General features: G+C 61.2%; 93 protein-coding genes and 2 riboswitches (1 of these 95 running past the window's edge). Of the genes, 53 read left to right on the forward strand and 40 right to left on the reverse strand.

Features of this window, described 5'->3' with window-relative positions; translation table 11 throughout:
• Positions 1 to 664: the 3' portion of a nitric oxide synthase oxygenase gene (locus BCM02_RS12590; protein ID WP_148929446.1), read on the forward strand. Its footprint begins 443 nt before the window's first position; only the last 664 of its 1,107 coding nucleotides appear in the window; its start codon lies beyond the left edge, outside the window; it ends in the stop codon at positions 662 to 664.
• 64 nt (positions 665 to 728) lie between these two features.
• Here BCM02_RS12590 and BCM02_RS12595 read toward each other — a convergent pair whose 3' ends face one another.
• Both BCM02_RS12595 and BCM02_RS12600 read right to left on the reverse strand, forming a co-directional pair.
• Positions 729 to 1,517: a hypothetical protein gene (locus tag BCM02_RS12595; RefSeq protein ID WP_148929447.1), complete on the reverse strand. Its 789-nt coding sequence runs from the start codon at positions 1,515 to 1,517 to the stop codon at positions 729 to 731.
• A 139-nt stretch (positions 1,518 to 1,656) separates the two neighbouring features.
• On the reverse strand, positions 1,657 to 2,811 hold the full coding sequence (locus tag BCM02_RS12600) for a tyrosine-protein phosphatase (protein ID WP_187434182.1): 1,155 nt from the start codon (positions 2,809 to 2,811) through the stop codon (positions 1,657 to 1,659).
• 189 nt (positions 2,812 to 3,000) lie between these two features.
• On the opposite strand from BCM02_RS12600, the gene BCM02_RS12605 reads away from it, so the two are divergent.
• The 3 genes from BCM02_RS12605 to BCM02_RS12615 all read left to right on the forward strand — a co-directional run bounded on the left by BCM02_RS12605 (position 3,001) and on the right by BCM02_RS12615 (position 6,711).
• The gene (locus tag BCM02_RS12605; RefSeq protein ID WP_148929449.1) at positions 3,001 to 3,645 is read left to right on the forward strand and encodes a GntR family transcriptional regulator; all 645 of its coding nucleotides are present in this window, start codon (positions 3,001 to 3,003) and stop codon (positions 3,643 to 3,645) included.
• A gap of 21 nt (positions 3,646 to 3,666) precedes the next feature.
• Positions 3,667 to 4,752 (forward strand): Gfo/Idh/MocA family protein, encoded by a 1,086-nt coding sequence (locus BCM02_RS12610; RefSeq protein WP_148929450.1) that lies wholly within the window; start codon positions 3,667 to 3,669, stop codon positions 4,750 to 4,752.
• 93 nt (positions 4,753 to 4,845) lie between these two features.
• The gene (locus BCM02_RS12615) at positions 4,846 to 6,711 is read left to right on the forward strand and encodes a DEAD/DEAH box helicase (protein WP_148929451.1); all 1,866 of its coding nucleotides are present in this window, start codon (positions 4,846 to 4,848) and stop codon (positions 6,709 to 6,711) included.
• A gap of 495 nt (positions 6,712 to 7,206) precedes the next feature.
• Here BCM02_RS12615 and BCM02_RS12620 read toward each other — a convergent pair whose 3' ends face one another.
• From BCM02_RS12620 to BCM02_RS12630, 3 genes are read right to left on the reverse strand one after another with little or no spacing between them, the layout of a single operon-like run.
• The gene (locus tag BCM02_RS12620; RefSeq protein ID WP_148929452.1) at positions 7,207 to 7,806 is read right to left on the reverse strand and encodes a ferric reductase; all 600 of its coding nucleotides are present in this window, start codon (positions 7,804 to 7,806) and stop codon (positions 7,207 to 7,209) included.
• On the reverse strand, positions 7,803 to 8,912 hold the full coding sequence (locus BCM02_RS12625) for an FAD:protein FMN transferase (protein ID WP_187434183.1): 1,110 nt from the start codon (positions 8,910 to 8,912) through the stop codon (positions 7,803 to 7,805). The genes BCM02_RS12620 and BCM02_RS12625 overlap by 4 nt, the downstream gene beginning before the upstream one ends.
• A 2-nt stretch (positions 8,913 to 8,914) precedes the next feature.
• Positions 8,915 to 9,274 (reverse strand): hypothetical protein, encoded by a 360-nt coding sequence (locus BCM02_RS12630; RefSeq protein ID WP_148929454.1) that lies wholly within the window; start codon positions 9,272 to 9,274, stop codon positions 8,915 to 8,917.
• A 355-nt stretch (positions 9,275 to 9,629) separates the two neighbouring features.
• On the opposite strand from BCM02_RS12630, the gene pyrH reads away from it, so the two are divergent.
• The 5 genes from pyrH (at position 9,630) to BCM02_RS12655 (ending at position 15,044) form a co-directional block, all read left to right on the forward strand.
• Entirely contained in the window at positions 9,630 to 10,382 is a 753-nt protein-coding gene (pyrH, locus tag BCM02_RS12635) for a UMP kinase (RefSeq protein WP_187434204.1), read from the forward strand.
• A gap of 382 nt (positions 10,383 to 10,764) precedes the next feature.
• On the forward strand, positions 10,765 to 11,211 hold the full coding sequence (locus BCM02_RS12640; protein ID WP_148929455.1) for a LytTR family DNA-binding domain-containing protein: 447 nt from the start codon (positions 10,765 to 10,767) through the stop codon (positions 11,209 to 11,211).
• Positions 11,208 to 11,618, forward strand: coding sequence for a hypothetical protein (locus tag BCM02_RS12645; protein WP_148929456.1), 411 nt, complete (start codon positions 11,208 to 11,210; stop codon positions 11,616 to 11,618). The genes BCM02_RS12640 and BCM02_RS12645 overlap by 4 nt, the downstream gene beginning before the upstream one ends.
• A 231-nt stretch (positions 11,619 to 11,849) precedes the next feature.
• On the forward strand, positions 11,850 to 12,875 hold the full coding sequence (locus BCM02_RS12650) for an NADH:flavin oxidoreductase/NADH oxidase (RefSeq protein WP_148929457.1): 1,026 nt from the start codon (positions 11,850 to 11,852) through the stop codon (positions 12,873 to 12,875).
• A 303-nt stretch (positions 12,876 to 13,178) separates the two neighbouring features.
• Positions 13,179 to 15,044 (forward strand): LTA synthase family protein, encoded by a 1,866-nt coding sequence (locus BCM02_RS12655; RefSeq protein WP_148929458.1) that lies wholly within the window; start codon positions 13,179 to 13,181, stop codon positions 15,042 to 15,044.
• Between the two features lie 493 nt (positions 15,045 to 15,537).
• Here BCM02_RS12655 and BCM02_RS12660 read toward each other — a convergent pair whose 3' ends face one another.
• Positions 15,538 to 17,364 carry an APC family permease gene (locus BCM02_RS12660; RefSeq protein ID WP_148929459.1) on the reverse strand — a complete coding sequence of 609 codons (1,827 nt, stop codon included), beginning with the start codon at positions 17,362 to 17,364 and terminating at the stop codon, positions 15,538 to 15,540.
• A 165-nt stretch (positions 17,365 to 17,529) separates the two neighbouring features.
• Positions 17,530 to 17,703, reverse strand: a riboswitch (cyclic di-AMP (ydaO/yuaA leader).
• A 339-nt stretch (positions 17,704 to 18,042) separates the two neighbouring features.
• Between BCM02_RS12660 and BCM02_RS12665 the strand changes: the two genes are divergently transcribed.
• The gene (locus BCM02_RS12665) at positions 18,043 to 18,846 is read left to right on the forward strand and encodes an SDR family oxidoreductase (protein WP_148929460.1); all 804 of its coding nucleotides are present in this window, start codon (positions 18,043 to 18,045) and stop codon (positions 18,844 to 18,846) included.
• A 162-nt stretch (positions 18,847 to 19,008) separates the two neighbouring features.
• Here BCM02_RS12665 and BCM02_RS36485 read toward each other — a convergent pair whose 3' ends face one another.
• From BCM02_RS36485 to BCM02_RS12685, 4 genes are all read right to left on the reverse strand, one after another.
• On the reverse strand, positions 19,009 to 21,339 hold the full coding sequence (locus BCM02_RS36485; RefSeq protein ID WP_148929461.1) for a response regulator: 2,331 nt from the start codon (positions 21,337 to 21,339) through the stop codon (positions 19,009 to 19,011).
• A 24-nt stretch (positions 21,340 to 21,363) separates the two neighbouring features.
• The gene (locus tag BCM02_RS12675) at positions 21,364 to 22,194 is read right to left on the reverse strand and encodes a CheR family methyltransferase (protein WP_148929462.1); all 831 of its coding nucleotides are present in this window, start codon (positions 22,192 to 22,194) and stop codon (positions 21,364 to 21,366) included.
• Positions 22,195 to 22,201: 7 nt separating this feature from the next.
• Positions 22,202 to 25,903 carry a response regulator gene (locus BCM02_RS12680; RefSeq protein ID WP_148929463.1) on the reverse strand — a complete coding sequence of 1,234 codons (3,702 nt, stop codon included), beginning with the start codon at positions 25,901 to 25,903 and terminating at the stop codon, positions 22,202 to 22,204.
• Positions 25,904 to 26,009: 106 nt separating this feature from the next.
• Positions 26,010 to 26,342: a YflT domain-containing protein gene (locus BCM02_RS12685; RefSeq protein WP_148929464.1), complete on the reverse strand. Its 333-nt coding sequence runs from the start codon at positions 26,340 to 26,342 to the stop codon at positions 26,010 to 26,012.
• Positions 26,343 to 26,650: 308 nt separating this feature from the next.
• Between BCM02_RS12685 and BCM02_RS12690 the strand changes: the two genes are divergently transcribed.
• On the forward strand, positions 26,651 to 28,396 hold the full coding sequence (locus BCM02_RS12690) for an alpha-glycosidase (protein ID WP_148929465.1): 1,746 nt from the start codon (positions 26,651 to 26,653) through the stop codon (positions 28,394 to 28,396).
• 580 nt (positions 28,397 to 28,976) lie between these two features.
• On the forward strand, positions 28,977 to 30,215 hold the full coding sequence (locus tag BCM02_RS12695; protein ID WP_148929466.1) for a sugar phosphate nucleotidyltransferase: 1,239 nt from the start codon (positions 28,977 to 28,979) through the stop codon (positions 30,213 to 30,215).
• Positions 30,216 to 30,495: 280 nt separating this feature from the next.
• On the opposite strand, the gene BCM02_RS12700 is transcribed toward BCM02_RS12695, so the two are convergent.
• From BCM02_RS12700 to BCM02_RS12735, 8 genes are all read right to left on the reverse strand, one after another.
• Positions 30,496 to 30,870, reverse strand: coding sequence for a YuzC family spore coat inner layer protein (locus BCM02_RS12700; RefSeq protein WP_148929467.1), 375 nt, complete (start codon positions 30,868 to 30,870; stop codon positions 30,496 to 30,498).
• A 204-nt stretch (positions 30,871 to 31,074) separates the two neighbouring features.
• Complete coding sequence (locus BCM02_RS12705; RefSeq protein WP_148929468.1) at positions 31,075 to 32,208, reverse strand: putative 2-aminoethylphosphonate ABC transporter substrate-binding protein; 1,134 nt, start codon at positions 32,206 to 32,208, stop codon at positions 31,075 to 31,077.
• A gap of 115 nt (positions 32,209 to 32,323) precedes the next feature.
• Entirely contained in the window at positions 32,324 to 33,124 is an 801-nt protein-coding gene (locus BCM02_RS12710; protein WP_148929469.1) for a DeoR/GlpR family DNA-binding transcription regulator, read from the reverse strand.
• A 36-nt stretch (positions 33,125 to 33,160) separates the two neighbouring features.
• A complete protein-coding gene (locus BCM02_RS12715; protein WP_148929470.1) occupies positions 33,161 to 34,330 on the reverse strand; it encodes a saccharopine dehydrogenase family protein in 1,170 nt (389 codons plus the stop codon).
• A gap of 73 nt (positions 34,331 to 34,403) precedes the next feature.
• Positions 34,404 to 35,576, reverse strand: coding sequence for a 2-aminoethylphosphonate--pyruvate transaminase (gene phnW / locus BCM02_RS12720; RefSeq protein ID WP_148929471.1), 1,173 nt, complete (start codon positions 35,574 to 35,576; stop codon positions 34,404 to 34,406).
• Positions 35,573 to 36,373, reverse strand: a complete 801-nt coding sequence (gene phnX, locus BCM02_RS12725; protein ID WP_148929472.1) for a phosphonoacetaldehyde hydrolase — start codon at positions 36,371 to 36,373, stop codon at positions 35,573 to 35,575. Before phnX ends, phnW begins: the two co-directional genes overlap by 4 nt.
• A gap of 97 nt (positions 36,374 to 36,470) precedes the next feature.
• Positions 36,471 to 38,120 carry a putative 2-aminoethylphosphonate ABC transporter permease subunit gene (locus tag BCM02_RS12730; protein ID WP_246183368.1) on the reverse strand — a complete coding sequence of 550 codons (1,650 nt, stop codon included), beginning with the start codon at positions 38,118 to 38,120 and terminating at the stop codon, positions 36,471 to 36,473.
• 101 nt (positions 38,121 to 38,221) lie between these two features.
• The gene (locus BCM02_RS12735) at positions 38,222 to 39,265 is read right to left on the reverse strand and encodes an ABC transporter ATP-binding protein (protein WP_148929474.1); all 1,044 of its coding nucleotides are present in this window, start codon (positions 39,263 to 39,265) and stop codon (positions 38,222 to 38,224) included.
• Between the two features lie 362 nt (positions 39,266 to 39,627).
• Between BCM02_RS12735 and BCM02_RS12740 the strand changes: the two genes are divergently transcribed.
• Positions 39,628 to 40,155 (forward strand): hypothetical protein, encoded by a 528-nt coding sequence (locus BCM02_RS12740; RefSeq protein WP_148929475.1) that lies wholly within the window; start codon positions 39,628 to 39,630, stop codon positions 40,153 to 40,155.
• Positions 40,156 to 40,175: 20 nt separating this feature from the next.
• Positions 40,176 to 40,694: a Crp/Fnr family transcriptional regulator gene (locus BCM02_RS12745; RefSeq protein ID WP_148929476.1), complete on the forward strand. Its 519-nt coding sequence runs from the start codon at positions 40,176 to 40,178 to the stop codon at positions 40,692 to 40,694.
• A 478-nt stretch (positions 40,695 to 41,172) separates the two neighbouring features.
• Here BCM02_RS12745 and hmpA read toward each other — a convergent pair whose 3' ends face one another.
• The 4 genes from hmpA to BCM02_RS12765 form a co-directional block, all read right to left on the reverse strand.
• A complete protein-coding gene (gene hmpA, locus BCM02_RS12750) occupies positions 41,173 to 42,396 on the reverse strand; it encodes an NO-inducible flavohemoprotein (RefSeq protein WP_148929477.1) in 1,224 nt (407 codons plus the stop codon).
• 218 nt (positions 42,397 to 42,614) lie between these two features.
• Positions 42,615 to 43,124, reverse strand: coding sequence for a ferritin (locus tag BCM02_RS12755; protein WP_148929478.1), 510 nt, complete (start codon positions 43,122 to 43,124; stop codon positions 42,615 to 42,617).
• A 147-nt stretch (positions 43,125 to 43,271) separates the two neighbouring features.
• Complete coding sequence (locus BCM02_RS12760) at positions 43,272 to 43,496, reverse strand: DUF1450 domain-containing protein (protein ID WP_148929479.1); 225 nt, start codon at positions 43,494 to 43,496, stop codon at positions 43,272 to 43,274.
• A gap of 329 nt (positions 43,497 to 43,825) precedes the next feature.
• Positions 43,826 to 45,094, reverse strand: coding sequence for a WD40/YVTN/BNR-like repeat-containing protein (locus tag BCM02_RS12765; RefSeq protein WP_148929480.1), 1,269 nt, complete (start codon positions 45,092 to 45,094; stop codon positions 43,826 to 43,828).
• Positions 45,095 to 45,247: 153 nt separating this feature from the next.
• Between BCM02_RS12765 and BCM02_RS12770 the strand changes: the two genes are divergently transcribed.
• The 3 genes from BCM02_RS12770 to pdaA all read left to right on the forward strand — a co-directional run bounded on the left by BCM02_RS12770 (position 45,248) and on the right by pdaA (position 47,521).
• Positions 45,248 to 45,466: a YwbE family protein gene (locus BCM02_RS12770; protein ID WP_187434205.1), complete on the forward strand. Its 219-nt coding sequence runs from the start codon at positions 45,248 to 45,250 to the stop codon at positions 45,464 to 45,466.
• 123 nt (positions 45,467 to 45,589) lie between these two features.
• Positions 45,590 to 46,624, forward strand: a complete 1,035-nt coding sequence (locus BCM02_RS12775) for a copper amine oxidase N-terminal domain-containing protein (RefSeq protein WP_148929482.1) — start codon at positions 45,590 to 45,592, stop codon at positions 46,622 to 46,624.
• Positions 46,625 to 46,774: 150 nt separating this feature from the next.
• On the forward strand, positions 46,775 to 47,521 hold the full coding sequence (gene pdaA, locus BCM02_RS12780; RefSeq protein WP_148929706.1) for a delta-lactam-biosynthetic de-N-acetylase: 747 nt from the start codon (positions 46,775 to 46,777) through the stop codon (positions 47,519 to 47,521).
• Between the two features lie 150 nt (positions 47,522 to 47,671).
• Here pdaA and BCM02_RS12785 read toward each other — a convergent pair whose 3' ends face one another.
• The 3 genes from BCM02_RS12785 to BCM02_RS12795 all read right to left on the reverse strand — a co-directional run bounded on the left by BCM02_RS12785 (position 47,672) and on the right by BCM02_RS12795 (position 51,064).
• On the reverse strand, positions 47,672 to 48,229 hold the full coding sequence (locus BCM02_RS12785; protein WP_148929483.1) for an NADPH-dependent FMN reductase: 558 nt from the start codon (positions 48,227 to 48,229) through the stop codon (positions 47,672 to 47,674).
• A 235-nt stretch (positions 48,230 to 48,464) separates the two neighbouring features.
• Positions 48,465 to 49,127, reverse strand: coding sequence for a response regulator (locus tag BCM02_RS12790; RefSeq protein WP_148929484.1), 663 nt, complete (start codon positions 49,125 to 49,127; stop codon positions 48,465 to 48,467).
• Between the two features lie 32 nt (positions 49,128 to 49,159).
• Positions 49,160 to 51,064 (reverse strand): sensor histidine kinase, encoded by a 1,905-nt coding sequence (locus BCM02_RS12795; RefSeq protein WP_148929485.1) that lies wholly within the window; start codon positions 51,062 to 51,064, stop codon positions 49,160 to 49,162.
• 786 nt (positions 51,065 to 51,850) lie between these two features.
• Here BCM02_RS12795 and BCM02_RS12800 point away from each other — a divergent pair.
• Both BCM02_RS12800 and BCM02_RS12805 read left to right on the forward strand, forming a co-directional pair.
• Entirely contained in the window at positions 51,851 to 53,215 is a 1,365-nt protein-coding gene (locus tag BCM02_RS12800) for a DUF2252 domain-containing protein (RefSeq protein ID WP_148929486.1), read from the forward strand.
• A 106-nt stretch (positions 53,216 to 53,321) separates the two neighbouring features.
• Positions 53,322 to 53,819, forward strand: coding sequence for a CcdC family protein (locus BCM02_RS12805; protein WP_148929487.1), 498 nt, complete (start codon positions 53,322 to 53,324; stop codon positions 53,817 to 53,819).
• Between the two features lie 298 nt (positions 53,820 to 54,117).
• Here the strand turns inward: BCM02_RS12805 and bioB are convergent, their stop codons facing one another.
• Positions 54,118 to 55,116, reverse strand: a complete 999-nt coding sequence (gene bioB / locus BCM02_RS12810; RefSeq protein ID WP_148929488.1) for a biotin synthase BioB — start codon at positions 55,114 to 55,116, stop codon at positions 54,118 to 54,120.
• Positions 55,117 to 55,454: 338 nt separating this feature from the next.
• Between bioB and BCM02_RS12815 the strand changes: the two genes are divergently transcribed.
• The 4 genes from BCM02_RS12815 to BCM02_RS12830 all read left to right on the forward strand — a co-directional run bounded on the left by BCM02_RS12815 (position 55,455) and on the right by BCM02_RS12830 (position 59,266).
• On the forward strand, positions 55,455 to 55,916 hold the full coding sequence (locus BCM02_RS12815) for a MarR family winged helix-turn-helix transcriptional regulator (protein WP_148929489.1): 462 nt from the start codon (positions 55,455 to 55,457) through the stop codon (positions 55,914 to 55,916).
• Between the two features lie 171 nt (positions 55,917 to 56,087).
• On the forward strand, positions 56,088 to 56,633 hold the full coding sequence (locus BCM02_RS12820) for a glutathione peroxidase (RefSeq protein ID WP_148929490.1): 546 nt from the start codon (positions 56,088 to 56,090) through the stop codon (positions 56,631 to 56,633).
• Positions 56,634 to 56,851: 218 nt separating this feature from the next.
• Positions 56,852 to 57,901 carry an adenosine deaminase gene (gene add / locus BCM02_RS12825; protein WP_148929491.1) on the forward strand — a complete coding sequence of 350 codons (1,050 nt, stop codon included), beginning with the start codon at positions 56,852 to 56,854 and terminating at the stop codon, positions 57,899 to 57,901.
• A gap of 45 nt (positions 57,902 to 57,946) precedes the next feature.
• Positions 57,947 to 59,266: a deoxyguanosinetriphosphate triphosphohydrolase family protein gene (locus tag BCM02_RS12830; RefSeq protein WP_148929492.1), complete on the forward strand. Its 1,320-nt coding sequence runs from the start codon at positions 57,947 to 57,949 to the stop codon at positions 59,264 to 59,266.
• A 110-nt stretch (positions 59,267 to 59,376) separates the two neighbouring features.
• Here the strand turns inward: BCM02_RS12830 and BCM02_RS12835 are convergent, their stop codons facing one another.
• Positions 59,377 to 59,910, reverse strand: a complete 534-nt coding sequence (locus BCM02_RS12835) for a cysteine hydrolase family protein (protein ID WP_187434184.1) — start codon at positions 59,908 to 59,910, stop codon at positions 59,377 to 59,379.
• A gap of 370 nt (positions 59,911 to 60,280) precedes the next feature.
• Between BCM02_RS12835 and BCM02_RS12840 the strand changes: the two genes are divergently transcribed.
• Both BCM02_RS12840 and BCM02_RS12845 read left to right on the forward strand, forming a co-directional pair.
• Positions 60,281 to 61,471, forward strand: a complete 1,191-nt coding sequence (locus tag BCM02_RS12840) for a GNAT family N-acetyltransferase (protein WP_148929494.1) — start codon at positions 60,281 to 60,283, stop codon at positions 61,469 to 61,471.
• 98 nt (positions 61,472 to 61,569) lie between these two features.
• Positions 61,570 to 62,940 carry a sodium-dependent transporter gene (locus BCM02_RS12845; RefSeq protein WP_148929495.1) on the forward strand — a complete coding sequence of 457 codons (1,371 nt, stop codon included), beginning with the start codon at positions 61,570 to 61,572 and terminating at the stop codon, positions 62,938 to 62,940.
• A 698-nt stretch (positions 62,941 to 63,638) separates the two neighbouring features.
• Here the strand turns inward: BCM02_RS12845 and BCM02_RS12850 are convergent.
• From BCM02_RS12850 to BCM02_RS12860, 3 genes are read right to left on the reverse strand one after another with little or no spacing between them, the layout of a single operon-like run.
• Complete coding sequence (locus tag BCM02_RS12850; protein WP_148929496.1) at positions 63,639 to 65,582, reverse strand: ABC transporter ATP-binding protein; 1,944 nt, start codon at positions 65,580 to 65,582, stop codon at positions 63,639 to 63,641.
• Entirely contained in the window at positions 65,579 to 67,306 is a 1,728-nt protein-coding gene (locus tag BCM02_RS12855; RefSeq protein ID WP_148929497.1) for an ABC transporter ATP-binding protein, read from the reverse strand. Before BCM02_RS12855 ends, BCM02_RS12850 begins: the two co-directional genes overlap by 4 nt.
• Positions 67,307 to 67,322: 16 nt before the next feature.
• The gene (locus BCM02_RS12860) at positions 67,323 to 67,832 is read right to left on the reverse strand and encodes a MarR family winged helix-turn-helix transcriptional regulator (protein ID WP_187434185.1); all 510 of its coding nucleotides are present in this window, start codon (positions 67,830 to 67,832) and stop codon (positions 67,323 to 67,325) included.
• A 281-nt stretch (positions 67,833 to 68,113) separates the two neighbouring features.
• Here BCM02_RS12860 and BCM02_RS12865 point away from each other — a divergent pair, with 281 nt between their 5' ends.
• Positions 68,114 to 69,772, forward strand: coding sequence for a glutamine--tRNA ligase/YqeY domain fusion protein (locus tag BCM02_RS12865; protein ID WP_148929499.1), 1,659 nt, complete (start codon positions 68,114 to 68,116; stop codon positions 69,770 to 69,772).
• A 93-nt stretch (positions 69,773 to 69,865) separates the two neighbouring features.
• On the opposite strand, the gene rocD is transcribed toward BCM02_RS12865, so the two are convergent.
• Positions 69,866 to 71,134: an ornithine--oxo-acid transaminase gene (gene rocD / locus BCM02_RS12870; protein ID WP_148929500.1), complete on the reverse strand. Its 1,269-nt coding sequence runs from the start codon at positions 71,132 to 71,134 to the stop codon at positions 69,866 to 69,868.
• Positions 71,135 to 71,211: 77 nt separating this feature from the next.
• On the opposite strand from rocD, the gene mobA reads away from it, so the two are divergent.
• Complete coding sequence (gene mobA / locus BCM02_RS12875) at positions 71,212 to 71,853, forward strand: molybdenum cofactor guanylyltransferase (protein WP_187434186.1); 642 nt, start codon at positions 71,212 to 71,214, stop codon at positions 71,851 to 71,853.
• Between the two features lie 122 nt (positions 71,854 to 71,975).
• Positions 71,976 to 72,066: riboswitch (cyclic di-GMP riboswitch) on the forward strand.
• 80 nt (positions 72,067 to 72,146) lie between these two features.
• Positions 72,147 to 74,540: a putative bifunctional diguanylate cyclase/phosphodiesterase gene (locus BCM02_RS12880; RefSeq protein WP_148929502.1), complete on the forward strand. Its 2,394-nt coding sequence runs from the start codon at positions 72,147 to 72,149 to the stop codon at positions 74,538 to 74,540.
• A 79-nt stretch (positions 74,541 to 74,619) separates the two neighbouring features.
• On the opposite strand, the gene BCM02_RS35255 is transcribed toward BCM02_RS12880, so the two are convergent.
• Together BCM02_RS35255 and BCM02_RS12885 are read right to left on the reverse strand one after the other, a co-directional pair.
• The gene (locus BCM02_RS35255) at positions 74,620 to 74,766 is read right to left on the reverse strand and encodes a hypothetical protein (RefSeq protein ID WP_187434187.1); all 147 of its coding nucleotides are present in this window, start codon (positions 74,764 to 74,766) and stop codon (positions 74,620 to 74,622) included.
• A 16-nt stretch (positions 74,767 to 74,782) separates the two neighbouring features.
• The gene (locus BCM02_RS12885) at positions 74,783 to 76,018 is read right to left on the reverse strand and encodes a nitrate/nitrite transporter (protein ID WP_148929503.1); all 1,236 of its coding nucleotides are present in this window, start codon (positions 76,016 to 76,018) and stop codon (positions 74,783 to 74,785) included.
• Positions 76,019 to 76,847: 829 nt separating this feature from the next.
• Here BCM02_RS12885 and BCM02_RS12890 point away from each other — a divergent pair.
• The 12 genes from BCM02_RS12890 (at position 76,848) to BCM02_RS12945 (ending at position 92,303) form a co-directional block, all read left to right on the forward strand.
• On the forward strand, positions 76,848 to 77,675 hold the full coding sequence (locus BCM02_RS12890; protein ID WP_148929504.1) for a uroporphyrinogen-III synthase: 828 nt from the start codon (positions 76,848 to 76,850) through the stop codon (positions 77,673 to 77,675).
• A 21-nt stretch (positions 77,676 to 77,696) separates the two neighbouring features.
• Positions 77,697 to 78,455, forward strand: a complete 759-nt coding sequence (gene cobA, locus BCM02_RS12895) for a uroporphyrinogen-III C-methyltransferase (RefSeq protein ID WP_148929505.1) — start codon at positions 77,697 to 77,699, stop codon at positions 78,453 to 78,455.
• A gap of 564 nt (positions 78,456 to 79,019) precedes the next feature.
• Entirely contained in the window at positions 79,020 to 80,705 is a 1,686-nt protein-coding gene (locus BCM02_RS12900) for a peptide ABC transporter substrate-binding protein (RefSeq protein WP_148929506.1), read from the forward strand.
• Between the two features lie 119 nt (positions 80,706 to 80,824).
• Positions 80,825 to 81,754 carry an ABC transporter permease gene (locus BCM02_RS12905; protein ID WP_148929507.1) on the forward strand — a complete coding sequence of 310 codons (930 nt, stop codon included), beginning with the start codon at positions 80,825 to 80,827 and terminating at the stop codon, positions 81,752 to 81,754.
• A 4-nt stretch (positions 81,755 to 81,758) separates the two neighbouring features.
• On the forward strand, positions 81,759 to 82,703 hold the full coding sequence (locus BCM02_RS12910; protein WP_148929508.1) for an ABC transporter permease: 945 nt from the start codon (positions 81,759 to 81,761) through the stop codon (positions 82,701 to 82,703).
• Between the two features lie 14 nt (positions 82,704 to 82,717).
• On the forward strand, positions 82,718 to 83,701 hold the full coding sequence (locus BCM02_RS12915; protein ID WP_148929509.1) for an ABC transporter ATP-binding protein: 984 nt from the start codon (positions 82,718 to 82,720) through the stop codon (positions 83,699 to 83,701).
• Positions 83,702 to 83,718: 17 nt separating this feature from the next.
• Positions 83,719 to 84,684 (forward strand): ABC transporter ATP-binding protein, encoded by a 966-nt coding sequence (locus tag BCM02_RS12920; protein WP_148929510.1) that lies wholly within the window; start codon positions 83,719 to 83,721, stop codon positions 84,682 to 84,684.
• Between the two features lie 423 nt (positions 84,685 to 85,107).
• Positions 85,108 to 85,800 (forward strand): DNA alkylation repair protein, encoded by a 693-nt coding sequence (locus BCM02_RS12925; protein ID WP_148929511.1) that lies wholly within the window; start codon positions 85,108 to 85,110, stop codon positions 85,798 to 85,800.
• Between the two features lie 77 nt (positions 85,801 to 85,877).
• Positions 85,878 to 86,702, forward strand: coding sequence for an alpha/beta hydrolase family protein (locus tag BCM02_RS12930; protein WP_148929512.1), 825 nt, complete (start codon positions 85,878 to 85,880; stop codon positions 86,700 to 86,702).
• A gap of 138 nt (positions 86,703 to 86,840) precedes the next feature.
• Positions 86,841 to 87,335: a GNAT family N-acetyltransferase gene (locus BCM02_RS12935; protein ID WP_148929513.1), complete on the forward strand. Its 495-nt coding sequence runs from the start codon at positions 86,841 to 86,843 to the stop codon at positions 87,333 to 87,335.
• Positions 87,336 to 87,496: 161 nt separating this feature from the next.
• A complete protein-coding gene (gene nagZ, locus BCM02_RS12940) occupies positions 87,497 to 88,933 on the forward strand; it encodes a beta-N-acetylhexosaminidase (protein WP_246183353.1) in 1,437 nt (478 codons plus the stop codon).
• 256 nt (positions 88,934 to 89,189) lie between these two features.
• A complete protein-coding gene (locus BCM02_RS12945) occupies positions 89,190 to 92,303 on the forward strand; it encodes a PAS domain-containing protein (RefSeq protein WP_148929514.1) in 3,114 nt (1,037 codons plus the stop codon).
• 80 nt (positions 92,304 to 92,383) lie between these two features.
• On the opposite strand, the gene ilvN is transcribed toward BCM02_RS12945, so the two are convergent.
• Both ilvN and ilvB read right to left on the reverse strand, forming a co-directional pair.
• Positions 92,384 to 92,914 (reverse strand): acetolactate synthase small subunit, encoded by a 531-nt coding sequence (gene ilvN, locus BCM02_RS12950; protein WP_148929515.1) that lies wholly within the window; start codon positions 92,912 to 92,914, stop codon positions 92,384 to 92,386.
• Positions 92,911 to 94,698, reverse strand: coding sequence for a biosynthetic-type acetolactate synthase large subunit (ilvB, locus tag BCM02_RS12955; RefSeq protein ID WP_148929516.1), 1,788 nt, complete (start codon positions 94,696 to 94,698; stop codon positions 92,911 to 92,913). Before ilvB ends, ilvN begins: the two co-directional genes overlap by 4 nt.
• Positions 94,699 to 94,859: 161 nt before the next feature.
• Here ilvB and BCM02_RS12960 point away from each other — a divergent pair, with 161 nt between their 5' ends.
• A complete protein-coding gene (locus BCM02_RS12960; RefSeq protein WP_148929517.1) occupies positions 94,860 to 96,968 on the forward strand; it encodes a helix-turn-helix transcriptional regulator in 2,109 nt (702 codons plus the stop codon).
• A 562-nt stretch (positions 96,969 to 97,530) separates the two neighbouring features.
• Here BCM02_RS12960 and BCM02_RS12965 read toward each other — a convergent pair.
• Entirely contained in the window at positions 97,531 to 99,480 is a 1,950-nt protein-coding gene (locus tag BCM02_RS12965; protein WP_246183354.1) for a glycoside hydrolase family 15 protein, read from the reverse strand.
• Positions 99,481 to 99,486: 6 nt separating this feature from the next.
• Complete coding sequence (locus BCM02_RS12970) at positions 99,487 to 100,515, reverse strand: LacI family DNA-binding transcriptional regulator (protein WP_148929518.1); 1,029 nt, start codon at positions 100,513 to 100,515, stop codon at positions 99,487 to 99,489.
• Positions 100,516 to 101,145: 630 nt separating this feature from the next.
• Between BCM02_RS12970 and BCM02_RS12975 the strand changes: the two genes are divergently transcribed.
• From BCM02_RS12975 to BCM02_RS12995, 5 genes are all read left to right on the forward strand, one after another.
• On the forward strand, positions 101,146 to 102,474 hold the full coding sequence (locus BCM02_RS12975) for a sugar ABC transporter substrate-binding protein (RefSeq protein WP_148929519.1): 1,329 nt from the start codon (positions 101,146 to 101,148) through the stop codon (positions 102,472 to 102,474).
• 116 nt (positions 102,475 to 102,590) lie between these two features.
• The gene (locus BCM02_RS12980; protein WP_148929520.1) at positions 102,591 to 103,901 is read left to right on the forward strand and encodes a carbohydrate ABC transporter permease; all 1,311 of its coding nucleotides are present in this window, start codon (positions 102,591 to 102,593) and stop codon (positions 103,899 to 103,901) included.
• Positions 103,898 to 104,737: a sugar ABC transporter permease gene (locus BCM02_RS12985; RefSeq protein ID WP_148929521.1), complete on the forward strand. Its 840-nt coding sequence runs from the start codon at positions 103,898 to 103,900 to the stop codon at positions 104,735 to 104,737. The genes BCM02_RS12980 and BCM02_RS12985 overlap by 4 nt, the downstream gene beginning before the upstream one ends.
• Positions 104,738 to 104,744: 7 nt before the next feature.
• Positions 104,745 to 106,412 (forward strand): alpha-amylase family glycosyl hydrolase, encoded by a 1,668-nt coding sequence (locus BCM02_RS12990; RefSeq protein WP_148929522.1) that lies wholly within the window; start codon positions 104,745 to 104,747, stop codon positions 106,410 to 106,412.
• 219 nt (positions 106,413 to 106,631) lie between these two features.
• On the forward strand, positions 106,632 to 106,895 hold the full coding sequence (locus BCM02_RS12995; protein ID WP_246183355.1) for a hypothetical protein: 264 nt from the start codon (positions 106,632 to 106,634) through the stop codon (positions 106,893 to 106,895).
• Between the two features lie 98 nt (positions 106,896 to 106,993).
• Here BCM02_RS12995 and BCM02_RS13000 read toward each other — a convergent pair whose 3' ends face one another.
• Both BCM02_RS13000 and BCM02_RS13005 read right to left on the reverse strand, forming a co-directional pair.
• Positions 106,994 to 107,710 carry a hypothetical protein gene (locus tag BCM02_RS13000; RefSeq protein ID WP_148929523.1) on the reverse strand — a complete coding sequence of 239 codons (717 nt, stop codon included), beginning with the start codon at positions 107,708 to 107,710 and terminating at the stop codon, positions 106,994 to 106,996.
• Between the two features lie 158 nt (positions 107,711 to 107,868).
• The gene (locus BCM02_RS13005; protein ID WP_148929524.1) at positions 107,869 to 109,623 is read right to left on the reverse strand and encodes an alpha-glycosidase; all 1,755 of its coding nucleotides are present in this window, start codon (positions 109,621 to 109,623) and stop codon (positions 107,869 to 107,871) included.
• Between the two features lie 380 nt (positions 109,624 to 110,003).
• Here BCM02_RS13005 and BCM02_RS13010 point away from each other — a divergent pair, with 380 nt between their 5' ends.
• The 4 genes from BCM02_RS13010 to BCM02_RS13025 all read left to right on the forward strand — a co-directional run bounded on the left by BCM02_RS13010 (position 110,004) and on the right by BCM02_RS13025 (position 112,436).
• On the forward strand, positions 110,004 to 110,582 hold the full coding sequence (locus BCM02_RS13010) for a TetR/AcrR family transcriptional regulator (RefSeq protein ID WP_148929525.1): 579 nt from the start codon (positions 110,004 to 110,006) through the stop codon (positions 110,580 to 110,582).
• Between the two features lie 96 nt (positions 110,583 to 110,678).
• Complete coding sequence (locus tag BCM02_RS13015; protein WP_342791305.1) at positions 110,679 to 111,083, forward strand: DMT family transporter; 405 nt, start codon at positions 110,679 to 110,681, stop codon at positions 111,081 to 111,083.
• Positions 111,084 to 111,199: 116 nt separating this feature from the next.
• The gene (locus BCM02_RS13020; protein WP_148929526.1) at positions 111,200 to 111,523 is read left to right on the forward strand and encodes a DMT family transporter; all 324 of its coding nucleotides are present in this window, start codon (positions 111,200 to 111,202) and stop codon (positions 111,521 to 111,523) included.
• Positions 111,524 to 111,602: 79 nt separating this feature from the next.
• A complete protein-coding gene (locus BCM02_RS13025; protein WP_342791306.1) occupies positions 111,603 to 112,436 on the forward strand; it encodes a serine/threonine-protein kinase in 834 nt (277 codons plus the stop codon).
• A gap of 121 nt (positions 112,437 to 112,557) precedes the next feature.
• Here BCM02_RS13025 and BCM02_RS13030 read toward each other — a convergent pair whose 3' ends face one another.
• Positions 112,558 to 113,172 carry a DsbA family oxidoreductase gene (locus tag BCM02_RS13030; RefSeq protein ID WP_148929527.1) on the reverse strand — a complete coding sequence of 205 codons (615 nt, stop codon included), beginning with the start codon at positions 113,170 to 113,172 and terminating at the stop codon, positions 112,558 to 112,560.
• Positions 113,173 to 113,360: 188 nt separating this feature from the next.
• On the opposite strand from BCM02_RS13030, the gene BCM02_RS13035 reads away from it, so the two are divergent.
• From BCM02_RS13035 to trxA, 3 genes are all read left to right on the forward strand, one after another.
• The gene (locus BCM02_RS13035; RefSeq protein ID WP_148929528.1) at positions 113,361 to 114,251 is read left to right on the forward strand and encodes a DUF72 domain-containing protein; all 891 of its coding nucleotides are present in this window, start codon (positions 113,361 to 113,363) and stop codon (positions 114,249 to 114,251) included.
• A gap of 190 nt (positions 114,252 to 114,441) precedes the next feature.
• Entirely contained in the window at positions 114,442 to 114,861 is a 420-nt protein-coding gene (locus BCM02_RS13040) for an RrF2 family transcriptional regulator (RefSeq protein ID WP_148929529.1), read from the forward strand.
• A gap of 106 nt (positions 114,862 to 114,967) precedes the next feature.
• Positions 114,968 to 115,279, forward strand: coding sequence for a thioredoxin (trxA, locus tag BCM02_RS13045; RefSeq protein ID WP_148929530.1), 312 nt, complete (start codon positions 114,968 to 114,970; stop codon positions 115,277 to 115,279).
• Positions 115,280 to 115,343: the final 64 nt, after the last annotated feature.

Here is a 115,343-nt window from a genome sequence, read left to right on the forward strand (position 1 = left end):
GGTGCTCGGCGATCCCGTATCGGCCGCGCTCACGAAGCGGTGCGAGGCGATGGGCTGGCGCGGGGCGGGTACCGCGTTCGACGTGCTGCCGCTCATCCTGCAAGCGGGCGGCGGCGCGCCGAAGCTGTACGAGATGCCGAGGGAGCTCGTGCTGGAAGTGCCGCTGCGCCACCCGGACTTCCCGGCGTTCGGGGAGCTGGGGCTCAAGTGGTACGCCGTCCCGTTCGTCTCGAACATGCGGCTTGAGATCGGCGGATTATCGTATACGGCGGCGCCGTTCAACGGCTGGTACATGGGGACGGAGATCGGGGCGCGCAACCTGGCCGACGGCTTCCGCTACAACCTGCTGCCGCGCATGGCGGAGCTGATGGGTCTCGACACGCGGAGCGAGGCGACGCTGTGGCGGGACAAGGCGCTCGTAGAGCTGAACGCGGCCGTGCTGCATTCGTACAAGGAGCGGGGCGTCTCGATCGTCGACCACCATACGGCGGCCAAGCAGTTCGCCCGGTTCGAGGAGCAGGAGGCGCAGAAGGGCCGCGACGTCACCGGACGGTGGTCGTGGCTCATCCCGCCGCTGTCCCCGGCGACGACGCACGTGTTCCACGGCCGCTACGATGCAACCGAGCGGACGCCGAACTATTTTGCGCAGGACGAATGGGTTTAACGATCGCGAACAACGAACAAGGCAGTGCCAGCGGAGAGCGGGCACTGCCTTGTGACGTCTTGATTTAATGATCCAGCAGGGTTAATGACAGTCCGTATCGAATGGGCGGCTTCGAGTCTAGCTGCTCATTATCCGCCGTGATGGCGACGACCTGCCCGCGTTCTAACGTCGATAGCAGTCCGGCATCCAGTCGGTACCATGCCGCCGCCGGATCGTAATTGGCTTGACGGAGCACGTCTTCCTCGGATGCCGTTGCCCAATCCAACTCGCCCGGATCCCGCAGGAGCAGCAGAGAAGCATCTGTTCCGTGGTCGATCCAAGCGACATAACCGTAATGCGTTCCCTCGACATCCGCGGGCAGGCTAGCGCCAAAACCCGATTCGTGTCCCTTGCCCTCCGCGCGTTCGACTAATCGCCGGAGTTCGTCCTGCTTGCTCTTCGGGTGGAGCGTGTAGAATACGTTCGACGCCATGTCTTTAAAAAACAGTCCCTGTCCGCCGAACTCCAGCGAAAGCTCGGTGCCATCCTTCTTCGTCAGCACCGCGATCCGGTAGAAGTCGGCCGTGGCGTCCGAGTTAAGAGGGGGAGATGAGTCGATAAGCGTCACGAATTGCGCGATGTCCGCCGGCGAATCGAGGATGCCGACCGTATCCTGCGTGATGCCTTCGGCAACCGGATCGTCCACAATGGCGACCTCGACGATATCTCCGGCAGTCACGCGAAAAGGCTCGCTTACGACTGCGAGAGGCGGCTCGATCCCATTTGGCGCGGGTGCATTCTTGCATGAAGTAAGGACGAGAAGGAGCATCGCGGCCGCGATGCCCAAGCTAGCCAGCGATTTAGGCTTCTTCATGATCCTGGCTCCTTTACAAACGATATAGTAACGTTATGACGCGGCCAGGTCTTCGAAAGGTTGCACCCGCGAGCGAAAATGAAAAAGAGGTGCCCGTGGACACCTCTTCCGATAACTATGATATGCCGGGCAGGAAAATCTACTCTAAGTACATCTTCTTCAGTTGCGCGCGCTTCTCCGCCGTCAGGCCGAGCGCCTTCTCCAAGAAGCCGTCCACGGAGCCGTACGTCTTGTCGATCTCGTCGAACGCCGCCTCGATATATGCCGGACGCACGTCCATCAGCGCTTTGAACACCTCGATCGTCTTCTCGTCCGTCAGCTTCAGCTGCTTCACGATGCCGTCGACCGCCGCTTTGTTATACGCCTCGCGGTAAGTGTTGCTGAGCAGGAAATCCTCCACGACCGTCTCCTTCGGCACGCCGAGCGCGAGCAGGATGAGCGCCGAGCCGAAGCCCGTGCGGTCTTTGCCGGCGGTGCAGTGCTGCACCAGCGCTTGGTTCGCCGGATCGAGGAGCAGCTCGAACAGCGTCTTGTATGCTTCCGGATTTTGCACCATTTGGCGGTTGGCTTGAATGAGCATGTCGCCCGGCTCGCCCAGCTGGTCGAGATGGCCGGAGGCGATGAGCGAGACGATGTCCGTACCGCTGCTCTCGTCGCCGCTGCCTTCGGCTTCTTGGAACGCGGGATTGCTCACGTACGTCACGCCGGCGATGACCGGATCCGGCTTCGCCTTCACTTCGCTGCTCGTCCGGTAATCGACGTTGGTCTTCAGCCCGAGCTTCTGCAGAAAGGCGATGTCGGCTTCCGTCAGCGCGGCCATCTCGTCCGCCCGGAACAGCTTGCCCCACTTGACGGCGCGTCCGTCCGTCGTCCGGTAGCCGCCGAGATCGCGGAAGTTCGTGACGCCCTTCAGCGACAGTTTGCGTTCCGAGGTGACGATGGTCGCGCCGCTCCCGCCTTTGATTTTGAAATAAACCGGGCTGCCCGGGCTCGGATCGGCCGCCACGAAGCCGTTGTACCGGACGTACGTCTTGGCGAGCTCCTTCCATCCGCCCTCCGGGCTCGTGCTCCAGTATACCTTCGCGGCGCCGAGGTCGGCGCTCGCGTTCCAGCGGATCACGAGCGAGCCATCGGCCTTGCGAACGACGCTGGCGTCGGTGAAGGCGCCTTGCTTGGCGGTTGCAGCCCCGACGGACTGCACGGCTGGCGCGGCGGTTGTCCCGGCCGCGAAGGCTGCCGCGGGAGTGATGGAGATGGCGATCGCTGCGCTGAGCAGCACGGCTTTTTTCATCATGGTGAACAATTCCTCCATTATATAGGCAAGTATGGGTATGTAACTGGTATACAAGTTGCATTATGGAGATGGAGTGTTACGGGATCGTCAAGAACATGTGTAGGTTTCGTTAAAGCCGGGCCTTGCTTGCAAGCAGGCGGGACAAAACGTACAATTTTGTTAACAGATCGTGGAAAAGAGGATTGGAGAATGACGACTTCATTGGCGGATTACATCTACGCCGGGCTTCGCGCCAAATTGGTGCGGGCGGAGCTCATGCCGGGGATGCTGCTGTCCGAGAACGAGCTGGCCGCCGAATTCGGCATGAGCCGGACGCCGGTGCGCACGGCGCTGTCGCGGCTGGAGACGGAAGGGTTCGTCGTGTCGCTGAAGAACCGGGGCATTCTGGTCAAGGAGCTCTCCGGCAAGGAAGTGCTCGATATGTTCGAGACGATCGCCGGCATGCAGGCGTTCACGGCGGAGACCGTCGCGCAGCGGGGAGGCGGCTTCAATATCCCGGCGCTGGAGCAGATGCTGGAGCAGCAGCGGGTGGCGACGGGGCGCGGCGATTACGCGGCGCATATGGAGCATTCGCTTGCGTTCACGACCATTTACTTGGCGGCATCGAACAACAATTTCATGTTGAAAATCATGGAGGAGTGCCGAGACAAGCTGATGATGGCCGCGATCGTGAATTTCAAGCGCACGCCGCATCAGGAGCACTTCTCGTCCGACGCCGTGAACGAGCGGATGATGGAGCTGATCAAGGCGGGCGACTACGGCGCGCTGCGGCAAGCGGCGCTGGACAGCTATGCGGCCGTCCGGGAGCGGGCGTTCCGGGCCGGACATTTTTAAGGGGAATCGGGGTTGAGGAGCATGACGGAGAAAATCAAATTCGGCATCGTGGGCGGCGGGTGGCGCGCGGAGTTTTATTTGCGCATCGCCGCGGCGATGCCGGAGCGGTTCGAAATTACGCGGATGCTGGTCCGCAGCGAGGAGAAGGGCGCGGCGCTGACGGCGAGGTGGGGCGTGCCGACGGTGCGGAATATGGAAGCGTTCGTGCGCGGCCGCGACTACGCGTTCGCGGTCGTATCGGTATCGAGGAGCGTCTGCCCGGATTACATCGCGGCGCTGACGGAGGCGGGCGTGCCGGTGTTATCCGAGACGCCGCCGGCCGAAGGGCTGGACGAGCTGCTCGCGCTGCATGCGCGCCTTGGACCGGATGCGCGGGTTCAGGTCGCCGAGCAGTATGTGTTCCAGCCGATGCATGCGGCGCGGCTGGCGGTGGTCCGTTCGGGCAAGCTGGGCGAGGTGTCGCACGCGCAGGTATCGTCGGCGCACGCGTATCACGGCATAAGCTTGATCCGCCAATTGCTCGGGATCGGCTTCGAGGACGCGGTCATCCGGGGCGAGCGGTTCAGCGCGCCGCTGATTGGCGGACCGGGCCGCGGCGGCGCGCCGGAGTCGGAGACGGTGGCCGATTCGGTACAGGACTTGGCGATTTTCCGCTTCGACGGCGGGCGCGCGGCGGTGTTCGATTTTGCCAAGGAGCAGTATTTCTCCTGGATTCGGAGCAACCGCCTGCTCGTTCGCGGGGAGCGCGGCGAGATCAAGGACGACGAGGTCCGCTATCTGGCCGATTACCGGACGCCGCTTCGGATGGCGCTGACGCGGGTAGATACAGGGCACGGCGGCAATTTGGAGGGCTACTGCCATACGGGCGTTACGCTCGGAGCGGAGTGGGTGTACCGCAATCCGTTCGCGCCCGGGCGGTTGTCGGACGACGAGATCGCGATCGCGACGGTGCTCGCGCGCATGGGCGAATACGCCGAAGGCGGGCCTTCCTTTTATAGTTTCGCGGAGGCGGCTCAGGATCATTACTTGTCGCTGATGATGCACCGGGCGCTCGAGACGGGCGAGACGGTCCGCACGGAGGCTATGCCGTGGGCAATTCGGGAATAAAGGGTCATATAGATGCTTTTGTGGTACGATAAAGGGAGCTGTGGGCTTGTTATCGGAGCGTATGAGCAAGAATAGATAAATGAGGTGGCCATTTTGGCGGATTTTGTACAACTAGGGATATCACAGGAGCAGGCGGCGGCGCTGCGCAGCGGAGGCATCGTGGATCCGACGCCGATTCAGGAGGGCGCGATTCCGGTCATTCTGCGCGGGGAAGACGTCGTATGCCAAGCGCAGACCGGAACGGGCAAGACGCTCGCGTTCCTGCTGCCGATGCTGGCGAAGCTCGATCCGAAGAAGCCGAAGCTGCAGGGTCTAATCCTGACGCCGACGCGGGAGCTTGCGCTGCAGATTACGACGGAGCTGAAGCGTTGGCTGGATAAGGAAGCGGGCTTCCGCGTGCTCGCCGTCTACGGCGGTCAAGACGTCGAAGCGCAGATGCGCAAGCTGGAGAACGGCGTGCATATCGCGGTGGCGACGCCGGGCCGTCTGCTCGATCACCTGCGCCGGGAGACGATCACGCTCGGAGGCGTGTCGATGCTGGTGCTGGACGAGGCCGATCAGATGCTGCACATGGGCTTCCTGAACGAAGTGGAGCAGATTATCTCGGGTATTCCGACGCGCCGGCAGACGATGCTGTTCTCGGCGACGATGCCGCAGGGCGTCCGCTCGCTCGCGGCGCGCTTCATGCGCGACCCGAAGGACATCACGGTGAAAGCGCCGAAGGTGACGGTCAAAGGCATTCGCCAACTCGTCGTCGAGACGACCGACCGCGGCAAGCAGGACGCGCTCATCCGGATGATGCACGAGAACACGCCATACTTGGCGATGATCTTCTGCCGGACGAAGCGCCGCGCGGTCGCGCTGAACGAAGCGCTGCAGGAAGCCGGCTACATGTCGGACGAGCTGCATGGCGACTTGTCGCAGGCGAAGCGCGAGCAGGTGATGAAGCGGTTCCGCGAGGCGAAGCTGCAGTTCCTCGTCGCGACCGACATCGCGGCGCGCGGTCTCGATGTAGAAGGCGTGACGCATGTCTATAATTACGACGTGCCGCATGACGTCGATAGCTACATCCACCGGATCGGCCGGACGGGCCGCGCCGGCGCGGAAGGGCTGGCGGTGACGTTCGCCACGCCTCGAGACGGGCATGCGATCGATGCGATCGAGCGCGGCATCGGGCAGACGCTGGAGCACCGCCGTGTCGACGGCACGAAGGTCGCGGTTGCGGCTCGGACCGAGAGCAGCTCGGCGAAGGCGGGCGGCAAGCGCCGCGGCGACGACGGCAAGGGCGACCGGAAACCTCGCCGCGGCGCGGATGCGCCGGGCCGCTCGGGCGGACGCGGCGATCGCGACCGTACGGCCGGCGGGCGCGCAGGCGCCAAGGGCGGACGCGGTGCGGCTGGCGCCGGACGCAGCGCCGCGCAGCTGGAAGAGACGATCAGCGGCTGGGCGGGCCGTCAAGACGCGGCGGCGCGCGCCGAGCGCGGCGAGGCGCCGGTTCGCGGACGCGCGGCCGGCGGCCGTGGCGAGCGTGGAGGCGCGGCCGCCCGCGGCGGCGGTCGTGCCGGTCGTCCGGAGGCGGGTTCGGCTCGCGGACGCGGCGAGCGCGAGGAATCGGCCGGCCGCTCGGGCGGCTGGGCATTCCGCCAAGAGGCGGGCTCTGCACGCGATCGCGCGGCGGGCGGCCGTGGCGAGCGCGAGGAATCGGCAAGCCGCGCAGGCGGCTGGGCGCGCCAGGATGCCGGCGGCGCTCGCGGCGGCGAGATCGGCGCGTCCGGCAAGGCGCGCACCGGGATTTGGGGCGGCGGCCGTGATGGCGGCGGCGCTCGCGGCGGTTCGGCTCGCCAAGGCGGCGGTTCCGCGGGCGGCCAGAAGAGCGGCCGCGGCTCGGCTCCGGCCGGCGGCAGACGCGGCGGCGGCTCGGCCGGCAAGAGCGGTCGTCCGCAGCGCCGCGGGCGGTAAGCGGCAGGGAATAGAGAAACGCGTGGGACGTCGAAATGACGGTCTACGCGTTTTTTTGTGCGGGTTGCGGCGACGGCGCGGCCCGGGGCGCGCAATAGCAGCGCTCAGCCCGCTATTGGCGAAGGAAACGGTTGCGCCGCGTGCAATAGCGGTATCCAGCCCGCTATTGGTGGCGGAAACGATCGCATCGCGAGCAATAGCGGCACCCAGCCCACTATTGACGGTGAACGCGATCGCACCGCGAGCAATAGCGGCACCCAGCCCACTATTGGCGGCGGAAACGGTCACGCCGCGAGCAATAGCGGCACCCAGCCCACTATTGGCGGCGGAAACGGTCACGCCGCGAGCAATAGCGGCACCCAGCCCACTATTGATGGCGGAAACGATCGTGCCGCGAGCAATAGCGGTACCCAGCCCGCTATTGACGGCGGAAACGGTCACGCCGCGAGCAATAGCGGCACCCAGCCCACTATTCCCGCCGCGGCATGCCCCCGCTCACGACACCGACCCCTTGCGCCTAAGCGCGGCCGGCCTGCCCCGGCCGCCTTTGCCCGTGTTCGCGAACGAGCGGTACGCGGCGCGCACGAGCGTGGCGAGCACCACCGAGCAGGCCGACAAGGCGTAGAACCACTGCGCGGCGAGACTGCCGCTGTCCGTTCCCATGAAGAAGCCGTGCACGAGCGCCATGACGAAGGCCGGATACGCGCTTAAGTGGAGCGCGAACCAGAGCGGCCGCTTCAATTTGCCTCGCAGGTCGGTAGACAGAATAATGAGGACCAGCGCATAGAAGCTGAGCGTTCCAAGCCCGGAGAGGACCGGCCGATAGGACGCGGTGAACGGGATGAGCAGCTCGCTCCAGCTATAAGGGACGTACGTGTCGATGACGGTCAGCATGCCATGACCAAGGCCCAGCGCGGCGCCGTCGATCGCCAGCGCGGCGTGCGTCTTGTACAACCGCTTCTTGACGGGAGCGCTCCAGAAGGGAAGGCTGTACAGAATGCCAAGGCAAATGCCGGCCGTAATGGCGGCGAACGAGAGCAAGCCGAGTGCCCGCATCGCCTCCCACCAAGGCAAGGCCAAGAACCAAGTCATCATGGTGAATTCCTCCTGATGTTGGAATGTTCGAATCGCGTCAACGGAATCTCCGCGGCCGCTGCTTCTTGCCAGCGCTCTTCGCGTGCCGGTCCGGCCGCCCTCGACAGGCGCGTGCGTCCATCGCGGGTGAACGCGAGCGCTTCGCAATCCGAGCCGGCCAGGCGCAGACGGAACGTGCCCTCCGCCCAGCCAACAATGCAAATGACTTTCGCCCATACCTCGCACTCGGTCGCCGCCATGCCGGTCACCGTGCACTGCGCGACGTCGCTTCGGCTGGCGCGCATCGTCGCGGGATCGATGAGATGATGCCGCGTCTCGCCGGTCGGCGAGCTCCAGCTGCGGCCCAGCACGCTCGAAGTGGCGGCTGCGCGATAATCGCCGTCCAGCCGCAGCGTTCCCCAGTTGCCGTCCGGCTCCCAAGGATGCTCGATGCCGATGGACCAATGCTCCTGCTCGCCGGGCGAGCCCCAAGTCGTCAGATCGCCGCCGGCTTTGATGAGTCCGGCCGCGATGTCCAGCCGGCGCCGGAGGTAGTCGGCAAACCGCTCAACCGCCCAGCTCTTGACGATGCCGCCCAGGTCGAGCGCGCCGCCTGGCGGGAGCGTCGCCGCCTTCATGCCAAGGTCGAGCCGAAGCGCCGAGATCGGCGAGCAGGACGGCGCGGCATCAGCCGTTCGCGGAGCAGCCGCGGCGTTCCGGCTGTCTTCATGAGCGCCGGCTTCACCCGACCGTTCGCGCAGCTGCTCGTAGCTGACGTCGTACCCCGAACGGGCGAGCGCATCGAGCACGAACGGCGAGAACGTCCCGCCCGTGACGCGGCCGTAATGGGCCGCGAGCTCGAGCACCTCGAGCATCGTATCCGAGACCATCATCGGCCGGCCTTCGGCGCGATTAAGCCGGCAGAGCTCGCTATCCGGGCGAAAGCGGCTGAATCGCTGCTCGACGAACCGAAACCAGTCGGCCGCGGCAGCTTTGGCTTTGGCGGCTTGACCGTCGCTTGCGCGCAGACGAAGATAGACGGTCGTATTCATGGCGCGAAAGCGAAAATCGTGAAGACGTCCTCCGGCAGGCGCGGTCTCTTCCGTCCGATATTCCGTTCTCGGCATCGTTAAGACCTCCCTGTCCGGGCCGCGTCCCCGCTCGCGTCCCACGTCCGGGAATCGGCTGCATCGCCGTCGCTTCCCTGCCATCCTTGTCCGCCGGTATCGAATCCGGGTTCGCCGCGACCGCGTCTTTGCGCGCTTTCTCCGCCGATTTCGGCTTCCGGCTGCGCCGTCTCGACGCCGGACAGCCACTCCTGCCAGACGGGGTCCTGGCTCTCCTCGGCCGTCTCCGCAGCCGGGACTGCCGCGTTTTGCGAGACGGCGGCTTCATAATCCGGGCTTGTTTTAATCACGTGAAATAAGAAAGCCATGCCGGCCGTTCCGGCCATGGCGATTTTCCATTTGAACCATTTGTCTCGTGTCATGCGAATGCGCCTCCTCTAGGTTGTCGCTAGCTGGCTCTATTATCGCGCGCGTTCCTGAGTAGCATCTGAGGCGAAACTGAAAGAAAGCTAAATGCCGTCTTCTGGCGTGAGCACGTCCCTCCCGCTAGGACCTATCGCCCAATTCGGCGGCGGGTCGTTGCCTTTTGCCGTCCGATGCGGTATTCTCTTCTGCAAAGAACATTTGGGAGGGGTGGAAAGATGAGGGAACTACTGCCGCGCAAACGCAAAACCGCTCTCTTTCTTCCCTTTTCCAATGGAACACCAAGGCCTGCCGAGGCTTTGGTGTTTTTTTATGCCGTAATTCGCTCAAAGTCCAGGAGGTGCAGAGGTAATGATGGTGAAATACAAGCGGGTGCTCATTAAATTAAGCGGCGGCGCGGTTGCAGGCGAGGGCGGTTCGGGCTTCGATCCGGCGCGGATGAACCGCATCGCGGACGAAATCATGTCGGTGCTGGAGCTGGGCGTCGAGGTGTCGGTGGTCATCGGCGGCGGGAACATCTTCCGCGGCAATCTGGCCGACAATTGGGGCATCGAACGCGCGGAGGCGGACAACATCGGGACGCTGGCGACCGTCGTGAACAGCCTCATGATGCGCGGGGTGCTGAAGGCCAAGACGAACCGCGAGGTCCGGGTCATGTCGGCGATCCCGATCTCCTCCGTGGCCGAGCCTTACATCCGGCTGCGCGCGATCCATCATCTCGAGAAAGGGTATGTCGTCATCTTCGCCGGCGGCAACGGCCAGCCGTTCGTGACGACCGATTATCCATCCGTGCAGCGGGCGATCGAGGTGAACAGCGAGGCGCTCATCGTCGCCAAGCAAGGCGTGGACGGGGTGCTGACGGGGGATCCGAAGAAGGAGCAGCATCTGCGCAAATTCCGGACGCTGCATTATGACGACGTGCTGCGCCATGATCTGAAAGTGATGGACCAGTCGGCGTTCATTCTGGCGCGCGATTACCGGCTGCCGATCCACGTCGTCGGCTTCGATACGGCGGGCTCGCTGCGCGCGGTGTGCGAGGGTCGCGAGGCGGGCACGCTGATCAGCAGCGAGAGCGAGCTGGCCTACGACGACGAATTGCCGGCATAAGCGGGTTTTATTCTTACATGGCATACGGCTAGAGGGTTGTCGCGCGAAGCGATGTTCAGCTCGGCATTCGACTTGGCTTCGTCCAGCGGATGCCATCCGATCTAGGCTTTGCCGCCTTTAATCGTGACGCGTTAACGAGATCCAGCCGGAATCCAGCCAGCGTACAGCCGGCGTTCAGCCTCGCCTAGCGAAGCCCAGTTCCCCTTCGGGAGCTGGGCTTCTTTGAAGCTTGCAGCGCCGCCGATGGACGGCGACGCCCGTTTCGCCTTGCGCGGATCGGCGAGAAAATGCAACAAACCTGCAGCATTGTGCAACAAAGCGAAAAAAGATAGTTTTGACCAACGGCAGCTTATATGATGGGTTTGAGAGGAGGAGCTACCCAGTGAAAGTCATATTCGGAACCGATGCGAGCCTCGAGAAGAACCTCGCCAGAATCACGACCAACCCCGCGGAACAAGCGGACTGGAGCAAAATCGAAAACGCGATCCGCGGCATGGAGCAGAAAATCGTCGTCATCAACGCGAAGAACGGCCGCAGCGTCGAGGTCGCGCGAAGCGCCATCGCGGTCATTCAATCGGAGGATCGAATGTCCAGCGTGCGTCTCATTACCGGCGAGATGTACCTGTTGAATAAAAGGTTGAAATATGTGGAGGAGGAGATGGACCCCGCCGAGTTTCTCAAAATCAACAACCAAACCATCATTAACACCCGCTACATTCAGGAGTTCTTCTCGACGGAGCACGCGAGGGTGAAGGTCGTCCTGTCGGATCAATCGAGCTATTTCGTCAGCCGTCACTATATCAAATCATTTAGGGGGAAATTACAATGATCAAAGAGTTGAGACAGTCGTTCTTCCAAACGTTTACGTTGACGTCGCTATGGGTTACGCTGCTGCTGTCCTTGTTCTACAAGGATCAATCGATCACCACGTCCTATCTGTGGAGCGCCGCGGGCATTGCCTTGATCGCCGCCTTCTTGTTCGGCATGATGTATAACGCGTTGTGGAATTACTTCACGTTGAAGCCGGCGTGGAACATTCTGATTGCCTCGACCCTGAATATCGCCGGCGGACTCGCGATGGTCTGGCTATTCTCGAAGGAGATGTACGACAGCGTGATCGCGTGGTGGCCCGGCATGGTGGTCTTGTCTCTCGCGCTGCACACGGCGGCGTTCTACTTCTACGCGAAATCGGAAAGCAAGCGGAGAGCCGACGAGCTGAATAAGCGGATCAAATAGATCGTTCGCGAAAGGCCGCCCGCGTGCGGTCTTTTCCGCGCATATAGGAAAGTACAAGTTTCACGGTAATACTTCGGCCGCTTTGTCACGATCGCTGAATGCTGCATTCCCAATCTTCCGAGTATAAACGCAAACCAATCCGCATTGCGCGTGCAGCCCCGCATCGTGTACAATTCTAAATATTAATAGGTAACTTACAAAACTAAATTGAGATTGGAGTGTCGCTGTCCCATGTCGCACTTGGATCAACCGTTCACGCTGGGCAATCTTACGCTCAAAAACCGGATCGTCATGCCGCCGATGTGCCAATACGCCGTCGAGGCGAAAGACGGCATCCCGAACGAGTGGCACTACGTCCATTACGTCTCCCGCGCGATCGGCGGGACGGGGCTGATTATTATAGAAATGACCGACGTCGAGCCGGACGGCCGCATCTCCGATTACGACCTTGGCCTATGGTCGGACGAGCAAGTGCCGGCGTTCGCCCGCATTATTAAGGAAGCGCAGAAGTACGGCGCGAAAGTCGGCATCCAGATCGCCCACGCCGGACGCAAGGCCGAAGACGCCGCGCAGCCGGTCGGTCCGTCGGCGCTGCGGGTCGACGAGAACTTCAAGGTGCCGCGCGCGCTGACGAAGGACGAGGTCGCGGGCATGGTCATCAAATTCGCGGATGCCGCGCGGCGCGCGGTAGAAGCCGGCGTCGACACGATCGAGCTGCATGGCGCTCACGGTTACCTGATCCATCAATTCCATTCGCCGGCCATTAACGACCGGACGGACGAATACGGTCAAGACAAGGCGCGCTTCGGCGTCGAGGTCATTCGCGCGGTGAAGGCCCAAATGCCGGCAGGCATGCCGCTCATCATGCGCGTATCGGCGATCGAATATATCGACGGCGGCTACGACCTGAGCGACTTGCTGCCGGTTCTTGAGCAGTACAGCGCGGCGGGCGTCGACGCGTTCGACGTCAGCTCGGGCGGCGAAGGACCGGCCGGCAAGCGCAAGCCGGGCAATTACCCGGGCTATCAAGTCGCGTTCGCGCGCGAAATCAAGCAAGCGCTCGGCTTGCCGGTCATCGCGGTCGGCAATCTCGACGATCCGAAGCTGGCCGAATCCGTCGTCGCGAGCGGCGACGCGGAGCTGATCGCCGTCGGCCGCGCGATGCTCCGCGACCCGTACTGGGCGTACAACGCGCTGCGCGCCAACGGGGAGACGCGCCGGGGCATTCTGCCGAAGCCTTACCTGCGCGGCGAGTAAGCCGCTCGCGGTGCCTGCCAAATAGAAGCAGCGCCGCGCTGCCGTCTTCGCCATCGAGCGGGTCTCTCCATTGGATGATCGATCGCGCAGATACAGCCTGCAAGTCTATAAGCAAGCGATCCTAGCCTGTCCCAGCGCCATGCTCCTTTCCGGAGCATGGTTTTTTGCTGTCTTTCCCTCCTATGACCGGCGGGCGAAGGAGACATTTCCGTTTTGACATCGGCCCATGTCGGGCGCATAATATACAATGGTTATTCGGTTTACGGCGGAAGGCAGATTGTTACGGGATAGGGAGGTGCGATCATGTCCTTATCGACGACGCATCGTCTGATAAGCGCACGGCCGTTCATTTTTTTTACGATTATTTTGCTCATTAAAGGGTATTTGGCTTGGTTCGTCCTCTTCGACGCGACGCCGACCTGGCAGCCGCTTGTCACGGAGCTGCCGTTCGCGTGGCTGGCATTCTGCCTGTTGGAATGGTTCGCGTCCAAGCGCAAGCTCATCTATTACATGGCGCTCAATTTGTTGTTCACGAGCATATTTTTCGCGGTCATCATGTACTACAAATATTTCGGCGTCATCGTCACGTACCATGCGCTGGAGCAGGTGAATCAGGTAACGGCGGTGAAGGACAGCGTGTTCGAGCTGCTGGACCCGTATTTCCTGTTTATTTTCACCGATATTATCTTGATTCCGCTCTTGATCTACCGGAGCGCCAACTCGCGCCTCTGGCGTAGTCTGAGCGCCCGCAAGCTGAAGCGGAGCACCGCGAGCGTGCTGTTCGTCGTCTCGGCGGCGCTCTGCCTGCTCAACATTTGGCCGAACCGGGCCAGCATGAACGAGATCAAGAAAGCCGAAGAGATGGGCATTCTCAACTACGAGGCGTTCACGGTCGCCGACCGGCGGGACGAGCCGCTCGTCCCGGCAGACATGATTACGCAGGACGCGATTAACGCCATGAAAGGCATTCAGGAGCCGGATTCGCCGAACCTGTCGGGCGCCGCCGAAGGGCGTAACGTCATCATCGTGCAGCTGGAGGCGTTCCAGAACTTCCTGATCGACCTGAAGATCGAAGGCCAGGAAGTGACGCCGAACATGAACAAGCTGGCGCGGGACAACTTCTACTTCCCGCATTTCTTCCAGCAGGTCGGGCAGGGCAACACGTCCGACGCGGAGTTCGTCGTCAATACGTCGTTGTATATTCCGCCGCATGGCGCGGCCGCGATGCAATACGCGGACAAGGCGCTGCCGAGCATGCCGAAGCTGCTGGCGGACCGCGGCTACGAATCGTACAACTTCCACACCAACGACGTGGCGTTCTGGAACCGGAACAACCTCTACGACGCCCTCGGGTTTACGCGTTACTACGACAAGCCGTTCTTCACCGAAGAGGATAAAGTGTTCTTCGGCGCTTCGGATGAGGTGCTCTACCGCAGGACGGCGGAGGAACTGAAGCAGAAGCAGGACGCGGGCACGAAATTCTACGCGCATGTCATCTCGATGACGGCGCATCACCCGTTCTCCATTCCGGCGGAGAAGGATAAAATCAAGCTGCCGGCGCGTTATCAAGGCACGTTCGTCGGCGATTACATCCGCGCGCAGAGCTATGCCGATTATGCGCTCGGCAAGTTCATCGAGGAGTTGAAGGTAAGCGGGTTGTGGGAGAACAGCATCCTGCTCGTCTACGGCGACCATCTGGGTCTGCCGAAATATTCCCTCGACGGCAACGATAAGCGTCTGATGGAGGAGATTTACGGGCGGACGTACACGTACCACGACATGATCAACATTCCGTTTATCATCGCCGGCGATAATGTGACCTATCCGTCGCGGCAGCAGCAGATCGGCGGCCAGTCGGACGTCATGCCGACGGTAATGAATTTGCTTGGCATTTCGATGCAAAACCATGTTCATTTCGGTCAGGATCTGCTGAACCAGAAGACCCGCAATTTGCTGCCGCAACGCTATTATTTGCCGTCGGGTTCGTTCCTGAGCGGGGAATCGCTCTATATCCCGGGCGTCGGGTTCGAGGATGGCGTGGAATATCCGCTGACGGGCGGCGAGGCGAAGCCGGTCGAGACCGTGACGGAGCAGGACTACGACGGCGCGCTGAACCTGCTGCGGTATTCGGACAGCTACGTCGAACAGCTGCCGGATCGCGAGAAGTAGGGCGCATAGGCTTGCCAATACGATAAAAGAAAGCAGGGTGCCATGGCGGCCCCTGCTTTTTTACTGTTTAGTGAATGATGATATTCATAGCATGTTGGATAAAACGTAAAGCGTGTCCGGGGGAGCGGACGTAAGCGATGGTCGGCACCTCAGGCAAATCGTCACGAACGAAGCTCGAACAAGAGCTTGTCTGAAGGACAAGCGGGCTCATTCCGAAAGGACACATCGAAGACGGCCGCGGAGAAGGTACGCTAGTTCCGGGTGTGCAGAGGGCCGGGGCCCTTTGGAGGGAAAACGTCCGATGAAGCCAACTAGGGCCTATAGTTAGGACGGACTTCAAAACCCACTGAAGCTTTGTCCGTCAGGACAAAAGCGTGCCCCGTTTAAGCCAACCCGCCGACCGCGAACAATGGTGGCTGCACGAAGAAGGGAGTCCAGAGGGAGAAGCCCTTTGGTTCCCCTCAGCGGAGGGGGAAGGGGGAGGGAAATCCCCCTATTTCTTCAAGTGATACGGCACCGTCGTCACGATGACGTCGCGCCGGTACAGCAGGTGCGCGCGGATGAGCAAGCTCGACTGATTATGCAGGATGTTATGCCAGCCCTTCCTCGGAATGAATTGCGGGATGACGACGGTTACCTGCACGTTCATCTCGCCCGCTTTGCGCTGCACCGTATCGATGAACTTCGTCAACGGCTGAATAATGCTGCGGTACGGGGAGTGCAGCGTGACAAGCCGTACGTCCGGCTGCCACTGCTTCCATTTCTCCTCGAAGGCCGCTTCCTCCTCCCGCTCGAAGGGAACGTGGACCGCGATGATCTGCTCCGGCTTCAGCGATTTGGCATAGCGAAGCGAGTTCTCCACGACATGGGTCATGCCCGCCACGGGCAAAATAATGACGTTGCCCTCGATCGTGATCGGCGGCTCGCACGTGGACAGGCGAAGCTGATCGCCGACGGCGTCGTAATGCTTGCGGATCCTGCGGAATAGCAGAATAATGAGCGGCAAGAAGACCAATACTGGCCATACCTGCCCGAATTTCGTAAGGAAGAACATGCAGGTGACGACCAGGCAGATGAACGCGCCGATGCCGTTGATCGTCAGCTTCAGCCCCCAGCCCTGCGGCTTCTGGCGAATCCACTTGAGCATCATGCCGGTCTGCGACAGCGTGAACGGAATGAAGACGCCGACCGCGTAGAGCGGAATCAGATGCTCGGTCTGGCCTTTGAATAGAATAATGAGCAGGATCGACGACAAGCCCAGCATGAGGATGCCGTTCGAATACCCGAGGCGGTCGCCGCGCACGGTGAACATCCGCGGGATGAATTTATCCTTGGCGAGGCTGACCGCCAGCAACGGGAACGCGGAATAGCCGGTATTAGCCGCCAAAATCAGAATGAGCGCCGTCGTGCCTTGGACGAAAAAGTACATCGCGTTCCGCCCGAACGTCTGCTCCGCGATTTCCGAAACGACCGTGACCTGCGGATGCGGCGTTATGCCGTAATACCAGGCCAAGAAGACGATACCGGAGAACAGCAGCGCGAGCAGCAGACCCATCGCGGCGAGCGTCTTGGCCGCATTGTTGGGCGCGGGCGACTTGAAGTTCGGGATCGCGTTGGAGATCGCCTCCACGCCCGTAAGGGCGGAGCTGCCCGAGGCGAACGCCTTCAGCAGCAGGAAGAGGCTGATGCCCGCGACGGGCGTGCCGATGGAAGCATGCAGCTCGCGCGACACGTTGCCGCTAGCAATGTCGTAGATGCCGACGCCGATCATGATGAACAGCGCGAGCACGAACAGATAGACGGGATAAGCCAGTACCGAAGCGGATTCGGTCACCCCGCGCAAATTCAGGATCGTGATGAACAGGACGAAGACGATCGCGATCGGCACGGTATACTCGTGCAGCGACGGGAAGGCGGACGTAATCGCGTCCGTGCCGGCCGATACGCTGACCGCCACCGTCAGGATGTAGTCGACGAGCAGCGAGCCGCCGGCCACGAGCCCGGGCAAGATGCCGAGGTTCTCTTTGGAGACGACATAAGCGCCGCCGCCGTGCGGATACGCATGGATAATTTGCCGGTATGACAGAATAAGCGCTAGCAGCAGCACCAGCACGCCGATCGCGATCGGAATCGAGAACCAGAACGCGATGGCGCCGGCGGCCATCAGCACGATCAATATTTGCTCCGGTCCGTAAGCGACCGAGGAGAGCGCGTCGGAGGACAGAATCGCCAGCGCCTTCGTTTTGTTCAGTTTTTGGTCGCCGAGCTCAGCCGATTTCAGAGGGCGCCCGATCAATAAACGTTTTAATGCCGTAAACACGCGCCTTCACCACCCGGAGAATGTCATTGTCTTTTCTTTACCCGTGCCTTCGCGCGTCCAAAAACCTTGTTTTGCAGGTTAGTTTTTCACCCGGTCCGCGTTTTAGGACACGCCAAATAACGCAGAGGAAATACCCCTGCGTTCCCAATTCGAACGCGAAGTGTTTACCCCCCTCTAATGACGCTTACGAGGTTAGCTGACGGATTCGGGCGGTTAGAGTCGCCCTACGGCCGGCGCGCTTCGAGCGCGGCGAGCCGATTCACCCCTGCGAGCGCCGATGGGCGGCGTTCGCGTTTGGTTCCCCCGTTTTCCGGTTCGGAAATTCAGCGATGCTGGATGTTGTACGCAAGCTATCATACTCCCGGGAAGCGCAGGGTGTAAACGGACGAAGAAACGGCTTCATCCGGCTGTATGGCGATATTTGGACGGAAGCAGCGCTTACATAGGTCGTTATCGCAGCCAAGCTGGTTTTATCGAGGCATTCTTCGGATTTGCGACGAAAACGGGCGGTAAGACCTACGAGGCTTGTCCGGCTGAACGTAGGGATGGGCGGCGGCAATGCGCGCCTCGCTTATGGCGAAGTTTCGGCCGCCTGCATAGCCGTTCTTGTTTTTGGGAAATACCAAACGGGTATTAGATGGAAGCACAGTCCAAGTTAGTTAGGAAGGGGTAGGGAACATGGCACAAGCAAACGGGCAGGGGAGAGTTCAAGGGAAAGTCGCGCTCGTCACCGGCGCGGGATCGGGCATTGGGCGCGCGGCGGCGCTGCGTCTGGCGGAGCAGGGCGCGAAGATCGCGCTGCTCGACCGGGAGGAGGACCGGGTCGCGGCCGTGCTGGCGCGCATCGAGAAGGCGGGCGGCGAGGCGATCGCGATCGGCGCGGATATCTCGAGCACGGGCGACATGGAGGCCGCGTACCGGAAGGTTGCGGACAAGTGGGGACGGCTCGATATCGTGTTCGCCAACGCAGGCATCAACGGCGTGCTCGCGCCGATCGAGACGATGAGCCCGGAAGAGTTCGGCACGACGATCGACATTAACCTCAAGGGCACCTTCCTGACGGTGAAGCACGCCATACCGGCGCTGAAGGAGAACGGCGGTAGCATTATCGTCACAAGTTCCATCAACGGCAACCGCGTCTTCTCGAACATCGGTTTCAGCGCCTACAGCACGTCGAAGGCGGGACAAGTCGCCTTCACGAAGATGGCCGCGCTCGAGCTGGCGAAGTTCGGCATTCGCGTCAACGCGATTTGCCCGGGCGCCATTACGACGCATATCGACCAGAACACCGACCGCAAGCCGGAGCTTGACGAGGTGACGATCCCGATGGAGTTCCCGGAAGGCGACCAGCCGCTCGAGGACGGTCCGGGCAAGCCGGCGCAGGTCGCGAATCTGGTGCTGTTCCTGGCCTCCGACGAATCGAACCATATTACGGGGACGGAAGTGTTCGTCGACGGCGCGGAGTCGCTGCTGCGGGGATAAGAAGGGCGCTGGCCATGCATGCATCCGTACATAGATCCCGCCAATCGCAAAGGGCTGTTCCGCACGTCATCTGGGATGGCGCGGAACAGCCCTTCTTGAAATTCAAGCATGCGTAATTTTCACCATCGCCTGATAAAGACAGCGCCAGCCGTTTCGCCTTGTCTACGTCGTGCCAAGCAGCTGGTAACGCTGCAGCAAACGCTTAACGGCTTCGAACTGCAGCGGCTTGCCCAGGAAATCGGCCATGCCGGCCTCCAGACAACGCTGGCGGTCGGCGGGTAGGACGTTGGCCGTCATGGCGACGACGACCGGCGAATGGGGCGCTCCGCTGGCGGCGAGTACTTGCCGGGTCGCCTCCAAGCCATCCATGACCGGCATGCGCATATCCATCAGGATAAGCTCATACTGGTTGGCGGCCGACTTCGCTACCGCCTCGCCGCCGTCCGCGGCGACATCGGCCCGGATGCCGAGCTTCTCCAACATGCCGATCGTCAGCTTCTGGTTGATCTCGTTGTCGTCGGCGACCAGCACCCGCGGCGCCGACGCGCCGATCGCCGGCGGGGTCTCGTCCGGGATGACCTCGATCGTGCAGGAGAGTTCCCGGTTGCCGGATTCGAACAACGAGGCGAAGCTGATCTCCGGAATACGCGAAGACGCGCGTCCTTCGAGGCCGAGCCGCTCGGCTCTGGCGGGCGGCCTGCCCCCGCTGCCAGCCGGATCGGCCTCGCTTCCATCCTGCAAGCTCGCGTCGGCAGAACCGATCAAGGCTAGGGCATCCGCTGGAGTCTCAAGCGCTACTACGGCTGGTTCCGCTTCGGACATCGCCTCATGGAACCAGCCCGGCTGCGCGATCCAGGGACTGAGGTCGGTCCCGCCTTCCTGATTCAGGTAGCCTTCCTCGCCGTAAGGCTTGACGGTGACCGTGAAGCGGAACGTGGCCCCGGCGGCTTCGTTCGTCTCGACATGGATCGTCCCGCGCATCAGCTCGACGAGGTTCTTGCAGATCGCAAGGCCAAGCCCGGTGCCGCCGTATCGCCGGGTGAGCGACGTATCGACCTGCGAGAACGGCTGGAAGAGGAGCGGCAGCTTCTCTTCCGGAATGCCGACGCCCGTATCGTGGACGGCGAATTGCACCTCGATCGCTTCCCCGTCCATGCGGCCAAGCCGCGCCTCGACGCGGACGGAGCCTTCCGGGGTAAACTTGACCGCGTTGCCGACCAGGTTGATCAGCACCTGGCGAAGCTTCAGTCCGTCGCCGATGACGATCTTCGGCAGCTCGGGATCCAGCTCGTAGGCGAGGTGCAGGCCGAGCTGCTTCGTCTTGGCGGTGAACAGCTCGAACGTCTCCGAGACGATGAGGTCCAATTGGAACGGCATCTCCTCGACTTCGAGCTTGCCGGACTCGATCTTCGCGTAGTCGAGAATATCGTTAATGACCGACAGCAGCGCGTCGCCGCTCTTGTGGATGATCTCGGCGTAATCTTGCTGCTCGGAGGACAAGCCGGTCTCCAGCAACAGCTCGGTCATGCCGAGCACGCCGTTCATCGGCGTGCGGATTTCGTGGCTGACCATGGCGAGGAAGTCGGTCTTCGCGCGGGCCGCGATCTCGGCCGCGTCCTTCGCCTTCATGAGGTCGAGCTCGAACTGCTTCCGCTCGGTCATATCGCTGATCGTGCAGGCGTAGATGCGGTCGTCGTCCACCGTGGCGACGCCGACCTGGATTTCCGCCGGGAACCGGCTGCCGTCCTTGCGCATGGGCGCCAGCTCGATCCGCTTGCCGGTGGGCAAGCCGGCTTCGGCATCGCCCTCCGACTCCTTGAAGCCGCCGCCTTCGAAACAAGGGATAAGCTGCTCGATCGGCGTCCCGATCACTTCGCGCTCTTGATAGCCGAACATCGCCGTCAGCGCAGGGTTCACCGCCAGAATGCGCCCTTCGCCGTCGAAGGTGACCATCGTGTCGCTGCTCGTCTCCTGTACGACGCGCGCGAGCGCCTGCGTCTTGTTCAGCTGGTAGGCGGTGCGCATCAGCTCGCGATTCATTTTCTCCAGCTCCCGCGTCTTCTGATGGAGCAGCTCGGTCTGCAGCTGCAGCGTCTTCGTGCCGATGTACATCCGCACGAAACCTTCGATTTTCGTCCGTAGAATTTGGGGAACGAAGGGCTTGAGCATATAGTCGATCGCGCCGACCTCGTAGCCGGTGAAGAAGTGCTCCGATTCCTTGCTGGTGGCCGAGATGAATATGATCGGCGTCTCGCGCGTCTTCTCTCTCATCTTGATCAGCCGCGCCGTCTCGAAGCCGTCCATCTCCGGCATCTGCACGTCCAGCAGAATAACGGCGAACTCTTCTCGCAGCAGGCTGCGCAGCGCTTCCTCGCCCGAGAGGCACTTGACCAAGTTGTAGTTCAAATCGCCGAGAACGGCCTCCAGCGCGAGCAGATTGTCAGGGTGGTCATCCACGAGCAGGATGTTAATGGGTCCGTCGTATGTTACCATCGCCTTCGCGTTCACCTGCCTCTTCTATCTCGTCTTCCGGTACAGCCTGCTGTGGGCGTCCAATTCGTCATACGCGTCCGCGTGTCTCGTGAAGTTGATCGATTCTTTGGTGCCGAGCGCGAGCACCCCGAAGGTGCTAAGACTGTCGTACAGCAAGCCGTGCACGTGATTTTGCAGCTCTTTATTGAAATATATCATGACATTGCGGCAGAAAATGACATTGAACTCGTTGAACGAGCGGTCCGTGACCAGATTATGCTGGGCAAAGACGATATTCTCTTTCAGCTCCGAATGGAACAGAACGGAGTCGTAGCGCGCGGTATAATACCGGCTGAAGGCGTCCTTCCCGCCGGCCTCCATATAATTGCGGGTGAACGTCTGCATCCGGTCGATCGGGAAAACGCCTTCCCGCGCGAGATCCAGCACGCGTTCGTTCATGTCGGTCGCGTAGATGCGCGTTTTGTCGTACAAGCCTTCTTCTTTGAGCAGAATCGCCATCGAGTAGACTTCCTCGCCCGTGGAGCAGCCCGCATGCCAAATCCGGATGAACGGATACGTCCGCAGCATCGGCACGACATGCTGGCGGAAGGCGAGGAATACTTCCGGATCGCGGAACATCTCGGTGACGTGTATCGTCAAGTCGGCCAGCAGCCGGTTCATCGTCTCGCGGTCGTGCAGCATCCGCTCGGTGAGCGCCGACACGTTCGGCAGCCGCTCCGCATGGACGCGGTGCCAGATGCGCCGGCGCACCGAGGAGAACGCGTAATTGCGAAAATCATAGCCGTACAGCTGGTACAGCCCTTCCAGGAGCAGCGCGATCTCGATCCGCTCCCGTTCGCTGGCGCCGTTGTCCATCCATTCGTTATTTATATAACCACACCCTCATTAATGACAGCAGTTGATCGATATTGACCGGCTTGGCGATATAATCGGACGCGCCGGCTTCGATGCATTTGTCGCGGTCTTCCTTCATGGCTTTGGCCGTGATGGCGATGATCGGGAGCTTCTCGTGGGCCGGGTTGGCGCGAATGCGCCGCATCGTCTCGTATCCGTCCATCTCCGGCATCATCATGTCCATCAGGATGAGCTGCGTGCTCGGGTGTTTCTCGAGCGCCTCGAGCGCTTCCCGCCCGTTCTCGGCAAAGCTTATATTCATCTTATACCCTTCCAGGGCGCTCGATAACGCAAACACGTTGCGAATATCGTCGTCGACGATCAGAATGTCCTTGCCCTCGAAGATCGCCTCCACGCTGTGCAGCTGACGCAGCACGTTGCGCTTGTCTTCGGGCAGGTCGGCGACGACCCGGTGCAGGAACAGCGTCGTTTCGTCGAGCAGCCGCTCGGGAGATTTCACATCTTTAATAATGATCGTTTCCGCGTATTTCTTCAACTGGAGCTCTTCCTTCTTCTCCAGCTCGCGGCCGGTGTAGATGATGATCGGCAAATCGCGCAGGCTGTCGTTGCGGCGGATCGCGTCGAGCAGGGCGAAGCCGGAGATGTCCGGCAGCCCCAGATCCAGCACCATGCAGTCGTAATGTTTGGCGGACAGCTCCTCCAGCGCGGCCTTGCCGGTCGAGACGGCCTTGATGACGACGTCGTCGTGCCCGATCAGCTCCATGATGCTCGTGCGCTGGGCGTAATCGTCCTCGACGACGAGCAGATGCTTGAGATCCCGCTCGAGGAACGATTCGATCTGGCCGAACAGATGGTCGAGCTTCTCCTTGGCGGCCGGCTTCTTCAAATACGCGATGGCGCCCATCGACAGCCCCTGCTGGACGTCGTCCATCATGGAGATGACGTGGACCGGAATATGGCGCGTATCCGGATCGTGCTTCAGGTGATGAAGCACGGACCAGCCGTCCATGACCGGCAGCATGATGTCGAGCAGAATGGCATCCGGCTTATACGTCTTGGCGTAGGTCACGCCGTGGTCGCCCTGGAGGGCGACGATGCCTTTGAAGCCGCGGCCGCGCGCGATATCGAGCAGGACGCGGGCGAAGTTGGCGTCATCCTCGACGATGAGCACGACGCGGTCTTCCAGGCCGATCGCTTCCCGGTCGTCTTCGACGAGCTCCGCCGGCGGCGCCTCGGTCGTCGGAAGAGGCATCTCCGCGGAAGGAGCGGCCAGCAGCGCCGCCGTCCCCCGAGGCAAGGAGGCGGCCGGCTTGGCGAGGGCCGCCGGCGCGTCGTCGCGCCCGGTCGCCCCGAGCGGGTCGGCGACGTGGAACTCCGGCAGCAGCAGCGTGAACGTGCTGCCCTTGCCTTCGGCGCTCGCGAGCGTGATGCCGCCGCCGAGCAGGCCGGACATATCGCGGCTGATCGCAAGGCCGAGGCCGGTACCGCCGTAGACGCGGCTAGTCGTGCCGTCGACCTGCTGGAACGCTTCGAAGATAATATCTTGTTTATCCGGCGAGATGCCGATGCCGGTATCTCGCACGTCGAAGGCGATCATTCGCCCGGCGTCGTGCGCTTTGCCAAGCCCGGCGGCTTCCTCCGCCGTCGCCAGACGCGCCGTGAGCGCGACGCCGCCGCGATGCGTGAATTTGAAGGCGTTGGACAGCAAGTTCTTGAGCACTTGCTTCACCCGATGGCTGTCGGTGTACATCTCCTTCGGCACGTCCGGCGCGATCTCGACGTCGAAGCCGAGGTCCTTCTGCTGGCCGACCGGCGTGAAGCTCCGGCGCATGGCCGACAGGATGTCGGCGATCGGGACGTGCTCGGTGACGAGGTTCATTTTGCCCGCGCCGATCTTGGACAGATCCAGAATCTCGTCGATCAGCTTCAGCAGGTCGCCGCCGGCGGAATGAATCGTCGTGGCGAACTCGATCTGCTTGCCGGTCAGGTTGCGTTCCTTGTTGTCCATCAGCATCTGCGACAGAATGAGCATCGAGTTGAGCGGGGTGCGCAGCTCGTGCGACATGTTGGCCAGGAATTCGGACTTGTATTTGGACGCGAGCGCAAGCTGTACGGTCTGCTTCTCGAGCGCGTTCTTCGTCTTCTCGATCTGTTCGTTCTTCTGCTCGGTCTGGCGCATCTGCAGCTCGAGCAGATGGGTCTTCTGCAGCAGCTCGTCGTTCGTCTGTTCCAACTCTTCCTGCTGGGACTGCAGCTGCTCCTCGGATTTCTTGAGCGCGCGGGTCTGTTCCTCCAGCCGGTCGTTGGAGCGGCGCAGCTCTTCCTGCTGGCTCATCAGTTCTTCGGATTGCACCTGCATCTCCTCGCTCAGCGCCTGCGACTCGCGCAGCAGCTCCTCGATTCGGATGCGGCCGAACAGGTTATTCAGAATAATGCCGAGCGCCGTGGAGAGCTCGTGCAGCAGCTCGCGCTGACGCGGGTCGAACGCTTCGAAGGAGGCGAGCTCCGCGACGCCGAGCAGGCGGCCTTGATACATGACCGGGACGAGCAGCAGATGAAGCGGACTCGTCTCGCCCAGGCCGGTCTTGACCCTCACATGGGAGGCCGGCAGATCATCCAGCTGAATCGTCTCCTGCGAGACGGCGCATTGGCCGACGAGCCCTTGCCCGAACGCGAACGATTGCTCGAACACTTCCAGATCATGCGGGGCATAGGAGCCTTGGAGCTTGAGCCTATTCTCGTCGCCGAGTCCTTCGCGGATGTAGAGGCCGCCGTAGGTCGCGCACGTGATCGGAATCAGCTGGTCGATGAACGTTTTGCAGAGCTGCTCCAGATTCTGTTCGTTCTGCAGCAGGACGGAGACGTTCGACAGGTTGGTCTTGATCCAGGCTTCGTCTTCGACCTTGCGGTTGTAGACCTGCTCGGCCGCCGTCTTGTCCTCGAGAACGTCGGCGAGCGCGTTGAAGGCCTTGGCCACCGTGCCGAATTCGTCGGCGGTCTCCGTCCGCTTGCGGACGTTCCGGTCGAGCGTGCCCTGCGCATAGGAGTGAATCAGCATCGTCAGGTTGTTCAGTCCCTTGGTGACGCCGGTCAAATTCCAGAGCATCGTCAAGATCCCCAAGAACAGACCGATGATGGAGGCGGTGATCAGGACGGCGCGCGCTTCGTTGTTGGCCTGGCGCGCGCTCTCGACGGCCTCGTCCATCGAACTGCGCTGATAATTGGCGAGCGCGTCGATAGCGGCGAGCGCTTCATTCTGGAACCGCAGCCCTTCTTGCTCGCGCAGCGCGACCGCCTCTTGGCTCTTGCCCTGACGAACAAGCTCGATGACCTGTTCTTCATAGCCGAAAAAGTTTTCCACGGTGCGGTTGACGTCCAAGAACAGCGTCTGACGGATTTCGTTCGAGACGATGTCGTCGAGCTGCCCGATTCGTTCGCGCGCCTCCGCCGGTTCGCCGACGAGCAACGCTTCGTTCTTGATCAGATTGGCGTTCGTCGGCATCGTCAGGATATTGACCAACCCTTTGGCCGTATTCTGGACGTAGCCCTTCAATTCATAAGCGAGAACGAGCTTTTGATAGCGATTATCATAGACCTCGTCCAGCTTTTCCCCCATGCGCGTCACGTTGTTCAGCCCGGTTATGCCCAAGAAGCCGAGCAGCAGAATGACCGCGATGAAACTGATGATTAACCTCGTTTTTGTCTTCACGTCGTTCGCTCACCTGCGTCCTTTTTGTCTGAAATATAAATGCGCACATGCGAACAGGCCGCCGACCCGGGTGGGTTTGCGACCGTTCGCACTATGGTAGATCCGTTTATTGTACGTTCGTGATAACCAGCAGTCGGCCTTGGTCGAGCTCTTCTTCATAACGCTCGGCCTCCGACTCGGGTATGCCGATCGCTTGAAGCTTGGCGCGGATCTCGTCGCCTCTGGAGCGGAATACGTTCGCCATGGACGTGAACGCGCCTTCCTCGGCCATGCCGATCTCGTTCGCGTCGGTGGCGTCGGCCAGCGTCTTGGTCTCGTCCCGATCGTGGGCCATCACGTAAATGTTGTCCTGACGGAAGCCACGGCGGTTCAGATCCCGGACCGCGTGCAAGGCATCCATCGCCGTCGTAACGATTTGAACGCTCGGTGTGTGCTGCATCGTCCATCCCTCCGCTTACTCGTATGGTTTGTTGGTGCGGGATAACCATCTGCTTCGATGCTATCGCCGCCGCTTGTGGACCTATTGTCATATACCCGGCTGCCTGCGATTTGAAACAAGCCCGTGCCCTGAATCCGGCGTTGTCCCGCATGTTGTCGCGCACCCGATTCACGCCGCCGGGCGAGGGTGTAAGAGTGTACTAAAATGGACCGCTTGTCCATTGCCCGGCTAACCGGCGCGGCTGGCTTGCCGCGCGGCGCTTGCGCAAGGGGCGAAGCGGTCGTTCATCACGCAGAGGAGAGATGCGCATGCAATGGGAGTGCTTTCATCATTCGCCGCGGAGCAACTGGGCGTATGCTTACGACAAGGATACGATTCATCTGCGCGTCCAGACGAAGCGCGACGACGTCGAAGAAGTCACGGCCGTCACCGGCGACAAGTACGATTGGGAAGGCTGTCACGAGGACGTGCCGATGGAGAAAATCGCTTACGACCATTTTTTCGACTATTGGGAAGCGGCGGTCAAGCCCAAGTACAAACGGTTCTCCTACGGGTTCCGCATGCGGGCCGGCGACGAGACGGTATTCATGACCGAATCCGGCATCGGACCGGATCAACCGGAGCCGCCGGGCGGGTATTACGAATTTCCGTACATACACGAGATCGATATTTTCACGGCGCCGGAGTGGGCGAAGGAGGCGGTGTTCTACCAGATCATGCCGGACCGGTTCGAGATCGGCGACCCGTCGATTAGCCCGGATGGCGTATGCGATTGGGGCGGAGAGCCGACGCGGGAGAGCTTCTTCGGCGGGGATCTGCAGGGCATTCTGGAGCGTCTCGACCATCTGACCGACCTTGGCGTGACCGCGGTCTACCTGACGCCGATCTTCGAGGCGCCGTCCAACCACAAGTACGATACGGTGAACTACATGAAGGTTGATCCGCATTTCGGCGATACGGCGATGTTGAAGAAGCTGGTGCGCGAGTGCCACGATCGGGGCATCCGGGTCGTGCTGGACGCGGTGTTCAACCATACGAGCGAGCAGTTCCCGCCTTTCCAGGACGTGCTGCGGAAGGGCGAGCAATCGAAGTATGCGAACTGGTTCCACATTCGCGAATTCCCGCCCGAGGTGCGCGACGGCGTGCCGACCTACGATACGTTCGGCTTCTACGGCAACATGCCGAAGCTGAATACCGCGAACCCCGAGGTCAAGGCGTACCTGCTGGACGTCGCGGCGACATGGATTCGGGAGGCCGATATCGACGGCTGGCGGCTGGACGTGGCCAACGAGATCGACCACCATTTCTGGCGGGATTTCCGCAAGACCGTGAAGGAGCTCAAGCCGGACGCCTACATCATCGGCGAGGTGTGGAGCGAATCCCGGCCGTGGCTGCTCGGCGATCAATTCGACTCGGTCATGAACTATCCGTTCGCGGACAAAGTGCTCGGCTTCTTCGCCGAAGACGCGTTCGACGGGCGCGCGTTCGCCGAACAGATGAATAACCTGCTCATGCGGTATCCCCAGCAGACGAACGAGGTCATCTTCAACCTGCTCTCGAGCCACGATACGCCGCGGGTGCTGACGCGCGTCGGCGAGGATAAACGCCGATTAAAGCTGGCCGTCGTATACTTGCTGACGTACATCGGCACGCCGTGCATCTTCTATGGCGACGAGGTCGGACTGAAGGGCGGCGGCGACCCGGACTGCCGGCAGTGCATGGAGTGGGAGGAGGAGCGGCAGGACCGCGACCTGCATGATTTCTACAAGCTGCTGATCGACCTGCGCAAGTCCCATCCGGTGCTGCGCAGCGGGCGCTTCCGCTTCCTGAAGGCCGACGGCGGCGACTCGCGCGTCATCTACGAGCGGCTCGGCGAAGGCGAGCATTTCATCATCTGGATGAACAACACGCCTGAGGAGACGCATATGGAGCACCCGCTGGAGACCGACGACTGGGAAGACGCGCTGACCGGCGAACGCGTCCCGGTCGAGGAAGGCGTGCAGACGATCAAGCTGGACCCGTACGGGTACCGGATTATGATGCGCAAGCTGTAAGCGGCGCGACGCGCGGCTGTAGGAATGCTGTCAGGTTAAGAGGGCTCCGCCCTTTTGACCCGACTTTTATTGCTCCCTCCCCCTTCCCCCTCCGCTGAGGGGAACCAAAGGGCTTTGCCCTCTGTACTCCCTTTTTCGTGCTGGCGCACTTGTTCGCGGTCGGCGGGTGGGCTTGAGCAGGGCACGCTTTTGTCCTCACGGACAAAGCTTCAGTAGGTTTTGAAGTCCGTCCTATGACTTAAGTCTGTCAACTATAGGGCCTAATCGGCTTCATTGGACGTTTTTACTTAACTTTACAGCATTGGCGGCTGTAGGGAGGGCGCGATGAAGCGGTAACCCCTGATAGCGGCGAAAGGAGGACCTGGCTGGATCAGCCGGGGCCTCCTTTTTTGTCGTGCGGAAGCTGTGGTTGCGAGTCGCGGGGAAATCGCCAAATCGTTCCATTTACCACTTTTTCAGGCGGCTGAATCAGCATCGGCGGGGGGCGGCGACATTATTTTTTTATAAGCGCGGCGCGGGTTTCAAGCCATGGGGGGAGGTGTATAAACGTTATACCAAATACGTCGGGAGGAACCGTAACATGAACACGAACGAATGCATCGCTATGCTTCTAGCCGGAGGCGAGGGCCGCAGACTGGCTCCGCTGACGACGCATCTGGCCAAACCTGCCGTCCCTTTCGGCGGGCGGTGCCGCATTATCGACTATACGCTCAGCAACTGCGTGAACTCGGGAATATCGACGATCGGAGTGCTGACCCAATATAAAGCAGAATCGCTTCATGCCCACATCGGGGACGGCTCCTCCTGGCGCCATACGGACGACGGACGCGAGACGGATATTGCGCTGCTGCCATCGTCTCGCATCGGCCGCGAAGGGTACGCGGGCACGGCGGACGCGATCTGCCAGAACATCGACTTTATCGACGCCAAGGCGCCGGAGCATGTCATCGTGCTCTCCGGCGACCACATCTACCACATGGATTACCGTGAGCTGCTGGAGGCGCACAAGACGTCCGGCGCGGCGGCGACCATCGCGGTGAAGCGCGTGCCGTGGAAAGAGACAAGCCGGTTCGGCATCATGAACGCGGATGGCAAGGGACGGATCACCTCCTTCGTGGAAAAGCCGGCCAAGGCGCAGAGCAACCTCGCCTCGATGGGCATTTACATCTTCCGCTGGGCCGATCTGCGCGAGGTGCTGCTTACGGATTGCGAGGACGAGCGGTCGAGCCACGATTTCGGCAAAGACATCATTCCGCGCATGCTGCAGGCCGGCGAACATTTGGAGGCGTACGCGTTCGAAGGCTACTGGCGCGACGTCGGCACGGTCGAGAGTCTGTGGGAAGCGCATATGGATATTCTCGACGGCACGCTGGACGCCTCCTGCGAAGCATGGCCGGTCGCCACGCGCGAACGCAAGCCGGCCTTCCGTTCGTATGTAAGTCCGCATGCGGATGTGTTGACGTCCTACGTTCATGAAGGCAGCTCCGTCGAGGGCGATCTGGAGCGCTCCGTCGTATTCGGGGGGGTGGCGATCGGCCGCGGCACGGAAGTTCGAGAGGGCATCGTCATGCCAGGGGTTCGTATCGGGCGGCAGGCGCGAATTACCCGCGCGATCATCGGCGAAGGCGCGGTCATCGAAGACGGCGCGGTCGTCGGCAGCCCGGACGGCGACATCGTCGTCATCGCGGCCGGCGAACGCGTGACGGGCAACCCGCTCTATGCGAAGTGGCCGCTCATGCTGCCGAAATCGATGTACGACGTCAACGAATCCGCCTATGCGGGGGCGGGGGCGACCAACGTATCGTGGGATAAGGCGTAATTACGAACGCGGCAATAAACGAGCTTCCGACCGGCCGGTCTTGGCGGTCGGAGGCTTGATTGGCTTGCGGACGGAGGCAAGGGAGCGAAGCAGACAAGCCGGAATCGGCACGCGGCGGCGCATTCGCGGATGCGCCGCCAACCAATTACTTGGAGGAGATCCCGTAGGGCTTGTCCGCGCAGGCGACGACATCCGCGTGATTCGCTTCTAAGTAATAAGAACGACGACGAACAGACACTCTCGCGGGCAGCGGGAAGTGTCTGTTTGCGTTTGGCGGCAGTTATATGCCCCAGCGCAGCGTCATGCGCAGCGAACAGTCGTCGGCCTCGAGCGTGAACGTGACCCCGGTCGGCGTGTAGGACGTATGGATGGGCGTGTCGGAACCGACGCCCTTCAGCATGGTGTCCACGGTCTCTTGCTTGCCTTCTTGCGAGGCGCTCATCAATTGGTGCGCGAACCCGTGATCGCTGAGCTTCTTCAGCAGCAGGGAGCCGTCGCTCATCAGCTTGGAGAAGCTGCCGACCGAGGCTTCGAATATCTTCGTGTCGACCGGGGGGAATGCCCGTAAGCCGGCCGGATGGAGCGCGGCGGAAGGGGCAGCGGGATAAGGCTGGCCATAGGGATGATACAAGTAAGAGGAATGATAATAATACACGTCAGCACCGCCGTTACATTGGGATTCGTTTTGCTATCCCATGGTATGTAGGCGGCCGCGGAGGCGTGCATGGCCGGGCGGGGCGCCTCGGCCCGTAAGTACTTCCCGGCGCGGCACTCGACCGCAATCGCCCCCACAGTCAAAGACCGCCGGCGCGATTCCCGCGCCGGCGGCCGTTGCCTATGCGTATTATGCGCCCGAACCTTACGATTTCGGCTCGCTCTTGCCGTCGTAACGCTTCGTCCACTCGGCGAGAATCGCGTCGCGGTCTTTCGCCGCCTGCTGCAGATCGTATTTGATCAGCTGGTCCAGCGGGTTTTTCGTGTAGCCTTCGGGGATCGCCGCGCCTTCGCCGCCGACCGCGACGATCGCGTAGTTCTTGTTGTATTCCTTCATCGCGTCGTCGGTGATCGCCCAGTCGAGGAAGTCCTTGGCGACCTGCTTGATCGCGTCCTTCTTCACGAGCGCGTTCGCCTCCACGTCCCAGCCGGAGCCTTCGGTCGGGAACACGGCTTCGACCGGCGAGCCGCCGCTCTTCTCCTTGATGGCGCGGTAGCCGAACGAGATGCCGATCGGGTATTCGCCCGTGCCCGCCATCTTGGCCGGTTTGGAGCCGGAATGGGTGTACATGCCGATATTCGCATGCAGCTTGTCCAAGTACGCCCACGCCGCATCGGCGCCTTTCAGCTGCACCAGACCCGACACGGTCAGGAAGCCCGTGCCGGAAGAAGCGGGATTCGGCATGGTGATGAGCCCTTTATACTCCGGCTTCAGCAGATCCTCGTACGATTGCGGAATCGCGATTCCTTTCTTCTCCAGCTCGACCGTATTGACCGCGATCGCCGTCTCCCAAGCGTCGATGCCGACCCAGTGCGCCGGATCCGCGCTGTCCTTGAACGACGCGTTCACGCGCTCGATGCCCTTCGGCGAATACGGCTCGATCATGCCGTTCTGATCCAGGACGAGCAAGCTCGTCGCGGCCGTGCCCCAGACGACGTCGGCTTGCGGGTTGTCCTTCTCCGCGAGCAGTTTCGCCGTGATGATGCCGGTCGAATCGCGCACGATGTTCAGCTTCACGTCCGGATGCTGGGCTTTCCAAGTCGCCAGGTAAGCCTCGATCTGATCATCCTCGAGCGCGGTGTAAATCGTCAGCTCCTTGCTCTGCGTATCGACGCCGGCATTGGCGCCGTCGGTGCCGCTCGCCGCGCCGTTCGTCTCGCCGGCTGCCGTGCTTCCTTCGTTCCCGTTGTTGCCGGCGTTATTGGCCGTGCTTCCGCAAGCAGTCAGCGCGATCAGGACGATCAGCAGCAGCAGCGCGGTCAAACCACGTTTTTTCATTGGTTTCGCTCCCCATGAATTGTTATTCCTCACAATTCCTACTATAAAGTTGGTTCTTTAAACCAAGGTAAAATGCACGTAAATAAATTGTGTTCTTTTGTGTTATGGTTGTAATTCATTGTGATATCAGCGGGGGAGCAACCATCCAGTGGATGTCCTTCTCTTCCAGCCGGGCATGCCATTCTTTCGGCGGGGCGACGTCGCTGACGACGATGTCCACCTCTTCGAGGCCGGCGATGCGGCAGTAATGGTTCGTGCCGATCTTGGTATGGTCGGCGAGCACGATCGACTGCTTGGCATGCTTCATGAACGTGCGGGATAGCATGGCGCGCTCGTCCTCGTAGGCGGTGACGCCTCCGTCGATCTGCAGGCCGTCGGCGACGAGGAAGGCTTTGTCCACGTGAAAATGGCTCATGAAGTGAATGGCGAGCGAACCGGAGGTGCGGTAATGCTTCGTGTTGACGCGCCCGCCGATTAGCACGACGTCCCCGTCGAACACGCCGCGGTTGCGGTAGCCGATCAGCAGATTGAGCGTATGGACGCTCGTCACGAGCACGGTCAGTCCTTTGCGCATGACGAGGGTGTCGATCATCTTGAGCGTCGTGGTGCCGTCGTCGAGCACGATCGTCTCCCGGTCCTGGATGAGCGACGCGGCCGCGTGGCCGATGCGCCGTTTCTCCTCCGCCTGCAGCACTTCGCGCTGGACGTAGGCCGGCTCCTCGCGTTCGACGTTGATTTTGACCGCGCCGCCGTAGACGCGCTTCAGCTTCGACTCGCTCTCGAGCTCCTCTAGATAACGGCGCACCGTCTCGGAGGACACCTCCAACGTGGCGACGAGCTCCGGCGTGCGCACCTTGCCCTGCAGCTGCAGCATGTTCAAAATAATTTGTTTGCGTTCTTCTCCCGCTAAGGACATGGCTTCTCGCTCCTATTTCAATTAATGGGCAGGCGTCTACAGCGACTCGATCGTCTCGTGGATTTGAATATCCCGCTTGCGCAGCGCTTCGAAAATAACCCGCGGCTCGAACGCCTCCTCCGGCGTCGCGATGCCCGGACGGTTCGCGCGCAGCGTCTCGCCCTTGGCGATCAGCTCGGTCGCGATGGCGAGAGGAATGCCGACGTTGCGGGTATACGCCCGCAGTCCTTCCCAGCCGAGGACCGAGCCGTCCGAGCTCGGATGCGTATGGGTCAGCGTGTGGCGCATGAGGCGGCCGTCGGCGATGCCGGTCACCTCGACGTGGAGCGCGTAGCCGTACAGCTCGGTCGCGCTGCCTTCCGGCGCGTCGCATAGGTAGGCGCCGATCGCGTCCATGATGCCGATCTCCGTGTCGCCGATGGTGATTTTGTCATTCCGCATGAAGCCGTATTCGTAGAGGGCGCGCACCAAGCGCATGTTCTGCTGCGGCCACGTGCCGCGCACCTCGATCAGGCGCACGCCCTTGGCCTCAAGCGCTGCGGCAAGCGTCCGCGTCTCGGCATGCGGAATGATGTATTGGACCGCCGTGCCGTACGGCTCGGGCAGCTCGATCTCGCGGGGACGGGCGAACGGCGGTACTTGAATGAAAGCGCCGTTCTCGTACACGACGCGGCCCGGCAGCTCCGGATCGTATTCATAGGTCGTCGTCTCGGCAATAGACTTCGAGAAGGCGATGGGGCGGTAGGAGCCGTGGCTGACGCGCACTTCGTGCACCTCGTCCAGCTGATTGGCCGCGTGCATCGCCATCATTTGCGTGACGCCCGGCGTCATGCCGAAGCCCGGCAGACAGGTGCGTCCATTGCGGACGAAGCCGTCCTGGCTGCGGTCCTCGTCGCCGAAGCCGTTCAAGTTGATGCCGTGGCAGCCGGCTTCGGCGATGCAGGCGGTGGACAGGCCGTTCAGCGTGATGGTCGTGCCGTCCATGACGATATCGTAGCCGCGCAGCTGGGCGACGGTCGCCTCATGATCGCGCACGTTCACCCGCACGACGTCGACGCGGGGATCGTTCAGCTCGTCCGCGACGCGCTGCGCCTCTTCCACGTTATAATCGCCGATCGTAATGCGTTCGAATTCGGAATGTTGAACCAGATCGAGCACCGCTTCGCGGCAGATGCGGCCCGCGCCGCCTAGACAGAACACTTTCATGGATCGTTAAGCCCCTCTCGGAAAATGGTATGCGGTTGTCATTTCGGAAGCGGTAACGGCGTGCGGCCGGTGCCTACGCGCGGCCGGCTTCGGCCATTCGGCGCTGCACCGCCTCTGTCAGTCGAACCATGTCGCCTGGCTGCACGTCGCCGATGCTGCCGATCCGGAACGTGTCGGCGGCCGAAATTTTGCCCGGGTAGATAACGAACCCTTCGGACTTTAAGTCGCCGTAGAAGGAGGCGAAGTCGAATTCGACTTCGCCCTGTTCCGGATAGCGGAACGCCGTAATGATCGGCGACTGCCACGAGGCGGGCAGGAGCGGCGCGAAGCCGGCCTGCGCCATGCCCGCGGCGAGCGCGCGCTGGTTATCCGTATAACGGCGGTGGCGCGCTTCGATGCCTCCCTCTTCCTCGAGCTCGATCAGCGCCTGATCGAACGCGCGGACGACGTGCGTCGGCGAGGTGTAGCGCCATTTGCCGCCCTGCTGCTCCATCGTGAGCCATTGGTCGTACAGGTCGAGCGACAGCGAGCGGGCGTTGTCGCCGCATGCCTCGATGACGTCGCGCTTGACGAGGACGAAGCCGAAGCCGGGCACGCCCTGGATGCATTTGTTGCTGCTGCTGATGAGCCAGTCGATATCGAGCGCCGCCATGTCGAGCGGCACGCCGCCGAAGCTGCTCATCGCGTCGACGATGAAGACGCGGCCATGGCGCTTGACGACGGCGGCAATCTCCTCGAGCGGGTTGAGGATGCCCGTCGTCGTCTCGCAGTGGACGAGCGCGACGTGCGTAATGGACGGATCGGCGGACAGCGCCGCGTCGAGCGCGCGCGGGTCGGCCTGCGCCACCTCGCCGAACGCGACGGCGGCATGGTCGATGCCGAGGCGTTCGGCGATCTGGACGATGCGGTCGCCGTATGCGCCGTTTGTCAGCACGGCGAGCTTGCCGCCTTGACGCGGAAGCGCCGTGCCGATCGTCGCTTCGACGCTGAACGTGCCGCTGCCCTGCATGAGCACCGTCGTATAGCGAGACGGATCGGACGGGGCGGCGAGCGCCGTAAGACGGCTGCGTATCGACTGCACGAGCGCGTTGTATTCTTTATCCCACGTGCACCAGTCGCGGAGCATGGCGCCCTTCACGGACGCGGTCGTGCTAAGCGGGCCGGGCGTGAGCAGCAGGTACGGATTCTGGACGGACAAGGCCGCGTCATCTTGGCGGACGGCCGCGGAGGCAGGCTGCTGGCTCATGGACGTTCCCCCTTTGCCAAGCGGGCTTCGATGGCCGGGAACAAGCGGTCGAGTTCGCCGATCTCGCGAATAATGTAGTGCGCGCCAGCAGCCGTCAGCCGTGCCGCGATGTCGTTGAACAACCGCTCGCGTTCAAGGGCGTCCAGCGCTTCGGTCTGCGCTTGCGACAAGCCGAGCTCGTTGCCGCCGAAGACGACGCCGACGGTCCAGACGCCCGCCGCGCGGCCTTCCTGCATGTCGGCTTCCGTGTCGCCGCATTTGACGACCGCGTGCATCGGATAGACGCCGAGCGCTTCGGCATTGCGCAGCAGCATCCACGGATGCGGGCGGCCGCCGCCCGGCGTCTCGTCCGGCGTGACGGACGAGTCCGGCGCATAGCCGCGCCGCGCCGCCTCGGGCATCAGAAGGTCCATCATCGGCCGGGTATAGCCGGTCGTCGTGCCGATCTTAATGCCCGCGGCCCGCAGACGGTCGACCAGGGCGAGCGCGCCCGGCACCGGCTCGGCGAAATCGCGGACGATCGACAGCAGCGCCGGTTCGAAGGCGGCGTACAGCTCTTGCACGTCGGCTTCGCTCGCCGGCGCGCCGTATCGGCCGGTCCAGGCTTCGCGCACCGCCGGCTGGGCGCAAATATCGCGCAGGTGGTCGATTTTCATCCGGCCCATCGGCTTGCGGATGTCCGCGTCGGAGACGGCGACGCCGCGCTCCTCGAACAGTTTGCGGAACGCGGCGACCGGCGCGAAGCTTCCGTAGTCGACCATCGTGCCGGCCCAATCTAACATGACGGCTTGAATCATAGTGAGTTCCTCCTAGGGATTGAGTATGGGAATGCCTTATAAATGTTGTGATGTCGAGCAAGCAGTTGGCCCGCAGGCAGGTCCGGAAGGCGGCCGTCTAGCGGCTGCGCCACCCCGAGGTCCGCTTGCGCAGCAGCGCGGAGACGGCCTCGTAGGCTAGCCGCGCCAGCAAGTTCGCGGCGACGATGAGCACCGACATGGCGGCGGCTTTGGCCGTGTCTCCGGCGTCGTCCATGCCGACGATGGCGACGGAGGCGAGCTTCAGGTCGGCCCCGTATAGGAAAATGACGGCCGATACGGTGACCATGGCGTTCACGAAGAAGTACACCAGCATCTCGAGAATCGCCGGCAGCGATAGCGGCAGGGCGATGCGGACGAAGAAACGCGGCCACGAAACGTTCAGCGACGCGGAGACGTGCGCGAATTCCTTGTCCATCATCTTGAGCGACGTCGTGGCCGTCATGAACGGCACCGAGTAGAAGTGCGCGACGTTGGCCAGCACGAGCACGGCCATCGTGCCGTACAGGGCGTGCAGCGGATTCGCCGGGTCGTTGAAGAAGAAGATGTACGCGAGACCGATGGCCAGCCCCGGCAGCGCCAGCGGCACGATCGCCAGGAAGTAGCTGGCTTGGCGAATCGCGCGCAGAATCCGGATGTTCTCGATCATGTAAGCGGCGGCGAACGTGATGAACGTGCCGGCGAGCGCGGTCCAGGCCGCCATCCGAACGCTGTTCCAGAACGGGGTAAGCCCGCCTGCCGCCGCGTCCGCGAACTCGTATTTGGCCAACGTGAGCGTAAGATTGTACGGCCACGCCTTCACGAGCGACGCCATGACGACCGCGCCGAGCAGCAGCAGCATGGCCAGCGCGATCAGCGAGGCGTACGAATGGGCGAGCGCGTTGCGCAGCCGCCCCGGCCGAACGGCATACGGCGTGGAGCGCGAGGTGACGTACGCCTGCTGCTTGCGCGACGCGATGCGGTCGATGATGAACGCCGCGACGGCGGGCAGCGACAGGACGATGCTGACGACGGCGCCGAGCGCCATGTTCTGCTGGCCGATGACCTGCTTGAACATGTCGGTCGCCAGCACGTTGTATGGGCCGCCGACGACCTTCGGCGCGCCGAAGTCGGTGAAGCTGAGCGTCGCGCAGACGATAATGGCGCTGATAAGCCCGTATTTGACCGAAGGCAGCGTCACCGTCAGCAGCTGGCGAAGCTTGCCCGCCCCGAGCGTCTCCGATGCCTCGTACAACCGGTAATCGCTAATGGCGAGCGCGGCCGACAAGATGAGGAACGCCTGCGGGAACGTGTAGATGACCTCCGCCATGATGATGCCGACCTTGCCGTACAGCGGAATGCGCAGCTCGAACGGCAGCCACCCGAACAAGCCGGTGGAGATCGCGCCCTGATTCCCGAACAAGTAGACGAGTCCGATGCCGTGCATCATGGTCGGCGCGAACAGCGGGAGCAGCGCCATCGCTTTGTAGACGGATTTGCCCCGAATGTCCGTGCGCGTCAGCGCGTAGGCCAGCAGGAAGGCGAGCGGCACGGCGATGACGGTCGTCATGAACGAGATGAATACCGTATTGCCCAGCGATTGCAGCAAGGCCGGCGATTCGAGATACGCCCGGAAATAGGACAGGCCGGCGAATTCGCCCTCCGGCGTCAGGAACGCCTGGCGGAACAGCGAGGCGAGCGGCAGCGCGACCAGCACCGTCATGCCGAGCAGCAGCAGGAGGAGCAGCATCGCCTGCAGCCATTCGGCGCGTCCCCACCGGCGTCGCCGGCGCGGTACGGCCGCGGCCGCGGTGCCGGACGGCTGGTAAGCGGCGGCTTCGAAATCCGGCATCAGGAGGACCGCCTCCTTTGCGCGTCCAGCGCCTCGGCCGGGTAGCGGAGGGACTCGCCGGGCGGCAGCTGCAGCCGAAGCGGCGCGCTGCGCGTCAAGTTCAGCCGGCGAGCGAGCTGGGCGGGCACGTCGACCAGCACCGGCGCCGCATCCGCGGATGCGTGCTCGGGCAGCAGGCTGACCCGGTAATACGCGCCGCGGAATTCGGCGTGCGCCACCGTGCCGGCGAGCACGGCGCAGCCGGTCTCCGGCGCCTCGAGCGGGCCGAGCGGCTTAATCTGCTCCGGCCGCACCGCTTGCACGCCGCCGGCCGCGCCGCCATCGGGAATGAAGTTGATCGCGCCGATGAAGTCGGCGACGAACGGCGTGCGGGGCCGCTCATAGATGTCCTCCGGCGTTCCCGTCTGCGCGATACGCCCTTGGTCCATGACGACGACGTGGTCGGCCATCGTCAGCGCTTCCTCCTGGTCGTGCGTGACCATGACGGTCGTGATGCCGAGCCGCTCCTGCAGCAGGCACAGCTGCTCGCGCAGGTGGACGCGCACCTTCGCGTCGAGCGCGGAGAGCGGCTCGTCGAGCAGCAGCACCTCCGGAGAGAGCGCCACCGCCCGCGCGAGCGCGACCCGCTGCTGCTGGCCGCCCGAGAGCTGGGCCGGGTAGCGGTCTTGAATGTCCGGCAGGCCGACCAGGTCCAGCATCTCGCGCACCTTGGCTTTGATTTGGGCGCGAGGCAGCTTGCCTTTCAGCCCGTAGGCGATGTTCGCGCCGGCGGTCAAATTCGGGAACAGCGCGTACGATTGGAATACGATGCCGAAATTGCGCTTCGCCGGCGGGAGCGGGGTAAGATCCCGGCCGCCGAGCCGGACGGCGCCGCGGTCGGGCTGCTCGAGCCCCGCGATAATGCGCAGCATCGTCGTTTTGCCGCAGCCGCTCGGGCCGAGCAGACAGGTGAACTTGCCTTTGGGAATCGTCAGCGCGACGTCCTTGAGCGCTTCGAACGCGCCAAACCGTTTGTGTATGCCTTCAAGCGTGAGGGATTCCATATGCGCGCTTGCGACCTCCTTTGAAGTAATTGAGTTTCGAAACGGACGGGGCTTGACCGGAACGTGCCGCGCAGCCGGCTCCGGCGGTTGCCCAACCAACGTTGTTTGTGGGTTGCGTTGTGATTTGTCGATTATTTCTTGGTTGTACAACCTCAGTGTAGGGGAGAAGTGTAAAACGAGCGTAAACCTCATATTAAGATTGTGTGTTTTATTTTGTTTTGTTGTTTTATATTGATTTTAATTGGCGTTGAGAGTTCTCCGTCTGAAGACCGAGGCGAAAATCGGTGCCGGGGATGATTGGCTGTCCGGCGCTTAAGGATTACAATACGAGTAAACGTTATTTGCGAGAGGGTGGCGCGCGCATGTTTCAGTGGGGGCGTTTGAGCAGGTTCAAGCGGTATGGCGGACCTTGGAACGACGGGCAGGAAATCGATTATCAGTGGCCGGCGACCGGATTCCCCATCGTGCGGATCCGGCTGGGCGGCATGCGGGGCGGCCGGCGCAAGGTGGCGGTCGGGCTGATTGCGATCGGCGACGTCGCCGTTGGACTGATCGCTCTGGGCGGCGTCAGCGTCGGCGTGCTTGCCTTCGGCGCGGTGGCGCTCGGCTGGGTGCTAGGTCTCGGCGCGGTCGCCGTCTCGAGCTTGGCGGGCGGCGCGGTCGCCATCGGCGAGTTGGCGGCAGGGGCGGTCGCGATCGGGAAATACGCGATGGGCGCGGTCGCGATCGGGGAGCAGGCCCTGGGGGCGGTTGCTATCGGCAAGCAGGTGCTCGGGGCGGTGGCGGTCGGCGAAACCGCCTACGGCGGCGTGGCCATTGGCGAGCACGGCTTCGGCATTCTGCCGTTCACCGCGGATGTATTCAACTTTGTAAAAGGTTTATTTGACTAACAGGATCGGGGCGAGCATGAATGCGGCTTAACAAAGGCGAATCGCTGTTCCGGCAAGGCGAGGAAGGGCCGCTGTTTCGGATCGAGAGCGGCCTGCTCAAAGTGGTGCGCCTCCACCCGGACGGCGGCGCGTTCATCTTCAACATACTCACGCCCGGCGAAGTCATCCCCCACCATTCGCTGATCAGCCCCAAAGAATATCACGGCACCGCCATCGCGCTGACGACCTGCGAGGTGACGGCGATCCCGGCGGACGAGTGGTACGGCGGGATGGAGCGCGACCCGGCCCGTTACCGGGAGGCGGCGCTCCTCCTTCAGGCGAAGCTGCGGATGATGCAGCACCGCATCGACCAATTGACCGCGCTGGAGCCGGCGGAGAAGCTGGCCCGGCTGCAGGAATGGTTCGGCGCGTACGTGCAGGACGCGCCGCTCGGCGACCTGCTCACGCAAGAAGAGATCGGCCAGCTGCTCGGCCTTCGCCGCGAGACGGTGAACCGGCTGCTGCGCGCGAAGAAGCCGCAAGCGTCACGGGATACGTGATGCTTGCGGCTTTTTTTAATGTGTCTAGGGGAGGCGCAATAGTGGCGTGAAACGTGAAACGGACTATGGCGTGCAGCGGCGAGCAGATGGGGCGAAATAGCGGTACCCAACCGACTATTGCATGCCGCATCGAGCGGATGGAGCAAAATAACGGTACCCAACCGACTATTGCATGCCGCATCGAGCGGATGGAGCAAAATAACGGTACCCAACCGACTATTGCGCGTCGCTGCGAGCAGATGGTGCGCAATAGCGGCCCCAGCCGACTATGGCATGCCGCAGCCAGCAGATGGTGCGAAATAACGGTACCCAGCCGACTATTGCGCGTCGCAGCCAGCAGATGGTGCGAAATAGCGGCACCCAGCCGACTACTGCGCGTCGCGGCGAGCAGACGGTGCGCAATAGCGGCACCCAGCCGACTTGCGCGTCGCAGCTATCAGATGGCGCGTACAGCGGCACCGTCGTGCACCGCTTTGCCTTATTCTCCGTCCACGCTGGCGGCCGGCCCGAAGAACTCGTAGTGGATCCGCTCAGGCGGCACGTTCATCGACTTCAGGCTGCGGTAGACGTGTTTGATAAACTCGGCCGGACCGCAAATGTAGCAGTCCGCCACATCCTGCGGCAGCGCGGCGCGGAGCCAGGCCTCGTCGATGCGTCCGAGATGCGCGGCGCTATCGCCGGCGGCGCGGTCGGCTTCGGTCGGCCGCGTGTAAGCGTAACGGACTTCGATGCCGCTGCCCGACTCGGCCAGCTGCCGCACTTCGTCGCGGAACGCGTGCTCCTCGCTGTTCGGCGAAGAGTGCAGGAAGACCGCCGGACGCCCTTGGCGCTTCAGTTGGTGAAGCATGCCGATCATCGGCGTGATGCCGGAGCCGGCGCTTATTAGCGCGACCGGGCCGGAAGCGTCCGATGCGGCCAAGGTGAAGTCCCCCGCAGGCGCGGACAGCTCTACGATATCGCCAACGTTCAGTTGCTCGTGCAAATAATTGGACACGACGCCGTCCGGCTGCCCCTCGCCGCCTCCCTCGCGTTTGACCGTAATCCGATACGCGTCTTGGCCGGGCTCGCCGGAGAGGCTGTACTGGCGGATATGCGTATACGTCTCGCCCGGTACGGTCAGCTTAACGCTGATATATTGACCCGGCGCGAAGGATGCGGGCCGCGAACCGTCCTCCGGCTCGAGATAGAAAGAGGTCATGACGCTGCTCTCGGCCTGCTTGCGCGCGATCTTGAACGGCTTGAAGCCGGCCCAGCCGCCTTCCTGCTTCTCCGCTGCCGCGTACATCTCCGCTTCGACGCCGATGAAGGCATCGGCGATGACGCCGTAAGCTTCGCCCCAAGCGCCGAGAATCTCGTCCGTCGCGGCGTCGCCGAGCACGTCTTTGATCGCCCCGAGCAGATGCTGGCCGACGATCGGATAATGTTTGGCTTGAACACCAAGGCTGCGGTGCTTATGGGCGATTTGCTTGACGGCGGGGAGAATCGCCTCCAGACGGTCGATGTGAACGGCGGCCGCGTAGACGGCGTTGGCGAGGGCGGTTTGCTGGCGGCCCTGCTTTTGATTCGCGTGGTTGAAAATGTTCAGCAGCTCGGGATGGTTCGCGAACAGCTGTTGATAGAAGCGCGATGTAATGGCGGTGCCGTGCACCTCGAGCACCGGAACGGTCGATTTGATGATGGCGATCGTATTTGGCTGAAGCATGAGCAGTCCCTCTTTCCTGCGGTAGTGGTATGTACTCATTGTAACGATTCGATCCGGTCGGCCGTGTGATCCGGATCACACGGAGTGGGGCGGTTTTGTGACGCGCGATCCGGCGCGGCGGTTATAGTATGGCATCCATCGGAGCGCCTAAACCATGAAAAAAAGGAAGCGGGCGGCCATCGGCGGCGCATCGCTTCCTTCTTTCGCAAGAGCTTGTCCTATTTCTCCGAAGACGGCGGCGTGAACGAACGCGCGGCGAACTCGCTGTCGAGCATGTAGAACGCGTTGCTGTCCTTCTCGATCCGCTTCAGCTTGTTGATGATGCTGTCGAACATCGATTCTTCTTCGACCTGCTCGTCGATGAACCACTTCAAGAATTGCATCGTCGCATGTTCGCGGTCGTTCAGGGCCAGGTCGGAGAGGTGGTAGATGCGGCTGGTCACGACTTTCTCGTGCTCGTACGCGTGCTCGAACACCTGCAGAATCGAGTCGTATTCGTTCTGCGGCGTTTCCATGCCGGCCAGCGTGGCGCGGTGTCCGCGGTCGTTGAGGAATTTATAAATTTTCATGGCGTGAAACCGTTCTTCTTCCGCCTGCACGATGAAGAAGTTCGCGAATCCGTCCAAGCTTTCGCCGGAACAGTAGGCAGCCATGGCCAGGTAGACATGGGCGGAATAGAACTCGAAGTTCATTTGGTCGTTTAACGCGCGGCTGAGCATTTCATTCATGGGGGTTCACGCACCTTTCCATCGTCGTTGTGTGATAAAAGCAGCGGCTCCTTCGCAGTATGCTTGTCGCACGCTAGCCAAGGAGCCCGCATTCGCTTCTATAGTGTACCACACAAGATCGGCGTTAGCCCACAGCGCATGGAGAAATTAGCCAATACGGGCTTTCAAAATGCCGTATAGCGCTTCGGCCGTCGGCGCGACGACGACTTCCTTCTTGCCGATCGTGACCATGCACTGCTTGGCGCACATCCGGCAGTTGCCGAGGCAGTCCTTCTTCTTCTGCTTCAGCTCGGGAAATTCGCTCTTGAGCGTCTTGTACACCGACTTCGATCCGGTGCGGAAATTGCGGCAGCAGTATTTGATCTTCTTCATCGTCCGTACCCAGCCTTTCACGGTTGGTCTGTATGTATATTCTCAATGATATTCATTCTCACCGAAGCTGTCAACGCGAAATCTGGAGGGGTTGTACGGACGGGGAAACAAAGCGTGCGGCATCGGCCGAAGGTGACCAGATTGGCGGTATGAAAAAATACCCGGCCTGCGCCGTCTTCAACCCTCAAGCGGGCGCGAAGACGGCGGGCCGGGCATAAGCGAGATCCATTAGTCGCAAGGTACGGCCCCGCTGCATCGGCCGGGCCGCGCCGAGTCGCGGGTAGTTGAGCCGTCGACAAAACGGCGCTGCCGGAGCGGCAGCATACCGGTCAGTCAGCCGGGATCGCGAACGTCTTGGACCACGTCGCGCCGCCGTCGCGCGTGGCGTAGACCGCCGGGCTGGTCAGGCTCGTGACCGCAAGCCAGCCGGACTTGGCCGCAGGGAACGTCAGCTTGCCCTCGAAGCCCGGCGCCGCGGCGCCGTTCCGCCATGTCTTGCCGCCGTTCATCGTTCGGCCCAGCGACAGCTTGTCCATCGCGCCGCTTCCGGCCAGCAGGTAAGCCGCGCGCGAGTCTGGCGTCGCCATATCGGCCGGTCTTCCGGCCGGTCCGGGCAGCTTGCCCGCCTTGACGGCAGGACCCGGCGCGGGACCGCCGCCTGCGGTGGCATTCGAGACGACCTGCTTCCAGCTGGCGCCGCCGTCCTTCGTATGGAAGAGCGAGTAGGACGTCTGCGACATGCCGGAGCCGCCGTATAGCAGCACCCAGACATCGCGGCCGCCTGCGCCATAGACGGCGCCGCCGACGCCGACGGCGGAGGAAGCCTTCAGACGGGTCGTCCATGTCCGCCCGCCGTCCGTCGTGCGCTTGACCAGGTAACCGCCCGGCGCGAGCGTGACCGCCCAGCCATCCTCAAGCGTGAAGAAGCGAAGTCCGCGCGTGTTAGGCGGCGTCGGCAGTTTGCTCCACTTCGCGCCTCCGTTGGCCGTGTAATGCGCGCCGCTGTCGTTGAACGTAAAGCCGAAGCCTTCCGTCGCCGTGCGAAAATCAATGCGCGCAAAACGGTTGCCGCCATTGGGCACCGGACTGTAGCTGGAGCCGCCGTTCGCCGTACGCAGCAGCATGGCCGGCCCTTCGGGCGACGTCCCGGCGAGGACGTAGCCGAGCGAATTCGTCACGAAATCCATTTGCGCGAAGGTCAGCTTCCCTCTATAGATCGGCTGCCAGCGGCACCCGGCGTCCGACGTGCCGAGCATGAAGCCGTTGCCTGCCGCTCTGCCCGTGGATGCGCTTAAGAATTGGATCGACGTGAAATGCGGCGATTCCCCCGTGGCGTCCGCGGTCAGCCGGATGCCGTGGTCGTCGGTGCGGCAGGCGCCGTTCGCGTGGGCGGTCTCGCTGCCGATCGGCGTAGGCAACAACGCCGCCGCGAGCGCAATGGACATCAGGTACGCCGCGATCCGCCCGCAGATGCCGAAGCGGCGCGTGTTTCGCCGCCTCTCCGGGTGCAGCTCTACGGTTCGAAGGGGGCCGATTGCGTGATCGTGCTCCGTGTTCTTCAAGGGTGGGTAATTTCCGCTTCTCGTCGCGTTTGCCATTCTCATCACCTCTATTGTTATCTTACCCCGATAAGAGGAACCCGCATGTGCGCCCGATAGCAGACGAGGATCAGACCGGTCGGATTTGAGCGCGCGAGTCTCGCATGGTACGCTAGTAGTCGAATTCGCCACGAAGCAAAGGAGAACGAAATGATGAACGCTAATGGACAACAGCGCGCGGCCATCCGGCCGGGCATGACCGTCGATATCGTATTGAAGCAGGACCAGCCGACCGGCAAACTGACCCGCGGCATCGTGAAAGATTTGCTGACCAAATCGCCGAATCACCCGCACGGCATTAAAGTCCGGCTGCAAAGCGGCCAAGTCGGCCGGGTGAAAGCAATCTGCGAACCGGGGACGCCGGCCCAATAAAACGCGCTCGTCTTGCTGCGACGCGCGCATGCTGGTAAATAGTAACCATTGAACCGCTCGCCATGGTCGAGGTATAACTGTGTTACGGAATAATGAACACCATGTCGAGAGGGGCAATCATAGATGAACAACAAGGCAATGGTATTATCGGCGGCATTACTGCTCGGCGTTATGTCGGCAGCGCAGGCGGCGCCAGTATCCGCGAAGGGCAAGCAAGATCGCGTGCAGCAAGAGCAAAGCGCGGACCAAACGGAGACGAAGACGACCGAGGAAGCGACGGAAGAGGCTGAGGTAACCGCCGAAACGGATGCTAACGCGGAAGCAAACGGCGAGGCTGCCGTAGAAGAGGTCGAAGCGGAAGCCCAGGAAGACGAGGCTGGCGGCAAGAAGAAGAAGGGCAACCCGCACGGTCTGCAAAAAGCCTATGAAAATACGAAAGACAAGCCTGCCGGCGAGCGTATCGCGGAGCTGTTGAAAGCGAAATACGGCATCGACGTGACCGCCGAGACGCAAGCGGAGATCGAGGAGATCGTCACCGATCTGGAAGCGAAAGGCGAGACGGAAGCGGCGGAAGAAACGCAGGCGGAACTCGTCGCGGAAGATCCGACGAACGTAGAGCTCTACGTGAAGCTGGGCAAAATCAAAGAAAAGAACGGCAAGAAAGGCGTTAAGGCGTATGTCAACGGCAGCGAGCCGAACTTCGACGTGGCGCCGGTGAAGAAAGACGGTCGCGTGCTGGTGCCGTTCCGCGCCATCGCCGAAGCGCTTGAGGCGGAAGTGGCATGGGATGCCGCGACGAAGACGATCACGGTTAGCAAGGACGGCGTCGAAGTGAAGCTGACGCTCGGCAGCGCGGTTGCGTACGTGAACGGGACCGAAGTGAAGCTGGACGTGCCGGGCCAGACGGTGAACAACCGCGTGCTCGTGCCGCTGCGCTTCTTGAGCGAGGCGCTGAAATCGAACGTCGTATGGGAGCCGGAGACGTCGAGCGTTATCGTGAACGACGAGACGGCGACCGAGGAATCGGCTTCGGAGACGACGACCGAGCCGGTAGCGGAATCGACGACGGATGCGGCGGCTACGACCGAAACGACTACGTCGACTGAAGCGGCTGCGGCGTCCGAGACGACGGAAGTCCAGACAACGACGACGCCATAATCTCATCGCAACCGAATTCCTGCAATTGGCACGTGTGGAAAAGCGCCGCCCGCGCCATCCTATCCTTGAATAACCGGCTTTAAGCCCGGACTTCGAGGAGGATGGACGGTGCGGCGCTTTTTTGTCGCGTTGATCGCGATCGCAACGATAATGGCGGGCGCGGGAATCGCCCCGGCTTCGGGAGCCGACGGTTCCCGCCCGTTTCACTTTGGATTCAAGAAAAGCAAGAACGGCGAGCTGCCGTCGATCGCGCAGGAAGGCTTCATGGATATGCTGAAGCGGCACGGTTCGATCTTCCTGGGCGACACGGCGAACAAGGAGCTGTATCTCACGTTCGACAGCGGCTACGAGAACGGCGTCACGCCGCAAATTCTCGACGTGCTGAAGGCGAAAGGGGTGCCGGCGATATTTTTCATCACCGGCCATTACGTGAAGGACCAGCCGGAGCTCGTGAAACGGATGGTCGCGGAAGGCCATCTGGTCGGCAATCATTCGTGGAGCCATCCGGATATGACGACGCTGCCGGATTCGCGGATCGTCTCCGAACTAAGCCAGGTCAAGGAAGCGGTGACGCAGCTGACCGGGCAGCAGGAGATGGCGTATTTGCGTCCTCCCCGGGGGATATTCAGCGACCGGGTGCTCGGGGTGAGCAAAGGGGCCGGTTACACGAACGTGTTCTGGTCGGTCGCCTACAAGGATTGGGATACGAAAGCGCAGCGGGGGGCGAAATACGCCTACGACAGCGTCATGGCGCAGCTCCATCCGGGCGCGGTCATCCTGCTCCACTCCGTCTCGACGGATAACGCGGGGGCGTTGCCGCAAATCATCGACGACGCCCGGGCGAAAGGGTATACGTTCAAAAGCTTGAACGAGATGAAAGCGAAGCAGTATCGCTAAGAACTTGTCTATAGACGGAGCGGCGCGGCGGCAGTCTCCATCTGGCGGGGGTGTCCGATTCGGCCTTGCCGCAACGCAAAAAGCTTCGGCGCACGTTCATCGTGCACCGAAGCTTTTGCGTTGCGCTAAATGAGCGAGAGGTGGGTCCGCTTAGGCCTTCGGCTTGCGGATCTGCGCCGTCAGCGCCAGGAAATGATCGAGCACCCGGTGGATGCGGTCGCCGATCTCGTGTCCGACCTCGTATTCGTCCGGCGTCGCGGTCTCGAACCAGCGCCGCTGCGCGCCTCCGATCGACAGCCATTCCGGCGCGTTGATGCCGTGCAGGTTGCGGACGATTGCTTGGAGCTGCTGGAGCGAGCTGACGCCCACTGCGCCGCCGGCCGAACTGACGGACAAGACGGGCTTGCCGCCGAAGTGGTCTTGGCTGAGGAAGTCGAGCGCGTTCTTCAGCGCGCCGCTAAGGCTGCCGTGGTATTCCGGCGTGGCGAGAATCACGGCGTCGGCATCGAGCACGGTCTGCTTCAGCGCGACGACTTCCGGATGCGTCGTGCCGTACTCGTCGGGGGAGAAGAACGGCAGCGGCTTCTCATGCAGGTCGAACAGCGTGGCCTGGAAGCCGTTACGCTCGATCAGGCGGGCCAAATAGGCGCTCAAATGGGTACTCGTGGCGTTCTTGCGGTTGCTTCCCGCGATAATGGCGATTTTCATCATGGATCATCCTTTCGCTCTTTCGCTGAATGCCGCACTCCCAATTTTCGGATTGTGAACGCAAACCAATCAGCTTCGTTCGATTTAACTTTATCGTACATGGAAAATCGGTCGCCCGCGTCGGCAGATGGACGGAAATTCGCGGGAAGCTTGCGTCCGCCGATCGGATGATAGGCATACGACTTTGGATGGAGATTCGCTGGCGCCGCCCGCGCGAAGTTCGTCAAAGGGTCGGTTAGCCGAGTCCGTGGCGGATGGCGAGAATCGCCGCTTGGGTTCGGTCCGATACGCTCAATTTGTCGAGCAGGTGGCTGACGTGGGTTTTGACCGTCTTCTCCGTGATGTGCAGCGCCTCGCTGATTTCCTTGTTGCTGAGACCGCGCGCGATCTGCTCCAGCACGTCGTGCTCGCGCGGGGTCAGCTCTTCGAACGGGTTGCGAGGCGCGGGCGCCACCGGCGCCGGCGGAGCGGCCGCTGGCGCGGCGACGACGCTCATGAGCGCGCTGGCCGCGTCGGGATGGAGCTCGACCTGCCCTTGATGGACGCGGTGGATGGCCCGCACGAGCTCCTCCGGCTCGATATCCTTCAGCAGATAGCCCTTCGCGCCGGCTCGTATCGCAGGCAGGACATGGTCTTGATCGGAGAACGACGTGAGGACGATCACTCTCACCTCCGGATGGTCGGCGGTCAGCTGCCGCGTCGTCTCGATGCCGTTCAGCACGGGCATGTGCAGGTCCATCAATACGACGTCGGGCGCGTGAAGCGCGACCTGCTCCAGCGTTTCGCGTCCGTTGGCCGCTTCGCCGACGAGCAGCAGATCCGGCTGGGTCTGCAAGAATACCTGCAGCCCTTTGCGCACCATCGCATGATCGTCCGCGAGCAATAATCGAATGGTCATCTATCTTCGCTCCTTAAGTTTCGGGAGAATGGTCATTGCCGCAGCGGCACGGTCGCTTCGACCGCCGTGCCGCCGCCGGGCGCAGGCGAGATCGTCAAGCGCCCGCCGAGCGCCTGGGCGCGCTCTCGCATCGTCGAGAGCCCGAGCGATCCGTCCTTGGCGCCGCCGGGGGCGATGCCGTCGCCGCGGTCGGAAACGCGCAGCACGGCCCGGTCCGGCAGCAGCTGGAGATGGACATCGGCCTCGGCGCGGCCGGCGTGCTTGCGGACGTTGTTCAGCGCTTCTTGGCCGATGCGCCACAGCGCCTCCTCCGCCGCGCGGGGCAGCGTGCTTAAGCCGGTCACTTGCGTGGCGATGACAAGCCCCAGCTTGGCGCCGTACGCGGCGAGCGCGGTGGCGAGGCCAGCCTCTAGACCGGCGGGGCGCAGCTGCATAATCAGCGCGCGCATCTCGCGCAGCGCATGCTGCGCCAGCGATTGCATGTCGCGCACGGAGTCGAGAGCCTCCGCCGTCGCCTCGCGGCCGAGCAGACTCTCGACGCCCTTCGCCGTCATGGAGAGAGAGAAGAGCATCTGGGAGACCGAGTCGTGCAGATCGCGCGCCAACCGGTTGCGCTCGGTAAGCCGAGCCAGCTCGCGCCGGTTATACTCCAGCGCCGCGCCTTCGAATACGACGGCCAGATGTTCGCCGAGCGCTTCGACGACCTCGCCCTGCGCGCAGTCCGGCTTGCGGCCGCGCTTATCGCCGACGAGCAGCAGCCCGGCGTCGCGGGCGCTGCCGGACGGGATCGGAGCGGCCAGCAGGTAGTGAAGTCCCGGCAGGACGTCGCCGAGCTCGGGAAGGGCGGCCAGGGCGGCGGCGTCCTCAGCCGGCTTGACGGAGTGGGTGCGACCTTGCGCCGCCTCGCGCAACCACGGCGCGGCGGCTAGCGGTATCGTCGCGTCGGCATAGGCGATGCGGCCGTTCGCGTATACGGTGCGGACGGCGAGGGTCTGGCCTTCCGTCGTCAGAAGCGCGGCGAATGGCCATTCGAAGTGCTCTCCGATCAGCGCGGTTGCCTGTCTGTAGAGCCGGCACGGTAAATCCTCGACGTCCTCGTCCGCCGGCGCGGTGGCGGTTTCGATGAGGCGTCCGGCGCCGCTTGCTGACGTAGCGCTAGGGGCGGCAAGATTCAACGCTTCCATAGCGGCGCATTCGGGCGCATTGGCCGCGCCCGTCGCGCCGCCGTCTTCGGCGGGCGCGACGCTCGCCGACGAGAGTTTCGCCGCGTCTTCCGCAGGCTCTCCGCCCGACGCCGACTCCGATAGGTCGCACGACGGATCGCGACCATCTTCGCCTCGCCCGGCCGCGATGGCCGCGCTTAACGCGCGGCTAAACACGCCGAGCTTGGCGAACAGCTCCGCCCGCTGCTGCTCGGCGGCGTACAGCCGCATCCGCTCGATCGCGCCGCCGATCTGGTAGGCGACGCCTTCGAGCAGCGCCAGTTCCTCGTCGTTGAAGTGTAATTTGCCGGGCGACGCCACGTTCAGCACGCCGTACTTGCGGTCGCCGGACCGAAGCGGGACGGTGGCGTGGTGAGTGATGCCCTGCGTATCGCCCCAGTCGTTCTCCTGCGCGTCCTCGATTCGCTTGCAGTTCAGAATGTTGACGGCGCGGTTCAGCCGGCCGTCCCGGAACCGGTCCACGCACCAGCAGGAACCGCACCGCATCGGCGCCTTGTCAAAGGCCATTAGCGCCGGCGGCAGCGCAAAGTCGGAGGCGCATTCGAACTCCTTCTCTTCTATAAATAAGATCCAGCCGCTCGTCAGCCCCGAGAGGGCGAGCAGCTTCTCGAGCACGCCGCTGAGCAGCTCCGGCGTCAAGCCGCCCGATTGGTTGAGCATTTCGGCGATCGTCTTCAGCGTCACCAGCTTCTGTATGCGGGGATCCGCGATCATCGTATCCGCTCCTTCAAGCCGCCCGGGGCGGTTTTGTTCAAATAGCGTTAGAAACCGACTTCGGAAAACGTATGCTTCCCCTTCTGATTCCCCTTCAAAGGGGGGCAATGTTGTCAGGTTAAGAAGGGCTCCTCCCCCTTAACCATACTTTTATTACTCCCTCCCCCTTCTCCCTCCGCAATGCTGTCAGGTTAAGAAGGGCTGCGCCCCGTTGACCCCGCTTTTGTGGCTCCCTCCTCCCACCTCCTCCGCCGAGGAGGCTCCAAAGGGCTTTGCCCTCTGGACTCCCTTTTTCGTGCTGGCGCACTTGTTCGCGGTGGGCGGGAAGGCTTGAGTGTGACACGCTTTTGTCCTTGCGGACAAAGCTTCAGTGAGTTTTAAGTCCATCTCAGACATAAGCGTGTTGAAGCCTGTCAACTATGGGCCACGGCTGGCTTCACCGCCGTTTTTCCTTAACCTGACAGCATTGCAAAGGGGGGAGGGGCGAAGGAGGAAAGGAACGCACCGTGTGGGAGGGAGAGAATCAAGTAAGCTTTGTCCGCGAGGACAAAATCGTGCCTCGTTCGAAAGCGCCCGCCGTCCACCAATCTACCAGGTCAGCACCAACGCGGGAGTCCAGAGGGCGAAGCCATTTGGTTCCCCTCGGCGGAGGGGGAAGGGGCGAGGGAGAAATGAGGCAGCCCTTTGTTCCTAAAGGTTAAGAGAACGGACGTGCGATTGTCAATTGCTGGGCGCACGTCGTACACTGGAAGAAGCAGGAACGAAATGAAGGGGGAGACCGTCCGAATGAACCATCTAAGCGGGGAAACGCTGACCGACCGGGTTCGCCACACCCGGGACAAGCTGCGCAAAATGACGCTCGCGGCCGTGTTCGACGAATTTGACGATAAGCTGATGGGGCTCGACCGCAAGAAGCGCGCCGTGAAATACCGCAAAATGGCGGAGACGCCGTTTTCATTTTTTCGCGGCAGCGCCTATCTGTTCTATTTCGACGTGACCCGGGCCTGGTTCCCGTACCATACGTCGCCGGAGCGGCCGACCTGGATTCAGGGCGATCTGCATATGGAGAATTTCGGCGCGTTCCGGAGCGGGTCCGGCAAGCTGGTCTACGACGTGAACGATTTCGACGAAGGGTACCTTGGATCGTACTTGTACGATTTGCTCCGGATGTCGGTCAGCATCGCGCTCGTCGCGCGGACGAAGGGGCTGGACAAGCCGGCGCAGGCGTCCGCCATTCGCGCATATTTGGAGGCGTACGGGTCCCAAATGCGGCGTTTCGCCAAGCGCAAGGACGATCCGCGCGAATTCGCGATCGACGAGGAGACGGCGGCGGGGCCGGTCCGCAAGCTGCTGCGGAAGCTGCGCAAGCGGCAGGACAACCATCTACTCGAGAAGGTGACCGCGATGATGCAGCATCAGCGCCAATTCGCCGAGACCGACGAGCTCGTGTCGCCAACGGCCGAGGAGCAGGAAACGCTGCTTGCCGCATGGCCGCAGTATACGGAGACGGCAGAGACGCGCGAAGCGCACGGGGTTCATTTTCAGATCAAGGATATCGCCGTCAAACACGGTTCGGGCACGGCTTCGCTCGGGTTGGATCGCTTCTACGTGCTGATCGAAGCGACCGCGGCGGAAGCGGGCGCGATCGATACGGACGATGCGGTGCTGGAGGTCAAGGAGGTGCGCACGCCGATTCCCGCGTATTTCATGCCGTACGAAGAGGAGTTCTGGACGCTGTTCGGCGGGCATCAGGGCCGCAGGGTCGTGCTGACCCAACGCGCGATGCATCATGAGGCCGACCGGTACTTGGGCACGCTGTCGATCGGAGACCGCCAGTTCTACGTGCGCGAGCGTTCGCCTTATAAGAAGCGGCTGAAGCTGGACGCGCTGGAGACGACGGACGAGCTTCACGCCGTGCTGGAGGCGATGGGCCGGCTGACGGCCAAGCTGCATGCCCGCGCCGACGCGGACGTGCAGGAGGGACTGCTCGGCTACCACAGCGAAGACGAGATCGTGCGGGCGATGGGCGAGGATGAAGCCGCGTTCTGCGCCACCGTCGGCAACTGGGCGCTGTCGTACGCCGATCAGACCGAGCGCGACCATGCCTTGTTCGCGCAATGGTCGGCCGCGAGGCGGAAGCCGAAGCCGTAAGCAAGAGGGCCGCGAAGCGCTTGGTATTGCGCCGGGAATCCGGTTTGCGATACGATTAGGACGAGGCCGCCTTCTGAGCGGCAAGGCGAAAGAAGGTAGCTACACGATGAATTTGAATTTTAACCTGGCACAGCTCCAGTTCTCGCATATGGCGTCGATCCTGATGTCGCTCCTCGTCGGCGGCGGCATTATCGCGATGCGGCTGCGGGCGGCCAACCGTCCCGTCTCGCTGCGCAAAATCATCATTCCGCCGCTGGCCATGTCGACTGGCTTCCTCATGTTCGCCGTTCCGGACACCCGGGTGCCGTGGTTGTGGGCGCTCTATGCGTTCGCGGCGGGCGCGATTCTGTTCGCGTACCCGCTCATCCGCACGTCGCGGCTCGAACGCCAAGGCGGCGAGGTCGTACTGAAGCGGTCGAAGACGTTCATTGTCATTCTGCTGGCGCTGTTTATCATCCGTCTCCTGCTGCACGACGTGCTCGAGCAGGTGGTCAGCATTCCGCAGACCGCCGGCCTGTTCTTTATTCTGGCGTTCGGCATGATTCTGGTCTGGCGGCTGGCGATGCTGCGCATCTTCCTAAGGCTGGCAAACCAGCCGGGATGATCCTCCGCCCGAGCCGATCGTCTACCGGATCTTAACGCGGCGGTGACATTGCGCTGACCCGCGCCTGTTAAAGTGAACGCATCAGCCTTGAACGGGAGGAACGATGCGGATGCTGAAACGATTGCGCAGATGGGGCCGACGGCTCCGGCTCAACTTGGCGTAAGCGAATCTTGCGCCATGGCGATGGAAGCGCGAAGAGCGCCTCCCTTGGAACCTTGACGGGTTTCCGGGCGAGGCGTTCTTTGTGTATTTGCTATTCGGCTAGAGAAACTTGCGCCGCCCGGTTATCGCGAGACGATCAGAGGGCGCAACGTTCGATCTCGAAGCCGAGGTCCTCGATCATCCGGTGGTCGTCCGCGACGTCTTGGCCGCCGGTCGTGAGATAGTCCCCGACGAAGACGGAATTGGCCGCGTATAGCGCGAGCGGCTGCAACGACCGCAAGTTCACCTCGCGGCCGCCGGCGACCCGGATTTCCTTGGACGGGCAGACGAAGCGGAAGAGCGCGAGCACCTTGAGCGCGCGCATGGCCGGCGTGCGTTCGGCATGCGCGAGCGGGGTGCCGGGGATGGCGTTCAGGAAATTGATCGGAATCGAATCGGCATCCAGCTCGCGCAGCGCGTGCGCCATCTCGACGATCTCCTCGTCCGTCTCGCCCATCCCGATGATGACGCCCGAGCAGGCCGACATGCCGCCGGCCTTGGCGCGCCGCACCGTCTCGGTCCGCTGGTCATACGTGTGGGTCGTCGTAATCGCGGCGTAGTTGGAGCGGCTCGTGTTGACATTATGGTTGTAGCGGTGAACGCCGGCATCGGCGAGCCGCTTGGCTTGGCCTTCTTTCAGCAAGCCGAGGCAGGCGCAAATTTTGAGCGGCATCGTCGCCGTGATTTCCTGGACGGCTTCGATGACCTGATTCAGCTCGCGTTCGGTCGGCCCTTTGCCGGAGGCGACGATGCAATACGTGCCCGCTTGGCGGCTCATCGCTTCCCGCGCGCCGGCGAGCAGCGTCTCTTTGTCCAGCAGCGAATACTTGGATACGGGCGCCGTGGAGACGATCGATTGCGAGCAATAGCCGCAGTCCTCCGGGCAGAGGCCGCTTTTGGCGTTAATAATCATGTTCAGCTTGACCTTCTTGCCGTAATAATGCTTCCGCACGGCAAAAGCCGCATGAAGCAGCGGCAGCACTTCGTCATCCGGAGCCAGCAGGACGTCGAGTCCTTGTTCCGGCGTCAGCGGCTGCCCGGCCAGCGCCTGGTCGGCAAGCCGCAGCCAATCGCGGCGGGTTGACGTTCGCGTCATGATCGCGTGCCTCCTCGTCGTTAGGTTGGTTGGCGTAGTGAAGTTTCGGTGAATGCATAGATTGTTAACCTATCTTCGATCGCGTGGTTAACAATCGGTCTTGTGCCAGTTTAGCAGACGAGGTCGCGGCGGTAAACACTATTTTCCAATTAAAAGTTAAGAGCGGGAGTAAATGAGGCCGTAATATCGCATGGTTCCAGCGGAAAAGGGATAAAATGGTGTGGTGCGAGACGTTTGCGCTCGGGGCCGGAGGATTGACAATGCAAGATAACAGCTATAAAATTAAATTGTATCAAATCTAATTGAGCCGTTAGCAGCATGTGCAGACAGGAGGGAGCATGGACGCGAACCCGCTCTTATTTCTCGATAATCAGCTTTGTTTCGCCCTCTACGCGAGCTCGCGCGAGGTGACGAAGCTATACCGTCCGTTCCTGGACGAGCTCGGACTGACCTACACGCAATACGTGACCATGCTCGTGCTGTGGGAGAAGGACGAAATTCCGGTGAAGACGCTCGGCGAACGGCTGCATCTGGATTCCGGCACGCTGACGCCCCTGCTTAAGAAGCTCGAGGCGGCCGGACTCGTGCTGCGCGCCCGAGACCCGCAGGACGAGCGCAGCGTCATCGTGCGTTTGACCGAGCAAGGGCATGGGCTCAAAGCAAAGGTAGAGGATTTGCCGGCGCGCGTGTTTTGCCAGACCCGGCTGTCGCCGGAAGAGATCGTGAAGCTGCGCGACCAGCTCCACGCCTTGACGCGGACGATCAGCGAACTTGCGGGCTGCAAGACGGAACGCGTATAAGTCTTGCCTCGAGAGGCAGGAAGCGCCCGTAAGCATCGGCCTATTCCACGCGGAACGGCCGATGCATTCGCGGACACGGTTAGCCGTGCCTAGTGAAGCATCAACCTTCGAAGGCGGCAAGCGAACGTTCGCCGCCGCCCGAGGGACAACCAATTTGGGAGGTACATGAACATGTCGAACTTATACGATTTTCAAGCCGAAACGATTAAAGGCGAGCGCCGCTCCCTGGAGGATTTCAAAGGCAAAGTGGTCGTCGTCGTCAACACGGCGAGCCAATGCGGACTGACGCCGCAATACGAAGGACTTCAGGAGCTATACGAGACGTACAAGGATCAAGGCCTCGAGATCATCGGCTTCCCGTCGAACCAATTCAACGGCCAAGAACCGGGTACGAACGACGAAGTGGAATCGTTCTGCAAAGTGAACTACGGCGTCTCGTTCCCGCTGTTCGCGAAGACGGACGTACGCGGCGAAGACGCGCACCCGCTGTTCGGGTACTTGACGGAAGCGGCGCCGTACTCGGGCTTCCCGAACGATCCGGCGGGCGAGCGGATGAACGCGTTCCTCTCCTCGAGCAAGCCGGACTGGATGACCGACAACTCGATCAAATGGAACTTCACGAAGTTCCTCGTCGACCGCGAAGGCAACGTGGTGGAACGGTTCGAGCCGAGCGTCGTGCCGGCCAGCATGAAGGCCTCGATCGAGAAGCTGCTGTAAGCGGTCGACAATTGATCACGAAGCAGATCAAGAAGCAGATCAAGAAGTAACTCGGCCACCTTCTCGGTGCTGAATTGTCGGTTATTGAACTCGCGCGATCGTCGACGCAAGACGCGCGAAATATTTTTTCCTCCGCCAACCGTCGCTCTTGCATGACCATGTTACTTCTGCGAGAATAAGATACAATAAGCATGGTCTCTAGTGGGAGGTAAGTTGACATGGTTCTCAACGACAAGGCGAAACATCAATTGGCTGCATTACCGAAGGCTGACCTCCACGTGCACTTGGATGGAAGCGTGAAGCCGGAGACGATACTCGATCTGGCGGCCCGGAAAGGCATTCAGCTCCCCGCGGATACCGCGGAGGGGCTTCTGCCGTATATGCGGGTGACGGACGAGTGCGAGAATCTCGTCGAATACTTAAGCAAATTTCAATTCGTGCTTCGCTTCATGCAGGACGCCGAGTCGATCGAGCGGATCGCCTTCGAGCTGGCCGAGCAGGCCGCGGCGGAGAACGTCATTTATATCGAGGTTCGGTTCGGTCCTCATCTGCACACGAACGAAGGGCTGACCCACGAAGAGGCGATCGCGGCGGCGCTGCGCGGGCTGAAGCGCGGCGAAGAGCGCTACGGCGTCGCGGCGGGGCTGATCGTCATTAACATGCGCCACGAAGCGGAAGACGTGAACCGGGAGGTCGTCGCGGCGGCGCTGCGCTTCCAAGGCCAAGGCGTCGTCGCGGTCGATCTGGCCGGGGACGAAGCGGGGTATCCGGCTTCGTTGTTCCGCGAGCTGTTCCGTCCGGCGCGCGAGAGCGGGATGCCGGTGACGATCCATGCCGGCGAAGCGGCTGGCGCGGCCAACATCGAGGAAGCGGTCCTCCATCTCGGCGCCGCGCGGCTCGGCCACGGCGTTCGGCTGCGGGAAGACGACCGGGTGTTCGAGCTCGTCCGGGAGCGGGGCGTTCCGCTGGAAATGTGCCCGATCAGCAACATGCAGACGAAGGCCGTCGCGGGCTGGGCGGCGTATCCGCTGCGCGATTATTTGCGCGAAGGGCTGAAGGTGACGGTCAATACGGATAACCGGACCGTGTCGGATACGACGTTGACGAAGGAATACGCCATGCTGATGGCCCACTGCGGCCTGACGATCGAAGAGATTGCCGCCACCGTCCGGAACAGTCTGGACGCGGCATTCGCCGAGCCATCCATGCGGGAGGCGCTGAAGGCGCGGCTGCAATCGGCCTGCAAGGAGCTCGGCATCGCTTTGTAACGCCTGCTATCGAAGACCGTGCACCGGGGAAGGAGAGGGATGCCCATGAACGTACGCAAACTGCGTTTGTTCGATACCGAAAATGCATTTTCCAGCGAAAATCGCGACGAATACGAGAAAGACTACGCCAGACTGATCCAGTCCCCCGCCTTCCGGCGGCTGCAGGGCAAATCGCAGGTGTTCGGGGCGGGGACGGGCGATTATTACCGGACGCGGCTGACGCACTCGCTCGAGGTGTCGCAGATCGCGCGCGAGGTGGGACGGCGTCTCAACAAGACCGAGCCGTTCCTCGCGCTGCGCGAGCATCCGGGACTGGTCATCGAGCCGGAAGTCGTCGAATGCGCGTCGCTCGCCCACGACCTCGGCCATCCGCCGTTCGGGCATAAGGGCGAGGAAGTGCTGCACCGGCTGCTGGCGGCCGACTACGGGCTGAACTACGAAGGCAACGCGCAGAACTACCGCATCCTGATGTTTCTCGAGAAACGCGCGGGCAGCGACAGCGGCCTGGATCTGACGAGCGCCGTGCTGCTGGGGATCAACAAATACCCGTTCAGCCTCGGCGAACCGGGCCGGATGAAAGGCGTCTACCCGATGGAATGGGTGGACGGGATCGAATATTTGCGCGAGCAGTGGCAGATGCCGAAAGGATGCGCGACGCTCGAGGCGCAGCTGATGGACCTGTGCGACGACATCGCTTATTCGACCCATGACATCGAGGACGGCATCCGCGCCGGCAAAATCCAAATGAACCGCAGTTTCTTCGAGGATGACCGCCTCGTGGCCCACACCGTGCAGGAGATCGTCGAAGACCAAGGCAATTCCGCGGTGGGGTGGGACCAAGTCGACATCGCGGGCATGGTGCGCCAGGTGTTCACGCTCTATCTGGAGCAATGGGAAGCGATCTACAACGCGTGCGGCCGGGAGACCTCCCGCGCTCGCCGCGAGATGAAGGCGCGCTGGGTGAGCCAGTTCGCCGCGCGGGTCGGCATCATCGACGATCCGGCCGCGGGCTGGAAGAAGGTGACGTTCGTGCGCGACGGCGAACAGGACCTCGAGCTGCTGCGGACGATGGAAATTCTGAAGAAGCTCGCCTGGGTGACGCTTATCAAGGACTTCCGCGTGCAGCGGCTGCAGAAGCGCAGCGAGATTCTGCTCCAGCGGCTGTGGGAGAGCTTCAAGGACGAGACGACCGGACGGCTCATTATTCCGCCGGATTGGATCGAGAGCTACGAGCGGCAGCAGGACGTGTGGCCGTGGCCGAGAATGGTGGCGGACTACATCGCGGGGATGACGGACGCCTATGCCGAGAAGGTATATGGGGAGCTGTACGCGAGCCGGACAGGATCGATCTACGAACGAGACTAGGCGAAGAGGCCTAGTCCGGCAATATATATTCGCTAATAGCAGACCCCTTCGATCGACGGCTCCGTCGTGCGATCGAAGGGGTTATTGTCTTATCTGGAGCGGTGCGTTCGTCACGGCAGATCGTCCGCGACGGCGGCGCCGATCCGCGGCAGATGCGCGAGCGCGCGGGCGCGGCGGCGTTCATCCCGGCTGCCGACGGCCGGGGAAGGAATCGTGACGAGGAAGCCTCGCCGCAGCGCTTCCTTGGCGGTCCGGTAGACGCTGCCTTCGGCGAATACGCCGGCGATCACGAGCTCGGAGATGCCGGACGCCGCCAAGTAGCCGGCGAGCGCCGGATTGGAGAAGGCATCGCCCTGCCGTTTGGCGAAGCGGAGGCCGCTCGCGATCCGCACGCGCGCATCGAGCGCCGCGCCGGGCGAGCCGGCGAGGGCGGCCTGCCGCCGGAAGGCGTTGCCGATGATATCATAGGACGAGAACTCGTTCATGACGTAGAGGATGTCCGAGCCCTCCTGCGCGAAGTCGTCGACGAGCGCGTTGACGTGCTCCAGCAGCCCGGGCGTTTGACTGGGTTCGACTGGCATGCGCGCGTTCACGCCGATGTAATCCCGCTGCATATTCATGACAAGCAAAGCGCGGTTGCGCATGCCGATCCGCTCCTTTCGGGGGCGTGATAGCTCTAGTATAGCGAAGACGATGCGGCCGGCCATCGGTCGCGGGAAGGGAGACGGTCTCGGCCTGGCGCCGGGCTTGGCAGCCGGACTTTGTGCAAGTACAAGAATTTATGCGCCGCGTGCTGCATCCCCGGTTTACGACCGTGAACGCAAGCCAATCCGCTTTATTTCATGCGCATCCATCCTCTTGTACTTCTCTGTCATGAAACGGCTGTCGCCTTAAGACGGCGCTATTCGTTTCCCCTTGCGGCTTGTCTTCTACGGAGCGGGCGGCTGTAGTATGCTTTTAGAGAGGTCTGTCATAAAATCCCTGCTTCCAAGCAGCGAAAGAGGTGTGTAAATCATGCCGATCCGGCAGTTGACAAGCGAAGAGTTCGAATCGTCCATGGCGCTGGCGCAATACGCATTCCAAATCCATCCGACCCCGGAACGGCGGGAAGAGATGCGGGAGAAATTCAAGCCGGAGACGGTTTGGGGCGTGTTTAACGGGACCGATCTAGAGGCGCAGCTCCGCATCATTCCGTTCGAGCTCTATTTATACGGACGCCAGCTGCGGATGGGCGGCATCGCGGCGGTGTCCACGTGGCCGGAACAGCGCCGCAAGGGGCATGTGAACGAGCTCCTCCTTCACGCGCTGAAGGTGATGCGGGAAGCCGGCCAGACGATTTCCTGCCTGGCGCCGTTCGCGTTCCCCTTCTACCGAAAATACGGATGGGAGCTGTACGTGGACTACAAGAAATACACGGTCGCAACCGCGCTCCTTCCGCGTAGGGTTGCGACAGCCGGCCAGGTCGAGCGGACGGAAGGCGATATCGCGGAGTTGAACAAGGTGTATGAGCGATATGCGGCGCGGTATAACGGGACGCTGGTCCGCACGGAGGCATGGTGGCAGGATTCCGTCTTCAGGCGGAAGAAGAAGCTGGCGGCGGTCTACAAGAACGAGGCCGGGCAGGCGGCGGGCTATATCCTGTACGAGATTGCGGAGCGCGCGTTCAACATCAACGAAATGGTCTACCTGGACGAAACGGCGCGTCAGGCGCTATGGACCTTCGTCGCGAATCACGACTCGATGATCGATAAGGTGACGCTCGAAGCGCCGATGGACGACAATTTGCCGTACCTGCTGCCGAATCCGCGCATCGGTCAAGAGATCGTGCCGTATTTCATGGGGCGCATCGTCGACGCTCCGGCCTTCGTCGAGCAGCTTCGGCTTCGCGTGCCGGAGGGGGCGTCGGACGGCGAGCCGATCACGCTCTTCATTCGCGACGAGCATGCGCCTTGGAACGATGGTCATTGGCGGCTGGAGGCCGACGAGGCGGGACTTTGGTCGCTCCGGCGGTCTGGTTCCGGCGGATCGGGTGAAGCCGGCGCGGAGCTGTCCTGCGGCATCGGGACGCTGACGGCACTGCTCATGGGCTACCAGCGGCCGGAGCGGCTGCTGCAAGACGGGAAGTTAACGGGGGCCGACGAGGCGGCATCGCGGCTTGAACGCATCATTCCGAGAAGTCAAACGAATTTGCTTGATTTCTTCTAAGAGCTGTTTTACCATAGGTCAAGTTGCGTCTTGGCATTGACATGCTTTGCCTTGGGTAATACTACAACATAGATTCTGCAGAAGAGGTGAGGCATCGAATGAACGTTAATTCTGGCAATACGAATGGCGCCGGTAGCGAAGGGCAGGGCAGCAAGGCTGACCAGTTCTCGCGCTGGGGGTTCATCATGGCGGCGATCGGCAGTGCGGTCGGTCTCGGCAACATGTGGAAATTCCCGTACATTACCGGCAAGTATGGCGGTGCGGCATTTTTTCTCGTCTTTATTATTTGTTTGATCGTCGTGGGACTTCCGGTCTTGCTGGCGGAGATGGCCGTCGGCCGCGGCGGGCGCGGCAGCGCGTCCTCGTCGATGGTGCGTCTCTCCGGCAAGAAGGCATGGGGCGGCTTCGGATTTATTTCGATCTTCGGCTCCTTCATGATTTTCTCCTACTATGCGGTCGTGGCCGGCTGGACGCTTCATTATGCGTACCTGTCCTTTACCGGCCAACTGTTCGCGTCGAATGACTTCGGCGCGACGTTCGGCAATTTCATCAGCGGTTCGCTGCCGGTGTTCTGGCAGTTCATCGTCGTGCTGCTGACGGCATGGGTCGTCGCGGTGGGCATCTCCTCGGGTATCGAGCGATTCAACAAGATCCTCATTCCCGGCCTGGTCGCGCTGCTCATTATTCTCGTCATCCGCTCGCTGACGCTGGAGGGCGCCGCGGAGGGCGTAAGCTTCTTCCTCGACCCGGACTTCAGCAAGCTGTCGCCGACCGCCATTCTCGTCGCGCTGGGACATGCCTTCTTCTCCCTGTCGCTCGGGATGGGGGTCATGATCACGTACGGCGCTTATGTCAACAAGAAGCAGTCGCTTAGCGGAGCGGCGCTCGCGGTCGGTCTCGGCGACCTGTTGTACGCCTTCTTGGCGGGACTGATCATCTTCCCGACGACCTTCGCCTTCAATCTGGAACCAACGCAGGGAGCCGGCTTGGTATTCGTCGTGCTGCCGGTGGCGTTCTCGGCGATGCCTTTCGGCGCTTGGTTCGGCGGCTTGTTCTTCATCCTGCTGGCGGTCGCGGCGCTCACCTCGGCCGTGTCGCTGCTGGAGGTTGCGGTGGCTTTCGTGATGGAGAAGTGGAAGACGAGTCGTACCAAAGCGGTTTGGGTGACGGGCATTATCGCGTTCCTCGTCGGCCTGCCTTCGGCGGCTTCGGCGGGAGGCGCCGTGGACTTCCTGAATTTCGGGGGCAAGTCGTTCTTCGATTGGATGGACTTCCTCTCCTCGAACGTGCTGCTTCCGCTCGGCGGCCTGATCGTCACGATCTTCGCCGGCTGGGTATGGAAGGGCGCCTATGAAGAAGCGGACCTGACGCCAGGCTGGTACAGAGTGTGGCGGTTCACGCTAAGGTATATCGCGCCGATTCTGGTTGTCGGCGTATTCCTGATCTCGGCGGGCGTTATTTCCGAGTAAGTAATCGAATGACAAAGCGGCCCTTGGGGGATAGCGGAACGAATCGTTCCCGCTGCTCCTCCAAGGGCCGCTTATTTTGTGACATACAAGAAGGGATACGGCTTGCCTGCATCCTCCTCTTGCATTCGAGGCAATGAAACGAGCGGACGCCTCTAAGGCCGTCCCTAAGGCGTCCCTGCCGTTTCGCCTCAAGACCCCTGCCTTCGTGCCGGCCTACAGCTTGCCGATCAGCACGATTACAAGCGCCCACACGGCTGCCGAGAATCCGATCGCGGCAAGCAAACCCCAGTTGATTCTTCTCATGCTGGACATCACACTCCACCACTCCATCCCATTCAAGCGTTGTTTTGCTGGCTTCCCTATCGATGGTGTACGCTTGTCCTTTTGCATATCCATATTATGGGGATCTTATACCCATCATATCCGATTCGACAAATTTTGCAGGGTGCCGTTAGACCCAATTGTGAAAAAATGCCTGGATAATAATTGGTAAACGTCGAAAACGGCGGTCCGCGAAGAGGCGGGGAGAATGTATATCTTGCCGAAACGACCTCCCGTCAACCGTTCGCGGATAGGCGGAGTGGGATGCGAGCGCGTTGTGAGGGAGGTTGAAATGCGACGGACCATGAAAAAACTCCCCCGTCGCGCCTGGCAGGCGAACGGGGGAGCTGGGCGGTGCGTGTTCCGATGCGGCGGGATTACACGGCGTCGATCGTCGCTTGCCGCCTTCCGCTGAACTGGCTCTGATACAGATCGGCATAGAAGCCGCCCTGCGCGAGCAGCTCTTCATGCGAGCCTTGTTCGATGACCGCGCCTTGGTTCATGACCAGTATCAGGTCGGCTTCCCGGATCGTCGAGAGCCGGTGCGCGATGACGAAGCTGGTGCGCCCTTCCATGAGCGTGTTCATCGCCCGCTGGATGTGCGCCTCGGTCCGGGTGTCGACGCTGCTCGTCGCTTCGTCGAGGATGAGGATGGCCGGATCGGCGAGTATTGCCCGGGCAATCGTCAGCAGCTGCTTCTGGCCCTGCGAGATGTTGGAAGCCTCTTCGTTCAACACGGTATCATAGCCTTCCGGCAGCGTGCGGATGAAGTGGTCGGCATAGGCGGCTCGCGCCGCCCGCACGACGTCCTCTTCGGTCGCGCCGGCCCGACCGTAGGCGATATTGTCGCGGATCGTCCCGTTGAACAGCCACGTGTCCTGCAGCACCATGCCGAATAGGCTGCGCAGGTCGCCGCGCTTCAGCTCCGTAATATCGGTGCCGTCGATCGTGATGCGTCCGCCGTTCAATTCATAGAACCGCATGAGCAGATTGATGAGCGTCGTTTTGCCTGCGCCGGTGGGACCCACGATGGCGATCGTCTGACCGGAGCTGACGTCGATGTTCATGTCCGCGATGAGCGGCGCGTCTTCGTTGTAGCCGAACTTCACGTGTTCGAACCGTACGTTGCCCTTGGGGGCGAATGCGGTGCCCGCCGAAGCGCCAGGCGAAGCGACGGCAAGGGCATTGGCCGCTTCCGGCACCTCTTCCGTCTCGTCGAGCAGTTCGAATACCCGCTCGGCCGAGGCGATCGTCGATTGAATAATATTGGCGATCTGGGCCGTCTGCGTAATCGGCTGCGCGAACTGGCGCGAATACGAGATGAACGCCTGCACGTCGCCGATCGTAATCCGTTGATGCAGCACGAGCAAACCGCCGGCGACGCTGACGAGCACGTAGCCGATATTGCCGATGACGCCCATGATCGGCATGATCATGCCGGAGACGAACTGCGCCCGCCAGCCGGACTGGTACAGCCGCTCGTTCACGCCGTCGAATTTGGCGACGGACTTGCGCTCGTACCCGAACGCCTTGACGACCGGATGGCCGGTGTACATTTCCTCGACGTGCCCGTTCAGCTCGCCGAGCGAAGCTTGCTGGTCCTTGAAATACGTCTGCGACTTGCCGGCGATCGCCTTGATCGCGATGAAACTGAGCGGCAGCGTCACGATGGTGATCAGCGTCAGCAGCGGGCTGATCGTCAGCATCATGACGACGACGCCGACGAGGGTGACGATCGAGGTGATGAACTGCGTCAAGCTCTGCTGCAGCGTACTGCTAATGTTGTCGACGTCGTTCACGGCCCGGCTCAGAATTTCGCCGTGCGTGCGGGAGTCGTAGAATTTGAGCGGCAAGCGCTCGAGCTTCTCGTTGACGTCCTTGCGCAAGCTGGCGACCGTCCGCTGGGCGACGCCGGCCATCACGTACTGCTGAATGTAGCCAAACAAAGCGCTAATGACGTACAGGACGGCCAGCACGAGCAGAATATCGGCGATATAGCCGTAGTCCACGGCCGATCCGGGCACGCCGTTGATTTTGCCCATCAAGCCCTCGAACAGCTCGGTCGTCGCCTCGCCCATGATCTTCGGGCCGAGTATGGAGAATACGGTGCTGAGCACGGCCGTCAGGAAGACGACCAGAAGTTTGCCGCGATACGGCTTCAAGTAGCCGATCAGGCGGCGGAGCGTCTCCTTGAAGTTCTTCGCTTTCTGGACCGGCATGCCCATGCCGGCCGGACCGCCGCGGCCCGGGCCGAAGCCGAAGCTTCCGGGCCCCATGCCGCCTTGGCCGGGTTTGCCTGCGCCGCGTTGTTGGTCACTCATGCGATCTCCTCCTCGGACAGCTGCGACATAACGATCTCGCGGTAAACTTCGCTATTCGCGAGCAGCTCGCGGTGCGTGCCGATGCCGGCGATCTTGCCCTCTTCGAGCACGATAATTTGGTCGGCGTCCATGACGGTGCTGACCCGCTGCGCGACGATGATCAGCGTCGCATCCGCCGTCTCGGTCTTCAGCGCGGCCCGCAGCTTCGCGTCCGTCTTGAAGTCGAGCGCCGAGAAGCTGTCGTCGAACAGATAGATGGACGGCCGCCGGACGAGCGCGCGGGCGATGGAGAGCCGCTGCTTCTGACCGCCGGAGACGTTCGTTCCGCCTTGGGCGAGGATCGAATCGTAGCCTTCCGGCATGGAGCCGATGAAGTCGGTCGCTTGGGCGACGGCGGCCGCATGGCGGATCTCCTCGTCCGTGGCATCTTCCTTGCCGAAGCGGATGTTCTCCGCGATCGTGCCCGTGAAGAGCAGCGCCTTCTGCGGCACGAGGCCGATCGAATCTCGCAGCTGCTCTTGCGAGGCGCGGCGCACGTCCTCGTTCCCGATCCGCACGGCGCCTTCGGACGCGTCATAGAAGCGCGGGATCAGGTGGATCAGCGTCGATTTGCCGGAGCCGGTGCCGCCGATGATCGCCGTGGCCTTGCCGGGCTCGGCCGTGAACGAGATGTTCGAGAGCGCCGGCACTTCGGCGCCGGGGTAGTAGAAGGTCACGTTGTCGAACACGACCGAGCCGGCCCGCGCTGGCATGGGCTGCGGCGCGTCCGCGTCCTGAATCGCCGGCTGCATGTCGAGTACTTCTTGGATGCGCGCGGCAGATGCCGATGCCCGCGGGACCATGACGAACATCATCGAGGCGAAGATGAGGGCGAACATGATCTGCCATGCATATTGAATGAAGGCGATCAGGTCGCCGACGGCGATGCCCCCCGCCTCGATGCGCTTGCCGCCGTACCAGATGATCGCGATGCTGGCGAGGTTCATGACGAGCATCATGACCGGCATCAGGCCGGCCATCAGCCGGTTGACCGCGATGGAAGTCTGGGTCAAATCCTCGTTCGCCGCGTTGAACCGCCCCTGTTCGTGCCGGGTGCGGTTGAAGGAGCGGATGACGCGGATGCCGGTCAGGTTCTCGCGGAGCACGAGGTTCAGCTTATCGATCTTCGTCTGCATCGATTTGAACAGCGGAATGCTGCGCATGACGACGAGGAGGATGATGATCGCCAGCACCGGCACGACGGCGATGATGACGAGGGACAGCTTCACGTCCTTGGACATCGCCATAATGATGCCGCCGATGCACATGAGCGGGGCCATGACCATGACGCGCATCAGCATCGTCAGCACCATCTGCACCTGCGTAATATCGTTCGTCGTCCGCGTGATGAGCGAAGCGGTGCCGATTTTGTCGAATTCGTTCAACGAGAACTGCTCGACGTGCGCGAAGACGCGGCTGCGCAGATCGCGGCCGAAGGCGCCGGCGGACTTGGCCGACAGATAGCTGGCGCCGACCGCGCAGACGCCGCCGAGCGCGGCGATCACGAGCATGAGGGCGCCGATTCGCCAGATGTAGCCCGTATCGCCGGGGACGACGCCATCGTCGACAATATCGGACATCAGCGTCGGGAGATAGAGGTCGGACAAGGTCTGGAGAAACACGAGGACGAGCGTGAAAATAACGGCCGTGCGGTACGGCTTCATGAAACGGAATAGCTTCAACATGGCGCTGGGTTCACCTTCATTCGGATGGTTTGGGATCTGGAGCGCCGCTTTCGCAGAAGGGAGCGTCCGTATCTGCCGCGGCTTGCGCGCTGTAGTACTGGAAGACGTCTTCGAGCAAATCGACAAGCAGCCGCGCGCGATCGTGGCCGAGATGCTGCATGAGCCCCTCGAGTCCTTGGCGCATCGCTTGATGGGCGAGCTCGGTCACGCGCTCGCCTTCGCCGGTCAGCGTAATGCGGACGGCCCGGCGGTCGGTCGGGTCGGCGGCGCGCGCCAACGCGCCGCGCGCCACGAGCAAATTGACCAGCTGCGTCACCGAAGGCGTGGCGATTCGCATATGCTGACTGATCTCGGACGGCTTCAGCCCCCGCGGGTTGTCCTGTTGGCTGCGCCGGACGCAGAACAGCAGCATCGTCTCGCCGGGCGTATAGCCCTCGATGGCGTGCTGGCCGCGCCAATTGATATGGCGCAGCTGCCGGAAGGCCCGGATGAGGGCGAGGGCGTCGGCGTCATTCTCGGTGTTCATGGACATCGTTCCTTTGCGTGGATAGAAGGTGAACGCCGGGAGGTTGTCTCGGCAAGAGCCCTCTTCTATCGTTGTGTTATTTACTTAGGTAACCTAATTATATATTCCTAAAATGATTAGCGTCAATCGGTCCCGGGACGGACGCGCGGCGTGTGCGAATACGCCTTATGCCGGAGAGGGAAGCCGGCTTTTCCGTCATTCGCGGAACTCCCTATTTATAATCTCCCGGAAAATTGTGTATTATAGTAGGATAGAAATTTACGCCGGAAGGATTGGTCGCTGTGGAGAACAAGACATCATCTTCGAATTTTATCAAGAACATCGTCGAAGCCGACTTGAAGTCCGGCAAGGTAAGCGAGATCGTGACCCGTTTCCCGCCGGAGCCGAACGGCTACCTGCATATCGGGCATGCCAAATCCATCTGCCTGAACTTCGAGCTCGCCGATGAATATAAGGGACGGACGAACTTGCGGTTCGACGACACGAACCCGGTCAAGGAAGATACCGAATACGTGAACGCGATCCAGGAGGACGTGCGCTGGCTCGGTTTCGAATGGGATGAGCTGCGGTTCGCCTCCGATTATTTCGAGGAAATGTACGAGCGCGCGCTGCTGCTGATCAAGAAAGGCAAAGCGTACGTGTGCGATCTGTCGGCGGAGCAAATCCGCGAATCCCGCGGCACGCTGACCGAGCCGGGCAAGAACAGCCCGTTCCGCGACCGGAGCGCGGAAGAGAATCTCGACCTGTTCGCCCGCATGCGCGCCGGCGAGTTCAAGGACGGCGAGCGCGTGCTTCGCGCGAAGATCGACATGGCGTCGCCGAACATCAACCTTCGCGACCCGGTGCTGTACCGGATCGCGCACGCCCATCATCACCGCACGGGCGACGCGTGGTGCATCTACCCGATGTACGACTATGCGCATCCGCTCGGCGACGCGATCGAAGGCGTGACGCATTCGATCTGTACGCTGGAATTCGAGGACCATCGGCCGCTGTACGACTGGGCGATCCAGGAATGCGAGATGGAATCGACGCCGCATCAGTACGAATTCGCGCGGCTGAACGTGACGAATACGATCATGAGCAAACGGTATCTGAAATCGCTCGTCGACGAGGGCGTCGTGGACGGCTGGGACGATCCGCGCATGCCGACGGTCAGCGGTCTGCGCCGCAAAGGCTTCACGGCGGAAGCGATCCGCGCGTTCTGCCGCGAGATCGGCGTGGCGCGGGCGTACAGCGTCGTGGACGAGCGGATGCTGGAGCATTTCATCCGCGAAGATCTGAAGCTGAAGACGCTGCGCACGATGGCGGTGCTGCAGCCGCTGAAGGTGGTCATCACGAACTATCCGGAGGGCCAAGTCGAGATGCTCGAGGCCGAGAACAACGCCGAGAACGAAGAGATGGGCACGCGCCAAATTCCGTTCTCCAGCGAAATCTACATCGAGCGCGACGACTTCATGGAGAATCCGCCGGCGAAGTATTTCCGTCTGTTCCCGGGCAACGAGGTGCGTCTGAAGCACGCGTATTTCATTACGTGCCAGGAAGTCATCAAGGATGAGGACGGCAACGTCGTCGAGCTGCGCTGCACGTATGATCCGGAGACGAAGAGCGGATCGGGCTTCGCGGGCCGCAAGGTCAAAGGGACGATCCACTGGGTGGAGGCTTCGCAGGCGATTCCGGCGCAATTCCGCCTGTTCGAGCCGCTGCTGATCGACGGCGAGAACGACGACCGTCCGTTCCTGGAGCGTCTGAACCCGAACTCGCTCGAGGTGCTGGAAGGGTTCGTCGAACCGAACATGAAGGAAGCGCAAGGCCGGGACAAATTCCAATTCTTCCGCCACGGCTATTTCAACGTCGATCCGAAGTTGTCGGGCGAAGACGGCATCGTCTTCAACCGCATCGTGTCGCTGAAGAGCTCGTTCGATCCGGCGAAAGGCTAATGATAGGAAAAGGTACGGCCAGTCGGCCGTACCTTTTCTGCTAGCGGAGCCGACCGCGATAGCGGTAAGCTTAAGACGGGGGTTGCGCCGCGCTTATGCCGGCTCGCCGTCGTCCGCGGCATCGGCGTTCGCGGCGAAGACCTGCTCGACTTTGGCAATCGCCAGGGCCAGATCCTCCCGGCTGACCGTCAGCGGCGGGGCGAAGCGAATCGTATGCTCGTGCGTCTCCTTGCACAGCAGGCCGAGCGCCATGAGCCGCTCGCAATACGGTCGGGCCGGCACGCGCAGCTCCAGACCGATGAACAGGCCGCGGCCGCGTACCTGCGCGATGTCGGGGTGCGCGATGGCGGAGAGCCGCTCGAGCATATAGGCGCCGAGCGACCGCGATCGCTCCGCCAGTCGGTCCTCTTCGGTGACGGCCAGCGCGGCGAGCGCCACCGCGCAGGCGAGCGGATTGCCGCCGAAGGTGGAGCCGTGCGAGCCGGGCTCGAACAGCCCGAGCGTGTCGGGACCGCCGACGACGGCGGAGACGGGAAGCACCCCGCCGCCGAGCGCTTTGCCCAGGACGATCAAGTCGGGCTCCACGTCTTCGTGATCGCACGCGAACCGGCGGCCGGTGCGGCCGAAGCCGGTCTGAATCTCGTCGGCGATCAAGAGCGTCCGCTCACGCGTACAGACGTCGCGCACCGCCCGCAGGTAGCCATCCGGCGGAATGACGATGCCGGACTCGCCCTGGATCGGCTCGATCAGCACGGCGGCCGTATTCGGCCCGATGGCGCGCTCGATCGCTCCGGCATCCCCGTAAGGGACCAGCTTGAAGCCCGGCGTGAACGGGCCGAAATGCGCTTGGTATTCGGGGGTTGCGGAGAAGGAAGTGACCGTGATCGTCCGCCCGTGGAAATTGCCGTCGCAGACGATGATTTCCGCCGTGCCGTCCGGCACGCCTTTCACTCGGTAGGCCCAGCGGCGGGCGGCCTTCAGCGCGGTCTCCACCGCCTCCGCGCCGCTATTCATGATAAGCGCGAGCGGTTTGCCGGTGTAGACGGCCAGCTGCTCGCACAAGTCCGCGAACGGCTCGCTATGGAAGGCGCGCGAGGTCAGCGTGACGAGATCGGCCTGCGCCTTCAGCGCGGCGATGATGCGCGGGTGGCGGTGGCCGGCGTTCAAGGCCGAATAGGCGCTGAGCATATCGAGATACCGGTTGCCCTCGGGATCGGTCACCCAGGCGCCTTCGGCTTCGGATATCACGATTGGCAGCGGATGATAGTTGCGCGCGCTATAACGTTCCGTTCGCGCGATGGCAAGGTTGGATCGGCTCGGCGCGTCCGGGGACGCGTCGGAACGAGAAGCATGGTCGGACATTGGCAACTCCCCCTTTCCTTGTATGCATATGCGAAGGCGGGATGTGTGCATGAATGGCAAAAGGGGGGCGATGGGGGATGAACGAGAAGAGTAGCGGCGGGAGCGGACTGATTCTGGCAGGGGGCCTCAGCTCGCGGATGGGAACGGATAAAGCGGCGCTCTTGATTGGCGGCAAGCCGCTGCTCCTCCGGCTAGCGGAAGGAATGGCGAGGGAAGCGCGCGACCCGATCGCGATATCCGTCGCGGACGAAAGGCGCGAGGCGGCCTATCGAGACTTGTTGCGGCATAGCCCGGTCGCCCGACAGGTGCGCTACGTTCGGGACGTCTACCCGGGGAGCGGCCCGCTTGCCGGTCTGCATGCCGGGCTCTCCAGCCTGCCGCCTGGCTATGCGTTCGTGATGGCCTGCGATATGCCCGTGCTGTCCGCGCCGCTGCTGCGCCGGATGGAAGCGGCCGTCGCCGGTCGGGAGCGGAGCGGCGCCGCGGGGCCCGACGTCGTATTCGCGCCGCGGCAGCCCTTCCACGCGCTCTACCATACGCGCGCCGCGGCGCGAATCGAACGGGCGCTGGCGGCCGGCGATCTTCGCGTCATGAAGCTGCTCGGCGAGCTCGACGCGTGCGAGATCGACGTTTCGCCCGAAGAAGCCGCGGTTTTCTTCAATCTGAATACGCCCGAGGCGTACGGCGCTTATTTGGCGCAGTTGGACGCGGAAGGGTAGTCGTAACATAATTACCAACTATTGCATGTACCCGTTACCGCGATGGCGTGTAGACAGCGTGCAAGGCTCGTGATATAAAAGTATCAGGACTATATACCTAATGTAACCTAACCGCATACCGAACATGAGAAAAGCAAACTGCGTGAAAACGCAAGACGCAAAGCTATAGGGGCTAATGGTCGAACGATGAACCGATGCCTGCCAGCTACCGCTTTAAGGCTTGACGCGAAACCTTGAAGCCCAGGGGGTTTCCTGCACTTCGCGCCAATCGTCTTAATCGGGAGCTGATTATTTTGTCCACCTCGTTGTTACTTCCCGTCCTCAATCAATTGCTTCCCTTCCTGTTAATCTTCTACATGGCGGTCGAGATCTTCGCCCGCAATCCGGGCAATCGTCTCCATTGGGTCACTTCCGCGTTATTCTTTTTCCTGGGCATTGTATTCTTGGGCGACTTTCTGTTCGCCGCGCTGCCGTACGAGACGGCGCGCGAAGCGCTTCGCTTCATGAAGTTCCCGGCCGTCTTCCTGACGATGACCGCGGCGCTGTATTTCTTCGTGATGATCAGCAAGCTGGGCATTCGCAAGCTATGGATGCACGTCATCTGCCTGTTCCCGGTGATCGGTCTTATTCCGCTCGTGATCGATCCGGCGGCGGTAGCGATGGAGCAGCGGGCCGCGGGGCGCGTCGAGTTGTTCAGCGGGACGTTCCTTGCCGTTGAAGTGGTGCTCGTCTGCTATTGTCTGGTCGGCTCGTACGTTCTGCTCGCGCGGGCCGGCAGGCGAACGGCGCTGAAGAGCTGGATGCAGAAGGAGAGCCAACGCATTCGGATTATTCTCGCGGGCTGTTTGCTTGTCGGGCTTCTGCTGGGCGCGGGTCTGCTGGTTGGCGCCATGTTCGAACGGGGCGGGGAACGCATCTTCGATTTCGTCTCCTCGTACGGCGTGCTTGTCTGGGTGTTCGCGATTCGGCAGTCGATGATGAAATACGATCTGCTCTCCTTCGCCGGCAAACGATATGAGCTGGTGTTCGAACTGTCGCCGAACGGCACCGTCGTCCTCGACGAGAAAGGGGGCGTCGTCGAAGCGAACAGCGCGTTCCGCAAACTTGCCGGAGTGAAGGACGACGAACCGATCGAGGGGATGTGCCTTTCGCGGCTGTTCGGCGTGAACCAGGCGTTCCTGGCGGCTTACCGGCAATCGTTCCAGACCCAGACGCCGCTTGAGATGGAGCTGGAAATCGTCAATACAGCCGGGCGCGTCATGGATGTCGAGTTAATCGGCGAATTCATGGAGATGGAAGAAGAGCAGCTTGCCTTCTTCATCGTGATCGATATGACCGAACGGAAGAGCGCCGAGCGCATGTTGGCCAGATTGGCTTACGAGGATACGCTCACCGGATTAGGCAATAGCCGTAAATTCTATGCCGCGATCGAGGAAGAGCTGTCGCGCGCGCTAGCGGGGATGAGCCGGCTGGCGCTGCTCCTGATCGATTTGGACCAGTTCAAGTGGATTAACGATACGCTCGGTCACAGCGCGGGAGACCGGCTGCTCCAGCAGATCGCGGACAGGCTGCGGACGTCGCTTCCCGCGGGCGCGAGCGCCTATCGGCTGGGGGGCGACGAGTTCGCGATTCTACTCCCGGCGCGGGAGGATGCCGATGCGACCGGCTATGCGGCCGGACTGCTGCGGATGCTCGTGGAGCCGATGCAGCTGCGCGGCAGCTACTACAGCGTATCGGCCAGCGTCGGCATCGTCGTCGCGCCGGAGGACGGCCGCGAGGTCGAGATGCTCATTCGTCAGGCGGACACGGCGATGTACGCGGCCAAACAAGGCGGCCGCAATCGGTACCATCGCTGCACGCCCGAGCTCAACGCCAAGGCGCAGGAACAGATGAAGCTGATCCACGGCCTGTCGGCGGCGCTGGAGTTGAAGCAGTTCGAGCTGCACTACCAGCCTCAGGTGGATGCCCGTACGGGGGAGACGGCGAGCTTGGAGGCGCTGCTCAGCTGGTGTTCGCCTGAGCTCGGCCGCGTGGCGCCGGCCAAGTTCCTTCCGCTCGCCGAGGAGAGCGGGGCGATCATCCCGATCGGGAGCTGGGTGCTGGAGGAGGTCCTGAAGCAAATTCGCGTCTGGTTGGATAGAGGATGCGCCCGACCGGGCATGACGGTAACGGTCAATATTTCGGCGCAGCAGCTGAGGGAAGCCGGTTTCGCCGATCGGATCGAGGCGCTGCTGGCGCGCTACGAAGTGCCGGCGGGGGCGCTTCGGCTGGAGATCACGGAGAGCACGATGATTACCGATATGGAACGGACCCGGCAGGTGTGCCAGGCGTTGATCGGGCTGGGCGTAACGCTCGGCATCGACGACGTGGGTTCCGGCTACTCCTCGCTCGGCATGCTGAACCGGTTTCCGTACCGCTATATTAAGCTGCACCACTCGCTCGTGCGCGGCATCGCCCAATCCCGGGAGGATTACGTCATTGTCCGCATGTTGGTCGAGATGGCCCGGCAGCTGGGCAAGGAGGTCATCGCCGAAGGCGTCGAGTCGGAGGCGCAGCTAGAGCTGCTGCGCGATCTCGGCTGCCGGGAGCTGCAGGGCTACCATATCGGCGTGCCGATGAATGCCGTGGAGATTGCCTATCACCTGAAGATGGAAGGCGCGAGGATGGCGCCGCCCGCGATATCATAAGAAGAAGCGCTTGGACAGTCCCGGGGCAACGGGCTGCTCAAGCGCTTCTTTTCGTATATTGCGGATGCGGAGGCGGCGATTAGGGCGAATCGAGTTCCGATTGCGCCGCCGTCGCTGCAAGCGAGGCGCTATGCGGCGCGGAGGCGGAGCTCCTATCGGCCGTCGTGCCCCACCAATCGACGGCATCCAGCCATTCGAACGGTTCGATCGCGTCGAAAGCTTCCATAGGGCGTGCCCCCCCTTTAAGATGCGATGCTGGCCGAGGAGCTGGCGCGGGCTTTGCCGCCATTGTCCAGGAACGAGCGCTTCCACGAGCCTTGGATGATGAAGATGAGCGCGACGCAAGCCAGCGCTACGCCGCTGATAATCAGGAAGCCCGGTCCGTAGGAACCGGTGGACTGCTTGAGCGAACCGAGAATCTTCGGCAGGAAGTAACCGCCGAGGCCGCCTGCCGCGCCGACGATGCCCGTGACGATGCCGATCTCGTTCTGGAACCGCTGCGGGACGAGTTGGAAGACGGAGCCGTTGCCCATGCCGAGCGCCATCATGCCGGCGAACAGCAGCGCGGTGACGATGCCCAGGCTCGGCAGGGTAGAGATGCAAGCGAGCATGATGCCCGCGAATCCGTACAGCAGCAGGAGCATCCGGATGCCGCCGAGCTTGTCGGCCAGCCAGCCGCCGACGGGACGGAACAAGCTGCCCGCGATGACGCAGATCGTCGTGAAGTCGGCCGCCCGGACGGGATCAAGGCCGTACTGCGTGTTGAAGAAGATGGTCAAGTAGTTCGACAGGCCGACGAAACCGCCGAACGTGACGCTGTACAAAATGCAGAACATCCACGTATCGCGCTGCTTCAGCACGGCGCCGTAATCCGAAAGCTTGCGCGGCGCGGGTTGGTTCGGACTGTCTTTGGCGAGCAGCGTGAAGACGATGAACACGATGGCGATCGGGATGAGGGCAAGGCCGAAGACGACTTCCCAGCTGCCGTAATGCTGGGCGATCCGGTTGGCGAACAGCGTCGTGAAGACGGTGCCGCTGTTGCCGGCGCCGGCGATGCCCATCGCGAGACCTTGATATTGCGGCGGGTACCAGCGGCTCGCGAGCGGCAGGGCGGCGGCGAAGGACGCGCCGGCGACGCCGAGCAGCAGGGCGACGATATAGAGCTGGCTTAGCGAGTTGACGAACAGCCAGCCCCAGACGAGCGGAATCATCGTCAGAATCATGCCGATCTGGCCGGTGCGCTTCGGTCCGATCACGTCCGTGAAGTACCCGAGCACCAGGCGAAGAATCGAGCCGCCGAGGATGGGCAGCGCCACGAGGTTGGCTTTCTGCGCGGCATCCATCGGATAATCGTTCATGATGATGACCGCTAGCGGCCCGAGCAGCACCCAAATCATGAAGCTGGTGTCAAAGTACAAAAACGCGCTGAACAGCGACGGGGTATGCCCGCTCTTTAAAAAACCTTTCCGATCTGCCATTCGAATCTCTCCTCTCGACTTATGGGACTCCTATCCCGCGTGCATGGTCGTGCTGCCCCTTGTTCTCTTTGTTTGGGTTACGGTCAAGCCGGGTTGGATCAAAAAAAGCCGCATGGCAGCCTTGGGAGCTGCAATGCGGCGTCGTTGCCGGACGGCTAAGCACATCGTTGTGCGAAGCGCGATTCAATTCATCTGAATCACATCGTTGTGTTCATATTTGAATTATAGGTGCGACGGAGGTTTGTGTCAACTATTCTAACATAAAAATTTGTGGATGTATTCTAACGATTGCTGCCTATGCGGAGAGTGGAGTGGCGTTATTTATTGAATATTCACAAATGGTGCTTTGAGACCAGTAAACATCAGCAATAGTTCACAATAATTTGTCTGGAATCGATGAGTTGAAATGGAATTTTGGTTGCGATAAGCGTGGAAAAAGCAGGTTGGGATTGTCACTGAAGGTGACGCGAAAGCTCCGAAATCGTGAAAAATGATACATTTTAGACGAATATGTGAATCATTCACAACGAAACTGCGAGTAACTCATGTCATGATTGTTGACATTTGATAATCGGTGGGCGTATACTCGGAATAACCAAGAAACGATTGCCGCAAGGGGCGGCGGAAGCCGGAACGTGGCGAAATTTATATAAGAAAAATTGATAACCGCGCTTATTGCCTGGCTTAGATTCAGGTGTGATAATGGGGTCACTGAAAGGGCGTTTGGTTTGGCCGCAAGGAAAGAGACGCATCTTGGGGGCGTTACCCGCGCGCTGCATGTCGGCGGCGGGCCGGGCGCAACCGAGATCGACAAGGGGAGTGGAGTTTGATGTCCAAGCTGGAAGGGGTGACAATCGCCGTCACCGGACCGCGCAAGGCGGACGAGATTAGCCGGATGATCGAGAAGTTTGGCGGACGCGCCGTGATTAGGCCGACGCAAGGGACGGTCTTCCTCGACGATACCCGTCTCGAAGGGCAGCTGGAGCGGCTGATAGACCAGCCGCCCGATTGGATCATTCTGACGACGGGCGTGGGGACGGAAGCGCTGCTGCAGGCGGCGGAGAGTTTGGGCAAGCGAGAAGCTTTCATCGGCATGCTCGGCAGAACGCGTATCGCCGCGCGCGGCTATAAGACGGTGAACGCGCTAAGGAAGCTGGGGCTCGCGCCGCTGGTCAAGGATGATGACGGCACGACGGCGGGGCTGCTGCGGGAGATGGAGCCGCACGACCTGGCCGGCGCGTCGGTGGCGCTGCAATTGTACGGCGATCCTGCGCCGAAGATCATCGGCCGGCTCGTCGAGCGGGGCGCCGCTTGCGAGGAAATCTTGCCTTACCGCCATATTCCGCCCGAAGGCGATGGCGTGGAGGCCTTTATTGAAGAAATTATCGCGGGCGGCATCGACGCGGTCGCGGCGACGAGCACCCCTCAGGTTCGTTATCTGATGCAGAAGGCGGACGAATCGGGGCGGCTTGCGGCGCTGAAGGCGGCTTTCGAGGGTCCGGTGCTGGCCGTAGCCGTCGGCAAGGTGACGGCGGAATCGTTCGCGGAGGAAGGCATCTCGCGGGTGCTCTATCCGGAAGAAGAACGAATGGGCAGCATGGTTGTCGCGATGACCAAATATTTCGATCGGCAGACATCCAAGGAATCGGCTGACTAAGGCGGCGAGGGGGGAAGCGTCATGTTCGGAAAAGTATATCTGACGGGAGCGGGGCCGGGAGATCCTAAATTGATCACGATCCGGGGGCTTGAGACGATTCGGGAGGCCGACGTCGTCATCTACGATCGTCTGATTGCCGAAGAGCTGCTGAAGGAAGCTCGGCCTGACGCGGAGATGCTGTATGTAGGCAAGGCATCCGGTCACCATACGCTGAAGCAGGAAGCGATCAACGCGCTTATCGCCGACCGCGCGATGCGGGGATTGACCGTAACCCGGCTCAAGGGAGGCGATCCGTTCGTGTTCGGCCGCGGCGGCGAAGAGGCGCTTCATTTGGCGGAACTCGGCATCGAGTTCGAAGTGGTGCCGGGAATATCCTCCAGCATTGCGGCTCCGGCGTACGCGGGCATACCGGTTACCCACCGGACGCTGGCGGCGTCGTTCGCGGTCATTACCGGCCACGAATCGGCCGAGAAGGATCGCGCGAGCGTCGATTGGGCATGGGCGGCCGGGGCGGAGACGTTGGTCATTCTTATGGGGCTTGCGGCGCTGCCGCTGATCGTGGAACGGCTGATAGCCAGCGGCAAGCCGGGAGAGACGCCGATTGCGCTCATCCATAGCGGCACACGCCAAACCCAGCAGGTCGTGGTCAGCACGCTGGACGCCGTCACGAACGATCCGGATGCGAAGGCGCTGAAGAGTCCGGTCGCGATCGTCGTCGGACCGGTCGTCCATATGCGGGACCAATTGGCTTGGGGCAAGGTGGAAGCAGCGATCGGTTGAGTTTGCCGTAGCGACGCAATTGCATATGACATGGCAGGAACATGGTTCTCTTGGGGGAGCCATGTTTTTTTGTTTTTTATTTCTTGCTGCGTTGGGGCATATATAAGGAGACGGCTTGTCAACGTGTAGAGACAAGGGGGCGACGTGCATAAAGAAACATACATGATTATTCATAGCAATGCATAACTTTGCGGAAATTCGCCGTGAAATAACAAACTGTGACAAAATTCCGAAGTAAAATTAACAGTAAATACCATTAATAATCTGATAATTATTAACTTTCTGTTACTTTGGAGCTATTTGCTAAAAAAAATATATTGCTCTTCATTGGACGAAAGTGTAATATATATCAGTAAGCGTTTGCAGTTAATTCGCACAAATAAGTGGTGAAAAATGTCAGATCTGTCTCGTAAAAGACAGAAAAAACTTGACGTGATAGTGACATTAGATTCCATTAAAAGGGATTATGGGTCGAAAGAAATGAAAATTTCTAAGATTCTATTGTCACGTTTATGTGAGGCTGATATAATTTCCCGTATAACTCGTGAGAGAGGTGTAAGGTTGATGAAAGCAAAGCTAACATTGCTGCTTGTCCTCGTCGTGGCAACAGTCGCTATCCTGTCCGGCTGCGGCAACAACAACAGCGGCGGTAACACTGGCGGCAACACGGCCGGCGAGAACGCAGGCGAAGCAAGCAACGGCGGGGGCGCTGACCAAGTATTCCGCATGAACCTCAGCTCGGAGCCGCCGACGCTTGATCCGGCTCTGATGCAGGACCAAGTATCGTCGACTGTTATGTCCGGCCTGTTCGAAGGTTTGACTCGCATGGAGAACGGCGAAGCGGTTAATGCCATGGCCGAAGACATCCAAGTAAGCGAAGACGGCTTGAAGTACACGTTCAAAATCCGTCCGGACGCAAAATGGTCCAACGGCGACGCGGTAACGGCGCACGACTTCGAGTATTCCTGGAAACGTACGCTGGATCCGAACCTGAATCCTCCGGCTCCATACGCTTACCAACTGTACTACATCAAGAACGCTGAAGAATACAACACGGGCAAAGGCGCGACGGTCGATCAAGTCGGCGTCAAAGCGATCGACGATTCGACGCTTGAAGTCGAACTGAAAAACCCTACGCCATACTTCAAAAGCCTGCTTTCCTTCTACACGTACTACCCGGTGAACAAAGCCGTCGTATCGGCTAACCCGGCATGGGCGGCAGAAGCGGCAACTTATGTGTCCAATGGTCCTTTCAAGCTCGAATCGTGGTCGCACAGCGACTCCATCGATCTGGTGCCGTTCGAGAACTACTACGGCAAGGCCGACATTAAGCTGTCGAAAGTACACTTCGTTATGATCTCCGACGCTAACACGGAGTCGAATATGTACGATACGGAAGAACTCGACTGGTCCGGTAAGCCGACTGGCTCCATCCCGGTTGAACAACTGGCTATGCTGATTCAAGACAAGAACCCTGAGCTGGTTTCCCAGCCGCAGGCGAGCACGTACTACTACAACTTCAACAACACGAAGAAGCCTTTCAATAACGTTAAAGTTCGTAAGGCGCTTGCAATGGCGATCGACCGCAAAGCGATCGTAGAGAAAGTAACCAAAGGCAACGAAATTCCGGCTTACGGCTTCGTGCCGCCAGGCATCCACGGCGTCAACGGCGACTTCCGCGACGAAGTGACGACGGAATACTTCAAAGAAGATCCGGCTGAAGCAAAGAAACTTCTCGCCGAAGGTCTTGCCGAAGAAGGCATGACGGCTATGCCGGAGTTCGAGCTTTCTTACAATGAAGGCGGACTTCACAAGCCTGTAGCGGAAGCAATCGCCGACATGTGGAATAAAAACCTGGGCATCACGGTCAAAACGCAAACGGTGGAATGGAAAGTCTTCCTGCAAAACCGTACGTCCCTTGCATACGACGTGGCGCGCGCAGGTTGGGGCGCCGACTACAACGATCCGATGACGTACATCGACATGTGGATCACGGGCGGCGGCAACAACGACACGGGCTTCAGCAACGCCGAGTACGACAAGCTCGTCAAAGATGCTTATGCGACTAGCGACCAACAAGCTCGCGTAGACGCAATGGCGAAAGCCGAGCAAATCCTGATCGGCGACAACATGGCGATCATGCCAATCTTCTACTCGTCCGTCAACACGCTGGTTAAGCCTTACGTGAAGAACGTAACGATTGACTACAAAGGCGATATCGACTACACGAGAGCTTACATCGAGAAATAAGAAATAACTAGAAGGAACCGATCCTTCTTTGAACAAGCTAGTGGAAATACGTAGGTGACGTCGTATGACATTGCCTACGTATTTCTACGTTTCATAATCTGAATGGGAGGTGGTGGATCATGTTCCGTTATGTGCTAAGAAAGTCGGTTAACATCGTGCTTTCGCTGTTCGTCCTGGCTACGGCGACATTTTTCCTCATGAAGGCGATCCCGGGCGATCCGTTCATGCAGGAGAAGAACGTTCCCGCGGCCGTGCGCGAGAACTTGATCAGATACTACGGGTTTGATAAGCCGCTTTGGCATCAATACCTCATTTACTTGAAGAACCTGCTTCAGCTAGACTTAGGGATGTCCATGCGACAGCAGTACCAGAGCGTCGTCGACATTATTTCGCGTTCGTTCAAATATTCCATGCAGCTCGGTCTTGTCGCGATCGTCGTATCGGTTGTCGTGGGCATCGCCGTCGGTCTGATTGCCGCATTGTACAACCGCAAGCTGATCGACCGTCTCATCATGCTGTTTGCCACGATCGGCATCGCCGTGCCGAACTTCGTATTGGCGACGCTAGCGCAGTATTACTTTGCGAACAAGCTCCGTTGGTTCCACGTAGCCGGCTTGCACGGTCCGATGGATTACGTCCTGCCGACGCTGGCGCTGTCGGTGCTGCCGATCGCCTTTATCGCGCGCTTGACCCGTTCGACGATGATTGAAGTGCTTTCCGCGGACTATATCCGCACGGCAAAGGCGAAAGGTCTCGGCTCGCTGACGATCCTGATCCGCCATGCGCTGCGCAACGGTTTGCTTCCGGTCGTATCCTATGTAGGTCCCATGACGGCCAATATCATTACGGGCTCCGTCGTCGTCGAATCCATTTTTGGAATCGCCGGGCTTGGGAAATTTTTCACAGACAGCGTTTCGAACCGCGATTACACGTTAATTATGGGCATTACGCTATTCTACGCCGCTATTTTGATGTTCTCCCGTTTCATTACGGATATCGCTTACGCACTAATCGATCCGCGCATTAAAATTTCCAAAAAAGGAGGCTGAGGCCATGCAAACGACAAACGTGGAAACGAACAAAGGAAACATCGATCCCGGCAAATTCGCCAAACTCGAGAAAACGCCCAAAGACGTCGTGGAGTCCGGTTCCAAGAGTCGCTCTGCTGGTCAAGAGATTCTGTACCGCCTCTATACGAACAGCTGGGCTATGGTTTCATTAGGCATTCTGCTCGTCATTGTTTTCTTCGCGATTTTCGGACCGAGCATGAGTGAGCACAACTTTTATTCCAATAACTTGGACGCCCAGAATCTTGCGCCTTCCGGTGATTACTGGTTCGGCACTGATAGTCTAGGACGTGATATTTGGTCCCGCACATGGAAAGGCGCGCAAATTTCCCTGACAGTCGGTCTCGTTGCCGCTTTGGCGGACTTGCTGATTGGCGTATTAATGGGCGGCATGATGGGCTATTTCGGCGGCAAGGTGGACGAAATCCTGAACCGCTTCTCCGAAGTTCTCTATGCGATCCCTTACCTGCTGGTCGTTATCTTGGTCAGCGTCGTATTGGGCTCGAATATGTGGACGATTATTTTGGCGATGACAATTACCGGATGGATCAACATGTCGTGGATCGTCCGTGGACAAATTATGCAGCTTAAAAATCAGGAATACGTGCTCGCGGCTCGTTCGATGGGCGCCGGCGGATTTCATATCGTGCTCCGCCACCTGATTCCGAACTCCCTGGGACCGATCATCGTCACGCTGACGCTGTCGGTACCGTCGGCGATCTTCGCCGAAGCATTCCTCAGCTTCCTCGGTCTCGGCGTGCAATCGCCGGCCGCTTCGTGGGGCGTTATGATCAACGATGCCATGAAGACGTGGAAGTACTTCCCGTGGCAGCTGCTCTTCCCGGCAGGCTTGCTCACGATTACGATGCTTGCGTTTAACATTTTCGGCGACGGGCTGCGCGACGCATTCGATCCGAAAATGAAGGTGTAACGGAGGTGACGGACATGAGTAAACAAGATACGGTATTATCCGTGAAAGACCTCGAGGTGCAGTTCAACACCCGCGGTGGCGTCGTTCAGGCGGTCCGCAACGTCACGTTCGATTTGAAGCGCGGCGAAGCGCTTGCCATCGTCGGCGAGTCCGGCTCCGGCAAGAGCGTCTCGGCCCAAACGATCATGCGTCTGATTCCGACGCCGCCGGGCAAGATCAAGACCGGCTCGATCGTCTTTAACGGACAAGATATATTGAAGATGTCGGAGAGGGAGATGGAAGCGATCCGAGGCAAAGAGATCGGCATGATCTTCCAGGATCCGATGACCTCGCTCAACCCGACGATCACGATCGGCAACCAAATTACCGAGGTGCTGATCAAGCACCAAAAGATGAGTAGACAGCAAGCGAAGGATCGCGCGATCGAAATGCTGCGTCTGGTCGGTCTGCCTAACCCGGAGCAGCGTTATGCGCAGTACCCGCACGAATTCTCCGGCGGCATGCGTCAGCGCGCGATGATCGCGGTCTCCCTGGCCTGCGATCCGACGCTGCTGATCGCCGACGAACCGACGACCGCGCTCGACGTGACGATCCAGGCGCAAATCCTGGAGCTCATGAAGGATCTTCAGAAGCGCCTGGGCACGTCCATCATCATGATTACGCACGACCTTGGCATCGTTGCCGACATGTGCGACCGCGTCATCGTTATGTATGCGGGCAAAGTCGTCGAAGAAGGCACGAAGGAAGAGATTTTCAAAAATCCGAAGCATCCGTATACGCGCGGCTTGCTCCGCTCGCTCCCGCGTCTGGACCAGCCGAAGGACGAGCCGCTCATTCCGATCGACGGCACGCCGCCGAATATGATGCACCCGCCAATCGGCTGCGCGTTCTGCGACCGCTGCGGCGACGCCATGAAAATCTGCGCCGAGCAGGATGCGGAGATCACGTCTCATAGCGAGACCCACGCTTCTCGCTGCTGGCTGAACCACGTGGTATAGAAAGGAGGGCAACGCAAATGAGCAAATCGAAGTCTGATGCACTTATCCAAATCGATGGCTTGAAAAAATATTTCAACGTCGGCGGCGGTACGCTGAAGGCGGTCAACGATCTGTCGCTGAGCATTCGCCAAGGCGAAACGCTTGGCGTCGTGGGCGAGTCCGGCTGCGGCAAATCGACCGCGGGACGCACGATTCTCCGGCTGTACGAGCCGACGGCCGGGTCCGTCCTGTTCAACGGCGAAGATATCTACAAGATGAACGGCTCCAAGCTGAAGGCGGCGCGCCGCAACATGCAGATGGTCTTCCAGGACCCGTACGCGTCGCTGAACCCGCGCTGGTCCGTCGAGAGTATTATTGCCGAACCGTTCAAGCTTCATAATCTGGCGGGCAGCCGGAAGGAGCTTCGCTACAAAATCGAGCAGCTGCTCGACGTCGTCGGCCTGAAGCCCGAGCATGCGGATCGCTACCCGCACGAATTCTCCGGCGGTCAACGCCAGCGGATCGGGATTGCCCGCGCGCTCGCGGTCGATCCGAGCTTCATCGTGTGCGACGAGCCGATCTCCGCGCTCGACGTCTCGATTCAGGCGCAGGTCGTCAACCTGCTCAAGGATCTGCAGCGCGACAAAGGCCTGACGTACATGTTCATCGCGCATGACCTGGCGATGGTCAAGCATATCTCCGACCGCGTCGCGGTTATGTACTTGGGCAAAATGGTCGAGCTCGCGGACGCGGAAGAGCTGTACGCCGACGCGCGCCATCCGTACACGCAGGCGCTGCTCTCGTCGATTCCGGTTCCGGATCCGGACGTGGAAGCGAAGAAGGAGCGCATCGTGCTCAAGGGCGATATTCCGAGCCCGGTCAACCCGCCGAGCGGCTGCCCGTTCCGGACGCGCTGCCCGGCCGCGACCGAGCGCTGCGCCTCCGAGGTGCCGGAGCTGCGCGAAGTGAAGCCGAACCACTTTGCGGCTTGCCATTACGCGTAATTGCAACAATATCGATAGAAGCGTCGCCTCTCGAGGCGGCGCTTTTTTTGCTCAATGGATACGTAAAGCGTGTCCGCCGGAGCGGACGAAAGCGAAGGTCAGCACGGAGCTGCATCAAGCGCACGCCTCTTCAGAATACCACCCCAAGGCAAAACGTAACGAACGAAGCTCGAACAATAGCCAGTCCGAGGGACTAGCGGGCTCCCCCTCGAAAGGACACATCGAAGACGGCCGCGCAACGAGTCACGCTAATTAGCAGAGTCCAGGGGGTGCTAACCTTCTGGTTCCCCTCGGCAGAGGGGGAAGGGGGGAGGGAGAAGGAAGGTTTTCGAAGGGCGAAGCCCTTTGCCCCGCGGATGCGATGCTTGATTCCGCGCCCTCGTTTCCGCTACACTGCTCGTATCAACGATAGGAGGGGATCGAATGCTGCCCTATACTTCGCTGCTCGCCGAACGGCTGAGCAGCCATGCAGACCCGGCGGTCGCCGCGCCGATGGCGGCTTATATGCGCGATCAATTCCCGTTCCTCGGCCTGAAGAATCCGGAGCGCGTGGCGCTGACGCGGGCGTTCCTCGCCGAGCATGGACTGCCGGCCGGGGAAGCGGAACTGCTTCAGGTGGCGGAGGAGCTGTGGTCGTTGCCGCAGCGGGAATTCCAATACACGGCAATGCTGCTGCTGGAGAAACGGCTCAAGCACGCGCAGCCGGAGCGCATGCCCCTGCTCGAAAGGCTCATTACGACGAAATCGTGGTGGGATACGGTCGATATTCTCGCCGGCAAGCTGGCCGGTTCGTTGTTCGCGCGATATCCCGATCTGGTGGACGAGTATATCTCCAAGTGGACGGCGTCGGACGATATGTGGCTGAACCGGAGCGCGCTGCTGTTTCAGCTGCATTACAAGGAGCGGACGGACCGGGAGCTGCTGTTCGCGCTCGTTCGCCGGTATGCCGGCCATGAAGATTTCTTCATTCGCAAGGCGATCGGCTGGGCGCTCCGGGAATACTCGAAGACCGATGCCGCGAGCGTGACGCGATTGGTGGAGGAGACGCTATTATCGCCGCTCAGCGCGCGCGAAGCGTTGAAGTGGCTGCGCGGGCAGGACGCAATTGACGATTGACGGCAACGGCGCGGTCGTGATATCCTTAATACCAAGTAAGTTGGTATGAATTATTGGATATAAGGTGGTGCGCGACGATGAACCATTCCATTACGATTCAAAGCGGCGATGTGCAGCTCTCCGGCGTTCTGCAATATCCCGATCTTCATAGAGAAACGCGCGGCACGCGCAAATACCCGATCGTCGTCATCTGCCACGGCTTCATCGGCAACCGGATCGGCACGGATCGGCTGTTCGTCGAAGCGGCCGAGCGATTGACGGCGCAAGGCTATCTCGTCCTGCGTTTCGACTACGGCGGCTGCGGCGAGAGCACGGGCGACTACGGCAGCGGCGGCTTGGACGCGCTGATCGAGCAGACCCGCACGGTGCTGGATTACGTATCGGGCCTCGATCTGGTCGATCTCGACCGCATCATCCTGCTGGGGCACAGCTTGGGCGGAGCGGTGGCCGTCCTAACGGCCGCGCGCGACGCGCGGGTGAAGTCGCTCGTCATGTGGGCGCCCGTCGCGCACCCTTATATGGATATTCGCAACATTATCGGCACGAAGGCGATCGAAGAGATCGAGCTGACGGGCAAGAGCGACCATATGCACTACGAGCTGACCAAGCGGTTCACCGATTCGCTCGCCGAATACCAACCGCTGACGGAGCTTCGGGGCTACACGGGCGACGTGTTGATCGTGCACGGCACGGCGGACACCGTCATTCCGGTCGACTACTGCTTCCTCTATCAGAAGATGTTCTGGCTGCGCAAGGAAGGCAGCTGCGACAAGGAAGTCATTTTACAAGCCGACCATACCTTCTCCTCGAAGGCGGCGCGCGAGCAAACCTTCGATATTACGCTGCGATGGATCGACGCCTTGGGCAAGCGGCGTTCGGACTGGAGCTTGTGGACGATTTAGACCGACTGTTATCCCCTGTGCAGGCTGACGAAGCCGCGCGGGGGATTTTTGTGCTATCGCACAAATGGCGCAAGGGCGAGAGGAGAACGGTCGGGGATTGGGGAATTTCTTATGGATAGATATAGGGAGGTTACGAGGATGAAAATAGTAGCGTTCAATGAAGCGCGTCATTTGACGAAGGCTCGCGACATTTATAACTATTACGTGGCGAATACGACGATCTCATTCCATACGGCGGAGGTCACGCTCGACGAAATGCGGGTGAACGTATGCAATCCGAATCCGCGCTACAAGACGTACGTGATCGAGGTCGAAGGCGAAATGGCCGGATACGCCCTATTCACGCAGCATAAGAACAAGCAGGCTTACGACGTGACCGCAGAGGTGACGGTCTACTTGGCTCCTGAGCAGGCGGGCAACCGGCTCGGGCCGTCCGCCGTCGCGTTCCTCGAGGAAGAAGCGCGCAAGATCGGTTTCCATACGTTGGTGGCGACGATCTGCACGGAGAACGAGCGCAGCATCCGGCTGTTCGAGCGGCTGGGCTATGAGAAATGCGCCCATTTCAAAGAAGTCGGGTTCAAGTTCGGCCGCCGGCTTGATATCGCGAGCTATCAGAAGGTGTTGGGCGAATAGGCGCCATCTTGCGGTCGGGCGGCGGCTAGGGGCAACTTTTGGAAGGCGGGTCTCGTCAACAATCATACAGGCAAGAGCTTCAGTCCCGTTGCGGCGCGTATGAACGGAAGGCCGCATGGCCGACAATGAAGCTAACCTAGGAGGACGGGAGCGATGCCGAAATGCGCGATCGAATGAGAAGAACGGCGACCGCGGCCGCGGCGCTGCTGCTCGCGGCGACGGCAGCCGGATGTGCCGGCGGCCAGCGGCAGGCGGTGGAGACCAGCGGCGTGGCGAGCACGAACGACGCGGCTAATGCGACGAGCGGAGCGGCGGGCGATAACGGGCAGGTCGCGGCGAATCCGGGGACGAAGGCGGACGGACAGCCGCAGACGGGGACGGCGGGCGAGGCGCATGAGGAAGCGCCGAATCCATCGACGGTGGGCGGCGGCGCGGTTGCGAGCACCCCCGGCGCTTCTTCGGGCGCCGCCGAGGCGGACGCCGCAGGAAGCGCGGCGGATGCGGCGTTACTGCGGCAGATCGCCGGCATGACGCTAGAGGAGCGGATCGGACAGCTCATCGTGGCCGGCGTGGACGGGACGGCGGCGGATGCCGGCGCGAAGCGGATGATCCGCGATCAGCACGTGGGCGGCGTTATTTTCTACAAAGATAATCTGGCTTCGGCGGAGAGCGTCATTCGGTACGTGAATCAGCTGAAGGCGTGGAATGCCGGCGGCGCGGCGCCGTTGCTGCTGTCGGTCGATCAAGAAGGCGGGAAAGTGAGTCGGCTGCCGGAGCTGAAGAAGCTGCCCAATGCCCGCGTCATCGGCGATACGGGCGATGCGGGGCTGGCCGAGGACGTCGGCGAAATTCTGGCGCGGGCGTGTCTCCAGCTCGGGCTGAACGTCGACTTCGCGCCCGTGCTCGATATTAACAGCAATCCGGCGAATCCGGTCATAGGCGGGCGCGCGTTCGGCAGCGGCGAGAAGATCGTGACGGAGATGGGGCTGGCGACGATGAAGGGGATCCGCTCGCAAGGCGTCATCCCCGTCGTGAAGCATTTCCCGGGACATGGCGATACGGCAGTCGATTCGCACTTGGACTTGCCCGTGGTGAACAAAGGGCTGGACGAGCTGAAGGCCTTCGAGTGGAAGCCGTTCGAGGCGGCGATCCAAGAAGGGGCGGGCGCGGTCATGGTGGCCCATATTCTGTTCCCCAAGATCGATCCGGACTATCCGGCTTCGTTGTCGAAGACGATCGTCACCGACCAGCTGCGGGGCATGCTCGGCTTCCAAGGCGTCGTCATTACCGACGACCTGACGATGGGCGCGATTGCCGACCATTACGGCATAGGCGAAGCGGCGGCGTTATCCGTCAAGGCGGGGGCGGATCTCGTGCTCATCGCCCATAAGTATGGCAACGTCGATAAGGCGATCGCGGCGATTGCGGCCAGCGTCAAGCGGGGCGAACTGACCGAAGCCCGGCTGAACGAGAGCGTGCTTCGGGTGCTGCGGATGAAGGCGAATGGGAAGCTTAGCGACGAAGCGATCGGCAGTCCGAGGCTTGCGCCGGTCAACGAGGCAATTGCCGAAGTGCTCGCGCAGGCGGCTCGGCCGTAGTCTTTTTTTAGCTCATTAATAACGAAACGATCGGCTGCTCCGGAACCGGAAGGGGGAAGGGCGGCTTTTTTCGTTTTCGTCGGAAAGCTGCATGAAGGCCATCGCCGCCAAGGAAGCCATATATTTCAACGCGTGCGCTAGTAGGAATATGTCAAACCTTGTCGAATAAGTCAGAAGCGCGGCGAGAAAGATTTCCGGACAAGATGGGTTCGTCCGGGAGATGCCGCGCCAGACTGGATAGAACGGAGCCAACATCATGAATCGGCTGTTTAACCGGCGTTCGCGTCCGAATACGCTTCATCGCAAATTTCGCAGGCAGATGATGCTGCTTGTGTTATCGGTCGCCATCACGTGCATGGCGGTTTTTACGTATATCGAATATGACCATCATAGAGAGAAAGCGCTCGACCAGCTGAAGCAAACGGTCATGCTGGAGCATGCGTTCCTGGAGAAGTGGCTGGCCGAACGAATGGGGGATATTCATATCCTGGCCCATTCCCAATCGGTCAAGTCGCTGGACGAGAACGCGATGCGGGGCGATCTTCAACAGGTGCTGGCCGGGCGCAAGGAATTCAGTTATATCACGTTCGTGAACAAGGACGGCATCGGCGACCTGCACGGCAAAACGACGAATCTAACCGATCGGGAGTATTACCAGGAGGGCAAGCTGCTGAAGGAGACGATCTCCGGGACGCTGATCTCCAAATATAACGGCAAGCCCGTCATTATTTTCGCCTCGCCGATCACGGATAAGAATAACGAATTCGCCGGGCTTATCACCGGCGCGGTCGAGCTGACCACGATCGAAGGGCTGATGAAACAGTTCCAGTACGGGACGGATGGCGAGTCGTACCTCGTGGCGCTGGACGGAACGATGATTACCGGCACGCGACTGGCGTTAGGCGAGATGATGGAGACGCCTTTGACGCAGGCGGCCGCGAGCGGGCATCAGTTGACGGAGTCCTACGCCAATTATGACGGGCGCGAAGTCTACGGGGCTTACGCCTGGACCAACAACGGACGGTGGCTGATCGTCGCGGAGACGGGCATCGAAGTTGTTTTGAAGTCGATCTACGCGCAGCTAATTATGACGGCGCTCATCATCTTGATAGCGCTCTTGGCTGCCGCTTACGCCTCATCTCGCGTGGCCGCGCATCTGAGCCGGCCGATCGAAGAGCTGCTGCGCGGCGTCCGGGGCATCCAGAACGGTCAGTACGGCTATGTGATCGACGCGGGCGCGACCAAAGATTCCACCGTCGAGTTGGACGAACTGCTGCAGGTGTATAACGGCATGTCGGTCACGCTCGGCAAGACGGTGGAGAAGCTGCAGGTCGAGCAGGCGTTCGCGGACTCCGTGCTGAACACGGCCGCCTCGTTCATTATCGTGCTCGATCACGAAGGGCGGGTCGTGCGGTTCAACCAAGCTTGCGAGACGCTGAGCGGACATACGGCGGACGAGGCGCGGGGCCGGCCCCTGCACGAGCTGCAGTCGCTGCCGAAGGAACGGGAGGATATCCGTCTTCATATGGAGCATTTCGCGCGCACGGGAGAGGTCATCGCGAAGTTCGAGCAGCGGTGGGAGGCGTGGGACGGCCGCATCCATTGGGTGGCGTGGTCGAACGCGACGATGAAGGACGCCTCCGGCCGCGTGCAGTTCGTGATCGCCACCGGCATCGATATTACCGAACAGCGCCGCGCGCAGCGCGAACTAGCCAAGAACGAGGAGCGGTTCCGCTCGCTCGTCAACTCCATCGACGAGACGATTACGATCTTCGACGAAGACATGCGCGTGAGCGGCATGTTCGGCCGCCCGGTGCAGGATCTGCTCAACCCGGTCGAGTTCTTCTTGGGCAAGAGCTTGGACGAGCTGCTGCCGAGCGAGGCGGCGGAGCCGCATAAGGAGGCGCTGCGCCAGGCTTTCGCTGGCGAGCCGTCCGTGCAGGAGTGGGCGCTGAAGACGGCGGCCGGGGGCATGCGATATTACATCACCTCCTATTCGCCGTTCATCCAGACGGACGGGCGCATTACCGGCATCGTCTCGGTCGGCCGCGAGGTGACCGAGTTCAAGCAGGTTCAGGAAGCTTACATGAAGTCGGAGGCATGGCTGAAAAATATTTTGGAGAGCATTACCGACACGTTCGCGGTCGTCGACCGGGAGTGGCGGTTCACGTACGTGAACCAGGAAGCCGAACGCTACTTGGGCCGCACGGCCGAGCAGCTGACCGGGCGCGTGCTGTGGGACCTTTACCCGGGCATCGCGGCTTCGCCTTTCGGTTCCGCTTACCGCAAAGCGATGTCCGAGCAGGTCAAAGTGTCGTTCGAAGAATTCTCCGAACTGTACAACGCCTGGTTCGAAACGCATATTTACCCGTCCAAGGAAGGGCTCACCGTCTACCTGCGCAACGTCAACGAGCGCAAGGGGCTGGAGCAGACGGTAGAGGAAGCGAAAGACCGGCTCGATACGATCATCGAAACGGTGCCCAACGGCATTCTCGTCTTCGACGATACCGGCGCGATCACGCTGGCGAACCATATGGCCGAGCAGATGCTGGGCATTCAGGTCGGCGGCGGTTCCGGCGATGCGGCGAGCTTCTGTCTGTGGAACTTGGCCGATCGCGGCGGAGTCCGATTCGGCGAAGAGGGGCCGCCGTTCCTGCGCGTCATTCGCGACGGCAAGCCGATGAACAACCTGGAGCTGAGCATTCATCAAGGCGAGAAGGGGCGAATCATCGTCTCCTGCAACGCGGCGCCGTTCAAGAACAAGCAGGGCGAAGTGAACGGCGTGCTCGTATCCTTGACGGATATCTCGAAGCGGGTAAAGAGCGAGACGGAGCTGCAGAAGGCGAACGACTCGCTTGTGCGACTTTCCTCCATGGACGGGCTGACGAGCGTATACAATCGTCGTTACTTCGACGCCCAGACGGAGGCGGAGTGGGCGAAGCGGACCGGCGAGGACGGCGGATTCGCGATCGCTCTGCTGGATATCGACTGCTTCAAAATGTACAACGACAACTACGGCCATCAAGGCGGCGATACGGTGCTGAAGCGGGTGGCGCAGCTCGCCCACGACATGCTCGTCCTGCCGGGCAGCTTCGTCGCCCGTTACGGCGGCGAAGAGTTCGCCTGCGTCCTGCCGGGCGCTTCGGAGCGGCAGGCGCTCGAGTTGGCGGAGGCGATTCGGGCCCGCGTCGAGGCGTCGCGCATCCCGCATGCCAAGTCGACGGTAAGCCGCTACGTCACCGTCAGCATGGGCGTCGCCGCGGGCGCGGCGGATAGCTGGGAGGAGCTCGTGGCGGCCGCCGACCTGGCGCTGTACGAAGCCAAGCGCACGCGCAACAGCGTCGCGGCTGGCCATCTGCAGGGCATGTAGGCAAGGAAGAGATGGAGGAAGACCCTGAAGGGCGGCGGATGGCCGCGTGCTTCAGGGTCTTTTTTGTGGCGTGAATGGGATTACTGTTCGGGGAGGGCGGCAATCATGCCGCTGCGGGTTACCTGGCGAACGTGAGGGGCAAGCTCGCGAAGAAGCTCGTCGATCCGCCGAGGCTCGCCGGACATCTGGAGCAGCAGCGCGGCAGAGGAGGCGGAGACGAGTTCGCAGCGACCGCCGGCGCTTAATTGTTGAACGCGCGATATCGCAGCCTCGCAGGCTTCGAGGCGTATGAGCGCGATCTCCCGCTGAATGGCGGCTTGCGGGGGGAGATTCGCGATGTCCAGCACGTCGATCAACTTATCCAGCTGATGCGCGATCTGGGTGGGAGCGGCATGGACGTCGCGGGCGGTCTGCAGCGTAATGCGGGAGAAGCCGGATCGTTCGCTGCCGCCGACCGCGATGCTGTCGATATTGATGCCTCGCCGGCTTAAGAGCGCGCAGACGCGCTGCAGCACGCCGGGACTGTCGGCGGCGAGCAGGGAGAACAGCGTGCTTTCCTCCGCATCCTGTCGATTACGGGGCTTCGCGGCGGATAGGGGAGCAGCGCTCATCGCGGGGACCCTCCTTTCGGTTCGAGGACGCCGGGCACCGCGGTAATCATGTCCGACAGCGAGCCGCCGACGCGAATCATCGGCAGCACGAGTTCCTCGGGATCGATCCAGAAGTCGAGCAGGACGGGCCCGTCATGCGCGAGCGCTTCTTGCCAGACGAGCTCGGCCTGCGCTTTGTTCGAAGCGCGGAGACCCTTGACGCCGTAGGCCTCCGCCAGCTTCACGAAATCGGGACTGCCGGATAGATCGATATGGCTGTGGCGTCCCTCGTAGATGATCTCCTGCCACTGCCGGATCATGCCGAGCGTGCGGTTGTTGAGCACGACGATCTTGAGCGGCAGCCGGTGAATGCTGCATACGGCGAGCTCCTGGGCGCACATCTGGATGCCGCCGTCCCCGTTGACGGAGACGACGAGCGCGTTCGGTCTCGCGATCTGCGCGCCGATGGCCGAAGGCAGGCCGAAGCCCATCGTGCCGAGTCCGCCGGAGGTGAGGAAGGAGCGGGGGCGTTCGTACGCGCAGAACTGCGCGGCCCACATTTGGTGCTGGCCGACGTCGGTCGTGACGATGCGCCGCCCGGGTTCGGTCCGGCCGATCAGTTCGACGACGAACTGCGGCTTCAGCCGGGCGGGGTCATAGTCGTCATAGCGGAGCGGCTGTTGTTCGTTCAGATCCCGAAGGCTCGTCAGCCAAGGCTCGTAACGAGCGGCTTCGAGGCGGGCGCCTTGGTCGAGCAGCAGGCCGAGCACGACGCCCGCGTCGGCTTGAACCGCCAGCTGCGCGGGGAGAATCTTGCCGATCTCGGCCGCGTCGATGTCGACGTGAATGACGGCGGCGTCCGGCGCGAAGCCGGCCAGCTTCATCGTGACGCGGTCGTCGAAGCGGGCGCCGATCGCGAGCAGACAGTCGGTCTCGACGAGCGCGCGGTTGGCCGCGACGCTGCCGTGCATGCCGGGCCAGCCGATCCAGCACGGATGGCTGGCCGGGAGGCCGCCGAGGCCCATCAGCGTCGTGACGACCGGGATGCCGGACGCCGCGGCGAAGGCGGCGAGCCGCTCCGGCGCCTCGCCGTGCATGATGCCGCCGCCGGCGAGCAGGACGGGCCGCCGCGCTTCGGCGAGCTTGGCGAGAATCGCCTCGATGCGCGCGCCGTCCGGCTCGCCGGGCATGCGATAGCCCGGGAGCTCGACTTCGCCGGGGTAGATGAATTCCGCGATCTGCGCGGAGACGTCCTTCGGGATATCGATTAGCACGGGGCCTTTGCGGCCGGTGGACGCGATATGGAACGCCTTGCGCACGGTCGACGCGATGTCGGCGGCATGGCGCACGAAGAAGCTGTGTTTGGTCACCGGCATTGTCATGCCGACGATATCGGCTTCCTGGAACGCGTCGGTTCCGATCTGGTCGGTCGGGACGTTGCCCGTGATGACCACGAGCGGGACCGAGTCCATGTAAGCGGTGGCGATGCCGGTCACCAGATTGGCCGCGCCGGGGCCGGACGTCGCCAGGCAGACGCCGGTGCGGCCGCTGGCGCGCGCATAACCGTCCGCGGCGTGGATGGCTCCCTGTTCATGCCGCGCGAGCACATGACGGAACTGCTCGTTGCCGTGCATGGCGTCATAAATATAAAGCACCGCGCCGCCCGGATAGCCGAAGACGCATTCCACGCCTTCGAGCAGGAGCGAGCGCAGCAGGATCTCGGAGCCGCTCAGCGGCCCGGGCGTCTTCAGCCGCTCGAGCGCGGCCGCATCGCCGGCCAGAAATTCGGTGTAGAGCGAATGCATGATAGAAGTTCCTCCGTTCGTAAGCTGTTGACGGGTTCTCTCTCAGCATACAGGCCACAGAGGCGAGCCGGGCAGTATACCGCGGTATCGAAAAGGCTACACGCCGGTATCCGTCTGTAGTATACTGTGAACCAAAATCCGTATAGGCGTGGTGATGGGAAATGCGAAGCGAGACCGGCAAGGGGTTGACTTGGGGCCATTCGTTGGCCGATTGGGAAGAGCGGCTGCTGGTCGGTCGCGGGCGGGAAACGGATGAATTCCGGGCGTTCCTGCGCGGCGCGAACGACCTCGGCGGCGCGCGGATGCTGAACGTGACCGGCGCGGCCGGCATGGGCAAGACGCGCCTGCTCGCCGCGTGGAGGACGATCGCGGAGGCCGAAGGCGCATGCTGGCTGCGCGCCGATGCCGGGGAGCGCGCGACGGCGGAAGATTGGCTGCCGGCGCTGCTGCGGGCGCTGGACGCCGCGCTGCCGCAGGATGGCGAAGCTTGCTTGCCGGCGGAGAGAAGGAGCGAAGGGTCGGATTCGCTCATGGAGCGGGCGATCGAGAAGCTCGTTAAGCTGTGCGGGGAGCAGCCGAACGGGGAGACGGTCTTGCTGGCGATCGATTCCTATGAAGCCGGCGGCGCGCTCGACCGGTGGCTCCGCGAGAAGATGTTCTCCCGACTGCCCATGCGTCTGCTCGTGGCGGCGGCCAGCCGGCAGCCGATCCGGCTGTTCGCGCGCGAACCGGGATGGAGCCGTCTCTTGAAGACGCTCGCGCTGAGCGGCCTATCGGCAGAAGACGTGCGGCGGTACGCGGGGCGGCTGGAGCTCGGCGAAGAGCTCGGCGAGCGGCTGTGGCTCGCGTCCAGAGGCCATCCGCTGACGATGGCGCTTGCCGCGGAGAGCGCGCTCCGGCACGGCGAGGCCGGGTCCTCCGTGGCGGGAGCCGCCGATCTGCTGGAGCAGGCGGTGCGGGGATGGCTCGCGGAACTGCCGAACGAAGAGGCGCGCGAGGGGCTGCTGCACGCCGCGCTGATGCGATCGTTCCAGCGGGAGAGCTTGTCCGCGACCATGGGGCGGCCGCTCGGCTGGGAGGCGTTCGATCGGTTGACCGGAAGCTGGGCGACGGAACGCGCCAGCTGCGGCTGGACCGTTCAGCCGCAGCTGAAGGAAGCGCTGCGCGCCTTATACAAGCGGACGGCGCCTTTGCAATATGAGGAGGCGAGAGGGCGCGCGGCCGCTTACGCGTTGGAGGCGCTGCGCGACCGCGGGAGCGCGGGCGCGACGGGACGAAGCGGCGAGGCGATGTCCGATCTGCTCTATTACGCGGAGCATCCGATCTTGCGGGCGCATTATCGCGCCGTGGAGTCTTCCGCCTACCGCTGGGTGCCGCTGGAGGATCGGCTGCTACCGCTGGCCGATGCGTATCTCGCTCGCCGTCGCGAAGGCGCGGCGCCGCAATCCGTCGCTTGCGCCGACCCGGCGAGCGCGTCGTTGTTCCGCTATTCGCTGTCGTCGGAGGAGAGCGTGTTGCGCCTGGCGGACATCGGCGCCGAGGAGCTGCGCGACGAGCGCGCGGTTCGCAAGCTGCTTCTGACGGAGACGGGCGAGGCGGCGGGACTGGCCGTCATCTGGCCGATCTCGCCGGCGACCGAGGACCTGCTGCGCAGGAATCCTTATGCCGCCTCCTACATGGCGTCGAAGACGCCTGGCGCTCTAGATGCGTTATACCGAGGAAAGAGCGCGTTCATCCGCACGATCGACGTGGCCGACTTGTCGGACGAGGGGCTGCGCCACGCGTCCTTCCGCCTGCTGCTCGATTGCCTGTATGTCTACGAGACGCTGGCCGCGTCGCCGCCGCCGTTGACCTTCTACGCGGACAGCCATCGCAGCGTGGGGTTCGAAGCCGTGGATGGCGCTGGGCATCCGGCATACGGGAGTCGGCATGGCATGGCCGACGTCTACGAGCTGCGGCTCGCCGGCGAGCATTTCGCGCGCTATGCTTCGCGCATGATCGGCCTCCCCGCCGAACGGGTAGCGTCCTCCCCAGCCGCGGCCTTGGCCGTGGCTAGCGGGTCGTTCGCGCTGCCGGCGCCGCAAGAGCCGCTTACGGAGCGGGAGCGAGAAGTGGCGCTGCTGTTGGCGGAGGGGCGAACCCTCGCGGATATTGCCGGCACGGTCTTCGTAAGCGTCGTCACGGTGAAGAAGCACGTAGGCGCGATCTATCGCAAATACGGCGTCGCCAACCGGGCGCAATTCATGGGCGTCCTGCTCCAGCGAACCTAAAAAAGCCTGCAAGGGCAGGCGGCGTAAAGCCGCTGCTCCTTGCAGGCTTAATTGTTGTTGTTAGGTTGTGAATGTAAACGTAAAGCGTGTCCGCGGAAGCGGACGAAAGCGAAGGTCAGCACGATGTCCCGCCAAGTGTCCGAAGTAAAAGGTTTACGCCACAAGGCAAACCGTAACGAACGAAGCTCGAACAAAAGCCAGTCCGAGGGACTAGTGGGCTCCCCGCGAAAGGACACATCAAGGACGGCCGCGAACCGAGCCACGCTTATTTGCGGAGTCGAACGTTTTTCGGAGAAAAACGACTTCGGAAGCATATGCAAACTCTCTGGTTAAAATCCGCCAATGCTGTCAGGTTAAGGAAAAACGTCGGATGAAGCCAACTAGGACCTATAGTTGACAGGCTTAAGTCTTAGGACGGACTTCAAAACCTAATGAAGCTTTGTCCGTGAGGACAAAAGCGAGCCCCGCTCAAGCCCAATCGCCGACCGGGAACAAGTGCGGCAGCACGAAAAAGGGAGTCCAGAGGGCAAAAAAACGGGTTGTCAAAGGGCGAAGCCCTTCCCTAAAATTGCCCTTTCTCGGCCAGCATGAAGATCGTCAGCACGAACATCGCGTGCGACCACGTGAGCGGCACGACCCAAGCGGTCTCGCCCGTCACTTTGTCGACTTGCTCCGGCAGCAGGCCGGTCTGCGTGCGGTGGTCCATGGCCCAGCGCAGATGCTTCTTCGCTTCGTCGTATTGGCCGTTCGCGATGCGGTAATGGGCCAGCCACAGCGTCGTCAGCACCCAAGGGTTGCCGCCCGCGTACGTGTCGTCCTCGTATCGCTTGATACCGCCTACGCCCGGCATCGTGAGCTCGCGCTCGACGACGTCGGCCGTCTTCTGCATCCGCGTATCTTCCGGCGCCACGGCGCCGAACGGAACGGAGATGCCGAGAAGGCTGATGTCGATAACCGGATCATGCTGCACATGATGCGTCACGTAGCCTTTCGCGCTCGTCTTCGTGAATACTTGCTCGCCGCGCTCGGCCGCTTCATGATACACGTGCGGGTAGACGGTAAGCTTAAGCGCGCGGTAGAAGCTGTCGCGCGCTTCGTTATAGCCGTGCGCATCCAGTCCGGCCGACACCCGGCTCGCCGCGGCCGACCATTCGGCGGCCAGCTCCGCTTGCCCTTGAAGATCGGCGAACGACGCCGCGGCGCTCAGCCCGCCGAAGACGGCAGCGGCCGAATACGTGTGCTCCGCTTCGCGCTCTTCCCACAGATCGCGGCTCGGGCTCGGAAGACCTGTCTCCGGATCGAGCGTCGTGACGAGGAACGCGGCGCCCTTGGCGACGGCTGGCCACACGCGCTCGGCGAATTCGCGGGAGCCGGTGTGCTTGTAATGCTCCCACATGCCCCAGATGAGCGAGGCGCCTTCGTCCAGCTGAATGCCCCACGACGGCGCCAGGCTGCCGTCATGGAAGTGGCGCTGCTGCCACGAGCCGTCCGGATCCTGCGCGGTGAGCGCCCAGTCGTAGAACCGGTCGGTCAGGCTGCCGAGGCCCGCTTTGTCGAGCGCGGTCGTGATGAACGCCGCGTCGCGTCCCCAGCAGTAGGAATAGCCGCCGCAGCGGGTGAAGTTCTCGTCGAATTCCGGAGCCGCGACGATGCTGCCCGTTTTCTCGTCGGACATCAGCTTGAACATCAGCAGGGAGCGGACGTATAGATCCTTGGTCTCCGGATCGTCCGTCGGGCAAGGCGTGGCCGCGGCGACGAATTCGTGCCAGTATTGCGACGACTCGGCGAACCACTCGGTCGAAGGCTTGGATTTCGCCTTAGCCAGCGCCGCGAGCGATTCGAAGCGATCGTTGCCGGCCGCGATATAGACCGGAATCGTGACCGATGCGCCCGGCGCAAGCTCCGATATCTTCCAGCTCATGCCGCCGTCGGTCGTCATTTCGATCATGCTGCCGCGGAGCGCGCCGGTGTCGGCCGCTTCCCACGCGAAGCCCGCCTGGAAACCTGTGCAAACGTTTGAACTGCCGATTGAAAAAAAATACCGGTGACGGTAGTGGACGATCGCGTCCGCCTCTTCATCGAAGAACACCGTGTTGTACAACTTGTTCTCGGTGATGCTGAAGGACGAGTAGAACATGAACTGGAACGAAACGGGCTCGTCGCCCGTGTTCGTGAACGTGTAGTCGCGAACATGGAAGTCTTCGCCCGGCACGGCATAATCGACCGTGACCGCCGTTACCGGCAGCGTGCGGTGGTTGGCCGTGACGCGGAAAATATTCGTGTCCGGGACGTACGCCGCTTCGTGAATCCAGCCGTAGTCCGGCTCGTCGAACCACGACGTGCCGCCCAGCCCGTTCTCGAAGAACAGGCCGCTGCGGATTTTGTCCACGTGCTGCGGGAAGTCGATGTTCGGCCACCACAGCCGGTACATGCGGCCGGTATTGCCGAGGGAGGCGAGGAAACGGGAATTGCCCGTAATCGCGTCAATCAGGTAAGGTTTGTCGTTAATCAACAGAACTCACGTCCTTCTGGTATTAGGTTGAATGGAGGATTCGCGCACGATCAGCCGGTGCGGAATGACGATCTGGTTCTGCGGCAGCGGCTCGTCGTGAACGGCGCGCAGCAGCGAATGCGTCGCGGTGTAGCCCAGCTGGTACGTGCCGATATCGATCGAACTGATCGGCGTCGAAGCCAGCTCCGAGAGCGGGATATTGTTGAAACTGACCAGGCTCATGTCGCCGGGCACGCTGTAGCCGAGCTCGGTCAAGCCGCGCAGGACGCCGAAGGCGAGCAGGTCGTCGAATACGACGAGCGCGGTCGGCCGCTCGGGAAGGCTCATGAAGAAGGACATCGCCCGGAAACCGCTCTCCTGCAGCACGTCGCCTTCGACGATCCACTCGAGCCGGTTCTCTAGGCCGGCTTCCTTGAGCGCTTGCAAATAGCCAAGCTGACGGTCTTGGGAGACGACCAGATTCGGCGGGCCGCTGACGAAACCGATCCGCTCGTGTCCTTGCGCGATGAAATGGTTCGTCGCCTCGTAGGCCGCCTGCACGTTGTTGTTGTCTATAGATATGATGTCCGGAAACTCTTCGCTTCGGCCAACAAGCACGAATGGAAAGTTATGCTGCTTCAGAAACTCGATGACGGGGTCGTTCTTGCGGGAAGACAGCAAAATCAAACCGTCGACGCGACCGCCGCGCACGAGGCGCGAGATCGTCTCCAGTTCGTCATGATCCGACGTCACCGTCGTCATCAGCATGTCGTAGCCTGCTTTCGTCGCTTGCGTCACGATCCCTCGAATGAGCTCGCCGAAGAAGAAGTTGAGAAACAGCTCCTCGGCCGGCCGAGGCAGCAGTATGCCTAGCGTTTGGGTCGTTTTCGAAACCAAGCTCTTGGCCATTATATTCGGATGATAGCCAAGCTCGTCCATGATCACTTTCACCTTCCGCGCCGTTTCCGTGCTGATTCTCGGATTGCCCGAGACGACTCTGGAGACGGTGGAAGGCGAGACGCCCGCGATTTTAGCCACATCTTTGATGGTTACCATAGTGTTAATCCCCCGTTAGTGCAAACGTATGCACAAGGTAGTCCTCTAATATATTTATGTTAAACGAGCAAATAGAAGATGTAAATAGTGAAAACAAGGCGAAACGGCTATCGCAGCCTTTTTAAGCGTGAAACTTATACGTCCCTGTATGTTATCGTAAACGTCTTTCGCGCGAAAATGCGATTTCCTTCGATAAATCGAGAAAAACGAAGCATTTTAAAGAACGTTCCCGACTTTTTCGCTGAAACGAACGGTGCAAACGTTTTCCCTCAAACGCTCGGATGTTGTATGATAACGACATCGGTAAAACGCTTTCTTATATGGTTTTCACGCTGAAAACGATTTCCGAAACCTTTTTTTGTCGAAAAATGCACAAACGTTTGCACAGCTTGTGCAGGTTCCGCAGCCCCCGCTGCATAAGGTCTTATACCCTTTACGGTCTGCCACTTAACCGCGGTTTATTCCCCCGCTGTCCTCCAAAAGGCAGATTTGTAAATCGTGTAATGGTCTAACGGCTTTTCGGGGACGCTACGGGGGAAGCCTTAAGACAATAGGCGACCTAAGGAGACAAGCGGTTTCCGGCGAACGCGCCGGGCCAAAGAGAACAGAATTCGAAAGGGGTTTCTTGCAATGAAAAAAGGCATCGCTCTGGTCAGCGTGCTGGCCATGTCCCTGACGCTGGCTGCATGCGGCGGTACGAACAACGAAGGCACGAACAACACGGGCACCAACGCAGGCACGACGACGAACGAAGGAACGAACGCTGGTACGAACAACACCGCCGGCGGCGAGACCGCGACGGAAGAACTCGTTCCGGAAGAAGGCGCGTCGCTGCTCGTTTGGGAAGCGAAAGAAGAGCGTCCTTTCGTAGAGCAAATGGCTAAGGAATTCAAAGAAAAATATAACGTTGACATTCGCATGGAAGAAGTCGGCGCTGGCGATCAAGTGACGAAATTGACGACCGACGGCCCTGCCGGCATCGGCGCAGACGTCGTCCTGTTCCCGCACGACAACCTCGGCCGCGCGGTATCCGCGGGTCTGGTTCTCCCGAACGACACGTACGCGGAGCAAGCCAAAGCGGAGAACGCCGAGAACGCGGTATCGGCCGTTACATACGACGGCGTGCTGTATGGCTACCCTCGCTCGATCGAGACCTACGCGATGTTCTATAACAAAGACCTGATCGCGGCGCCTCCGACGACGTTCGACGAAGTGAAAGCCTTCGCGAAAACGTTCAACGATACGAAAGCGAATAAATATGCGTTCATGTGGGATATCGGCAACTTCTACTTCAGCTATCCGTTCCTTGCAACGACGGGCGGTTACGTGTTCGGCGGCGGCGGTCAAGACAAAGCCGACATCGGCCTGAACAATGCCGGCGCGGTAGAAGGCGCGACGTACTTCAAAACGCTGAAAGACGAAGTTCTCCCGCTGAAATCCGGCGACGTGAACTACGACATCAAAAAAGGTCTGTTCACCGGCGGCACGCTGGCAATGAACATCGACGGCCCTTGGGCAATCGGCGACCTGAAGAAGTCCGGCATCAACTTCGGCGCGGCTCCTATTCCTAGCATCAACGGCAAGCCGTCCGTTTCGTTCTCCGGCGTCAAAGGCTGGTACGTCAACACGTTCACGAAATACCCGAACGCGGCGAAACTGTTCGCGCGTTACGCTTCGACGAAGGAAGCGCAGCTGGCCGACTTCAAACTGACGGGCGCAATTCCGGCGAACAGCGAAGCTTCCGCCGATCCGGCCGTCTCCGGCGACGAGCTGATCAAAGCGTTCGTCGAGCAGTTCAAGAACTCCCAGCCAATGCCATCCATCCCGGAGATGGGCAACGTCTGGACGCCAATCGGCGCGGCGCTCTCCGACATCTGGAACGAGGGCAAAGATCCGAAGGCATCGCTTGACAACGCCGTGAAGCAAATCGAAGACGCGAACGCTGCGCAAGGCAGCTAGACCGTCCGTTCCGCTCACAACCATACTAAAATACACGCTGCCCGCCCCTCTTCACGAGGGGCGGGTGACGTGACATAAAGAGAAAAATGACAACATTGGGAAAGGAGCTGGGAGGGATGCATAGGCATCGTAACACGGCAACGGTTTTATCCGTCCTGTCCATGGGACTCGGACAACTGTACAACCGCCAGTTCTTGAAGGGAATCCTCCTGCTGCTCGTCGAAGCCGCGGGCTTGCTGTATTTTCTGCCGCGTCTCGGAGAAGCGATCTGGGGCGTCGTCACGCTTGGCGACAAACCGCTTCATATGGAGAAAATCGGGGGCAAAATGGTCCCGGTGGCGGATCACTCGATTCAACTGCTCATTAACGGTTTGATCGTCTTGCTCATCTTCGCTATTTTCATCTGGATTTATATTTCCAACGTCAGGGATGCGTACCGAACCGGTAAGCATCGCGATGAAGGCGGCGCTCCCGCATCGTTCAAGGACACTATGCATTTCACGCTCGATAAGCGGTTCCCGCAGCTGCTCTTGACGCTGCCGGGCATCTCGATTCTGTTCTTGACGATCATGCCGATCATCATGGCGATCCTGCTGGCATTTACAAACTACTCGGCTCCGAACCACATCCCGCCGGCAAAACTTGTCGATTGGGTCGGATTCCAGACGTTCAACGATCTGCTCAGTCTAAAAACATGGAGCCACACGTTCTACGGCGTATTTACGTGGACGGTCATCTGGGCGATTATCGCGACCGTCACGACATACTTCGGCGGCCTGCTCGTCGCGCTCTTGATCGACCAGAAAGATATTAAATTCAAGGGACTGTGGCGCACGCTCTTCATCGTGCCGTACGCGATTCCGCAGCTGATCTCGCTCCTGATCATGCGCAATCTGTTCAACGGCCAATTCGGCCCGATCAATCAATACCTCGGCTACTTCGGACTCGGCGGCCTGCCGTGGCTGACGGATCCGTTCTGGGCGAAGGTCACCGTCATCCTCGTCAATATGTGGGTCGGCATTCCAGTCTCCATGGTACTCATTCTCGGCGTCTTGACCGCGATTCCGAAAGATCTGTACGAGGCGGCCGACGTGGACGGCGCGACGCCGTTCCAGAAACTGCGCATCATTACGCTGCCGTTCGTCCTGTTCGCGACGGCGCCGGTGCTTATCATGCAATTTGCGGGCAACATCAATAACTTCAACGTCATATTCTTGCTGACGAACGGCGATCCGGTCAAAGGCGACTATCAATACGCGGGCGCGACGGACTTGCTCGTCACCTGGCTCTATAAGCTGACGCTTACCCAAAGTAAATTCAACATGGCATCGGCAATCGGGATCATCATCTTCCTGGTCGTGGCTTCTCTGTCTATCTGGAGCTACCGCCGTTCCAAATCGTACAAAGAGGAGGACATGATTCAATGAGCCAGAAATCTCGCGGCGTCTTCCGCTTAACGTTGTCCTATTTAATCATTCTGATCTTGGCGGTGTGCGCGCTGTATCCGGCGGTGTGGGTGCTTTTCTCCTCGCTGCGTCCGGGCAGCTCGCTGTTCGCGCCGACGTTCTTCCCGGAGAACCCGACGCTCGACCACTTCAAGGAACTGTTCACGAACCCGAGCTTCCAATACGGCACGTGGTACTTGAACACGCTGAAGATCGCGACCGTTACGATGATTCTCTCGACGCTGTTGACGACGATCAGCATGTATGCTCTGTCGCGCTTCCGCTTCAAGGGCCGGAAGAACATCCTTACGCTGATGCTCATACTCGGCATGTTCCCGAGCTTCATGAGCATGGTGGCCGTATACATCCTGCTGCTTCAGTTGAACCTGCTGGATACGCACACGGCGCTCATCTTGGTATACTCGTCCGGTTCCGTGCTGGGCGGCTTTATTGTCAAAGGCTTCTACGACACGATTCCGCGCAGTTTGGACGAAGCGGCCCGGATCGACGGCGCGAGCCACTTTACGATTTTCTGGCGCATCATGCTGCCGCTGTCGCGTCCGATGCTGACGTACATCGCGCTGACGACGTTCACGGGCGCTTGGGTCGACTTCATCTTCGCCCGCCTCGTGCTTCGCAGCAAAGAGAATTGGACGCTCGCGGTCGGCATGTGGGATATGGTCGCCAACTTCCAGAACTCCAACTTTACGATGTTCGCCGCCGGCGCGGTGCTCATCGCCATTCCGATCATGATCTTGTTCGCCTTCTTGCAGAAGTTCCTCGTTCAAGGACTTACGGCGGGGGCATCGAAAGGATGATCAACATATGCGCGTGAAAGGAACTTATGCACGCGCTTGGATCGGGGCTGCGCTTAGCGCAGCCCTGCTTCTTGCGGCGGTAGGCTGTACGTCGGATAATAGCGCGGGTAACGCAGGCAACGGCAATCAAGCAAGCGACGGCGCGTATGCGGGCAATAAGACGCCGACGAACGGCCAGGCGGCTGTGCAGACCGCCGCGGTCGACGAGCAGCCGTCGAGCGTCTACTACGAGATCTTCGTCCGGTCGTTCTATGACGCGAACGGCGACGGCATCGGCGATTTGAACGGCGTCACGCAGAAGCTGGATTACTTGAAAGACCTCGGCGTAGAGGGCATCTGGCTCATGCCGATCAACGCTTCGCCGAGTTATCACGGCTACGACGTGACGGACTACTACGGCGTAAATTCGGAATACGGCACGATAGACGATATGAAGAAGATGCTGGACGAAGCGCACAAACGCGGGATCAAGGTCATCATGGACCTCGTCGTCAATCATACAAGCAAGGAACACCCTTGGTTCAAAGAAGCGGCGGCCGATCCGAACAGCAAATACCGAAATTGGTACACGTTCAAGGACGCGTCCGAGCCATTGCCCGGCGACGGCGCGACGGGCGGCAATCCGTGGCATGCCGCGGGCAGCTACAAGTACTTGGGCGTCTTCTGGGAAGGCATGCCGGATCTGAACTTCGACGAGCCGGCGGTGCGGGCCGAGATGATCAAGGCTGGCCAATTCTGGCTGGATCAAGGTCTCGACGGCTTCCGTCTGGACGCGGCGAAGCATATTTACGGCGACTTCAAATCATCGATCAACACGCCGGACATTCAGAAGAAGAACCAGGCGTGGTGGCAGGAATTCCGCGCCGCTATGAGCGGGAAGAAGAAGGATGCCTATCTGATCGGCGAGGTGTGGGATTCTCCGGTTATCGTCGCGCCTTATCTGGACCGGGCGCTCGATTCCGGCTTCAACTTCGACTTGTCGACGAAGCTGCTCTCCGCGGCCGACGACGAGACGAATCCCGACGTGGCGTTCTCGCTGGACCGGGTATACGGCATGTACGAGAAGTCGTCGGGCGGCACGTTCGTCGACGCGACGTTCCTCGGCAATCATGACCTGAACCGGGCGATGAGCGTGCTGCTGGGCAATGTCGACCACGCCAAAATGGCGGCGGCGCTGCAGCTGACGCTGCCGGGCAATCCGTTCATCTATTACGGCGAGGAAATCGGCATGCAGGGGATGAAGCCCGACGAGGCGATCCGCGAGCCGATGCCGTGGTACGCGTCGAAAGAAGGCGGCGAAGGCCAGACGAAGTGGGAAGCTTCCCGCTATTGGAAGGAAGGCGCGAACGTCGAAGAGCAGTTGAAGGACGAGAATTCGCTGCTGGCCTTCTATAAGGAGTTGATCGCGTGGCGCAAGGAGCTGCCGACGCTTCGCAACGGCGGCATCAAGGAATACAAGATCGACAATCCGCAGATCGGCTCGTACTTGCGCGTCACGGCGGACGATCAAGCGCTCGTCGTGCACAACATGGGCGGCGCGGAGCAGACCGTTCAATTGACCGAAGGCGAGTTCGCCGAGATCGCGAAGCAGAGCAAGGACGGCGCGAAGCTGGACGGCGCAACGCTGGTGCTGCCGGCGTACAGCACGGTCGTGCTTCGGCAGGATCGCCCATAGAGCTAGTCGAAGTGAATCCCCGGAATTCGCGCTTGCCGCGAACCGGGGATTTTTGGCGTCTCGTGGTTACGTGCGCCCCGTCGGATGTTTCAGGATGCGGCCAATACTTTATAAGAGAGGGAAGGGACGGCCCCGGCAGGGACGATCACGCATAGATAGGGGCGAAGGATCATGAGCTGGTACATCCATTTGACCTATAAGCGAAAGGAGACGGAAGCCATGACTAATTCGAAACGGAACGAGGAACAGATTCGCGCGCAGAAGAGAGAGGTCGAGGCCGGCGGGGGCGCCGAACGCCGCGACCATCCGGAGCAGTATCCGACCGAGAAGCCGAGCCTGTTCGATATGTGGGAGAGCGAGCGCACCGTCGATCCGATTCCCGTCGAGGAGTTGAACATCGCGGTGAGGGACGAGCGCCGCAAGTCGCATACGAAGGACGAGTCGTCGAGTCCGGACAAATATCATTCCGGCTTCAAGCACTAATGGCGGCGGTCGGCCGCGGCATAACGAATGACGAAGACGCCTCCCATGGCCGGCCGGACCGGTGATGGAGGCGTCTTCGTCATTAGGCGAACAACCGCTTACTCGGCCGCCGCTTGTTTCATATAAGCTTCATTGATGATGACCTTCGGGTTGTTCTTCCAGTATGTATACGCGGCATAGCCCTTCTCGCCGGCGAGGGCGAAAGTGCTGACGGGCGCGAATCGGCTCTTCGTCTTGTCGAGACGATAGGTGACGAAGGCGTATTCCTTGGTGCTCTCGGTGTATTCGACGTTCTGGAACTGACCGTCGACGCCGGTCGGGCGGATCGCGTGGCTGATGCCGTAGCTAAGGCCGAGCACCTTCTTCAGCTTCCCGTTGACCATGGTGAAAATATTGTAGCTGGATAGCGGTCCGGTCTCGCAGGTCGAGAAGACGAGCAGATTCGGCTTCGCTTTGATCGTGTACACGAACGAATATTTGCCGGTCAGCGCGAAGCTGCCGGGGTCGATGATTTCGGCCTTCGACGCGTCTTTCTTGAAGTACGCGACGCGGTACTGGTTCATGTACAGGTTAGTGCCTTGCGCGGGGCAGGTGGCCGGTTTGGCTTTAATATTCGTCTCCTTGCCGATCGGATAGACGAACACGTTGTAGGTTAGCGAGCCTTCGGTCTGAAAGGTCGAGAACCGGCTCTTCTTGCCGTAGGTCGCGACAAGTTTGTCGTAGGCGGATACCGCTTTGGTCGCGGCTTCCGCAGGGACTGACAGTCCAAGCATAACAATGAGACTGAGCAGACCCCAGGTCGTCAGCTTCTTCATATCCCTCTCCCTTATCCATGCAGTATCACTTACATAATTCGCCAATATTCTTCATTATACCAATAATTCGGGGCTGAAGAAATGGGAAGGTAGTCATAAAAAAGGACAGCCCCGGGCATATTGGAATGCCATGGGCTGTCCTTATCGTGTTCTTGGGTCTAGACGTCCAGCAGCTGCAGGACGGTGAATCCGTACTCCGGCAGCGCGAACGTTACTTCTTTGTTGACCACGCTGACGGTCTCGCCCGTGAAGACGTTGCGCCAGGAGCCCGTCCGCGCGGACGCCTTGACCGTACGGGCGCGTCCGCCCGCGTTCATCGCGATGATGAAGCGCTCGGAAGCCGACTCGCCTCTGCGCTCGAAGACGATCGCCGCGTCGCGCGCTTCCGCGTGCAGGAAGCGGATGTCCATGGAGCGGAGCGCCTGGTGGTCCTTGCGCAGCGCGATGAGCGTGCGGTAGAAGCGGAGCAGCTCGCCGTTCTGTTCCGCTTCGTCCCACACCATGCATTTGCGGCAGTCCGGATCGTGGCCGCCGCTCATGCCGACCTCGTCGCCGTAGTAGATGCACGGCGTGCCCGGGTAGGTGAGCTGGAACAGGGCGGCCAGTTTCATCCGGCGCTCGTCGCCGCTGCACAGCGTGAGCAGGCGCGCCGTGTCATGGCTGTCGAGCAGGTTGAACGCCGCTTCGCCGACTTGCTGCGGATAGGCGCCGAGCTGCTTGCCGATCGCGTTGGCGAAGCCTGCGCCGTCGATTTTGCCGTAAGCGGCGTAGTCGAGCACCGCGTTCGTGAACGGATAGTTCATGACCGCGTCGAACTGGTCGCCCTGCAGCCACATCATGGAGTCGTGCCAAATCTCGCCGAGGATGTACGCGTCCTTGTTGACGGCTTTGACCGTCTGGCGGAATTCGCGCCAGAACTGGTGGTCGACCTCGTTGGCGACGTCCAGGCGCCAGCCGTCGATGCCGATCTCCTCGATCCAGTATTTCGCCGCGCCGAGCAGGTACCTCTTCACGTCTTCGTTCTCCGTGTTCAGCTTCGGCATGATCGGTTCGAACGCGAACGTGTCGTACGTCGGAATGCCGTTCTCGACGCGCAGCGGCCAGTCGCGCACGTGGAACCAGTCGGCGTATTCGGACTGCGCGCCCTTCTCCTTCACGTCTAGGAACGGGCCGAACGTCGCGCCCGCATGGTTGAACACGGCGTCGAGCAGGACGCGGATGCCGCGCTTGTGGCACGCCTCGACGAGCTCCTTCACCTTCTCGTTGGAACCGAAATGCTTGTCGACGCGCATGTAGTCCTGCGTATCGTATTTATGGTTGGTCGTCGCCTCGAAGATCGGACAGAAGTAGATCGCGTTGATGCCGAGGTCGGACAGGTAATCGAGATGGTCGATGACCCCTTGCAGGTCGCCGCCGAAGAAGTTGCTCGGCGTCGGCTTGCCGCCCCACGGCTCCACGTTCGCGGGATCGTTGGACGGATCGCCGTTGGCGAAGCGCTCCGGGAAGATCTGATAGAAGATGGCGTCCTTCACCCACGCCGGCGGCCCGAACACGTCGATCGGGTTGATGAACGGATAGTCGAACGCTTCCAGGGAATGCGCCGGCTGGTTCTTCTCGAACCCTTTCTCGGTCAGCCACAGTTTCTTCGTGCCCTTCTCCAGCTGGAAGAAGTAGCGCAGGCGGCGGTAAGGCGGCTTCACGGCCGCTTCCCAGTAATCGAACAGCTCATCCGAGGCGAAAATGCGCATCGGCACTTTGCGGACGGTCGTGTCCCAAGCATATTTGTCGCCGGCGACGGCCACGACGCGGTCCATGTCGCCGCGCTTCGTGCGGATGCGGATGTGGATCGTCTCGCGGTCGTAGGCGTATGACCAGTTTTGTTTGGGGCGGTGGTAAATGGCTTCTAGCTGCATGTCTATTCACGCTCCTAATTGGTTCGGTGAGGCTGATGCGGATGACGCAAAAAAGGTACAGCCTCGTTGTCGGAATAGAGGTTGTACCTTTAGGTAGCATGGCCTTTAAGTTATGGTTTTATTATACCACGGCGGGCGCGTCGATCAACCGGGAGAGCGGACAAAAGTTTGTGCGATTTTGCTCTGCGCCTTGCAGCGGGGCAAGGTTGCCGCGCGAAATCGCACGGACGAGGCGTCCACGGCTCGGACGTTGACACGGGGGATGCGCGACGTTACAATCATGTGAGGCTAACGATCGTTAGGCGGATATCGATTAATGCTGCGCATGCAAGCATCGGCGGCCGCCGAGACTGGGGACGTACGACAAATGGGGGATTCGCATGACGGCCAATAGAATCAAACAAGCGGCGATGACGCTATTTACCGAGTCGGGTTACGAAGGCGCTTCATTGTCGGAGATCGCGAAGCTCGTCGGCATCAAGACGCCGTCGATCTACGCGCATTTCGACTCGAAGGAGCAGCTGTTCCTGTCGCTGCTGACGGATGTGATCGAAGAGGAGCGCAGCCGTTTCTCGGCCTTGCTCGCCGATACGGAGGAGGCGGCGCCGATGGATCGGGTGCGCGCCGCATTCGGCTTCTTCAGCGATGCGGACGCGACGAAGGCGCTGTCGTTCCTGAAGCGGGCGATCATTGTGCCGCCGCGACATCTGCGCGACCGGATCCGCTCGGATTTCGCGGCGTACGAACGGTTCCTCGACGAGCGGCTGGGGCCGTTGTTCCAAGCATGCTTTCGCGATGGAGCGGAGGCGACGCGCGACGTGCGGCCGCTTACGGCGCTGTTCTACGGCTTGGTCGACGGGTTGATCGTGGAGCAGGAAGCTTACGAAGAGGCGGTCTATCGGGAGCGGCAGCAGATGCTTTGGGAATGGTTCCGAGGCGCGCTGGCGGGAGAGCGTTAGTTGGGCGACGGGCAGGGCAGGCATTTGGTGCGACGGGCAGGCGCTAGGGGCGGTCATCGCCGCAAGCGATGCTTTTGGAAGGGAAGGAGAGCACGTATGGGTTCACGCATGGGTTGGGTTTATGTCTTTATCGGCGGTTTGTTCGAGATCGGCTGGGCGTATGGGCTTCGAGCATCCGAAGGGTTCACGAAGCCGATTCCGAGCGCGCTGACCGCAATTACGCTGGCGATCAGCTTCTATTTGTTCGCCAAGGCGATGCGGATGCTCGAGATCGGCACGGCATATGCGGTCTATACCGGGATCGGGACGGCGGGCACGGCCATTATCGGCATGCTCGTGCTGGGCGAGCCGGCGGGCGCGCTGCGCATCTTTTTCGTCGCGCTGCTGGTGGGCGGCATTATCGGCATTAAGCTCATTTCGGATGATAACAAACCTTCGAATGAGGATGACGCGACAAAACCGGCTAGCGCGCAGGAAAGCGGCGGACAGACCGGTATTTAGGCGGGCGTAGACGGAGCTGGCATTTCCGGGGGAAGATCGCGGCGGGTACGCATGGCAGAGGAAGCGTGCGGATAAGGCGTGCTTCGCGCGCGAATCAAGGAAAGGAAGGGATCGAGATGGCATGGGTGTTTTTGCTGCTGTCCGGACTTAGCGAGATGAGCGGCGTCACGTTCATGAAGCTGTCGGACGGCTTCCGGAAGTGGAAAGGGACGGTCGGCGCGATCGTGTCGGGGATATTCAGCTTCTACTTCTTGTCGCTGGCGCTGCGCGAAATTCCGATCAGCACGGCGTACGGCGTGTGGACCGGGATCGGTTCGGCGGGGAGCGTCGTGCTCGGGATGATGCTGTTCGGCGAATCGCGGGACCGGCGGAAGTTATTGTTTATCGCGATGATCATCGCGGGCGTGGCGGGTCTTCGGATCGTCGGCGGCGGGCATTAGGCCCGGTCGCAGGCGGTCTTTCTTTTTGACTGGAAGCCCCTTACAATGGAGGCAGGAAAACAGAAGGAGCGGCCGTCAAGTGAGCGAGAAACGCGATTGGGATCACGGGAAGAACGATGGGGTTCACGACAACCTAGAGGGACATGGCGTCAAAACGAACGGAGGTCCGGATGCGTCGGCCGAAGAATACGGGAAGACGAACGGAGATCGCGCTATGACGGCTCGGAATGACGGGCTGAAAGGCGCAACAGGCGATGTAACGGACGGGGAGGAGCTGCGGGCGTTCATCGAGCGCGATCTGCTGCCGGGACTGGAGCTTGCGAGCGTCGATCCGACCGAGCCGATCGTCGTGCGGCGGCAGCCGCCGGAGTGGATCCGGCTGGGCGCGGGCAACTACGCCGGCGTCTTCACCCATCCGAAGCTCGCGGACTGGGTGGTGAAAGTGTATGCGCCGGGGCGCGAAGGATTCGAAGCGGAGACCGAAGTGTACCGCCGGCTCGGAGAGCATCCCGCGTTCGCCAGCTGCAAGCTGTCCGCGGAGGCGAGCGGCCACCGCTATCTGGTGCTGAAGCGGCTGCGGGGCAAGACGCTGTACCAGTGCATGCTCGACCGCACGCGGATCGCGCCGCGCGTTATCGCCGATATCGACGAGGCGCTCGACTACGCGAAGAGCAAAGGGCTCTACCCGCACGACGTCCACGGCAAGAACGTCATGCAGCACGAAGGCCGCGGCATCGTCGTCGACGTCTCCGATTTCTTGAAGACGGAGCCTTGCCGAATGTGGGACGATCTGAAGGGCGCGTACCACCGCTTCTACGTGCCTTACTTGTCCAAGCTGCCGTTCCCGATCCCGGAGTGGATGATGGACGGCGTGCGCAAGGGCTACCGGCTGATCCGGGGCAATCGGAAGTAGCGGCCGGGGGCGCGTGGCTGTAGCCGACTACAGGCGTTAAGCCTCTGGGGACGGCTCGGATTAGCCGGCCGCGGCCGCCTATACGCTTGCACTCCGTACCGGATGCGAGCCTGCCCGCTTTTCACCCTTGCGCGGCCCGGCTCATCGCTTGAAGCAGCTTGTCCGGCGGGTAAGCGCCGGACAGCGCGAAGCGGTCGCCGAATACGAATAGCGGTCCGCCCTTGACGCCGAGCCGCGCCGCGCTCGCGATATCCGCGGAGACGCGATCTTCGCCGTCGCCGCGTCTCAGCGCCTCGAGGACCGCGACGGCTTCCGCCCCGACCGATGCGGCGATCGTCTCGATCTCACCGCATGCCGCAATGTCTCGGCCTTCCTCGAAGACGGCGCGGAATAGCGCCTCGATCGCCTCGGGCTTGAGCGGCTCCGGGAGCAGCGCGACGAACCGATGCGCCAGGCGCGTATTCGGCATCCGCGTCACGAGGTCGAATCGGAACGGCAAACCTGCGGCCTCGCCGGCTTCGGAGACCTGTCGGAGCGCTTCTCCCGCCTTGCCGTGCGCGGCGTGCCGGAAGGGCATGCCCTCCGGCGGCAGCGAAGGATCGAGCTGATACGAGCGGTACGCGAGGATGACCGGCTCGCCGCCTTGGGCATGCCGGCGGTCGATCGCTTCGAGGAGATGTTTATGGCCGATGCGGCACCAAGGGCAGAATAGATCATAATAGAAGTCGATGTGCATGGGAGCTCCTTTGCGGCTCGGGCGGCGCGTCAGCGGATTCCCGCACGTTGCGCTTTCATAGGAGGGACGAGCCTTTGTCCTCCATGCTAAGGCAGCGGGAAGACGCGCGCAAGATCAGAATGCGGCGAAACGGGTACATTGTTCATAGAGGCGGGTGTTGCCCGCGAGATCGGGGTGGTGATCCGCGCATGATACGAATCGGGCTATGCGGATGGGGGGACCATCCGACGTTATATAAAGAAGCGAAAGAGAAGAACAAGCTGGCGGCCTATGCGAACTGGTTCCCGGCGGTGGAAGTCGACAGCTCCTTCTATGCGGTGCAAGCGCCCAAGCTGGCGGAGAAGTGGGCGTCGGAGACGCCGGCCGACTTTCGTTTCGTCGTCAAAGCGTACCAGGGGATGACCGGCCATTCGCGCGGCGGCGCGCATAAGCCGTTCGAGAGCGAGGATGCGATGTACAAGGCGTTCCACGAATCGATCGAGCCGATTCGGGCGGCGGGGAAGCTGGACGCGGTGCTTTTTCAATATCCGCCGTGGTTTACGTGTACCCGGTTCAACGTGGAGGAGCTGCGAACGGCCAAGCGGAGAATGGCGGACATCCCGTGCGCGCTGGAGTTTCGCAACCAAAGCTGGTATGCGCCGGGAACGCGGGAGCGGACCATCGAATTCACGAAGCGGGAAGGGTGGATCCACACCGTATGCGACGAACCGCAGGCCGGGGAAGGCTCCGTGCCGATCGTGGAGGCGGTGACCGACGAGGGGATGGCGCTCATCCGGCTGCACGGCCGCAACGTCTCCGGCTGGAACAGCGCCGGGCAGCCGAATTGGCGGGACGTTCGGTATCTATACCGGTACGGCGAAGAAGAGCTGACGGAGTGGGGGGAGCGTATCGATCGGCTTGCGCGGGAAGCGAGCCGGGTCGTCGTGCTGTTCAACAACAATTCCGGCGGGGATGCGGCGGACAACGGACTTGAGCTGATGCGCATGCTGGGAATGACGCCGCCGCGCGGCAGTTTCGAGCGTCCCGCCGCTCCCGAACCGGAGCCTGTCGAACAGATGGATCTGTTTGATTTGACTTGATCGTGGTAAGGTATGGTAGGCATGTCTATCGCTCCGGCGGAATGTTACATCCGCAATCCTCGGATTGCGAACGCAAACCAATCCGCTATGTATAGGCCAATCGAGCTTTCCGTACAATAAGGAAGACCCGCGTTGACAAACTCAACTGTAACTGATATTATTACAGTATAAAGCGGGGTGGCCGTAGCAGATGAACAGCGAATTTACGATAGCCGTGCACAGTCTTGTTTATTTGGCTTATTTGCCGGAGCGGATGGCGCCGAGCGAAGTGATCGCCGAGAACGTCTCGACGAACCCGGCGCGCGTTCGCAAGGTCATGAGCCATTTGCGCAAAGGCGGATACGTCGATACGCGCGAAGGCGCCGGCGGCGGATACCGGCTGACGCTTGATCCCGCTGTTGTTTCGCTGGCCGATATTTACCGGCTGATGGCCCAAGGATCGGTCATTCCGAGCTGGTGCTCGGGCGATCCGGATTCCGATTGCGTCGTCGGTTCCAATATGCGTTCGGTCATGAACGGCATATTTTGCACGGCGGAGAAGCAGCTCGAGAGTTATTTCGGCGGCATTACGGTCGCGGACGTGCTTGGGCGGATCAAAGTGTGCAAGTAGGTTCGATTTTGGCAGGGCGGGTTCCTTCGTCTTGACCCGTTGTTCGGCGCGGTGAAGGTTCCCTGTGATACAAGTACCCTATATTCGTTGGAGAGGATGATTGACAATGGCAGTAGCATTGACAAAAGATACGTTTAACCAAAGCATCGAGAGCGGCGTAACGCTCGTGGATTTCTGGGCGCCATGGTGCGGTCCTTGCAAAATGCAGCTCCCGATCGTAGAAGAGCTGTCCACCGAGCTGTCCGGCACGGCGACGATCGCGAAGATCAACGTCGACGAAGAGCCTGAGCTCGCTTCCCAATTCGGCGTCATGAGCATCCCGACGCTGATCCTGTTCAAAGACGGCCAACCGGTTGACAAAATGGTCGGTCTGCAATCGAAAGATTCTCTGAAAAACAAAATCCAAGGCCAGCTGTAAGCCGGTCTTGATCGCAAGACGGACGGCAGACGTTCGTCTTGCTCCGAAACCCGATGGTGCGTAA

This window comes from Paenibacillus methanolicus (assembly GCF_008124765.1).
GTDB classification, from domain to species: domain Bacteria; phylum Bacillota; class Bacilli; order Paenibacillales; family Paenibacillaceae; genus Paenibacillus_Z; species Paenibacillus_Z methanolicus.

Coding starts and splice junctions, on each gene's coding strand:
- BCM02_RS12595 (WP_148929447.1), bottom strand. CDS start 1,517: ATGAAGAAGCCTAAATCGCTGGCTAGCTTGGGCATCGCGGCCGCGATG.
- BCM02_RS12600 (WP_187434182.1), bottom strand. CDS start 2,811: ATGATGAAAAAAGCCGTGCTGCTCAGCGCAGCGATCGCCATCTCCATC.
- BCM02_RS12605 (WP_148929449.1), top strand. CDS start 3,001: ATGACGACTTCATTGGCGGATTACATCTACGCCGGGCTTCGCGCCAAA.
- BCM02_RS12610 (WP_148929450.1), top strand. CDS start 3,667: ATGACGGAGAAAATCAAATTCGGCATCGTGGGCGGCGGGTGGCGCGCG.
- BCM02_RS12620 (WP_148929452.1), bottom strand. CDS start 7,806: ATGATGACTTGGTTCTTGGCCTTGCCTTGGTGGGAGGCGATGCGGGCA.
- BCM02_RS12625 (WP_187434183.1), bottom strand. CDS start 8,912: ATGCCGAGAACGGAATATCGGACGGAAGAGACCGCGCCTGCCGGAGGA.
- BCM02_RS12630 (WP_148929454.1), bottom strand. CDS start 9,274: ATGACACGAGACAAATGGTTCAAATGGAAAATCGCCATGGCCGGAACG.
- pyrH (WP_187434204.1), top strand. CDS start 9,630: ATGGTGAAATACAAGCGGGTGCTCATTAAATTAAGCGGCGGCGCGGTT.
- BCM02_RS12645 (WP_148929456.1), top strand. CDS start 11,208: ATGATCAAAGAGTTGAGACAGTCGTTCTTCCAAACGTTTACGTTGACG.
- BCM02_RS12650 (WP_148929457.1), top strand. CDS start 11,850: ATGTCGCACTTGGATCAACCGTTCACGCTGGGCAATCTTACGCTCAAA.
- BCM02_RS12655 (WP_148929458.1), top strand. CDS start 13,179: ATGTCCTTATCGACGACGCATCGTCTGATAAGCGCACGGCCGTTCATT.
- BCM02_RS12665 (WP_148929460.1), top strand. CDS start 18,043: ATGGCACAAGCAAACGGGCAGGGGAGAGTTCAAGGGAAAGTCGCGCTC.
- BCM02_RS36485 (WP_148929461.1), bottom strand. CDS start 21,339: ATGGTAACATACGACGGACCCATTAACATCCTGCTCGTGGATGACCAC.
- BCM02_RS12675 (WP_148929462.1), bottom strand. CDS start 22,194: ATGGACAACGGCGCCAGCGAACGGGAGCGGATCGAGATCGCGCTGCTC.
- BCM02_RS12685 (WP_148929464.1), bottom strand. CDS start 26,342: ATGCAGCACACACCGAGCGTTCAAATCGTTACGACGGCGATGGATGCC.
- BCM02_RS12690 (WP_148929465.1), top strand. CDS start 26,651: ATGCAATGGGAGTGCTTTCATCATTCGCCGCGGAGCAACTGGGCGTAT.
- BCM02_RS12695 (WP_148929466.1), top strand. CDS start 28,977: ATGAACACGAACGAATGCATCGCTATGCTTCTAGCCGGAGGCGAGGGC.
- BCM02_RS12705 (WP_148929468.1), bottom strand. CDS start 32,208: ATGAAAAAACGTGGTTTGACCGCGCTGCTGCTGCTGATCGTCCTGATC.
- BCM02_RS12710 (WP_148929469.1), bottom strand. CDS start 33,124: ATGTCCTTAGCGGGAGAAGAACGCAAACAAATTATTTTGAACATGCTG.
- BCM02_RS12715 (WP_148929470.1), bottom strand. CDS start 34,330: ATGAAAGTGTTCTGTCTAGGCGGCGCGGGCCGCATCTGCCGCGAAGCG.
- phnW (WP_148929471.1), bottom strand. CDS start 35,576: ATGAGCCAGCAGCCTGCCTCCGCGGCCGTCCGCCAAGATGACGCGGCC.
- phnX (WP_148929472.1), bottom strand. CDS start 36,373: ATGATTCAAGCCGTCATGTTAGATTGGGCCGGCACGATGGTCGACTAC.
- BCM02_RS12730 (WP_246183368.1), bottom strand. CDS start 38,120: ATGCTGCTCCTCCTGCTGCTGCTCGGCATGACGGTGCTGGTCGCGCTG.
- BCM02_RS12735 (WP_148929474.1), bottom strand. CDS start 39,265: ATGGAATCCCTCACGCTTGAAGGCATACACAAACGGTTTGGCGCGTTC.
- BCM02_RS12740 (WP_148929475.1), top strand. CDS start 39,628: ATGTTTCAGTGGGGGCGTTTGAGCAGGTTCAAGCGGTATGGCGGACCT.
- BCM02_RS12745 (WP_148929476.1), top strand. CDS start 40,176: ATGCGGCTTAACAAAGGCGAATCGCTGTTCCGGCAAGGCGAGGAAGGG.
- hmpA (WP_148929477.1), bottom strand. CDS start 42,396: ATGCTTCAGCCAAATACGATCGCCATCATCAAATCGACCGTTCCGGTG.
- BCM02_RS12755 (WP_148929478.1), bottom strand. CDS start 43,124: ATGAATGAAATGCTCAGCCGCGCGTTAAACGACCAAATGAACTTCGAG.
- BCM02_RS12760 (WP_148929479.1), bottom strand. CDS start 43,496: ATGAAGAAGATCAAATACTGCTGCCGCAATTTCCGCACCGGATCGAAG.
- BCM02_RS12765 (WP_148929480.1), bottom strand. CDS start 45,094: ATGGCAAACGCGACGAGAAGCGGAAATTACCCACCCTTGAAGAACACG.
- BCM02_RS12770 (WP_187434205.1), top strand. CDS start 45,248: ATGAACGCTAATGGACAACAGCGCGCGGCCATCCGGCCGGGCATGACC.
- BCM02_RS12775 (WP_148929482.1), top strand. CDS start 45,590: ATGAACAACAAGGCAATGGTATTATCGGCGGCATTACTGCTCGGCGTT.
- pdaA (WP_148929706.1), top strand. CDS start 46,775: ATGGCGGGCGCGGGAATCGCCCCGGCTTCGGGAGCCGACGGTTCCCGC.
- BCM02_RS12785 (WP_148929483.1), bottom strand. CDS start 48,229: ATGAAAATCGCCATTATCGCGGGAAGCAACCGCAAGAACGCCACGAGT.
- BCM02_RS12790 (WP_148929484.1), bottom strand. CDS start 49,127: ATGACCATTCGATTATTGCTCGCGGACGATCATGCGATGGTGCGCAAA.
- BCM02_RS12795 (WP_148929485.1), bottom strand. CDS start 51,064: ATGATCGCGGATCCCCGCATACAGAAGCTGGTGACGCTGAAGACGATC.
- BCM02_RS12800 (WP_148929486.1), top strand. CDS start 51,851: ATGAACCATCTAAGCGGGGAAACGCTGACCGACCGGGTTCGCCACACC.
- BCM02_RS12805 (WP_148929487.1), top strand. CDS start 53,322: ATGAATTTGAATTTTAACCTGGCACAGCTCCAGTTCTCGCATATGGCG.
- bioB (WP_148929488.1), bottom strand. CDS start 55,116: ATGACGCGAACGTCAACCCGCCGCGATTGGCTGCGGCTTGCCGACCAG.
- BCM02_RS12815 (WP_148929489.1), top strand. CDS start 55,455: ATGGACGCGAACCCGCTCTTATTTCTCGATAATCAGCTTTGTTTCGCC.
- BCM02_RS12820 (WP_148929490.1), top strand. CDS start 56,088: ATGTCGAACTTATACGATTTTCAAGCCGAAACGATTAAAGGCGAGCGC.
- add (WP_148929491.1), top strand. CDS start 56,852: ATGGTTCTCAACGACAAGGCGAAACATCAATTGGCTGCATTACCGAAG.
- BCM02_RS12830 (WP_148929492.1), top strand. CDS start 57,947: ATGAACGTACGCAAACTGCGTTTGTTCGATACCGAAAATGCATTTTCC.
- BCM02_RS12835 (WP_187434184.1), bottom strand. CDS start 59,910: ATGCGCAACCGCGCTTTGCTTGTCATGAATATGCAGCGGGATTACATC.
- BCM02_RS12840 (WP_148929494.1), top strand. CDS start 60,281: ATGCCGATCCGGCAGTTGACAAGCGAAGAGTTCGAATCGTCCATGGCG.
- BCM02_RS12845 (WP_148929495.1), top strand. CDS start 61,570: ATGAACGTTAATTCTGGCAATACGAATGGCGCCGGTAGCGAAGGGCAG.
- BCM02_RS12850 (WP_148929496.1), bottom strand. CDS start 65,582: ATGAGTGACCAACAACGCGGCGCAGGCAAACCCGGCCAAGGCGGCATG.
- BCM02_RS12855 (WP_148929497.1), bottom strand. CDS start 67,306: ATGTTGAAGCTATTCCGTTTCATGAAGCCGTACCGCACGGCCGTTATT.
- BCM02_RS12860 (WP_187434185.1), bottom strand. CDS start 67,832: ATGAACACCGAGAATGACGCCGACGCCCTCGCCCTCATCCGGGCCTTC.
- rocD (WP_148929500.1), bottom strand. CDS start 71,134: ATGTCCGACCATGCTTCTCGTTCCGACGCGTCCCCGGACGCGCCGAGC.
- mobA (WP_187434186.1), top strand. CDS start 71,212: ATGAACGAGAAGAGTAGCGGCGGGAGCGGACTGATTCTGGCAGGGGGC.
- BCM02_RS35255 (WP_187434187.1), bottom strand. CDS start 74,766: ATGGAAGCTTTCGACGCGATCGAACCGTTCGAATGGCTGGATGCCGTC.
- BCM02_RS12885 (WP_148929503.1), bottom strand. CDS start 76,018: ATGGCAGATCGGAAAGGTTTTTTAAAGAGCGGGCATACCCCGTCGCTG.
- BCM02_RS12890 (WP_148929504.1), top strand. CDS start 76,848: ATGTCCAAGCTGGAAGGGGTGACAATCGCCGTCACCGGACCGCGCAAG.
- cobA (WP_148929505.1), top strand. CDS start 77,697: ATGTTCGGAAAAGTATATCTGACGGGAGCGGGGCCGGGAGATCCTAAA.
- BCM02_RS12900 (WP_148929506.1), top strand. CDS start 79,020: ATGAAAGCAAAGCTAACATTGCTGCTTGTCCTCGTCGTGGCAACAGTC.
- BCM02_RS12905 (WP_148929507.1), top strand. CDS start 80,825: ATGTTCCGTTATGTGCTAAGAAAGTCGGTTAACATCGTGCTTTCGCTG.
- BCM02_RS12910 (WP_148929508.1), top strand. CDS start 81,759: ATGCAAACGACAAACGTGGAAACGAACAAAGGAAACATCGATCCCGGC.
- BCM02_RS12915 (WP_148929509.1), top strand. CDS start 82,718: ATGAGTAAACAAGATACGGTATTATCCGTGAAAGACCTCGAGGTGCAG.
- BCM02_RS12920 (WP_148929510.1), top strand. CDS start 83,719: ATGAGCAAATCGAAGTCTGATGCACTTATCCAAATCGATGGCTTGAAA.
- BCM02_RS12925 (WP_148929511.1), top strand. CDS start 85,108: ATGCTGCCCTATACTTCGCTGCTCGCCGAACGGCTGAGCAGCCATGCA.
- BCM02_RS12930 (WP_148929512.1), top strand. CDS start 85,878: ATGAACCATTCCATTACGATTCAAAGCGGCGATGTGCAGCTCTCCGGC.
- BCM02_RS12935 (WP_148929513.1), top strand. CDS start 86,841: ATGAAAATAGTAGCGTTCAATGAAGCGCGTCATTTGACGAAGGCTCGC.
- nagZ (WP_246183353.1), top strand. CDS start 87,497: ATGCGCGATCGAATGAGAAGAACGGCGACCGCGGCCGCGGCGCTGCTG.
- BCM02_RS12945 (WP_148929514.1), top strand. CDS start 89,190: ATGAATCGGCTGTTTAACCGGCGTTCGCGTCCGAATACGCTTCATCGC.
- ilvN (WP_148929515.1), bottom strand. CDS start 92,914: ATGAGCGCTGCTCCCCTATCCGCCGCGAAGCCCCGTAATCGACAGGAT.
- ilvB (WP_148929516.1), bottom strand. CDS start 94,698: ATGCATTCGCTCTACACCGAATTTCTGGCCGGCGATGCGGCCGCGCTC.
- BCM02_RS12960 (WP_148929517.1), top strand. CDS start 94,860: ATGCGAAGCGAGACCGGCAAGGGGTTGACTTGGGGCCATTCGTTGGCC.
- BCM02_RS12970 (WP_148929518.1), bottom strand. CDS start 100,515: ATGGTAACCATCAAAGATGTGGCTAAAATCGCGGGCGTCTCGCCTTCC.
- BCM02_RS12975 (WP_148929519.1), top strand. CDS start 101,146: ATGAAAAAAGGCATCGCTCTGGTCAGCGTGCTGGCCATGTCCCTGACG.
- BCM02_RS12980 (WP_148929520.1), top strand. CDS start 102,591: ATGCATAGGCATCGTAACACGGCAACGGTTTTATCCGTCCTGTCCATG.
- BCM02_RS12985 (WP_148929521.1), top strand. CDS start 103,898: ATGAGCCAGAAATCTCGCGGCGTCTTCCGCTTAACGTTGTCCTATTTA.
- BCM02_RS12990 (WP_148929522.1), top strand. CDS start 104,745: ATGCGCGTGAAAGGAACTTATGCACGCGCTTGGATCGGGGCTGCGCTT.
- BCM02_RS12995 (WP_246183355.1), top strand. CDS start 106,632: ATGACTAATTCGAAACGGAACGAGGAACAGATTCGCGCGCAGAAGAGA.
- BCM02_RS13000 (WP_148929523.1), bottom strand. CDS start 107,710: ATGAAGAAGCTGACGACCTGGGGTCTGCTCAGTCTCATTGTTATGCTT.
- BCM02_RS13005 (WP_148929524.1), bottom strand. CDS start 109,623: ATGCAGCTAGAAGCCATTTACCACCGCCCCAAACAAAACTGGTCATAC.
- BCM02_RS13010 (WP_148929525.1), top strand. CDS start 110,004: ATGACGGCCAATAGAATCAAACAAGCGGCGATGACGCTATTTACCGAG.
- BCM02_RS13015 (WP_342791305.1), top strand. CDS start 110,679: ATGGGTTCACGCATGGGTTGGGTTTATGTCTTTATCGGCGGTTTGTTC.
- BCM02_RS13020 (WP_148929526.1), top strand. CDS start 111,200: ATGGCATGGGTGTTTTTGCTGCTGTCCGGACTTAGCGAGATGAGCGGC.
- BCM02_RS13030 (WP_148929527.1), bottom strand. CDS start 113,172: ATGCACATCGACTTCTATTATGATCTATTCTGCCCTTGGTGCCGCATC.
- BCM02_RS13035 (WP_148929528.1), top strand. CDS start 113,361: ATGATACGAATCGGGCTATGCGGATGGGGGGACCATCCGACGTTATAT.
- BCM02_RS13040 (WP_148929529.1), top strand. CDS start 114,442: ATGAACAGCGAATTTACGATAGCCGTGCACAGTCTTGTTTATTTGGCT.
- trxA (WP_148929530.1), top strand. CDS start 114,968: ATGGCAGTAGCATTGACAAAAGATACGTTTAACCAAAGCATCGAGAGC.